Genomic DNA, 113,319 nt, shown 5'->3' with positions numbered 1-113,319 from the left:
CAGCAGCACGTGGCGCGACAGGTCGTCGGCCTGCGCGATCGGCATGCGCTTGAGGAGCGCCGGGCTGCACACCGGCAGCAGCGTCTCGTCGAGGAAGTGGCCGGTGGCGCGGTTCGGCCAGTGGCCCGGGCCGCTGCGGATCGCCACGTCGAACTGGCCGTCGAGCTGGTCGAGCGGCGCGCTCGAGGTGGACAGCTTCAGCTCGACGTTGGGCATGTCGCGCTGGAACCGCGACAGCCGCGGCAGCAGCCATTTCATCGCGATGGTCGACTGCGCGTTGATGCGCAGCACGTGCTCGGGCGCGGTGTCGCGCATGCGCGCGGTGGCGGTGGCGATCTGCTCGAACGCGGCGGACACCGAGGCCAGATAGCGGCGCCCGTCCTCGGTCAGCCGCACGCGCTTGCCGTGGCGCTGGAACACCGGCCGGCCGAGCCAGGCCTCGAGCGCCGCCACCTGGCGGCTGATCGCACCGTGGGTCACATGCAGCTCGTCGCCGGCGGCGCTGAAGCTTTCATGGCGAGCGGCGGCCTCGAAGGCACGCAGCGCCGGGAACGGGGGCAGGAGGCGGGTCATGCATGTGAGTTTAGCTCACAAGGCGCGCGCCGAAAAATCGTTTTGCCGGCGTCCCCGACCGGCGTAGTCTCGGCGCATCGGCCACTTCACCAAGGATTTCCATGTCATCTCCCCTCACGCATGCCGAGGCGCGCCGCGCGGTCGGCATCGGCGAGCTGTTTGTCGGCTTTCTCGGGCTCGGGCTCGTGTCGTTCGGCGGCGCGCTGCCGTTCGCGCGCCGCGCCCTGGTGGAGGAGCGCCGCTGGCTCACGCCCGAGGAGTTCACCGATCTGCTCGGCCTCTGCCAGTTCCTGCCGGGCGGCAACGTGATCAACCTGTCGGTGGCCGTGGGAATGCGCTTTCGCGGCGTGCCGGGCGCGCTCGCCGGGCTGCTCGGGCTGATCGCGGGGCCGACGCTGGTGGTGGTCGGGCTCGGCGTGATCTACGCGAGGACGCAGGGCGACCCGCGCGTGCAGCACCTGTTCGGCGGGCTCGCCGCGGCCGCGGCCGGCCTCCTGATCGCGATGGCGGTGAAGGTCGCGCGGCCGCTGCGGCAGGCGCCGGCCGCGGCCGGCGTGGCGCTGCTCGCGTTCGCGGCGATCGCCGTGGCGCGGCTGCCGCTGCTCGCCACCATGCTGGTGCTCACGCCGCTGAGCATCTGGCTCGCCTCGCGCGCACGCACGCTGCCCGCCGGAGGCCGGCGATGAACGGCACGCTCGTCGCGCTGGCCGCGATCTTCTCGCAACTGTCGCTGCTCGCGTTCGGCGGCGGCAACACGATCCTGCCCGAGATGCAGCGGCAGGTGGTGGAGATCCACCACTGGATGCCCGCCACCGAGTTCACGGCGCTGTTCGCGCTGGCGCAGGCCGCGCCCGGGCCGAACATGATGGTCGTGCCGCTGGTGGGCTGGCACGTGGCCGGCTGGGCCGGGCTGCTGGTGGCGTCGCTCGCGAAATTCGGGCCGTCCTCGGCGGTCACGATGCTGGTGCTGCACGGCTGGGAGCGCTTTCGCGACCGGCCGTGGCGCCGCTACGTGCAGCAGGGCATGATGCCCGTCACCGCGGGCCTGGTGGCCGCGAGCGCGCTGCTGATCTCGCAGGCCTCGAACCGTTCGGCGCTGCAGTGGGGCATCACCGCCGCATGCGCGGCGCTGGCCTGGCGCACGCGCCTGCATCCGCTCTGGCTGCTGGCCGGCGGCGCGCTGGCCGGGCTGGCCGGCGCCTGGCTGTAGCGGCGCGCGCCGCACCGCAGCAACGCGGCGCGGCGCGCCCGCCGCAATCCGCAGCATTCCCTATCGTTGCGTGTTGGCGACAATCGCGTGCGCTTCGGCGCGATTGTTTTTTGTTCCTTACAGACGCGACCTTATGATGCGCCCACGCCGTCCGCGCCAGAGGCGCGCGACGCGCATCCGGACGCCGTCGCGGCCGGACACAACAGATACCGTCAACGAAAAGAAAAGGGATCGCTCATGAAGCAGACCAGAATCGCGGGAGTGGTGGGGGGCATGATGCTCGCGTTCGCCGGCACCCAGGCGCACGCACAAAGCTCGGTGACGCTGTGGGGCGTGGCCGACGTCAGCCTGCGCTACCTGACGAACTCGAACGCGAACAACGACAACCGCCTGTACATGACCAACGGCGCGATCACCAACAGCCGCTTCGCGCTGAAGGGCGTCGAGGACCTGGGCGGCGGCATGAAGGCGATCTTCAACCTCGAAAGCGGCGTGAACCTGCAGGACGGCTCGATGGCGGGCGGCTCGCGGCTGTTCAACCGCGCGGCCTACGTGGGCCTGTCGAGCCAGTACGGCACCGTCACGCTGGGCCGCCAGAAGACGCTGCTGTTCGATCTGCTGGCCGATACCTTCGATCCGCTCACGGTCGGCAACTACTTCGAGAACGCATGGCTGCCGGTGGCGCTCGGCGCGGGCCTGTATGCCGACAACGCGGTCAAGTACAACGGCAAGTTCGGCGGCCTGTCGCTCGGCGCGATGTACTCGTTCGGCACCGATTCCACCTCGACCGGCGCGAACGGCTTCTCGGGCCAGGTGCCGGGCCACGTCGGCGCGGGCAATATGTACGGCTTCACGGTCGCCTACGCGTTCGGCCCGCTCAACGTCGAGGCCGGCATGCAGCAGAACAGCGACAACTCGAGCCGCAAGCAGACCATCTACCACGCCGGCGCGGTCTACGCGTTCAGCACGGTCAAGCTCTACGCCGGCTACCTGCGCTCGAAGGACGACACCGGTTTCGTCGATGCGACGCTCGCGCAGCAGGCGGTCGTGCCGGGCATCAGCTCGCTGAAGGGCACCGGCCGGATCGACGACGGCCCCTACGCCGGCGTGAGCTGGCAGGCGAGCCCGACGGTGACGCTGACGGGCGCGTTCTACTACGACCACTCGCGCAACGCCACCGTCTCGTCGGGCGTGCTCGGCTCGGGCAACCGCTACGCGATCGTGGGCCTGGCCGAATACGCGCTGTCCAAGCGCACCGAGATCTACGGCACGGTGGACTTCAACAAGGCGAACGGCGCGGCCCAGGTCGAGCTGCCGGGCCGCAACAACCAGACCGGCGTCTCGATCGGCCTGCGCAACATCTTCTGACGCGCGCCGGGCTCGCCCCGGCTCATCCCGGCTCGCACCGCGCCATGCCGTCCGCCGGCTGGCCGGCGCGCCGCCTGCCCCGCCCCGGTCCCGCGCGGTTCGCCGCGCCGGCCGGGGCGGCGCCGTTTACGGCGCTGCAACCGGCCCCGCGCTTTGGCCCGCGCAGCGGCCTCCAAAGCCGGCCTCCAAAGCCGGCCGCCGGCCCGCCGGCCGCCGGGCCGGCGCCGCGCATCACGCGCGCCGGCAAAACTTGCTATGGTTCGTCATCGACAATCCGGCGGAGCGCAGCGATGGAATACGACTATGATCTTTTCGTGATCGGCGCGGGCTCGGGCGGCGTTCGGCTCGCCCGGATTTCGGCCTCGCTCGGCGCGCGCGTGGGCATCGCCGAGGCGGAGCGCATCGGCGGCACCTGCGTGCTGCGCGGCTGCATCCCGAAGAAGCTGCTGGTCTACGCCTCGCACTACCGCGGCGAGGTCGAGGACGCGGCCGGCTTCGGCTGGCGCTTCGGCCCCGGCGAGTTCTCCTGGCCGACGCTGATCGCCGCGAAGGACCGCGAGATCGGCCGGCTCTCCGGCCTCTACGTGAAGCTGCTGACCGACGCCGGCGTGACGCTTCACGAGGGCCGCGCGACGATCGTCGACGCCCACACGGTCGAGATCGACGCTCAGCGCGTCAGCGCCAGGCACATCGGCGTGGCCACCGGCTCATGGCCGACGCTGCCCGAGATTCCCGGCATCGAGCACGCGATCACCTCGCGCGAGGCGCTCGATCTGCCCGAGCTGCCCGGGCGCGTGGCGGTGGTGGGCGGCGGCTACATCGCGGTGGAGTTCGCCGGCATCTTCAACGGGCTCGGCTCGCAGGTGGATCTGTTCTATCGCGGCGAGGAGATCCTGCGCCACTTCGACGATGACCTGCGCCGCGTGCTGCACGAGGAAATGGTCAAGCGCGGCGTGGCGATCCACACCCACGCCAAGGTGCGCGCGATCGAGCGCGGCACGGACGGTGCGCTCACGCTCGACGTCAACGGCACGCCGCACGGCCCCTACGACGCCGTGCTCTACGCCACCGGCCGCCATCCGAACACCGCCGGGCTCGGCCTCGAGAACGTCGGCGTCGAGTGCGAGGCGGGCGGCGCGATCCGCGTGGACGCGTATTCGGCCACCAACGTGCCCTCGATCCATGCGATCGGCGACGTCACCTCGCGCCCGCAGCTCACCCCGGTGGCCACCCGCGACGGCGCGCTGCTGGCCGCGAACCTGTTCGGCGGGCGGCGCACCGAGGCCGACCACCGTGCGATCCCGTCGGCCGTGTTCAGCCAGCCCGAACTCGCCACGGTGGGCCTGGCCGAGCACGAGGCGCGCGCGCAGTACGGCGCGGTGGACATCTACCAGACCTCGTTTCGCGCGCTCAAGCACACGCTGAGCGGACGCGACGAGAAGATCTTCATGAAGCTGGTGGTGGTGCGCGACTCGCAGCGCGTGGTGGGTGCGCACATGATCGGGCCGGACGCGGCCGAGACGATCCAGGGCATCGCGATCGCGGTGCGAATGGGCGCGACCAAGGCGCAGTTCGACGAGACGATCGGCATCCATCCGAGCGCGGCCGAGGAATTCGTCACGCTGCGCACCAAGGCGCCGGACCCGGCCTGAGGCGCGGCCAAGCCGCGGCCGCGCCGATCACGGCGGGCCGCGCGCGTCGCGGCCCGGTTCCCCGGCGCACGGCGGCCGCGCCGTCACTGCACGCGCGGCGCCCCCGGCGCGCCGGTATCGGCCGCGGCCGTGTGGCGGGCCAGGCAGTCGCGCCGATACTTGCGCATCAGCTTCTGCTCGGCGGTGTCGTAGTCGTCGGGATAGCTGCTGTCGTCGCCGGCCGAGGGCTGGTAGCCCACTGATTCGAGCTCCGACAGCTCGTTGACGATCTGCCGGTGCGTGACGGGCGCCGAGCTCTTCACGAACGGATAGTCGCCGCACTGCTGCGGCGTCAGCGGGGCCGCGTTCGCGGCAAGGCCGGCGGCCATCAGGCCAGCGCACAGCACGGCATGCTTCAGGGTCTTCGCGGGTTTCATGGGTCGCTCCTTTCCGGGTTGCGCCGGCCTCGGGCCGGCAAGGTGGTTCGATCCGGCACGCCGGTCGCGCCGGGATCACGCAACGCAGGCTAGTGGAGCGCGCCTGTCGAAACGGTGGAGCGTGCATGAAACTTCCTTCATCCGCGCCGGCTGAGCGGGCCTTGCGCGTGGGGCCGTGCTGAAAATTCCTTCACCTCGCCGCCAGCGTTTCTTCAGCTGCACTGGCGTATCGTGCTGCGCATGGATCGGGCGCGGCTCGGCCGGCATCGGACCACGACACGCAGGAGACGGCATGAGGAGACGAACGTGAAGCGGCGCATGATCGGATCGGCGGCACTGGCCGCCGTCGCGCTGCTGGCCAGCACGCTGGCCGGCGCGAAGGTGCAGGGCGGCGGCGGGCCGGTCGCCGACGTGGTGCTCGATCACGCGCGGGCCGAGCGCCAATATCGGGCGATCGACGAGGCACGCCGGCGCGCGCTCGCCGAGGTGCGACGCAACGTCGCGCTGAAGCCGGCCGTCCACGAGGCCGGCGCGGCCCATCGGCCGACCTGACGCGCACCGGCGCGGCCACGCGCCGGCGCGCGCCGCGCTGACGAAGCGGGCGCGGCAGGGCGCCGTGCGTTCTGGATGAAGAATGTTTAATGAAACCGATGCGCCTGCGCCACGCACGCGCGTGTAGCCTGCGCGAATGGCTGTCCGCCCGCAGGACGGCCGCTCACCGCCCAGGCCGATATGGCAACATTGCCCTCTTTCCAACACGCATCGCCGGTGCCGCCTCCGCTCGCGGCCGGCGGGACGACAATGTTTCGTGTCCTTACTATCGAAGACGATGAAATCACCGCGAATGAAATCGTTGGAGAACTGAAAGACCGTGGCTTCGCCGTGGAATGGGTGGCCAACGGCCGCGACGGCATGGCGCGCGCGCTCAGCGACGAATACGACGTGATCACGCTCGACCGGATGCTGCCGGGCGTGGACGGCCTGACCATCGTCACCACCATGCGCAGCATCGGCGTGCGCACGCCGGTGCTGATGCTCAGCGCGCTCGGCGACGTGGACGAACGCGTGCGCGGGCTGCGCGCCGGCGGCGACGACTACCTGACCAAGCCGTTCGATCCCGAGGAGATGACGGCGCGCCTCGAGGTGCTGCTGCGGCGCAGCCAGGCCTCGCCCGCGCAGTCGGAAACCACGCTCGAGGTCGGCCCGCTCGCGCTCGACCTGATCGCGCGCAAGGCCACCCGCGACGGCGCGGAGATCGCGCTGCTGCCCACCGAATACCGCGTGCTCGAATACATGATGCGCAACGCCGGCCAGACCATCACGCGCACCATGCTGTTCGAGGCGGTGTGGGGCTATCACTTCGATCCCGGCACCAATCTGATCGACGTCCACATGGGGCGCCTGCGCAGGAAGATCGATCCGCCCGACGCGCCGCCGATGATCCGCACCGTGCGCGGCGCCGGCTACATCCTTTCGTGAGCGGCCGATCGTGACTGAACCGGCAAGCCGCGCGTGCGCCGGGCCGCGCTGGTATTCGAGCACGTTCCGGCTGTTCGTCCTCTACTCGGTGATGTTCTCGCTGTCGGTGATGGTGCTGCTCGGCGTGATCGCCACGCAGATCACGCACGACATGAAGCGGGAGACGGACGTGGTGATCGACTGGCAGATGATCTACTTCGATTCGATGGCCGACGCCGACCTGCCCGGCGCGATCCACCGGCGCCTCGAACACGAGCGCATGCACACCAACTACTACGGCCTGTTCGCGCCGGACGGCCGGCACCTGGCGGGCGACGTGCTCGAATTCCCGGCGGGCCTCGCCACCGACCGCAGCGGCCAGACCCTCTCGCACACGCTGAAGATCGCCGGCGACGAGGTGGCGCCGGTGGTGCGCGCGATGGCGAAGGTGCGTCCCAACGGCGACCGGCTGGTGCTGGCGCGCGACCTCACGCACATCCTGCGGATTCGCGAGGCGATCATCAACGTGCTGATCGTGGGCGGCGTGCTCTGCTTCGGCGGCGGGCTCGGCGGCGGGCTCGCGCTGAGCGTGCGGCAGATGCGGCGCATCAAGGCGATCCGCCAGGTCACGCAGCGCATCGCGCACGGCGACCTGGCCCAGCGCCTGCCGGTGGGCGGGCGCGACGAGATCGACATGCTCTCGCACCTCGTCAACCACATGCTGGCCGAGGTCGAGCGGCTGATGCACGAGGTGAAGGGCGTCTGCGACGGCATCGCCCACGACCTGCGCACGCCGCTGGCGCATGTCCACACGCTGCTCGCGCACGCGGCCGAGCGCGCCGGCACCTATGACGACGCGGCGCTCGCGAGCCTCGTCTCGCGCGCCCGCAACGAGACCGACGCGCTGCTCGGGCGCTTCCGCGCGATGCTGCGGATCGCCGAGATCGGCTCGCTGCAGCGCCGCGGCGGCTTCGCCGAGGTCGATCTCGAGGCGCTCGTGACCGACGTGGGCGAGCTGTTCGAGCCGCTCGCCGAGAGCCGCGAGATCCGCTTCCAGGTGCGCACCGAGAAGGTGAGCGCCGTGCATGGCGATCGCGCGCTGCTGTTCGAGGCGCTGACCAATCTGCTCGACAACGCGATCAAGTATTCGCCGGCGGGCGGCAGCGTGCGGCTCGAGCTGTGGCAGCGCCTGCCGGGGCCGTGCATCGAGGTGATCGACGACGGCCCCGGCATCGCGCCCGACGAACGCGAGGCGGTGCTGCAGCACCGCTACCGCAGCCGCCGCACGGTCCACCTGGCGGGCTCCGGGCTCGGCCTGAGCATCGTCTCGACGGTGCTCAACGTCCACGACTTCACGCTGCGCATCGGCGGCGCCGCGCCCGGCACGCGCGTGACGATCGAGTGCTGGCCGAGGACGCTGGTATGAGCGCGGCCGCCGATACCGGCACGCACCGGGCGCAGGGCCGCTGACCATGCGCATCCTGCTCGTCGGCTCGCGCCATCCCGAGGCGTCGTGGCTGCACAAGGCGCTGCAGGAGAGCGGCCACAGCCTGCAGCGCGCCGACGACCTGCGCGACGGGCTGTTCCTCGCCTCGCAGGAGCGCTTCGACGCGATCGTCGCGACCGCGCTCGACGCGGGCAGCGACGCGGCGCTGGTGGCCGCGCTGCCGCGCTTCGCGGCCGACGGCGGGGGCGCGGCGCTGGTGGTGCTGCTCGGCCAGGCGCGGGCCAGCGAGCGCATCCGCGCGCTGCGCGCCGGGGCCGACGCCTGTTTCGGCGCGCCGTACTCGTTCATCGAGCTGCACGAGCGCCTGCAGGCGCTGCAGCGGCTCGGCACCGGGCGCGAGCCGGACCGGCCGCTCGCCGCGCCGGCGGGCCTCGAGGCGCTCTCGCGGGAGCTGCAGGACGGCAAGCTGCGGCTGGCCGTGACGCGCCGCGAGTTCCTGCTGCTCGAATGCCTGATGCGCAGCCCGAACGCGCCGGTGCCGCGCGATCAGCTGATCCGCTACGTGTGGCAGGACAAGGAGGATGTCGATCCGTCGAGCGTCAACCTGGTGGTGTCGCGGCTGCGCCGCAAGCTCGCGCGGCACCAGCCCGACGTGCGGATCGACACGGTGAGCCGCTACGGCTATCAGGTGACGCTGGCGCCGCCCTGAGCGCGGCCGGCCAAGGCGCGCCGGGGCGGCAGACGGCGGCAGACGGCGGGCGGCAAGCCACGCGCGCGCCGGCGCGGATGCGCACGGCGCCCGCGGGCATTCACGAGCCGAAGAACGGCACGCAGAAGTCGGGCGGCCCGACGCAGTCGCCGGGGCCGTTGGGCCGGGCGGCCGCGCACCCGGACAGCAGGGTGCCGGCCGCGAGCGCGACGAGCGCGAGGCGGGCGGTGCGGGAAAGCAGGGGGCGGAGCTTCATGGCGGTCGGACGGTAGGGGTGGTGGGCGCTCACGCGGCACGCGGCGCGCGTGCCGCGGGGCGGCCTGCTTCAGTGTGCATAGAGCGTCGAGTTCAGGTACTTGAGTTGGCCGTCCTGCTCGGCCTGCACCAGTTCCTGGTAGACCTCGGCGCGCGTTTTCTGGTGGACGGGCTGGCCGTAGGGCGCCACCCACCCGTCCTGCTGCAGGTTCGTCGTGCCGCCGGAGGTGGCGGCCGCCGGCGCGCCCTGCGTGCCGGCCGGCATGGCCGCCTGAGCGAGAGCCGGGAGGGTCGCCGCCGCGAGCGTCGCGGCAGCAGCAAGCTTCATGAGCTTCATCTTCGTGGTCCTCATCATGGTTGACTGGTGTCACCCGTCACACGCGCCCTGCGGCTGGCATGACAGGCTGAGGACAAGCATAGAGGCGGGGCGATGGCGGATCGGCATACGCAGCGTGAAAAGAAATTTACCCGCGCGCTGCGGCCGGCTCGATCGGCATGAAGCACGCGTATCGACCGGATGAAAAAGCCTTCATTTTTCGGGGCGTTTTCATAACGGCGCTGTCATGGCCGCTGCCTACATTGTGGCCATCGCGTCGCGGACGATCCGGCCGCGATCGGGCTGGCCCACACGCGGGCTGCGATGCGAGAAGACCGACCCACTCTAGCGAAACCATCATGAAGAAATATCTGGCAATCCCGGCGCTCGCCTGCGCGCTCTCGGGCGCCGCCCACGCGCAGAGCCGCGTGACGCTGTACGGCACGATCGACGCGGGCCTGGACTACCTCAGCAACCAGAAATCGTCGGCCGGCTCCGGCGCCGCCTATGGCGTGCAGAGCGGCAACGTCAGCACCACGCGCTGGGGCCTGCGCGGCAACGAGCAACTGGGCGGCGGCCTGGCCGCCGTGTTCGATCTCGAGAACGGCTTCAACCTGGCCAACGGCAGGCTCGGCAACGGCGGCGACGAATTCGGCCGCCAGGCCTGGGTCGGCCTGGCGAGCCGCCGATGGGGCACGCTCACGCTCGGCCGCCAGTACGATTTCCTGGTGGACTTCGTCGCGCCGCTGTCGGCCACCGGCTCGGGCTTCGGCGGCAACATCGCCGACCATCCGTTCGACAACGACAACCTCGCGAACGACACGCGAATGAACAACGCGGTGAAATTCCGCAGCGCCAGCTACGGGGGCGTCACCTTCGGCGGCGCCTATGCCTTCAGCAATCTGGGCGGCGGCGTGTCGGACAACAATGCCTACAGCCTCGGCGCGCAGTACCTGAACGGCCCGCTCGATCTGGCGGCGGCCTATTTGCAGTCGAACCAGCCCGGCGGCGTGAATGCGCCGGCCAACACGGGCGGCGCGCTGAGCAGCGCGGACGGCGATTCGATGCTGGTGGGCGGCCGCTGGCGCACCTTCGGCGCCGGCGCGCACTACGCGTTCAGCAACGCGAGCCTGGGCTTCGTCTACACGCGCACGATCCTCGACGATCCGCGAGCGCTCTCGCAGGGCGGCGCCTACGGCAGCGTGAACGGCCAGCTGCTGACCTTCAGCAACTACGAGCTGAACGCGCGCTACTGCCTGACGCCGGCGTTCTCGCTGGGCGGCTCGTATACGTTCACGCAGGGCCGCTTCGACACGGCGGGTCGCAGCATCGCCCCGAAGTGGAACCAGTTCATGCTGCAGGCCGACTACGCGCTGTCGCGCCGTACCGACCTCTATCTGGAGGGCACCTACCAGCGCGTGAGCGGCGCCGACGGCGTGTCGGTGCTCGGCAACGCGGGCATCTTCAACCTCGCGGCCTCGGGCAACGATCGCCAGGCGCTCGTCGCGGCCGGCATCCGCCACCGGTTCTGAGCGGCGCCGGCCGCGCGGGAGGGGCGCGGCCGGCAGGATGGCGGCGCGGCCGGTGAGCGACCGGCCGCGCCGCGGTAGTGCGGTTCCCGCCGCCGCCGGGCCGTGGGCGGCATCACGGTGCGGCGCTCCGGCGGTGATCTTCGGCCCCGTGACGGCGCGCGTCACGGGGTCTTTTTGATAGCGCGCGCGAGCGGCGCGAAGCCGGCGGGCCGCGCGCACTTTCGGGCCGCGCGTGGTCGTGCGAATCACGCGGGCCGCGCGCGAGGCGGGCCCGGGCGTCTTGCGGGCCGCGCCGTTGTCATGCCGGCGCGGTTGTACGTGAATATAGTCCCATGTATATTGGCCGGGCATTCGGGCTGGGACACACCCGGTGGAGACCAAATTCGGCAGCCATGCTGCGCGGGGATGCTGATGGCCAGACGCTGGCATCTGCCGTTTCGACTGCACGTCTCGGTGTTGATCGCCGTGGTGGTGTTGTTGATGGGCGGCCTGATCAGCGCGGTCGACTACGATCATTCACGCCGGATTCTTGAGGACGACTCAGCGAACCGCGTGCGCGAAATGAGTCGCGAGACCGCGAACGAACTACAAAAGATGTTCACGCCGGCGTCGGTCGCGGTGAAAACGCTGGTTTACAGCGGAATCGTTCAGGCGCACACGTTTGCCCAGCGCCGGGCGGTGCTCGGCGTCCTGCATGCGATCCTGAGCGCCTCGCCGGGCATGGAGGACATCTACGTCGGCTACCGGAACGGCGACTTCTTCATGCTGCGCGCGATCCGCAGCGAGTTCCAGCGCGAGAGCCTGCAGGCGCCCGCCGACGCGCGCTACGCGCTGCAGGTGATCGAGCGCTCGGTGTCGCCGCCCGTCGGGCGCTTCGTCTATTTCGACGACGCGCTGCGCGTGATCGGGCAGGTCGCGCGCCCCGACTATCCGGCCAGCTACGATCCGCGCGAGCGCGCCTGGTACCGGCAGGCGCTGCGCCAGAAGCGGCTGATCCGCACCGCGCCCTACGTGTTTTCCTCGGTGCGCGAGATCGGCACCACGCTCGCGATGGCCGCGCCCGACGGCGGCGCGGTGGTGGGCTGCGACGTCAACCTCGACACCCTGCAGCGCATGCTGGCGGCGCAGGACGGCCTGCCGGGCCTCGCCTTCGCGCTGATCGGCGCCAACGGGCAGCTGGTCGCCTCGACGCTGCGCTTCGATCCGGTGCTGAAGGCGACCGAGGAGCTGTACCGGCTGGCCGGCATGGACGAGATGCGCCGGGTGCCGATCCTCGCGCAGCTGGCCGCCGGCGTGCGCGCGGCCGGCGGCGCGGCGTGGCGCTCGGCGACCGTGGCCGACGCGCAGGGCCAAAGCTGGCACCTGACGGTCAACCGGCTCGACGTCGACGACATCGAGCCGCTCTACCTGAGTTCCGCGATCCGCCGCGAGGACCTGATGCGAAGCGCGGACCACCGGCTGAGGGTCGAGGCGCTCGTCACGCTCGCCATCCTGGTGCTGTCGATTCCGCTCACCTGGCTGCTGGCCGGCGTGATCGCGCGGCCGCTCACCCAGCTGGCCGCGCAGGCGGCCACCATGCGCCGCTTCGAGCTGGCGCCGGGCGGCGAGGCGCTCAATTCGCATATCAGCGAGATCGACCGGCTCGGGCAGCGCATGGAGGAAATGAAGCGCACCATCCGGCGCTTCCTCGACACGATCCGGGCGGTGGCCGCGGAGCCCGACTTCGAGCGGCTGGTGCCGCTGCTGCTCACCGAGATGCTGGCCGAGGCCCACGCCGACGCGGGCGTGCTGTACCTTGCCAACGAGGACGGCACGCTGCTGCAGCCGGCGGCGGCGCGCGACACGCGGCGCGCCTCGGTGGACGAGGTGCTGCGGCCGCTGGAGGTGGCGCAGGCGCCGGCCCTGATCCGCACCGCGCTGGCCGGCAACCGCGCCTGCGCCGGGCGGCTGTCGAACCCCGAGATCGTGCAGGCCGGCCTATCGCACTTCCGGCTCGGCGCCGGCGACGCGGCCGTGGTGCCGCTGGTGAACCGCGAGGGCGTGCTGATCGGCGCGTTCGTGCTGCTGCATTCGGCGCCGCTCGAGCAGATGCAGCTGTCGTTCATCGCCGAGCTGACCGGCCTGTTCGTCAGCGCGATCGAGACGCGCGAGCTGATCCGGACGCAGCGCGCGCTGTTCGAGGCGTTCATCCAGCTGATCGCGAAGGCGATCGACGCGAAGAGCCCGCACACGGGCGGCCACTGCAACCGCGTGCCCGAGCTGGCGAAGATGCTGGCGCGCGCCGCGTGCAGCGCCGGCGACGGCCCGTGGCGCGATTTCGACCTCGACGCCCGGCAGTGGGAGGCGCTGCACGTGGCGGCCTGGCTGCACGATTGCGGCAAGATCACCACGCCCGAATACGTGATCGACAAGGCCACCAAGCTGGAGACGCTCTACGACCGCATCCACGAGGTGCGGATGCGCTTCGAGGTGCTCAAGTGCGAGGCCGAGATCCACTGCCTGGAGGCGATCGCGGCCGGCATGGCGCGCGACCGGGCCGAGGCGGCGCGCGACGCGCTGCTGGGCGAGCTGGACGCGGAGTTCGCGTTCGTGGCCGCCTGCAACGAGGGCGGCGAATCGATGGACCCGGCTCGCGTGGAGCGGCTCGGCCGGATCGGCGCGCGCACCTGGCGGCGCACGCTCGACGACCGTCTGGGCGTGTCCCAGGACGAGCGCAGGCGTCAGGCGCGCATGCCGCGCGCGCCGCTGCCGGTGCGCGAGCGGCTGCTCGCCGACAAGGCCGAGCACCGCATCGAGCGCGAGACGGCGGCGCCGTTCGACATGGCCGACAACCGCTGGGGCTTTCGGATGCGGGTGCCGGAGCTGCTGTTCAATCGCGGCGAGCTGCACAACCTCGCCATCGCGCGCGGCACGCTGTCCGACGAGGAGCGCTTCAAGATCAACGAGCACATCCTGCAGACCATCATGATGCTCTCGCAGCTGCCGTTTCCGCGCCACCTGCGCAACGTTCCCGAGATCGCCGGCGGCCATCACGAGAAGATCGACGGCACCGGCTATCCGAAAGGGCTGCGCGGCGATCAGATGAGCCCGCTCGCGCGCATGATGGCGATCGCCGACATCTTCGAGGCGCTGACGGCGGGCGACCGCCCCTACAAGCGCGGCAAGACGCTGTCCGAGGCGATCTCGATCATGGCCGCGATGCAGCAGGCGCAGCACATCGACGCCGGGCTGTTCGCGCTGTTCCTGCGCTCGGGCGTCTACCTCGACTACGCGCGGCGCTTCATGTCGCCCGAGCAGATCGACGAGGTCGACCTCGCCCGCTATCTCGGCCCGGCGGCGACGGCGGGCGCCTGAGGCCGGCGCCCGGCGCGGCGCCGCGCAAGGCGGCCGGCATCGCGCCGGCACCGCGGACCGGTATCGCGGACCGGTATCGCGGACCGGCCGCGCGACGCGCTCAGCCCGCATGGCCCGCCGCGCCGGCCGGCAGCGCCGCCGAGACCGGCACGGCCACGGCCGGAGCCGGGGCCGGAGCCGGAGCCGGAGCCGGAGCCGCGCCGTCGTGCCCGGCATCCGCCGCGCGCCAGCCGCCGCCCAGCGCCGCGATCAGCGCGACGGCCGCCAGCTGGCGCCGCGTGTCGAGTTCGATCATCGCGATCCTGGTGTCGAGCTCGGTGGCCTGCGCGGTCACCACGTCGAGATAGCTGACCACGCCGTCGCGATAGCGCGAGCTGGACAGCCGCAGCGTGCGCTCGGCCGCGTCGAGCGCTTCCTGCTCGCGGCGGGCCTCGTCGCCGAGGTGGTGCGTGAGCGCCAGCGCGTCCTCCACCTGCTGGCAGGCGCGCAGCACCACCGAGCGATACCGCGCGCCGTTCTCGGCGAGCCTGGCGCGCGCCTCGTCGCTGATCGCCTGGCGGCGCCCGCCGTCGAACAGCGTCAGCATCAGGCTCGGCCCGATCGACCAGATCTCGTTCGGCGCGCTGAGCCAGCGGCCGAGCCCCGAGCTTTGGTAGCCGCCGGCCAGCCCGAGCGTGAGGTCGGGGAAGAACGCGGCCCGCGCCACGCCGATCCGCGCGTTGGCGGCCGCCACGCGCCGCTCGGCGGCGGCCACGTCGGGGCGGCGCTGCAGCAGCGCGGCCGGGATGCCGGCCGGGATCGACGGCAGGCGCGCCGCGCCGGGGCTCGCCGGCAGCGAGAACGACGAGGCCGGCACGCCCGTGAGGGTGGCCACCGCGTGCTCGTAGAGCGCGCGGCGCGCCTTCACGTCCTCGGCCGCGGCGCGCGCCGCGTCGAGCCGGGTCTGCGCGCGCGAGACGTCGAGGTCGGAGGCGATGCCGCCGGCATGGCGGCTCAGCGTCAGCTGCAGCGCGCGCCGGTAGGTGTCGATCGTGTCGGCCAGCATGCGCTGCTGCTGGTCGAGCCCGCGCAGCCTGAAGTAGGCGCGCGCGAGGCTGGCCTGCAGGCTCAGCCGCACCGAGGCCAGATCGTCGGCGCTGGCCTCCGCGTCGGCGCGGCCGGCCGCCACCTCGTTGCGCAGCTTGCCCCAGAGATCGAGGTCGTAGTCGAAGCCGGCCTCGAGCGTGTTGGCGCCGTAGACGTCGGGCTGGGTCGCGCCGCGCAGCGGGCGGGTGGCCGAGGCGCGGTTGCTGGATACCTGGGTGTCGAGCCCGAGCGTCGGGAACAGCCCCGCGCGCGCCTGATCGAGCAGCGCGTCGGCCTCGTCGTGGCGAGCCACGGCGGCGGCCACGTCGGGGTTGGCGCGTGCCACCTGCGCTTCCAGCCGGTCGAGCACGGGGTCGCGAAACGCGCGCCACCAGCCGTCGCGCGCGATGCGGTCGGCGGGCCGCGCGCGCTGCCAGCCGCCCGCTTCCTTGAACGCGGCGGGCAGCGCGGTGGCGGGCACGCGATAGGTGGGCGCGAACGAGCACGCGCAGAGAAGCGTGACGCTCGCGAGCGTCGCGCAGAGCCGGCGCTTAGCCATGCGATTGCTCCGTCTGCGATGCCGCGGGCCTGGCCGAGGCGAGCGTGGCGGCGGGCGCGGCGAGCCGGACCGGATCGCCCGAGGCGAGCGAGTCGGGCGGGTTGTCGATCACGCGATCGTCGGGGCCAAGCCCGCTGGCGATGCGCACCCTGGTGCCGAGATCGGTGGCGATCGTCACGTGCCGCAGTTCGGCGCGATCGTCGTGGCCGACCACCGCCACCTGCAGGCCGTCGCGGCGGAAGATCAGCGAGCTGGCCGGGATCGTCATCAGGTGCGGGTCGTCGGGCAGCGTGAAGTGGACCTCGGTGTATTCGCCGGGGATCAGCCGGCCGTCGCGGTTGTCCACCATCAACTGCACGAGCAGCGTGCCGGTGGTGCCGGCGATCGAATCGTCGGTGTCCACCAGCTTCGCCGCGAAGGTCTCGCCGGGGCGCCCCGGCACGGTCAGCGTCGCGCTCATGCCGGGCCGGATCGAGCCGGCCTCGTTCTGCGGCACGCTCACGTAGACGCGCAGCTGGTGGATGTCGGACACCGCAAAGAGCTCCGGGCCGGTGCCCTGGCCCGCCGAGATCAGCTGGCCGATATCGGTCTGGCGCGCCGTGACCACCCCGTCGAACGGCGCGACGATGCGCTTGAACGCCTCGAGCGCCTCCAGGCGCCGCACGTTGGCCTGGTTCGCGGCGACCATCGCCTGCTTGGCGGCGAGGTCGCTGGTCTTCTCGTCGGTCTCCTGCTGCGAGACCGAATCCTGCTGCAGCATCCGGGTCCAGCGCGCGGCGGTGGTGGCGGCCAGCTTCTCGTCGGCGAGCGAGCTGCGCAGGTCGGCGCGGGCCTGCTGCAGCTGCGCGTCGAGCTCGGGCGTGTCGATCAGGCCGAGCAGCTGGCCGGCCTTCACGTGCGTGCCGATGTCGGCGTACCAGGCATGCAGGTAGCCCGACACCTGCGCATGGATCGGCGCGTTCTCGAACGCCGACAGGTGGCCCGGCAGCACCAGCGTGGTGCCGGCGCCGCCGCGCGAGGGCAGGTAGGCGGCCACCGTGGGCACCGCCTGGGCGGCGGACCAGGCCGCCATCTCCTGCTTGGCATGGATCCGGCCGACGATGCCGGTGGTGACGATGCCGACGGCGACCAAGGCGGCCAAGGCGGCGACGAGCTTGAGGTTGGGCAGCCGTTTCGGCGACTTGATTTCGATCTCAGTGGACATGGTTGGCTCCGGACGCGGAAGAGGAAGAGGCGCGGGATGCGTCGTGCCGGGGCGCATCGCGCCGATGCACCAGGCTGAACACGACGGGAACGAAGAACAGCGTCGCCAGCGTGGCGCAGGCGAGGCCGCCGATCACGGCGCGGCCCAGCGGTGCGTTCTGCTCGCCGCCGTCGCCGAGGCCGAGCGCCATCGGCGCCATGCCGATGATCATCGCGAGCGCGGTCATCAGCACCGGACGGAAGCGCGTGAAGCCGGCCTCCAGCGCCGCCGCGAGCGCGTTGCCGGTGGCCGCGAGCCGCTCGCGCGCGAAGCTGACCACCAGGATCGAGTTCGCGGTGGCCACCCCCATGCAGAGGATCGCGCCCGTCAGCGCGGGCACCGACAGCGGCGTGTGGGTGACGAACAGCATCCAGACGATGCCGGCCAGCGCGGCGGGCAGCGCCGAGACGATCACGAACGCGTCGGCCCACGAGTGGAAGTTCACCACGATCAGCAGGTAGATCAGCGCGATCGCGCCGGCGAGACCGAGCAGCAGGCCGGTGAACGCATCGTTCATGGTCTGCACCTGGCCGCGCAGCGTGACGGTGGAGCCCTTGGGCAGGTCGTGCGCGGTGTCCTTCACGATCGTGTCGATGTCGCTCGCCACCGCGCCGAGGTCGCGGCCCTGGGTGGTGGCGTAGATGTCGAACAGCGGATCGATGTTGTAGTGCGAGACCACCGCGTCGCCGACGCCGCGGGTGATCGTGGCGAGGCCGCCGAGCAGCTGCGACTGGCCGTTCGCGCCGGTCACGGGCAGGTTCCGCAGCGCCGAGAGCGAGGTCATCCGGTATTGCGGGGTCTGCGCGACGATCGGGTAGGACACGCCGTTCTTCGGGTTGAGCCAGTAGGTCGGATCGACCTGGCTGGTGCCGGCCAGGCTCGCCACCACCGAGTTCGTCACGTCCTGCTCGGTGATGCCGAGCTGGTCGGCGCGGGTGCGGTCGACGGCCACCGTGAACTGCGGATAGGTGCTGGCCTGCTGGATGCGCGCGTCGGCCACGCCCGGGATCAGCCGGATCCTGCGATACAGCTCGCGCGCGTAGCGCAGGTTGGCGGCCCGGTTGGGGCCGGCCACCTGCAGGTCGACGGGCGCGGGCGCGCCGAAGTTCAGGATCTGGCTGACGATGTCGGCCGGCAGGAACGCGAAGGTGGTGCCGGCAAACGCGCGCGGCAGCAGCTCGCGCAGCTTGCGCACGTAGCCGGCGGTGGGGGCGTGGCCGCCGGTCAGCGAGATCAGGATGTCGCCGTCCTGCGGCCCGAGCGTGCCGCTGTTGTTGTAGCTCAGGTTGATGCCGCTCTTGGGCAGGCCGATGTTGTCGATCATCTCGCCCAGTTGCGCGGGCGGGATCACGCCGCGGATCGCCTGCTCGATGTGGTCGAACTCGGCGGCGGTCTCCTCGACGCGCGTGCCCACCGGCGCGCGCACGTGCAGCGAGATCTCGCCCGAGTCGATGGTCGGGAAGAAGTTGCGGCCGAGCCACGGCGCGAGCAGGAAGGAGGCGGCCACCACGCCGAGGAAGCCGGCCACGAACGGCGTGCGGCGCGTGAGCGCGAGCCCGAGCAGGACCCGGTACGAGGCGCGCACGCGCTCGAAGCGGTGCTCGAAGGCGCGCTGGAAGCGCACCAGCGGGTTGCGCGCGGCCGGCGCCGGGCGGCGCCCGTCGTGCGGGTCCATGATCGCGGCCATCTCGCCCGAGGCGTGGCCGCCCGAGGCGTGCGGCTTGAGCAGGTACTGCGCGAGCATCGGCACGAAGGTACGCGACAGCACGAACGACGACACCATCGCGAAGATCACCGCCTTGGCCATCGGCACGAACAGGAAGCGCGAGATGCCGTCGAGCATCAGCATCGGCACGAACACGATGCAGATGCACAGCAGCGCGACCAGCGCCGGCATCACGATCTGCCGCGCGCCGTCGAGGATCGCGCTGCGCGTGTCCTTGCCCTGCTCCAGGTGCCAGTTGACGTTCTCGATGGTCACGGTGGCGTCGTCCACCAGGATCCCCACCGCCAGCGCGAGGCCGCCCAGCGTCATCACGTTCAGCGTCTCGCCGGTGGCGGCCAGCAGCGCGATGGCCGAGAGCACCGCGAGCGGGATCGAGGCGGCGATGATCAGCGTGGAGCGCCAGCTGCCGAGAAACAGCAGGATCATCAGCGAGGTGAGCGCCGCCGCGATGACGCCCTCGCGCGCCACGCCGCTCACGGCGCCCTTCACGAAGGCGGACTGGTCGCCCATCATGACGAGCTTCAGGCCCGGCGGCAGGGTCTGCTCGATCAGCGGCAGCCTGGCCTTCACGCCGGCGATGATGTCGAGCGTGGAGGCCGAGCCGTTCTTCAGGATGCTCATCAGCACCGCGCGATGGCCGTCCACGCGCACGATGTTCGACTGCGGCGGGAAGCCGTCGCGCACGTGCGCGACGTCGCGGATCGCGATGGTGGTGCCGCCCACCGACTTGATCGGCAGCGCGTTGAGCGTGCCGAGCGCGCGCGGGCTGTTGTTGAGCTTGATGTTGTATTCGAAGCGGCCGATCTTCTCGGTGCCGGCCGGGATGATCTGGTTCTGCTGCGCGAGCGCGTGCGCCACGTCCTGCGCCGAGAGGCCCTTCGCCTGCAGCGCCTGCGGGTCGAGGTCGATCTGCACCTCGCGGGCCTTGCCGCCGTAAGGCGTGGGGATCGCCACGCCCGGCACCGACAGCAGCTGCGGGCGGATGAAGTTCTCGGCGTAGTCCTCGAGCTTCTGCTCGTCGAGCGTGTTGCTGGTCAGCGCGATCTGCAGCACCGGCACGGTCGAGGCGTTGTAGTTGAGGATCTGCGGCGGGGTGGTGCCGGGCGGCATCTGCTTGAGCACGGTCTGCGAGATCGAGGTGACCTGCGCCGTGGCGGTGCGGATGTCGACGCTGGGCTGGAAGAAGATCTTGACGATGCCGAAGCTGCGGTACGACTGCGATTCGATGTGCTGAATGTCGTTGACGGTGGTGCCGAGCGCGCGTTCGTAATAGGTGATGATGCGCCCGGACATCTCGTCCGGCTGCAGGCCGGCGTAGTTCCAGACCACGCTGATCACCGGGATGCGGATGTCCGGGAAGATGTCGGTGGGCGTGCGAAATGCCGCGAGCGGGCCAGCCAGCAGGATCACGAGCGCCAGCACGATGAACGTGTAGGGCCGGACAAGGGCGAGCCGGACGATTTTCAGCATGGGATGCTGCTCCGTAGAAAGCGTCGTTCGGTAATTGGCGCGGGCGCGGACCCTGCGGGACAACGCGGGCCGGCGCCGACGACAGCATTCTGGGGAGCGCGCCCTAACAGCCGGTCGCTAAAAACATGAAACAAGTTTCATGGCGGCAGGCGCCGCGCGCCAGCGCGCGCGACCCGCGCCGGCAGGCGGCCGCGTTCGCGCGGCGCTCGTCCAGGCAGCCTGGGCAACGGGTGCGCGAGCCGGCAGTCGCGGCCCCGGCGCGTCAGCCGAGCAGGTAGCCCGCGCCGCGGATGGTGCGGATCAGCGGGGCTTCGCCGGGGCGGTTGATCTTGCGGCGCAGGCGGCCGACGTGGACGTCGATCAGGTTGGTGCCGGGATCGAACCGGCAGCCCCATACCCCCTCGAAGATCATGGTGCGCGTGAGCACGCGGCCCGCGTGGCGCATCATGAATTCGAGCACGCGGAACTCGGTGGGCAGCAGTTGCAGCTCGCGCGCGCCGAGCGAGGCGCGGCGCCGGACGAGGTCGAGCTCGATGCCGCCAGCGCGCAGCACCGTGTCGGCATGGGCGCTGCGCGGGCGGCGGCGCATCAGCACCTCGAGCCGCGCCACCATCTCGGCCAGCGAGAACGGCTTGACCAGATAGTCGTCGCCGCCGGCGCGCAGGCCCGCGATGCGCTGGTCCACTTCCGACATCGCGCTCATCACCAGCACCGGCGTGTCGAGCCCGACGCCGCGCATGGTGGCGAGGATCGCGAGCCCGTCGAGGTCCGGCAGCATGCGGTCGAGCGTGACCGCGTCGTAGTCGCCCGCCATCACCTTGGCGATGCCGTCGCGGCCGGTGCGCGCGAGGTCCACCGTATGGCCCTCGGCCTGCAGCTGGCGCGTGATGCTGTCGGCGATCAGGACATCGTCCTCGATCGTCAGGATCTTCGACATGGGCCGCGGGTCAGGCGACGGCGCGCAGCGGCGCGGCGCGGTCGGCGCCGCGATAGCGGCCCACCGCGAAATCGACGAAGCTGCGCACCTTCATGGAGAGGTAGTGGCGCCCCGGGTAGAGGATCGAGATGCCGCGCGGCCCGCCGTTGACCGGGTAGCCCTCGAGCAGCGCGACCAGCTCGCCGCGCACGAGGTCGCCCGCCACCAGCGGCTCGGGCAGCAGCGCCACGCCCAGGTGGGCGAGCGCGGCCAGGCGCACCATCGCGCTGCCGCTGGCGGCGAGCGCGTGGCCGGTGACGATGCGGCAGAGTGCGTCGCCGTCGGTGAATTCCCAGTTGCGCGCGGCGCCGTCCGAGACCGTCAGCAGGCTGTGCTCGTTGAGCGCGGCGGGCACGGCCGGGCGCCCGTGGCGCGCCAGATAGGCGGGCGAGGCCACCACCACCTCGCGCACCGTGGTGAGCGGCCGCGACACCAGCGTGGCGCTGGCCAGCCGGCGATCGTCCGCGAAGCAGACGTCGTAGCCGCCCTCCACCATGTCGACGTGCGTGTCGAAGGTGGTCACGTCGAAGCCCACGCGCGGATGCTGGGCGCGGTAGGCGGCCAGCAGCTCGCCGAGGCCCGCCGCGGCGAAGCACATCGACGCGGCGATGCGCAGCGTGCCGCGCGGCTCGCGCGAGGCGCGCACCAGGTTCGACTCGATCTCTTCGAGCTTCTCGATGATCACGCGGCAGCCCTCCAGATACTCGCGGCCCGCCTCGGTCAGCGACAGGCTGCGCGTGGTGCGGTTCAGCAGGCGCATGTTGAGGTGCGCCTCGAGCATGCCCACGCTGCGCGTGACGGCGGCGGCCGACATGCCGAGCTGCCGGGCCGCGAGGTTGAAGCTTGCGAGATCGACGACGCGCGTGAAGACGCGCATGGCCTGGAGCTGGTTCATGGAAGTATGGGCAACGATGGCGAGGCGTTCAGGAGCGGCCGTCGCGAATCACGCCGCGGCGCCGTCGAGGTGCCGCTTGGCTCGGCGGCGGGCACGGCCGGCGGCTCAGTTCGGCAATCCGCTCGGCTCGCGCAGCGCCTCGAGATGGTGGCCGAGCGATTCGTGTAGCCGTTCGAGGCTGCGCGGCGGCAGCGCGAAGCCGCTCCAGCCCAGCCCGGTGTGGCGCAGGAACAGCACCGCGCCGCCGTACAGCGCGTGCTGCTCGGTGTACCAGCACGGGTCCATCTCCACCACGTACTGCTCGGAGCGCGACGGCGTTTCGGGCACCGGCGGCTGCATCGAGGCGCGCAGCAGGCTCAGGTACTGGATCACCGCATCGACGTCGGCCGGGTCGAGCAGCACCGATGCGCGCTCGATCGAGATCATCACGGCGCTCCTCCCGGATTCGTTGATCATTTCGATGCTCATCGGGCGGGTCATCTGCGGCTCCTGTCGAGGTCACGATGCGTCGATTATCGGGCCGCGTCCTGGCGCCGATTCTGAAACAACCATATCGGCGGATGAAACTTTGTTTAAGGAGCGCCGGCCCCGCCGGTGGCCGGTTCCGGCCCGGCGGGCCGCAAAACTTGGCGCGCAATCCTTGCCTCGCCATCGGGCACCGTCGATACTTACGGGTTGCGTGCATATCCTTCCGACCACGAAATCACTCGGTTTATCGCCATGACCACGATTCTTGAAAGTCTTCCGACCGGCCAGAAGGTCGGCATCGCGTTCTCCGGCGGGCTCGACACGAGCGCCGCGCTGCACTGGATGCGGATCAAGGGCGCCGTGCCGTATGCCTACACGGCCAACCTGGGCCAGCCCGACGAATCCGACTACGACTCGATCCCGCAGCGCGCGCGCGAATACGGCGCCGAGAACGCGCGCCTGATCGACTGCCGCGCGCAGCTCGTCGCCGAAGGCATCGCCGCGCTGCAATCGGGCGCGTTCCACATCTCGACGGCCGGCGTCACTTATTTCAATACGACCCCGATTGGCCGTGCCGTGACCGGCACGATGCTGGTGGCGGCGATGAAGGAAGACGGCGTCAACATCTGGGGCGATGGCAGCACCTACAAGGGCAACGACATCGAGCGCTTCTACCGGTACGGCCTGCTCGTCAATCCGGACCTGAAGATCTACAAGCCGTGGCTCGACCAGCAGTTCATCGACGAGCTGGGCGGCCGCGCGGAAATGTCCGAATTCATGAGCAAGGCCGGCTTCGGCTACAAGATGTCGGCCGAGAAGGCCTATTCGACCGATTCGAACCTGCTCGGCGCCACCCACGAGGCGAAGGATCTCGAAAGCCTCGAGAGCGGCATCAAGATCGTCAACCCGATCATGGGCGTGGCATTCTGGCGCGATGACGTGAAGATCGCCGCCGAAACCGTCACGGTGCGCTTCGAGGAAGGCCGTCCGGTGGCGCTCAACGGCGTGGAGTTCAGCGACCAGGTCGAGCTGCTGCTCGAGGCGAACCGGATCGGCGGGCGCCACGGCCTGGGCATGAGCGACCAGATCGAGAACCGCATCATCGAGGCCAAGAGCCGCGGCATCTACGAGGCCCCGGGCCTCGCGCTGCTCTACATCGCCTACGAGCGGCTCGTCACCGGCATCCACAACGAGGACACCATCGAGCAGTACCGCGAGAGCGGCCGCCGGCTCGGCCGCCTGCTGTACCAAGGCCGCTGGTTCGATCCGCAGGCGATCATGCTGCGCGAGACGGCGCAGCGCTGGGTGGCGCGCGCCGTCACGGGCGAGGTCCAGATCGAGCTGCGCCGCGGCAACGACTATTCGATCCTGAGCACGAAGTCGCCGAACCTGACCTACGCGCCCGAGCGCCTGTCGATGGAGAAGGTCGCCTCGACGTTCTCGCCGCGCGACCGGATCGGCCAGCTGACGATGCGCAATCTCGACATCACCGATACGCGCGACAAGCTGCGCGTGTACTCGCAGGTCGGGCTGCTGACGCCGGGCGAGGCCTCGGCACTGCCGCAGATCCGTCAGGACAAGGACGGCGAGTAAGCCGCCGGCGGCGCGGGCCGCCGGCCGGCCGCGTCTCGCCTCGCCTCGCGCGGTTCTCCGCCGGGGCGGCCGGGGGCGCGCCGTGCCGCGCCCGCCATTGCCCCTGTCCCAGCCGTCGCATTCGACGGTTCGAATTCAACCGCCAGGCAAGCGAGGCGCCACGATGTTCACGATGATTCCCGAGCTGTCCTTCGGCCGCCGCACGGCGCTCTGGTGGTCCTGCTTCTGGCGCACGTTCCTCGCCACGCTGCCGGTCTGGCTGGCCGCCGTGACGCTGGTGGTGCTCGCCTTGCTGGCCGGCCGGCGCGGCACGCCGAACGTCGTCTCGGAGGCGGCCGCCTCGCTGTACGGGATGATCTTCTACGGCGGCCTGCTGGTGGTGCTGGTGAGCGTGCTGTGCCTGCCGATCGTCGGCTACATGACGCGCCGCGGTTTCGCCGCGCACGGGCTCACGGTGCCGGCGTCGTTCTCGTTCGGGCAGGCCGTGATGCTCGGGCTGACCACCTGGGGCTGGACCATCGTGGTCTCGCTCGCCACCAACCTGCTGTCCACCGCGCTCAAGTTCGCGGTGGCGCAGGGCGCCGATCTCGCGTCCGCCGGCCTGACGCTGGTGCTGCAACTGCTCGTGCTGGCGCTCGGCCTGATCGGCACGCTGTACGTGGTCATGCCGCGGCAGGCGTGGCGGCTGCGGCACCAGGCGGGCGGCTGAGCCGCGCCGTCGCGCCTGCGGTTGCCGGCGTTGCGCTGGCGCGCCGCTTCCTGCCGCCGTCCGCGGCGCGGGCCGAACGGGTTAACCCGCGCTGTCGCGCCGCGGCGCGGCTACGTACCATCGGATCACCTGCAACCCGCATGCCGAGCGGGCCGGCGGCGGCGAGCCCTGCCGGGCGCCGGCCCGCTCGGCGCCGCCATCGGGAGTCCGCCATGTCCGATTTACCGCCGCGCGTGATCGCCACCGACGAGGCGCGCCAGCTCATCGACGCGCTGAGCCGCCGCCACGGCGCGCTGATGTTCCATCAGTCGGGCGGCTGCTGCGACGGCAGCGCGCCGATGTGCCTCGCGCAGGGCGAGCTGATCCTCGGCGAGGCCGACATCTGCCTCGGCACCATCGGCGGCGTGTCGTTCCACATGCACGAGGCGCAGTACGCGGCCTGGCGGCACCTGCAGCTGATCGTCGACGCGGTGCCCGGCAAGGCCGGCATGTTCTCGCTGGAGGGGCCGACCGGCTGGCGCTTCGTCACGCGCTCGCGGCCGTTCACCGCCGACGAGCTGCGGCGGCTGGCACCGGCCTCGGACTGAGCGCGGGAGGCACGGCCGCGCCGTGCCCGCTTCGGAACGGCCCGCGGCTTTTCAGCTGCTGGTCTTGCGGCTCGAGCGCGGCGATGCGGTCGCGATAGGCGGCCGCGAGACAGGTGCGCGAGGCGCCGCATGCCGCGCGGCGCTGCCGCCAGGCCTGCTGCGCGTCCTGCATGTCGCCGCGCGTGCCCATCGCCACCAGCCCCGTCAGCATTTCGAAGCGCACCGCCATCTCCACGTCCTGTTCGCGGAGCGCGCGCGATGCGCAGATCGGCGTGCCGTGCCTGCCGTTCGTGATGACGCTGATGAAGAAGGCGCGCGCCACGGTGAACGGCGGCAACCGGGTCTGAACGGGCGCGAGCGGGAGCCATGGCCCGTGCAACCGGCGTCATGCATGGCGCGCACCGGATTCGTGCCGCGGTTGGTTCGGGTGGGCACCGTCGCCTTCGTGTTGCCACCATGTCGGGCGCACCGGGTTTCTATAGTGTCAATGTTCAATTTCATTCCGTGAGCCTTGCCATGTCCCCAAGAGTCACCAGCGGCGCGTCGTCTGCCGACACCGGTCCGTCATCGCCGACGCCCTCGTCGCACGGCACGCAGCAGCCCGCAGTCGGCGCGCCGACCCCGCAAGCGACCAACGCGCTGACGGGCGCGCTGACGACCCGCTCGCGCGGCACATCGAATGCGTCGGATGCGTCGGATGCGCCGTCGCGTTCGTCGGTGCGCACCATGCCGCTACCGGGCAGTACCGGCGCGCCGCACGGCCCGATCGCGCTGAACGCGCGCACGCAAGGGCTGCATCTGCGCAGCGTGTCCGACAGCCATCTGCCGAGATCGCTCGCCGAAGTGGGGGATCCGCCCGCGGATCTGCCGCCCACCGAGACGCTGCTCGCGCGCAGCATCAAGGAGGCGATCGATTCGCCGGCCGCGGGCGGCTCCGCTGCGTCGAGCCCGATCGCCGAGATCAGCACGGCATCGCTGAGCGCGCCGGCCAACACGCCGATGACGCTCGAGGAAACCCGGGCCGCGATCGCCGGCGACCTGGAAAAAGTCTCGCAACTGCTGGAGCTGTTTGCCGAAATGGCGCCGCATCTCGCCAGCGAAGCGCCGGGCGCGTCGGACCGCGCCAGCGTGGCGTCGAGTTCGCCGTCGAGCTTCGCGCTCGGCCGCCTGTTCCATTCGAGCAGCGTGCCGAACTCGGGGGCAAACACGCCGTCGAGCCTCGGCCTGCGCGGCCTGTACGGCCAGTCCGCCGGCAACAGCTCGGCCTCGTCCGAGGACGGCAGCGCCGCCGGCGGCGCGCCCAGCACGCCGTCGAGCCTCGGCCTGCGCGGCCTGTACGGCCAGTCCGCCGGCAGCAGCTCGGCCTCGTCCGAGGACGGCAGCGCCGCCGGCGGCGCGCCCAGCACGCCGTCGAGCCTCGGCCTGCGCGGCCTGTATGCGCAGCCGAGCCCGTCCGCCAGCCCGGCCTCGTCCGAAGACGGCCACGCGAGCGAGAGCAGCAGGCCCGGCTCCGATTCGAGCAGCGACTACCACCTCGACGCGCTGTTCGACGCCGCGCATCAAGTGGCATTGGAGCGCGCTAGCACGTCGTCGGAAAGCGAGGCGGTGGGCATGGACGACGATGCCATCGCGATGCATCCGCCCGGCACCGGCGGCACGGCGGCGGGCGCCACGACGGGCGCCGCGGCCGCGCAGAAGAGCGCGCTGATGAACTGGCTCGGCAACGTCGGCCAGGTCGGTGGCCACGAAGCGGTCGCGGTCGGCCTGACCACGGCGATCCGCGAGGTGGTGGCGGGCCTCGTCCAGCATCTGCAGAACGCGCACCAGGGCGAGGGTTCGCTGAAGGCGCAGGAAGCCGCCGCCGGTGCCATCATCGCGCTGGTCGGCCTCGGCAACATCGCCGCCATGCTGATGCGCCGCTCGCGCCACACCAACACGCCCACCGCCAACGCCGGCAACGTGCTGCAGCTGGTCGGCCTGATTTCCACCGCGATCGGCGCCGGCCGCACCGGCAACCTGAAGGACCTGCTGCCGCAACTGACGCGGACCGTCGTCTACGCGGGCCTGCGGGATGCCGCCAATACCGTCAAGCCGTACTCGGAGAACCCGCAGGCCGGCAATGCGCTGCTCGCCCAGCTGGTCAATTTCGCGCCGTACAGCGCCAATCAGTTCCTCGTGAACTGGGCGCAAACGGCCGGCGGCACCTCGGGCGCGGGCTTCGCCAACAAGCTCGACGAGATCTCGAAGATGACCAACCAGACCGAGGCCGCGCAGGCCAAGGGCAAGCTCGGCCGCGAGGTGGTGCTCAACGGCGGCGCCTACGTGGGCGCCAACATGCTCGGCGAGGTGTTCGACAAGCTCACCGGCAGCGTGATCGAGCAGGCGCTCGGCGAAGGCTGGGCGTCCGTGCCGCAGATGGCGATCGGCCATGATCCGATCCGCATGCCGGGCGGCTCCGACTGGGGCGATGCGTTCGAGAAGACCATCTCGCGGATGTCGCTGTTCGATCAGGCGATCTCGGGCTCGGCCTGGATCGGCACCGGCGTCACCACGCCGAAGTTCGGCGAGTTCGGCGGCACCATGATCAACAACGCCGTGGACGGCGCGCTCGTGAGCCTGCTGTGCCTGCCGTTCGTGATGACGCTGATGAAGAAGAAGGCCGGCGGCACCGGCAACGACGCGGCCTGAGCCCCGGCGCGCGGCGCAGGCCAACGGCCCGGCCGCCTGGCCGGGCCTGCCGCGGGCGGGCTACAGCGCGTGCCGGTAGACGAGGAAGCCGGACTTCTCGGCGACCCGATCGTAGAGCCGCATCGCCGTCTGGTTGGTTTCGTGCGTCTGCCAGTAGACGCGCTCGGCGCCGTCGCGCTTCGCCTGCGCGTAGACGGCCTCGATCAGCGCGCGGCCCACGCCCTTGCCGCGCGTCGCTTCCAGCGTGAACAGATCCTGCAGGTAGCAGATCGGGCCGGCCAGGGTGGTGTGGCGATGGTAGAGAAAGTGCACGAGCCCGACGAGCCGGCCCGCCGATTCGGCCACCATCGCGTGCATCGGCTCGTAGCCGTCGAAGAAGCGGCGCCAGGTGAGATCGGTGATCTCGCGCGGCAGCGCCGTGGCGCCCGCGCGCCCGTAGAACGCGTTGTAGCCGTCCCAGAGCGGCAGCCACGCATCGAAATCCTCCGGCGCGGCGTAACGGACCAACCATGATTGATTCACGACGAGGTACTCCTGTGGCAGTGGTTTCGTGCCGAGTATAGGAGCGCCAAGCCGCGCTGATGAGTGCCAGGCGGCGCCGGATCGATGGAGCCACGCGCGGCGAGGTGCGGCTGGTTCCGGGGCACGGCATCGCGTGCCGCCGCGGGCCGCTCGGCGGGACCGGCACGAGCGGCCGGCATGAAGGGCCGGCATGAGCGCCTCCCGCATCGGCTGCGCGGGGCGTTGCGACGCGACGGGGCTCCCGCCCCGCCGCCCTCACTCCACCGTCACCGACTTCGCCAGATTCCGCGGCTTGTCCACGTCCGTGCCTCGCGCGCAAGCGGTGTGATACGCCAGCAGCTGCAGCGGCACCACGTGCAGGATCGGCGACAGCGCGCCGTAGTGCTCCGGCATCCGGATCACATGCAGCCCCTCGTCGTTGACGATGTGCGTGTCGGCGTCGGCGAACACGTACAGCTCGCCGCCGCGCGCGCGCACTTCCTGCATGTTCGACTTCAGCTTCTCCAGCAGCGTGTCGTTCGGCGCCACCGTCACCACCGGCATCGCCTCCGTCACCAGCGCGAGCGGCCCGTGCTTCAGCTCGCCGGCCGGATAGGCTTCCGCGTGGATATACGAAATCTCCTTGAGCTTCAGTGCGCCTTCCAGCGCGATCGGGTAGTGCAGCCCGCGGCCGAGGAACAGCGCGTTCTCCTTGCGCGAGAACTCCTCCGACCAGGCGATGATCTGCGGCTCCAGCGCCAGCACGCTGTTCAGCGCGGCCGGCAGGTGGCGCAGCTGACGGATGTAGTCGGCCTCGCGGGCCGCGTCCACGTGCCCGCGCACCTTGCCGAGCGTGGCCGCGAGCAGGAACAGCGCCACCAGCTGGGTGGTGAACGCCTTGGTCGAGGCCACGCCGATCTCGGTGCCGGCGCGCGTCAGGAACTGCAGCCCGGTCTGGCGCACCATCGCGCTGGTCGCCACGTTGCAGACGGCCAGCGTGCGCTGGTGGCCCAGCGACTGCGCGTGCTTGAGCGCGGCGAGCGTGTCGGCGGTCTCGCCCGACTGCGAGATCACCACCACCAGCGCGCGCGGGTTCGGCACCGAGTCGCGGTAGCGGTACTCGCTGGCGATCTCCACCTGGGTGGGGATCTTCGCGATCGATTCGAGCCAGTACTTGGCGGTCATGCCCGAGTAGTAGCTGGTGCCGCAGGCGAGGATCAGCAGGCTGTCGATGTCGGCGAAGGTCTCGGCCGCGCCCGCGCCGAACAGTGCGGCCTCGAACGCTTCGATGGGCGGGATGGTGTCGGCGATCGCGCGCGGCTGCTCGAAGATTTCCTTCTGCATGAAGTGGCGGTACGGGCCGAGTTCGACGGCGCCGCCGTAGGCGCTTACGGTGCGCACCTCGCGCTCCACGTGCGCGCCGCTGCGGTCGACGATCTTCACGCTGTCGAGCGACAGCTCGCAGACGTCGCCTTCCTCGAGGAACGTGAAGCGGTCGGTGCTGCCGGCCAGCGCCAGCGCGTCGGAGGCCAGGAAGTTCTCGCCGTCGCCGAAGCCGACCACCAGCGGCGAGCCCTGCCGCGCGCCCACCACGGTGTTGGGCTGGTCCTTGTGGATCACGGCGATCGCATAGGCGCCGTGCAGCTGCGCGACGGCCTCGCGCACGGCGGCGAACAGGTCGCCGCGATAGAGGCTGTGCACGAGATGCGCGATCACCTCGGTGTCGGTCTGCGACACGAACTCGTAGCCCTTCGCGCGCAGCGTCTCGCGCAGCGTCTCGTAGTTCTCGATGATGCCGTTGTGAACCAGCGCGACCGTGTCGCGCGAGAAGATCGGATGCGCGTTGTGCGTGACGGGCGCGCCGTGCGTGGCCCAGCGCGTATGCGAGATGCCGGTCATGCCCTCGAGGCCGGTCTCGCGCACCTGCGCGTCGAGGTCGGCCACGCGCGAGACGCTGCGCGCGCGCCTGGGCTCGCCGCCCTCGAGCACGGCCACTCCGCACGAGTCGTACCCGCGGTATTCCAGCCGGCGCAGACCTTCGATCAGCACCGGAACGATGTTACGTTGCGCAACTGCGCCGACAATGCCGCACATGGCGATCGATCCTCCGAAATGAGGAAGGCGCCACCCAGGTGCGCCTTCCGAAACTGTGTTGAGCCGCCGGAACCGTTCAGCTCTTCTTCTTGGTGGGCCGCACGTAGCCGGCCTTCTCGGTCTGCTGCTTGTCGTTGAGCACGAGCTGGCCGCTCGCCACGTCCTTCCACACCGTGGTGCCGGCCGCGATCGTCGCGCCCGCGCCCACGCGCACCGGCGCGACGAGCTGCGTGTCGGAGCCGACGAACACGTCGTCCTCGATCACGGTGCGGAACTTGTTCGCGCCGTCGTAGTTGCAGGTGATGGTGCCGGCGCCGATGTTGACGCGCGCGCCGATGTCGGCGTCGCCGAGGTAGGTGAGGTGGTTGGCCTTCGCGCCGTGCCCGAGCACGGCGTTCTTCACCTCGACGAAGTTGCCCACGTGCGCCTCGTCGGCCAGCGCCGCGCCGGGCCGCAGCCGCGCATACGGCCCGACCACGGCCTGCGCGCCGACCTGCGCGCCCTCCAGGTGCGAGAACGCCTCGATGCGCGTGCCGGCGCCGATCCGGGTATGGCGGATCACGCAGTTCGCGCCGACCGTCACGCCGTCGGCCAGCTCCACGGCGCCCTCGAACACGCAGTTCACGTCGATCGACACGTCGCGCCCGCACACCAGCGAGCCGCGGATGTCGAGGCGGGCCGGATCGGCGAGCGTCACGCCGTCGGCCAGCAGCGCCTCGGCCAGGTTGCGCTGGTGGATGCGCTCGAGTTCGGCGAGCTGCGCCTTGCTGTTGACGCCGAGCGTTTCCCATTCCTCGTCGGGCTGGGTCGTCACCACCTCGAAGCCGGCCTCGATGGCCTGCTCGACCACGTCGGTCAGGTAGTACTCGCCCTGGGCGTTGTCGTTGCCGAGCGCGCCGAGCCACATCGCGAGCTGGGCGGTGGGCGTGACGATGATGCCGGTGTTGATCTCGGCGATGCGCAGCTGCTCGGGCGAGGCGTCCTTCTGCTCGACGATGCGCGTGACGCTGCCGGCGGTGTCGCGCACGATGCGCCCATAGCCGGTCGGATCGTCGAGCGTGACGGTGAGGATGCCGTAGCGCGCGTCGGTGGCCGCCTCGACGAGCCGCCGCAGCGTGCCGGCGCGCGTGAGCGGCACGTCGCCGTACAGCACCAGGGTGGGCTGGGCCGGGTCGAGCAAGGGCAGTGCCTGCCGCACCGCGTGGCCGGTGCCCAGCTGCTGCGACTGCAGCGCGAACTGCACGTCGGGCGCGGCCACGGCGGCCTGCACGGCCTCCGCGCCATGGCCGACCACCACCACCAGGCGCGACGGCGCGAGCGTGCGGGCGGTATCGAGAACGTGGGAGAGGAGCGGCTTGCCAGCCAGGGGATGGAGCACCTTCGGCAGCGCGGATCGCATGCGCTTGCCGGTGCCTGCCGCCAAAATCACGATATTCATGGCGCCAGCGTCGGGAGAGTTCGAAGTGCCGAATTCTAGCACGCAGGGGGCGCGCCGATCGCGCCGGGCGGCGCCGCGCCGTGCCGCGAAACGCCCATCCGGCGGGCGTTTCGCGGCAATCGAGCGGGATTGTTACAGATCGTCGAACGATACGATCGAGATCGGCCTGGCGCCGCCCGCGTCCGGCGCGCCGGTGCCGCACGGCTCCTCGTCGAACGCGATGTCGCCGGCCGGGTCGGCCTGGCCGGTGGCGCGCAGCCCGGCGAACGGGAACAGCCCGGTGTCCATCAGGTGCGAGGGCACGACGTTGGCGAGCGCGCTGAACATGTTGTCGACGCGGCCCGGGAAGCGCTTGTCCCAGTCGCGCACCAGCGCCTTCATCTCGGCGCGCTTCAGGTTCGGCTGGCTGCCGCAGAGGTTGCACGGGATGATCGGGAATTCGCGCAGCTCGGCGTACTTCTCGAGATCGACTTCCTTCACGTAGGCGAGCGGGCGGATCACGATGTTCCTGCCGTCGTCGGACTGCAGCTTGGGCGGCATGCCCTTGAGCTTGCCGCCGTAGAACAGGTTCAGCAGCAGCGTCTGCAGGATGTCGTCGCGATGGTGGCCGAGCGCGATCTTGGTGGCGCCGAGCTCGCCCGCCACGCGGTAGAGGATGCCGCGGCGCAGCCGCGAGCACAGCGAGCAGGTGGTCTTGCCCTCGGGCACCAGCCGCTTGACGATGCTGTAGGTGTCCTGGTTCTCGATGTGGAACGGCACGCCGATCCGCGTCAGGTACTCGGGCAGGACGTGCTCGGGAAAGCCCGGCTGCTTCTGGTCGAGGTTGACGGCGACGATCTCGAAGTCGATCGGCGCGCGCTCGCGCAGGCGCAGCAGGATGTCGAGCATCGCGTAGCTGTCCTTGCCGCCCGACAGGCAGACCATCACCTTGTCGCCGTCCTCGATCATGTTGTAGTCGCCGATCGCCTGGCCGACCTGGCGCGCGAGCCGCTTGAACAGCTTGTTGTTCTCGTAGGCCTCCTTCTGCTCGCGGCGCGTGAGCGCGCGGCGGCCGAGATCGGCGACGTTGGCCTCGACGGCCTGCGCGGCCTCGGCGTGTGCGGGGGTATGGGGGGCGTTCATGCGCGCTCCTCGTCCTTGATGCGGAAGACTTCGACGCCCACTGCGTCGCAATCGGGGTAGGCGTCCGGTTTCTCGGTGGAGACGCGCACCGCGCGCACGGCGGGGTGCGCGAGCAGGCGCGCGGCGATCGAGTCGACCAGCGTTTCCTGCAGGTGGATATGGCCGCTCGCCACGCAATGCGCGACGGCCTGTTTCATCAGATCGTAGTCGATCACCTCGCGCAGCTTGTCGGCCAGCGGGGTGGTCAGCGCCAGCGGCACGAACACGTCGATGTTGACGACCACGCGCTGTTCGCCGCGCTTCTCGTGCTCGAACGCGCCGATACGCATGGAGACCTCGTGGTCGCGCAGATAGAGTCTGCGGCAGTCGGCGAGCCTGGGGTGCAGGAGGGCGGAAAACATGGTGGTTCCAATCAGGTTGCGGGTTGGCGTGCTGGCACGCGAGTCAGGGGCGGCCGGCGAGGGCCGCTTCGGCCCGGCCGTCGCCGGCAGGCGGCGCGAGGTGCTCGCCGCCGTCCACGGCGAGCGTGGCGCCCGTCACGCCCGGCGCCTCGGCCAGATAGCAGGCCGCCTCGGCCAGCTCGTCGGCGTGCGGCGCGCGCCCGCGCACCAGCCCCGCCACGCGCACCTTCGGCGCCAGCGCCAGTGCCTGCGCGGCGGTGGCGCGATGCAGCGCGGCCTGTGCCAGCGCCTGCGAGAGCCGCTGCGGTGCCGGATGGTACAGCGCGTCGTCGAGCACGTGGATCAGCACCGCCCGCAGCCGCTCGTCCTCGCGCGCGGCCTCCGGGGTGGCGGCCGCGAGCGCGCGGCCGAGCACCACCGGCGCCGCGACGAGCCGCGCGAACGCGGCGGTCAGCGAGGCGTGGCCGGCGTTGAGCGCGTCGTCGGCCGGGGCCGGATCGCCGTGGCAGACGATGCAGCCGGGCCGGCCGAGCGCGTCGCAGCAGGCCGGCACCAGCGCGGCGGCGCCCGCTTCGCTGGCGAGGTCGGCCACCAGCACCGCCGCGCGGCGGCCGAGCGCGGCGATCTCGGCGGCCAGCGCCTCGGCCCCGGGCCGGGCCGCCTCGGCGTCCACCGCGAGCGCCACGTCCCAGCCGCGCCGCGCGAACGCGCGCGCCAGCGCGGCACCGATTCCGGCCGGCCCGGCCGGGCCAGCCGGAATCGGTGCCGCGCCCGTGATCAGCACCACGCGCGCGTCGGGCAGCGCGGCGGCGGACGTTACGGCGGATGCGGTCATTTACAATGCCGGGATGAACCCGAAAGCTCACGAACCCGCTAGTTTACCCGTTCCCGGCCCGGACGCGCTCGCCCAGTCCGAAACGCTGGCCGCGTCGCTGCGTGCCGAGATCGCGGCGGCGGGCGGATGGCTGCCGTTCTCGCGCTTCATGGAGCGCGCGCTGTACGCGCCGGGCCTGGGCTACTACAGCGGCGGCGCGCGCAAGTTCGGCCGGCGCGGCGACGACGGCAGCGATTTCGTGACGGCGCCGGAGCTCTCGCCGCTGTTCGCCCACACGCTCGCGCGGCCGGTGGCCGAGGCGCTCGGCGCGAGCGGCACGCGGCGCGTGATGGAGTTCGGCGCCGGCACCGGGCGGCTCGCGGCGGGGCTGCTGGCCGCGCTCGAGGCGCTCGGCGCCGCGCCCGAGCACTACCAGATCGTCGAGCTGTCGGGCGAGCTGCGCGAGCGCCAGCGCGCCACGCTCGCGGCCGCGTTGCCGGCCGCGCTGGCGGCGCGCGTGCAGTGGCTCGACGCGCTGCCCGAGCGCTTTGAGGGCGTGGTGATCGGCAACGAGGTGCTCGACGCGATGCCGGTGCGGCTGGTGCTGCGCGCCGCCGGGGCCGGCGCCGGCTGGCGCGAGCGCGGCGTGGCCGTCGATGCCGCGTCGCGCGCGTTCGTGTTCGAGGACCGGCCGCTCGCGGCGCACGCGCCGGAGCTGATCGACACGCTCGCCGCGCTCGACCTGCCGGCCGGCTACCTGACCGAGACGCACGAGGCCGCGCGCGCCTTCACGCGCACCGTCTGCACGATGCTCGCGCGCGGCGCGGCGTTCTTCATCGACTACGGCTTCCCGGCCGCCGAGTACTACCATCCGCAGCGCGCCGAGGGCACGTTGATGTGCCATTACCGGCACCGCGCGCATGGCGATCCGTTCGTCTGGCCGGGGCTGCAGGACATCACCGCGCACGTCGAGTTCTCGGGGATCCATGCGGCCGGCGTGGCGGCCGGCGCCGAGCTGCTCGGCTATACCTCGCAGGGCCGCTTCCTGCTGAATGCCGGCATCACCGAGGTGCTGGCCGCGATCGATCCGTCCGACCCCGCGCGCTTCCTGCCGGCCGCGAACGCGGTGCAGAAGCTGATTTCCGAAGCGGAGATGGGCGAGCTGTTCAAGGTGATTGCGTTCGGCCGCGGCATCGATGGCCTTGCCGCCTTCGCGCGCGGCGAACGCTCGCACGCGCTCTGAGGCGGAGGAGATCCGATGTTTCGCTGGCTGCTGGTGTCCTTCATCGCGGTGATGGTGCTGGCGCGCACCTGGCCGTGGCTGTCGAAGCTCGGCGTGGGCCGGCTGCCCGGCGACGTGACGCTGCGGATCGGCTCGCGCGCCCATCCGTTTCCATTCATGTCCACGCTGGTGGTGATGGCGATCGTGTCGGTGCTCGCGCGGCTCTGGTGAGGAGGGCGGGCGCGGCCCGCCGCGCGGGCGGCGGACCGGCTCGGCAATGCGGGCGGCGGACTCAGTGCGAGAGTTCGCCGAGGATGCGCCGCACCAGGGCCTCGGCGTCGTCGAGCGCTTCGTGCTCGTCGGCGCGGACATATTGCGTCTCGTACTGGGTGTTGTCCGGCGTGTCGCCGTCCGAGCGGGAAAGAATGACATAGCCGCGGAAGCGGCCCCCGTTGGCCGCGCGCGTATAGGCTGTCGCCGTATAGCCGCGGGCCGTCATGCGGATTCCGTCCATGAGGATCTCCCGTAGAGGGGAGCTTGCATCCTAGCATCGCGCGCGGGGCGCCGCCGGATTATCTGCGGGCGGCGCGGTGGGGCCGCCCGCGCCGCCCGCGCCGCGTGCATCACCGCGTGCCGAGCAGCGCGTCGACCTCGTCGAGCGTCGGCGCATGCGCGCCCGTGTGCCGGCAGGCGGCCGCGCCGGCCGCGAGCGCGAACGCCAGATGCTCGCCCCAGCCGCGCCGCGGCGCCGTCATCAGGCTCACCAGCAGGCCGCCGATCGAGGCGTCGCCGGCACCGACGGTGTCGGCCACCTCCACGCGCGGCGGCTGCGCCTCGAGCGTCTGGCCGTCGGCATAGAGCGTGGCCGGCTGTGCGCCGCGCGTGACCAGCAACGCGGCCGCCGGGTTCAGCGCGCGCAGCGTGGCGATCGCCTCGGCCTCGTCACCGTCGAACAGGTGGCGCAGGTCCTCGTCGGACACCTTCACGAGATCGGCCAGCTTCACCATCTTCTCGAGCGTGGGCCGGTACGCGGCCGTCATCAGGTTGCGGTAATTCGGGTCGAAGCTGATCTTCACGCCCTTGGCACGCAGCGTGCCCGCCAGCGCGATCAGCGTGCTGGCGAGCGGCTCGCGCACGAGGCTGATGCAGCCGAAATGCGCCCATTCGAGCGGCGCTTCCCAGCCTGCCGGCAGCGCGGCCGGATCGAACGCCAGATCGGCGCTGTTCTCGCCGATGAAGAAGTAGGCGGGCGGCCGGGTCTGGTGGACCACCGCCAGCAGCGGCGGCCGGTCGACGCGCTGCAGAAAGCGCAGGTCGAGACCGGCCGCCTCGCTCTCGCGCCACAGCACGTCGGAGAAGCAGTCGCGGCCGAGCGCGCCCACCGCGGCGCTCGGCACGCCGAGCCGCGCCACCGCGCGCGCCACGTTCCAGCCGGCGCCGCCCGGCACCGAGGTCCATTGCGCGGCGTCGTGGCGAACCATGTCGGTCAGGATGTCGCCGGCCGAGACGAACCGCGGAAAGGGCGTGTCAGGCGAAGTGCCGCTCATCATGCGTTCTCCTTGCGATGCGCGAGGGCGTTGCCGCTCGCGCCGGGCAGCGCGTTGAGCACCTCGTAGCAGGCGCCCATGGTGTGATAGTCGGTCTTGCCGGCCGGGCTCTTCTCGTCGCTGTACTTGCGGTTGTCGCAGGTGAGGATGCGATACCAGGCGCCGTAGCGGTGGTCGACGAAATGCTGCCAGCTGTAGCGCCAGATCTCGTCGTAGCAGTCCCAGAAGCGCTCGCTGCCGGTGCGCGCGCCGAGCAGCGCGGCGGCGGCGAAGGTCTCGGCCTGCACCCAGAAATACTTGTCGTGGTCGCACACGGTGTAGTCGGGGCCGAAGCCGTAGACCAGCCCGCCGTGCTCGCTGTCCCAGGCATGCGCGAACGCCGCGTCGAACAGCTCGATCGCGCGCGGCAGCAGCCAGTCGAGCGGGCGATGCCGCTCGAGGATCAGCAGCAGCTTGGCCCACTCGGTCTGATGGCCCGGCTGGAAGCCCCAGGGGCGGAAGATATTGGTGCTGTCTTCCTTGTTGTAGTCCCAGTCGATCGACCAGTCGGCGTGATAGTGCTCCCACACCAGGTTCTGCGAGAGCGCGGCCTGGCGCTGCGTGATGTTCGCGGCGACCCGTTCGGCGCGGTCGAGGTAGCGCGTCTCGCCGGTGGCCTCGTAGGCGGCCAGCAGCGCTTCGGTGGCATGCATGTTGGCGTTCTGGCCGCGGTAGCCGGACACCTGCCAGTCGGCCGTGGCCTCGTCCTTGTAGAGCCCGCCCGCGGCGTCCCAGAAATGCTGCTCCATCAGCGCGAAGGTGTGGCCCACCAGCTCGCGGCCTTCCTCGATGCCGGCCATCACCGCGTGCGCGGCGGCCAGCAGCACGAACGCCAGCCCGTAGCAGTGGCGCGTGGCGTCGCGCGTGGCGGCCTTGCGGCCGTCGCGCCACTCGAGTTCCCAATCGTAGCCGGCGTGTGCCGGGTCCCAGTGCGCCTCGCGCAGGAAGCGCAGGCCGTGGCGCGCGTAGTCCTGGTGCTGGCGGTCGCCGAACTGCCGGTACGCCATCGCGTAGTTGAAGACGAAGCGGCAGCTGCTGACGAGGTGGCGCGTGGTGTGGTCGTAGATCGAGCCGTCGTCGCGGAAGAAATGGAAGAAGCCGCCGGTCGGATCGAATACCGTCGGCGCGTAGAAGCGCAGCGTGTGCTGCACGTGCGACATCAGGAAGGCCGCGTCGCGGAAGTCCGCGACGTGCGGCACCGGCGTGTCCGGCGCGGTCGGCGAAGCTGGGTTCGTCATGAGGCGATTACCGGGGTGAGGGGGCGCGGCGCATGCGCCGCGGCGGAACTGCTCGCGCGCTCGATCAGCCGCACGGGCAGGCGAATTTCGGTTTCCTCGGGCGCGTCGGCGAGCAGCAGCTCCACGCCGCGGCGGCCGAGCGCTTCCTTGTCGACCGCCAGCGTGGTGAGCGGCGGGGCCGCGTGCGCGGCGCCGGGGATGTCGTCGAAGCCGACGAGGGCGATGTCCTCGGGCACGCGCAGCCCGCGTGCGAGGCACACCCGCATCGCGGCCAGCGCGGCCGCGTCGTTGAACGCGAACACGGCGTCGGGGCGCGGGCCGCCGCCGTCGAGGATGCGCTCCATCGCGCGCGCGGCGCCCGTGTCGGGGTCGAGCCCGGCGTCGATCGTCACTTCCAGCGACGGATCGAACAGCAGCCCCGCCTCGAAGAACGCGCGGCGGAACCCGAGCGCGCGCTGCGAGATGCTGTGGTGCGCGGGCGAGCCGCCGATGAAGGCGATGCGCCGGCGGCCGGCGGCGAACAGGTGCCGCATCGCCAGCGAGGCGCCGGCGCCGTTGTCGATGTTCACCGAGCGCAGGCCCGGCGCCCACATGTCGATCAGCACGAGCGGGCGGCCGGTGGCGGCGAGCGCGTCGATCGTCTCGGGCTCCATGAAGCCGGCCACCGCGATCGCGTCGGGCGCGTGCGGGCGCATCTGGCGCAGCACGTCGTCGGTCGGCCCGACTGTCAGCAGCGCCGGCACGATGCCGCGCTCGCGGCAGGCCTCCTCCACGCCGTGCAGCACGTGCGAGAAGAACGGCGTGGCGGCGAAATTATTGTGCTGGCGGTGCAGCAGGAACGTGAGCCGGCGAATCCGCGGGCGCAGTTGCGCGGGATCGTAGCCGAGCTCGGCGGCCACCGCGACCACGCGCTCGCGGGTGGCCTCGGACAGGCCCGGCTGGTTCTTCAGCGCGCGCGAAACGGTGCCGATCGAAACGTTCGCCGCCCGCGCGACATCGCGAATGGTGGTGCCCATGCTGGCCGATCCGGTGTTTAGGATGTCGGCGATTGTATAGTAAAAAATCGCGATGAAATGATGCGCGGGCTGCCTGGAAAGTTGGTAATTACCCGGATTTTTGGCGTTTTTCAGCCGGCGGGCGGAATGCGCCTGTAGCGTGCGTTTGCTAAACAGGCGCGAAACGAGCGGAACGGCGAGCGCCGGCGGTCCGGCGGGCCGGGGCCGGCCGTGCCCGGGCGCGGCCGGACCAGGCCCGAAAGGGGGGCGGGGTGCCGGCGCGCGCCTGCCGGCTCGCTGCGTGGCGGCGGCGCCGCGCGGCTCGCCCGCCGCTCAGGGTTGGCGTGCCGCGCCGCCGCCGTCGGGCAGGTGCGGCTGCTCGCCGTGGGCGCGCAGCCAGGCGCGGCCTTCCTCCACGTCGATCAGGTACAGGTGACCCGGCCGCTGCTTCGCGCGCCGCTTGGCGAGCGCGGCCACCGAGGCGATCTCGTCGCTGCGGTAGCGGCGCGTGCCGGGCACGCTCACGCAGCCGATCGCCATCGTCACGAAGCCGAAGAACGCCGGATTGCCGCGCCGGTCCTCGCCGCGGATGCCGCCCGCGAGCCGGTCCGCATGCGCGTAGAAGCGCTGGGCGCCCTCGTCGAAGCGGCCGATCGCGCGCTGCGCGCGCGCTTCCCAGTCTTCGCTCTGGAACAGCACGAGAAAATCGTCGCCGCCGACGTGGCCGAGGAAGTCGCGGGTCGGGTCGCACGCGTCGGCCAGCACCGAGGCGGCGAACTTCAGCACCTCGTCGCCCTGCCAGTAGCCGTACTGGTCGTTGAACGGCTTGAACTGGTTCAGATCGACGTAGCAGGCATGGAACGCCGCGTCCTTGCCCACCAGCCGCGCGATGTGCGAACTGATCGGGATGTTGCCGGGCAGGAACGTGAGCGGATTGGCGTAGCGCGCGGCCTCGACCCGCACCTCGGTGACGGCGCGCACCAGGCTCTCGCCGGTGCCGAGCCCCGTGTAGCGGCCGTGGTCGGTGATGATGAAGCCCTCGGTCAGATAGCGCTGGTCGTGGCTCGCGAGCAGCGAGGTCAGCTGTTCCGCGGTGGTGGCGTTGTCGACGATCAGCGGCGCGTTGTTGGCCAACTGCAGGCACGGCCGCTTGCCGAACACCTCGCGATGGTAGGGCCGCGCGTAGCGGTCCATGAAGCCGCGCCGGTTGATCAGCGCGATCGGCCGCTCGCCCTCCACCACCGCCACCGCATGCAGGTCGGGGCGCCGCTGGAACAGTTCGAGCACCTGATTGTTGGTGGCGTGGCTCGGCAGCGCCGGCGCCGGCACGCGCATCTTCTCGGCCATCGTCGCGTTCGGCCGGGTCAGCGTGCTGGTGCGCGGCAGGCCCGGAAACACCGCGATGTGCTGCGCGAGCAGCGCGTCGTGGGCCGCGGCCGCCGCGCGCGGCGCCGGCACCGGCGCCGGCCGGCCGAGAAAGAAGCCCTGCCCGCAGTCGATGCCGAGGTCGCGCACCACGATCAGGTCCGCCGCGCATTCGATGCCTTCCGCGATCAGCCGGCCGCCGGTGGCCGCCGCGAACTGCTGCATCGCCTTGACCGCCTCGAACTTGCGCGGGTCGCTGGCGATGCCGTCGATGAAGAAGCGGTCGATCTTGACGATGTCGGGCCGCAGGCGCACCCACGAACTCATGTTGGCGTTGGCGGTGCCGTAGTCGTCGAGCGCGAACGAGACGCCCGAGCCGCGCAGTTCGGCCAGCGCCGAGGGCAGGCCGAGCAGGTCGCTGGCCGGGTGCTGCTCGGTGAGCTCGACCACGATGCGCCCGGCCGGCAGCGCGCCGAGCACGCGTGCGCGCTGCCGCGCGAGCTGCACGATCGCGTGCGCGCTGAAGTTCACGAACAGCTGGCCGTCGGCGCCCGATTTCGCGAACGCCTCGACGCAGGTGGCCGCCGCGGCGAGTTCGAGCTCGAGCGAGCAGCCTTCCCGGCCGGCCTGGGCGAACAGGGCCGCCGGCATCTCGACGGCCGAGCCGCGCGGGCCGCGCACCAGGCCTTCGTAGCCGACGATGGCGCCCCCGGCGATCTCGACGATCGGCTGGAATTGCGCGCTCAGCGCGCCCGCGGCGAGCAGGTCGGCGACGCGGGTCGTTTCGGCGACGGCGATAGCGGCGGGCGGGGGCATGACGGGCGAGCAGACGACGGGACACACTATTTAACAATCGGCGTGGGTCCGGCCGCAGTGAATTTTTTGTGACGTGAGCCGCGCACATCGGGCCCGACCGGAGGCGCACGCACCAGTCAGGCCGCTACCCGCTTCAATTCCATAGTCATTTTTTCATTAGTTATAGTTTTTCTATGGAATTGTCTAGGGATTGGCAAACCACACGGCGCCGGTTTCCCCGCGCCCTGCTTCGAGCTTCAGCGCTCGCCGGCGTTCAACTGCGGCTTCGCGCAGGCGCTGGGCTGGTCGTCGAGGGCGAGGTCGCGCGCGCCCCAGCGCTGCGCGAGCGCCGCGCACACCATCAGCTGGATCTGGTGGAACAGCATCAGCGGCAGCACGATGGCGCCCACCGTGTGGGCGGCGAAGATCACCTTCGCCATCGGGATGCCGGCCGCGAGGCTCTTCTTCGAGCCGCAGAAAATGATGGTGATGCGGTCCGCCTGGCTGAAGCCGAGCCGCTTGCTGATGAGCGCGGTCACGCCGAGCGCGACCGCCAGCAGCACCAGGCACACCAGCAGCAGGCCGCCCAGCGCGAGCGGCGGAATCTGGTGCCAGAGGCCTTGGTTGACCGCCTCGCTGAAGGCCACGTAGACCACCAGCAGGATCGAGCCCTGGTCGACGAACTTCAGCACGCCGCGGTTGCGCTCGATCCAGGCGCCGATCAGCGGCCGCATCGCCTGGCCGGCCAGGAACGGCACGAGCAGTTGCATCACGATGCTGCCCACCGTGCTCCATGCCGAGGCGCCGGTGCCCGAGTGGGTGGTGATGAGCGCGCCGACCAGCGCCGGCGTGATGAAGATGCCGAGCAGGCTGGAGGCCGACGCCGAGCAGACGGCGGCCGGCACGTTGCCCTTGGCGATCGAGGTGAACGCGATCGACGACTGCACCGTGGACGGCAGCGTGCAGAGGAACAGCACGCCCGCGTAGAGCGCGGGCGTGACGAGCGGCGTGAGCAGCGGCTTGAGCGCGAACCCGAGCAGCGGGAACAGCGCGAAGGTGCTGAGCAGCACCACCAGGTGCAGCCGCCAGTGCGTCGCGCCGGCGATCACCGCCTCGCGCGACAGCTTCGCGCCGTGCAGGAAGAACAGCAGGCCGACGGCGATGTCGGTCGCCCAGTCGAACCCTTGCGCGACCTGGCCGCGGCACGGCACGAAGCTCGCGAACACGACGGTGGTGACCAGCGCCAGGGTGAAATTGTCGGGAAGGAAGCGGGGACGGGCCATCGGAGATCTCGAGGTTGGAATAGGACGGTGAACGAGAAAAGGGCGAAGCGGCCCGGCTGCCGGACGCGCCAGGCGCGTATTGTCGCGGCTGCACATTCAATAGACAAATTCATTCGACGAATCAATTAATGAATAATTTGTATGAAGCGACGGCTGCAGGGACGTTTTCGACTGGGAATCGACCCTGCGAAATTCACGCCTAAACGCGCAAAAATTCGCTAAAAATTAGCGTAAAAAGCGTCGGAAGCCTTGGAGTAACACGGTGTTACATCGATGCCGGCGGTCTAACACTTTTCGGCTCGACATCAAAATCACCCGCTCCTAAATTACTGACGAAAGGCTGCCGCCCGAATCCGGGCCAAGGCCAACAGCACGCGGTAAGCGAATATGAGAGTGGATCGGGCAAAACGGACTATCGGGAAGTGGCTGACGGCGGCGGCGATGGCCCTCGCGGCCTCGCTCGCCTTCGCCCATCCGCCGCACGGCGGCGGGGGGCGCGGCGGCGGCGCTGGTGCCATGCACCGCGATCTCGCCCCCGGCTGGCGCAGCGAGGCCGGCGGCGTGCGCTGGGGGCTGCGCCCGAGTCGGGCGGCCGCCGCGCCGTATCGGGTCGGCGCGGCCGGCGGCCCGGCCGAGGGGGGCGACGATGGCCGCTATCCGGGGGCCAGCCCTTACCGGTCGGTCAGCGCCTCCTCGTCCTCGCTGCCGCGCCCGCCCGGGGCGGCCGACGGGGCGATCCGCTCCGGCTCGATCCGCGCCGACGTGGCCCGCTACAACGAGGAACGCGGCCGCCCGCCGGCGCCGCGCGCCCAGGAAAGCGCCGACTCGCGCGGGACCTTCTTCTCCTCGTTCTACCGCAACAACTGAGCTTTCGCGCCCGGCCGTGCCGGGCTGCCGCCGCCTCGCACCTCGCACCCTTGCCCCCTGATTGACGCGGATTCGCCACAGTCCGCGCCGTTTCCCGTGGGTTTTTCCGTTTCACGCTTTCCCGCCGCATCCCGCCTGCGCTATCTTTCGCGCCTCGCCGGCGGCGCCCGCCGCTGCCGAGCCGATTCCGGCCCGCTGCCGCGGCCCGCTCCGCGTATCGCGCGCCGCCGCTATACCCACCATAAGCGTTTTCAATTTTGATCAGTTTATCGGCCCGCGAAGATGGCCTAGCCTCGTCCATGCGCACGCCCTCGCCTCGACCCGGCGCGCATCGCTTCCATTCGATTTGATTCGGAGATCTCATGAAGTCACTCGCTCGCCGGACTGCGTCCGGTGCCTTCGCCTGCCTCGCGTGGGCGGCACTCGCGGCGCCCGCTCACGCGCAATCGAGCATCCAGCTCTACGGCCAGGTCGATGCCTGGGTGGGCGCGCAGAAATTCCCGGGCGGCGAGCGCGCCTGGGGCGTGCAGGGCGGCGGCATGTCGACCTCGTACTGGGGCCTGCGCGGCACCGAGGATCTCGGCGGCGGCTACCGCGCGATCTTCACGATCGAGGATTTCTTCCGGCCGCAGAGCGGCAGCTACGGCCGCTTCCAGGGCGACACGTTCTTCGCGCGCAATGCCTATGTCGGCCTCGAGACGCCCTACGGCACGGTGCGCGCGGGGCGCCTCACGACCCACCTGTTCCTCTCGACGATCCTGTTCAACCCGCTGATCGACTCCTACGAATTCTCGCCGATGGTCTATCACGTGTTCCTCGGGCTCGGCACCTTCCCGACCTACACGACCGACCAGGGCGTGGTGGGCGATTCGGGCTGGAACAACGCGGTGTCGTACACGACGCCCGACTTCAACGGCTTCAACGCGAGTGCGATGTACGCGCTCGGCAATCAGTCCGGCGGCAACGCCGCGAAGAAATGGAGCGGCCAGCTGCAGTATTTCCGCGGCCCGCTCGCGATGACCGCCGTGTACCAATATGTGAACTTCAACAACGCGCCGGGCGATCTCGGCTCGCTGGTGGCCGGCATGAAGAGCCAGAGCGTCACGCAGCTCGGCATCAGCTATGACCTGAAGTTCGCGAAGCTGTACGGGCAGTACATGTATACGAAAAACGACCTGCAGGGCGGCAGCTGGCACGTGAACACCGCGCAGGGCGGCGTGTCGGTGCCGCTCGGCGCGGGCAGCGCGCTGGCCTCGTATGCGTACTCGCGCGACACGGGCGGGCTCGACCAGACGCGTCAGACCTGGGCGGTCGGCTACGACTATCCGCTGTCGAAGCGCACCGACCTCTACGCCGCCTACCTGCTCGACCGCCTGTCGAACCAGTCGAGCGGCGACACGCTCGGCGCCGGCATGCGGGTGCGATTCTGAGCGTTGCCCCGAGCGCGCCGCGCGGACGGCGCGCCGCGCGATGCCCGGCGCGGAACCGGCGCCGGGCGCGTCCATAAAACGACGTTTTGCGTTTGTTGACGTTTTCGCGAGCCAGCCTTTGTTACAGTCTTTTCAATGTGCAATTTCTGGAACGCGAGCGTTTTTGATGGATACCCTCGTCAGCATGAATGTATTTCGCTATGTCGTTGAAGTCGGCAGCTTCGTCGGCGCAGCGGAACGCATGCAGATGTCGGCGGCGATGGCGAGCAAGCACGTGATGCATCTCGAGCAGCAGCTCGGCGCGCGGCTGCTGCATCGGACCACACGCCGCGTCGCACCGACCGAGGCGGGGCGCGAATACTACGAGCGGCTCGTGCAGGCATTGACCGAACTCGACGAGGCGGGCCAGGCGGTGGGCGCGGCCAGCATCGTGCCGCAGGGCCGCCTGCGCGTGACCTCGCTGTCCGCGTTCGGGCTGCGCCACGTGATGAGCGCCGTGACCGACTACGCGGCGCGCTATGCCGACGTGACCGTCGAGATCACGCTGTCCGATCGCGTGGTGGAGCTGATCGACGAAGGCTACGACGTGGCCGTGCGCGCCGCGCCGTTCGGGCTGAAATCGTCGTCGCTGGTGGCGCGGCAGATCGCGACCGCGCACATCCTGCTGGTCGCCTCGCCGGCCTACCTCGAGGAACACGGCATGCCCGCCGCGCTGGCCGATCTCGAGCGGCACAATTACCTGCGCCGCGACACCGGGCCGAGCTCGATCGATTCGGCTGCGTTCGAATCGGCCGCGGCCTCGCGCGTGACGCTGTCGGGCAACCTGATCGTCAACCACCTCGAGGCGCTGCGCCTGGCGGTGCTCAACGGCAGCGGCATCGCGATGCTCGGCACCGAAGTGGTGGGCGACGACATCGAGGCCGGCCGTCTGGTGCCGCTGCTGCTCGAGGCGATGCCGCCGCGCGAGCTGCCGATCTACGCGGTCTACGCGAGCCGCCGGCACGTGTCCGCGAAGGTGCGCTCGTTCGTCGATTTCCTGGCCGACCGCTTCTCCGGCCAATCGCTGTGCCCGTCGATCGACGAGTATCTGAGGGAGGCCGCCGCGCCGAAGGCGAGGCGGGCCGTCGCGCGCTGAGCGCGCCGGCGCCCGCGCCCGGCGCGGCCGCCGTGCCCGGCGCGCGGCCGGGCCGGCGCCGCATTCAGGCAAGCCGCGTTCGGGCAAGCCGCGGCGTCAGCCGCGAATGCCGAGCCGCGTCTTTGCGTCGGCGTATTCGCGCGCGAGCCGCTCGACCAGCTCGGCCACGCTCGGCACGTCATCCATCAGCCCCACGCCCTGCCCCGCACCCCAGATGTCCTTCCACGCCTTCGCCTTGTCGTTGGCGAAATTCATCTTCGACTTGTCGGCCTCGGGCAGCGCGTCCGGATCGAGCCCGGCGTTCACGATGCTCTCGCGAATGTAGTTGCCGTGCACGCCGGTGAACAGGTTCGTGTAGACGATGTCGGCCGCTTTCGCGTTGACGATCGCCTGCTTGTAGCCGTCCACCGCGTGCGCCTCGCGCGTGGCGATGAAGCGCGTGCCCATGTAGGCGAGGTCGGCGCCCATCGCCTGTGCGGCGAGGATCGAGCCGCCGTTGGCGATCGAGCCCGACAGCACCAGCGGGCCGTCGAACATGCGCCGCACCTCGCCCACCAGCGCGAACGGCGAGGTGGTGCCGGCATGGCCGCCCGCGCCGGCCGCCACCAGGATCAGCCCGTCCACGCCGGCTTCGAGCGCCTTCTGCGCGTGGCGCAGGCTGATCACGTCGTGCAGCACGATGCCGCCGTAGCTGTGTACCGCCTGCACGATCTCCGGGGCCGGCGCGCGCAGGCTGGTGATGAAGATCGGCACCTTGTGCTCGACGCACACGCGCACGTCGTGTTCGAGCCGCACGTTCGACTGATGGACGATCTGGTTGACCGCCATCGGCCCGATCACCGCATCGGGATGCTGCTCGCGGTGTGCGGCGAGCTCCTCCTCGATGCGCGTGAGCCATTCGTCGAGCAGTTCGGCCGGCCGCGCGTTGAGCGCGGGGAACGAGCCGACGATGCCCGCCTTGCACTGCGCGAGCACCAGTTCGGGATAGCTGACGATGAACATCGGCGAGGCGATGACGGGCAGCGACAGGCGCTGGAGGACGGCGGGCAGGGCCATGATGGGGTCTCCGGAGGCGGCGCCGCTCGCGTCGGTCGCGGGCGGCCACATGAGTGTAGCGGCGCGTCGCTTCGCGCGCGTCGCGGGCCGCGCCGGCGGCATCGCAGAGCGGCGCGCGGCGGCGGTCGTTGCATATTAATACGAACGGTCGTGCGATTGTAGGACGTCTCGGCCGGCGCTCGTGTCGAATGAGTGCTCGGCTTCTACGATTTGCGAGACGCGGCGGCTTTGCATCGCGGACCCGGCTTCTACAATGGCTGCTACAACAATCGAACAGAGAGACAGCGCCATGTCGTTTGACGAGTTCGCAGCGTTCAATGTAACGGTGCAGGATGTCGACATCTTCGGCGTCAAAGGAGGGACCGGTCCACCGCTGTTGCTGCTGCATGGGCATCCGCAGACTCACATGATCTGGCATCGTCTTGCCGCCGTGCTGGCCGAGCACTTCACCGTGATTGCCACCGACCTGCGCGGCTACGGCGCATCGGGCAAGCCGCGCGGCGATGCCGCCCACCAGACCTATTCGAAGCGCACGATGGCGGCCGACCAGCTCGCCGTGATGCGCCATTTCGGCTATGAGCGCTTTCTGGTCTGTGCCCACGATCGCGGCGCGCGCGTCGCGCACCGGATGGCGCTCGATCATCCCGATGCGGTCGAGCGCATGATGCTGCTCGACATCGCGCCCACGCTCGCGATGTACGAGAAGACCGACCGCGCGTTCGCGACCGCCTATTTCCACTGGTTCTTCCTGATCCAGCCGGCGCCGCTGCCGGAGACGCTGATCGGCGCGAACCCCGACGCCTACGTCGAGCGCGTGATGGGCAACCGCTCGGCCGGGCTCGCGCCGTTCTCGCCGGCCGCCCTCGAGGCGTACCGTCACGCGCTGAAGCAGCCGGGCGCGGTGCATGCGATGTGCGAGGACTATCGCGCCTCGGCGAGCATCGATCTCGAACACGATCGCGCCGATCTCGAGCGCGGCACCCGCCTCGGCTGTCCGCTGCGCGTGCTGTGGGGCGCCCACGGCGTGGTGGCGCGCTGCTTCTCGCCGCTCGACGAATGGCGTGCGGTGGCGCGCGACGTGAGCGGGCGCGCGCTCGACTGCGGGCATTACATTCCCGAGGAGGCGCCCGACGCGTTGCTCGCGGAGATGCTCGCGTTCTTCGAGGCGTGCGAGCTCGGCACCTGATGCGCGTGACGGGCCGCCGCCGCATCGCCGCCGCTGCTGCGAGCCTGGCCGCCGCGCGCGGCGCGACCGGCTCGCGAGCGATGCCGCGGCGGCGGCGCCGGGCGCGGATTTCGGTCTGTAGGGAAACTCCCGATGCGATGCAAAATGGGCGCTCGTATGATCGCCTTAACGTTGATCACGTCAACGGGATTCCACTCTGAGCGCCGTTCGCCACTCCCTGGTCGAACGGCTTTTTTTTGTTCGCGCGGCGCCGGCGAGCGGCGCCGGCCGAGCCTGGCCCGGCGCCTTCGCGGTCTCGCGCCGGCCCGGCTGCGCGGCCGCCCGCATGGGCCGCTCAGGCGGCGCCGGTCGGTGCCGCCGCGTCGTCGAACCAGCGCGCCTCGAGCCGCGCGAGGATCGCCAGCCGGCCCGCGTCGTCGAGCTTGCGCCACGCGGCGATCTCGTCGCGTGTGCGGCGGCAGCCGATGCACCAGCCCGCCTCGCGGTCCATCTTGCAGACGTTGGTGCAGGGCGAGGCGATGGCGGCGGCGGGTGTCTCGGCCGCCGCGCCGGCCGCCGCGATCGTATCGTTCGCCGGATCTCGTGCGCCGCCGCTCATGCCGGCTCCCGCAGGGCGACGTCGGCGACCGGCGCGCCCGTCAGCGCGACGAGTTCCCGGGGCGACAGCTCGAATACCGCATGCGGATGGCCCGCCGCGGCCCATAGGCTGTCGAGCGCGAGCAGGTCGGCGTCGATCAGCGTGACGGGCGCGACGCGATGCCCGATCGGGCAGACGCCGCCGATCGCGTAGCCGGTGTTCTCGCGCACGAACTTCGCGTCGGCGCGGCCGATCTCGCCGACCTGCGCGGCCACCTTGCGTTCGTCCACGCGGTTCGCGCCGCTCGCGATCACGAGCACGGGGGCGCCGTCCGAGACGCGCCGGAACAGGATCGACTTGGCGATCTGCGCCACCGAGCAGCCGAGGCCGGCGGCGGCCTCGGCCGAGGTGCGGCCGGTTTCGTCGAGCAGCACCACGCCGTGTGCGTGGCCGCGCTCGCGCAGCAGTTGCGCGACGCGGCGCGCGGAGTCGGGAAGCGCTTCGGGAGGTGTCGGAGTCGGGGAGGGCGTCATGAAGGCGTCAGCGTCAAGGGAATCGGGAATACGGAATGGGTTCAGGCGCGGGCGGCCTGCGCGTCGCCGCGCTTGGCGAGCAGCGCGCGGCCGGCGCGCGAGGCGTTCTCGCGGCCGATCGCGCGCGAGATGAAAGCGCCGGCCTCGGCCACCTCGATCAGGTCGATGCCGGTCTCGATGCCGAGGCCCTGCATCAGGTACAGCACGTCCTCGGTGGCGACGTTGCCGGTCGCGCCCTTCGCGTAGGGGCAGCCGCCCAGGCCTGCCACCGAGGCATGAAAGATCGTGATGCCCTCGAGCAGCGCGGCGTGGATGTTGGCGAGCGCCTGGCCGTAGGTGTCGTGGAAGTGGCCCGACAGCCGCTCGCGCGGGAACACCTGCGAGACGGCGGCCAGCAGCGTGCGCGTCTGCGCGGCGGTGCCCACGCCGATCGTGTCGGCGATGTCGATCTCGTCGCAGCCGAGCGCGGCGAAGCGCTCGACCACGTCGATCACGGCGGCCACCGGCACCTCGCCCTGGTACGGGCAGCCGAGCGCGCACGAGACGCTGCCGCGCAGCCGCACGCCGGCCTCCTTGGCGGCCTTCGCGACCGGCTCGAAGCGCGCGATGCTCTCGGCGATGCTGCAGTTGATGTTCTTCTGCGAGAACGCCTCGCTTGCCGCGCCGAAGATCACCACCTCGTCGGCGCGCGCGCCAAGCGCGTTCTCCAGGCCCTTCAGGTTCGGCGTCAGCGCCGAGTAGCGCGCGCCGGGGCGGCGCGCGATGCCGGCCATCACCGCGGCGCCGTCGGCCATCTGCGGCACCCATTTCGGCGAGACGAACGAAGCCACTTCGAGGTTCGCGAAGCCGGCATGCGAAAGCCGGTCCACGAGCGCGATCTTCACCTCGGTCGGCACGAAGCTCGGCTCGTTCTGCAGGCCGTCGCGCGGCCCGACTTCAACGATTGTCACGGCTGCGGGGAACGTCATGATCAGTCTCCATCGTTCGGTGACGCGCGCAGGGGCGCGTGGTGCTGCGGTTGTCGTGGGCAACCGGGCCGGCGCCGCGCGGCGGCTGCGTGATCCGGCATGGCTGGCTGGCGTGACGCGGTTGCGGGCGCCGCGCGAGCGCCCTCAATAACCGCGCGCGAGATCGACGATCCCGCCCACGGGCTCGCCGCGCTCGAACGCGCGGATCTTCGCGGCGATCTGCGCGATCGCGCCGCCGCGTTCGGTCTCGGCCGAGACGTGCGGCGTGAGCGTGATGCGCGGATGCTGCCAGAACGGATGATCGGCGCGCGGCGGCTCCTCGCGCAACACGTCGAGCAGTGCCGCGCCGAGGCGTCCGGTGGCGAGTGCGTCGAGCAGGTCCGCCTCGACCAGGTGCGCGCCGCGCGCGACGTTGACCAGCAGCGCGCCGGGCGCGAGCCGCGCGAACAGCCGCGCGTTCAGCACGCCCTCGGTGTCGGGCGTGCCCGGCAGCAGGTTCACGAGCACCCGCAGGCCGCTGCTGAACGCGTCGAACGCCGGATCGCCCGCGCGCGGCGTGCCGGCCGAGCAGGCGACGCCGTCCAGCGCCTTCGCGCTGCGGCTGAAGCCGCGCACCGTGAGGCCGAGCCCCGCGAGCGCGCGCGCGACTCGTGCGCCGAGCACGCCGAGGCCCAGCACGCCCACCACGAAGCGCTCGCGCGGCGCGACCGGCAGCGGCGCCCAGCGGCGGTCGCGCTGCTGCGCCGCGTAATCGTCGAAGCGCCGCAGGTGGCGCAGCACGCCGTACACGACGTACTCCGCCATCTGCGCGCCCATGCCGCTATCCTCGAGCCGCACCAGCGGCACGCCGGCCGGCAGCGTGCCGGGGCGCTCGCGCTCGAGCGCGAGCAGCGCATCGACCCCGGCGCCGAGAATGAAGATCGCCTTCAGGCCGTCGCGCGGCGCGAGCAGCGCGGCGGGCGGCTGCCAGACCAGCGCGTAGTCGGCGCGCGCGTCGTCGCCGGGCTGCCAGGCGCGCAGTACCGCGCCCGGCAGCGCGGCTGCGGTCTCGCGTTGCCAGTCGGACAGTTCACCATCGGAGTAATGAAGCAGGATCTGCATCGTGGTCGGGGGCTGGCGAGGGCGGCGCCGGCGCGTGGCCGTGTCGTGCCGAAACGGCCATTTTACGGCGTCGGGCGATCCGGCGCCGCCAGTCCGAAATTGCTAAGCACGATAAATTGGTTCTCCCCGCCCGCCGCGCGGCCGACAATCGGCTTCGACTCCACCGGCCCAGCGAAGGAGGCAACGATGTCCAACTGCAGCAAAGCGTCGGCGTGGCCGCCGCGTGTCGTGACCGTGCCCGGCCTGCATGGCAGCGAGGCTGCGCACTGGCAGACCTGGCTCGAGCGCCAGTTCGCGCATACGCTGCGCGTGCAGCAGGACGACTGGGAGGCGCCGCATCTGGCGCGCTGGTCCGGCGCGGTGCGCGACACGCTCGCGCGCGAGCGCGGCCCGTTCGTGCTGGCCGCGCACAGCTTCGGCTGCCTCGCCGCCGCGCATGCGCTGCAGCGCGGCGAACTGGGCGCCGAGGTGGTCGGCGTGCTGTTCGTCGCGCCGGCCAACCCGGTGAAATTCGCCTTTGCGGGGACGTTCGAGGCGCACCGGCTGCCGGTGCCGTCGATCCTGATCGGCAGCGAGACCGATCCGTGGATGACGCTCGCCGACGCGCGCGAGATGGCGCGCCGGTTCGGCAGCGCGTTCGTCAACCTCGGCGACGCGGGCCACGTCAACACCGCGGCCGGCTTCGGGCCATGGCCGCGCGCCAAATACCTCATCGATACGCTGGTGCATTGCGCGGCGCCGCAGCGGTTTCGCGGGGCGCCGCGCGACCCGGCCGCCTTGCCGGCGGCGCCGCGGCGCGACTTCGCGTTCGCGGTCTGAGCGAGCCGCGCCGGGCGTTGCCCGCCCGTTGCCCGCCAGGCGGCGCGGCGCGAGGCCGGCCGGTGCATCGTGACGGGCGCCCGCTGCCAGGGCGGGCCGGCCCCGTGCCGGCTCAGCCGCGCGTGCGCGCCGAATCGGCCGCGGAGCCCGGCAACAGGCTCGGCGGCGGCACCGTCGCGGCGCCGTCGGCCGAGGCGCCATTCGGCACGGGCGGGTTCAGCGCGGCGGGATTGCGGGGATCGTGGGCATCGTCGGGGCCGCCGGGATCGCCCGGGCCGGGCGGCGGCGGCACGGCGTCCGAGGCGTCGCCGTCGGTGGGCGGGTAGTGGAGGTCGGGCGGCGCGAGGGGCGGCTGGCCGGACGCCGCCTCCGGCGCGCCCGCGACCGAGGATGTCGCCGCCGCGCCGCCGTTGAAGGTGCTGGCGGTGCCGCCGCCGCTCGCCGGCACCGCCGAGGCCGCCGCTCCCGCCGCCGCGCCGGAGGCCGCCGCGGGATGCGAATCGTCGCTGCACGCGCCGAGCAGCAGCACGATCGACAGCAAGGGGAGGGTGGCCAGTCGGATCATCGAGGGTTCTCCAGTGCGGGGCGGTGTCGGCTAGGTCCGGGAGTATCGCCCGGCCCCGCGTCATGCGTATGACTGCGGCGCGGCCCGCACGGTGCCTGCGCGCCGCGTGCCGGGACGCGTCTCCCGACGTTCGCCGCCACGCGCCTCGGAGCGCCGCCACCGCCTCGTCGGCGAGGCGGCCGAGCCCGAGCCGTAGGCGCTCGCGCACGGATTCGCCGGCCGGCACGAAGGGCCGGCGCAGGCCGTCCTCGCACCCGCCGGCCGCCGCGAGCGCCTCGAGCGTGCCGAGTCCGACGTTGACGCCGGTGCGGTACGGGATCTGGTAGACCAGCACCGGCAGGTCCGCCGCCTGCGCGATCGCCTCGACATGGCGGCGGATGCCGTCCTGCGTCGCGCTCTGCGTGAGGCCGGGCGCGGCGCCGGCTTACCAGCCCACCGTGATCGTGGCGACGGTCGGATTGGTGGCCACCAGCGACGCGCTGAATCCGCTCACGTCGTCGTAGGAGAATCCGTAGCTGAGATGGTTGATGGCGTGCGCATGCCAGAACTGCGAATACGAGTTGGTCGGCTGCGAGGCGTAGAACGAGCCGGCGCTGCTCCAGAGCGCGGGATTTTCCGCCACGTGCCGGTTCAGCGCCGCGCAGAGCTGCGCCTGGATCTGCAGCTGCTTGGCGGTGGGCAGGCCCGGCGCGGCGTTGGTGGCGTCGTTGAGCGGGCCGTTGCCGAGCAGCACTTCCTGGGTGGTCGGCATGCGGTTGACGTAGTACGTGCCCTGGCCGTCGGTGAACCGGAATTGGCCGTTCACGACGCGGCCCGTGAAGGTGCCCTGCGCGTCGGTGAAGGTGAGCGTCCGGCTGCTGTAGAGATTCCAGATCGACTGGATGTAGCTGTCGAGATAGGTCGCGTTGGCGCCGCCCGGCTTGAAGCTGCCGTGCGCGGGCGCGACGATCCGGTACGGCGCCTGCACGAGGCCCTGGAACGGCGTCGGCACCTGCTGCCGGTAGGCCTGGAACAGCGCCGCGCGCGTTTCGGTTTCCCCCACCGTCTGGTCGTAGCCGCCCTGTCCCTGCAGGCGCAGCTCGAGCGGCAAGCCGAACTGGTCGACGCGCGTGGTGTTGCCGAAGAAGTTCGCGGCATTGGTGTCGAACTCGATGAAATCGAACGTCACGTCGATGTTCGGATCGGCCGGATTCTCGAGGTTGGGGCCGGTGTAGCCGGTGACCGGATTGCCCACCGCCTGCAGGTACAGCGTGCTGCCCACCGTCAGGTAGAGCCGCGCCGAGCTGATGGCCGGGATCGTGATCGACTTGCATTGCGACAGCGCGTTCGAGTAGTTCGCGTAGCCGATGCCGTTCTTGGTTTGCTGGGCGTCGTCGGCGGCGCTCATCGGCACCAGCGTGCCCGCGCAGTCGACGTGCACGTAGCGGTTGTGGTTGGCCGGGTCCATGCCCACCAGCGTCCAGTACACCCGACTGTCCGGGTAGGCGCCGTGGGTGCCGTTGACGAGATTGAGCGTGGTGCCCGAGGCCGGAAAGGCCGCCGGCGCCGCCGGCCCGGCCGATGCCGCCTGCGCGCCGGCGTGCATGACGATCAAGCTTGCCGAGGCGAGAATTCTTATCGATATGCCGGCCAGCGATGGGAATTGCCTTTGTCTCATTTCTTTTTCTCCAAGTTTATTCGACCGCGTCGGGCGCGATGGAAATGTCCCGGGCGGCCAGCCCTTGCGTTGGCGCTGTTGGACGAAAACCTGGCGGCGCGGCCGGATGCGCCGGCTCGCCGTGGGGCCCTGGCCAAGCGTCGATACGCAATGAATTCGGTAATTGGCCACCGAAATAAAACAAAAGCTGAATCCTGATAGCGACGCATTCGGTTCGAATCGATCTGAGCATGGCGGCAAAGCCGTTGTCAAACCTTTGGCGGAATCGAAATGAAAAGGCCGCCGCGATATCGATTGGCGGCAGGCATGCCGCCGCGGGCGCGGTGTGCGGGAGCGAGGCGCACGGCCCGCGCGGGGCGGCAAATGACTTTTGGTTGTGATCTCAACACGATTGAATCGTAGGGACGGCGTGCCGTGCTCGCTACAATCGCCGCTTACCAATACCTGACATCCGACGGACCACACACACAGGGGATTCGATGACTCAGACGCAACGGATCGGCCGCTGGCTGATCGCGGGCGCGGCGGCGGCGCTCGTCGCGGCGGCGCCGGCCGTGCAGGCGGACACCGCGCTGCTCAACGTGTCCTACGACGTGACGCGCGAGCTCTACAAGGACATCGACGCGGGCTTCGTGGCGGCCTGGAAGCAGCGCAGCGGCGAGACCGTCTCGGTGCGCCAGTCGCACGGCGCGTCGAGCGCGCAGGCGCTGTCGGTGCTGCAGGGCCTGCAGGCCGACGTGGTGACGATGAACCAGCCGAACGACATCGATCTGCTCGCCGAGCGCGGCCATCTGCTGCCGAAGGACTGGCGCCGGCGGCTGCCCGACAACAGCTCGCCGTATTCCACCACGATGGTGTTCCTGGTGCGCCACGGCAATCCGAAGCAGATTCACGACTGGAGCGATCTGGCCCGGCCCGGCGTGCAGGTGGTGATCGCGAACCCGAAGACCTCGGGCAACGGCCGCTACGCGTATCTGGCCGCGTGGGGCTACCAGAAGCTCAAGGGCGCGAGCGACGAGCAGGCGCTCGGCTTCGAGAAGGCGATCTTCCGCAACGTGCCGGTGCTCGACGCGGGCGGCCGCGGCGCGACCACCACCTTCACGCAGCGCGGCATCGGCGACGTGCTGGTGACCTTCGAGAACGAGGTGGCGCTGATGGACGCCGGCAGCGCGGGCGGGCAGTTCGATGCCGTCTATCCGTCCACCAGCATCCTGGCCGAGCCGCCGGTGGCGCTGGTCGACAAGGTGGTCGACAAGAAGGGCACGCGCAAGGTGGCGCAGGCCTACCTCGATTACCTGTATTCGCCGGCCGGGCAGGAGATCATCGCGAAACATCATCTGCGCCCGCGCGATGCGGGCGTGCTGAAGCAGCATGCGGCGGAGTTCAAGCCGCTGAAGACGTTCAGCGTCGAGCAGGTGTTCGGCAGTTGGGACACCGTGCAGAAGACGCATTTCGCGGACGGCGGCACGTTCGACCGGATCATCGTCGACCGGAAGTAGCCGCGCGCGGGCCATCAGGAATCGGGACCGTTTCGCCCCCCGGCGGGCGGGCGCCGCCGGTCTCGCCCCCCCCAGCACGGCGCCGCCCGCGCGGCCCGCCGCCAGGGCCCCATCGGGGCTGCCGGCAAAATCCTCCTCATCCGGCGCGCAAAACATCGGAAATCTTCTCCGATCCCCGGCTTCGCGGCGAGAACAGAAAAATTCCACTCCGTCATCGGGCGAAAAATAGCCAAAAAACAGCCGCAGCTGACAGGCGGCTCGCGATTTCGCTTCGAATCCGAACCCCGATACGCCCTGGAGACACGCCCATGACCGCCCGCCTGCCGATCGACGGCTCCCCGCCGCTGGCCGACTACCGCCTCGCCGACAACCTCACCGCCACGCGCGGCCGCGTGTTCCTGACCGGCACCCAGGCGCTGGTGCGCCTGCTGCTGATGCAGCGCGCGCTCGACGCGGCGCGCGGCGTCGATTCGGCCGGCTTCGTCAGCGGCTACCGCGGCTCGCCGCTCGGCATGGTCGATCAGCAGATGTGGAAGGCCAAGAAGCTGCTCGACGCGAGCCGCGTGCGCTTCCTGCCCGCGATCAACGAGGAGCTGGGCGGCACCGCGGTGCTCGGCACGCAGCGCGTGGAGGCGGACCCGGAGCGTACCGTCGAAGGCGTGTTCGCGATGTGGTACGGCAAGGGGCCGGGCGTCGATCGCGCGGCCGACGCGCTCAAGCACGGCAACGCCTATGGGGCGTCGCCGCACGGCGGCGTGCTGGTGGTGGCCGGCGACGACCACGGCTGCGTGTCGTCGTCGATGCCGCACCAGAGCGACTTCTCGATGATCGGCTGGCAGATGCCGATCGTGAATCCGTCGAACATCGCCGACATGCTCGAGTTCGGCCTGTACGGCTGGGCGCTGTCGCGCTTCTCGGGCGCCTGGGTCGGCTTCAAGGCGATCTCGGAGACGGTGGAGTCGGGCTCGACCGTCGACCTCGACGCGCTCGCCACCGAGTGGCCCGCGCCGGAAGGCTTCGTCGCGCCGGCGGGCGGCCTGCACAACCGCTGGCCCGATTTGCCGAGCCTGAGCATCGAGGCGCGGCTCGCGGCCAAGCTCGACGCGGTGCGCCACTTCGCGCGCGCCAACAGCATCGATCGCTGGATCGCGCGCAGCGAGCACGCCAGCATCGGCATCGTCACCTGCGGCAAGGCGCATCTGGACCTGATGGAAGCGCTGCGCCGGCTCGACCTGACGGTGGCCGATCTCGACGCGGCCGGCGTGCGCATCTACAAGGTCGGCCTGTCGTTCCCGCTCGAGACCACGCGCCTCGACACGTTCGTCGAGGGCCTGGACGAAGTGCTCGTGATCGAGGAGAAGGGGCCGGTGATCGAGCAGCAGATCAAGGATCATCTCTACAACCGCACCGCGGGCGCGCGCCCGCGCGTGTTCGGCAAGCACGACGAACACGGCGCGCCGCTGCTGTCGGCGCTCGGCGAACTGCGCCCCTCGCGCGTGCTGCCGGTGTTCGCGGCCTGGCTCGCGCGCCACCGTCCGGCGCTGGACCGGCGCGAGCGCGTGGGCGAGCTGATCGCGCCGGAGATGCTTTCCAACGCGGCCGACGCGGTCAGGCGCACGCCGTATTTCTGCTCGGGCTGCCCGCACAACACCTCGACGAAGGTGCCCGAGGGGTCGGTCGCGCAGGCCGGGATCGGCTGCCACTTCATGGCCTCGTGGATGGAGCGCGACACCACCGGCCTGATCCAGATGGGCGGCGAGGGCGTGGACTGGGCCGCGCATGCGATGTTCACCAACACGCGCCACGTGTTCCAGAACCTCGGCGACGGCACCTACTTTCATTCGGGCATTCTCGCGATCCGCCAGGCGGTGGCCGCGCGCGCGACGCTCACCTACAAGATCCTCTACAACGACGCGGTGGCGATGACGGGCGGCCAGCCGGTGGACGGCAGCCTGTCGGTGCCGCAGATCGCGCGGCAGGTGGAGGCCGAGGGCGTGTCGCGCTTCGTGGTGGTGTCCGACGAGCCGCAGAAGTACGACGGCCATCGCGACCAGTTCCCGAAGGGCACCACCTTCCATCATCGCGACGAACTCGACGCCGTGCAGCGCGAGCTGCGCGACACCGACGGCGTGACGGTGCTGATCTACGACCAGACCTGCGCGGCCGAGAAGCGGCGCCGCCGCAAGAAGGGCGAGTATCCCGATCCGCCGAAGCGCGCCTTCATCAACGAGGCCGTCTGCGAGGGCTGCGGCGACTGCGGCGTGCAGTCCAACTGCCTGTCGGTCGAGCCGGTCGAGACCGAGCTGGGCCGCAAGCGCCGCATCGACCAGTCGTCGTGCAACAAGGATTACTCGTGCGTGAACGGCTTCTGCCCGAGCTTCGTGACGGTGGAGGGCGCGGCGCTGAAGAAGGCGGCCGGCTTCGGGTTCGACGAGGCCGCGCTGGCCGCGCGCGTGGCGGCGCTGCCGGTGCCGGCCGCGCGGCTTGCGGCGGCGCCCTACGACCTGCTGGTCACGGGCGTGGGCGGCACCGGCGTGGTCACGGTGGGCGCGCTGATCAGCATGGCCGCGCATCTGGAAGGCCACAGCGCGTCGGTGCTCGATTTCATGGGCTTCGCGCAGAAGGGCGGCGCGGTGCTCTCGTACGTGCGGATCGCCGCGCGCGACGAGTGGCTCAACCAGGTGCGCATCGACACGCAGCAGGCCGACGTGCTGCTCGCCTGCGACATGGTGGTGGGCGCCAGCGCCGACGCGCTGCAGACGGTGCGCCATGCCCGCACGCGCGTGGTGGTCAATACCCACCCGATTCCGAACGCGTCGTTCGTGCGCGATCCGGACGCGAGCCTGCACGCCGACGCGCTGCTCGACAAGATGCGCCACGCGGCCGGTGCTGCGTTCGTGACCGATTGCGACGCGCAGGCGCTCGCGGCCAGGTTCCTCGGCGACACCATCGGCGCGAACATCCTGATGCTCGGCTTCGCCTGGCAGCAGGGGCTGGTGCCGGTCTCGCACGCGGCGCTGATGCGCGCGATCGAGCTGAACGGCGTGGCGGTGCCGGCCAATCGCCTCGCGTTCGCGATCGGGCGCATGGCCGCGGGCGACCCGGCCGCGCTCGAGGCGCTCTGGCGCGCGCAGCACGCGGCGCCGGCCGCGGCCGAGCCGGCGCCGCGCTCGCTCGACCAACTGGTGGAGGATCGCGCCGCGCGCCTGGCCGCCTACGGCGGGCCGCGCTACGTCGCGCGCTACCGCGCGCTGGTGGAGGCGGCGCGCGCCACCGGCGACGCGCGCGTGGCCGAGGCGGTGGCCACCACGTTCCACAAGCTGCTCGCGGTGAAGGACGAATACGAGGTCGCGCGGCTCTATAGCGACGGCACGTTTCGCGCGGCACTGGCCGCGCAGTTCGACGGCGTGGCCGGGCGCGACTACCGCGTGAGCTTCCACCTGGCGCCGCCCGCCATCGCCAGGGCGGACCCGGGCGGGCGGCCGAGGAAGCGGCGCTTCGGCGGCTGGATCTGGCCGGTGCTCGGCGTGCTGGCGCGCCTGCGCGCGCTGCGCGGCACGCCGCTCGACCCGTTCGGCCGCACCGAGGAGCGCCGCATGGAGCGCGCGCTCGCCGACGATTACGAGGCCACCATGACGCGCGCGTTCGAGGTGATGGACGCGCACAACGCCGACCTGGTGGCCGCGCTCGCGGCGCTGCCGGCCCGCGTGCGCGGCTACGGCGCCGTGAAGCTCGCGAGCGTGGCCGCGATGAAGCGCGCCGAGCAGCCGCTCGCGCTGCGCGCCGGCGTGAGCGCGGCGACCAGCGCGGCGGTGGCGCGGGCGATCGAGTCGATCAAGGGTGCCGGCGCGCTGCGCGGGATCCCGGTGGTGGTCGCGAAGTAAGGCGGGCGGGAGCGGCGCGAGGGCGGGCGGGGCGGCGTGCGCGGCTGCGCCGCCCGCCGCCGCCGCATCCCGGCCTCTCGGCGCTCAGACGAGCCCTTTCTTGCGCGTGGACAGGGCCGTCTCCGACAGATCGACCTCGCGCATCAGCTTGGCGAGCGTCACGTCGTTGATCTTCTGTTCGGTGCGCATCCGGTACAGCGCCGCGCGTTCGGCGCGCACCGCCGCGATCTTCATCTGCAGCTCCATGCGCTCGGCCTGCTTGGCCTCCGCGCGCAGCGTGGCGGCGTCCTCGCCGTCGTCGAGCGCCACCAGGCGGCGCCGGTATCGATCCATCACGCGCGCGGTGATGTCGGCGCAGCGCGCGGCGTCGGCCTCGTCGAGATCGGCGGTCAGCGTGTCGTGGGTCGCGTCGATCGCGCGGATCGCGGCCTGCGCGGCCGCCGCGCGCGCCGCGCGCTCCTCGTGCGCATGCGGATGCGGGACGGTGCGCATCCCGCGCAGCAGCAGCGGCAGCCCGACCACGGCCACCAGCAGCGAGCCGAGGATCACCCCCGAGGCGACGAAGATCGCCGTGTCGCGGCCGGCCAGCGGCGTGCCGTTGCCGAGCGCGACCGGCAGCGACAGCACGCCGGCCAGCGTGACCGCGCCGCGCACGCCACCCACCGTCATCAGCGAGATGGTGCGAAACCCCGGCAAGGCGCCGGGCATGCCGCGCCGCGCCGCGCGGCGGCTCGCGATCGAGCGCAGCAGCCAGATCCAGGTGAAGCGGATCGCGTAGAGCGCGCCCAGCATCGCGATCACGTAGCCGATCATCGCCAGCATCCGCGCGTCGCTCTCGTGGTGCGCCGACAGCAGCGCGCGGCCGATGATCTGCGGCATCTGCAGGCCCAGCATGATGAACACCATGCCGTTGAACACGAACTCGATCATCGACCAGGTGCTCTCGGCGCGCACCCGCGCGGCCACCGTGCTGCTGCGCGAGAAGCTCGTGTAGTTCATCATCATCCCGGCCGCCACCGCCGACAGAATGCCCGACAGCCCGAAGTGCTCGGCGATCAGGTAGGACGCGAACGGGATCAGCAGCGTCATCACGATGCCCGGCGCCGGGTCGCCCTCCTGCGCGGCGTTCAAGAAGCGCGTGGAGAGCGCGCTGAACAGCCAGGCCAGCAGCGCGCCCACCGCGAGCCCGCCCGAGGCGACGATCACGAAGGTGATCGAGGCGTCGCGCAGCGAGAACAGGCCGGTGAGCGCGGCCGCGATCGCGAACTTCAGCGCCACCAGGCCGGAGGCGTCGTTCATCAGCGCCTCGCCTTCCAGGATATGCATCAGCTGCGGCGCGATCCTGCCCCGGCCGGCGATGCCCGACAGCGCCACCGCGTCGGTGGGCGAGAGCACCGCGGCCAGCGCGAACGCCACCGGCAGCGGCAGCTCCGGAATCAGCCAGTGCGCGAAGTAGCCCACCGCCACCACCGTGATGAACACCAGCCCGAACGCGAGCATCAGGATCGCGCGCCGCTGGAGGTAGAGCTCGCGCTTCGGAATCCGCCAGCCGTCCGCGAACAGCAGCGGCGGAATGAACAGCAGCATGAACAGCTCGGGATCGAAGGTGACGTGCAGGTTCAGCCGCGGCCAGGCCAGCACGGCGCCGAACGCGATCTGCAGCAGCGGCAGCGGCGGGCGCCACGGCAGCAGCCGGATCACGATGCCGGACAGCGCCACGGCAAGCAGCAGGATCAGGACGGTGAAGACGATTTCCATCGAGGTGCCGGGGATTTGAAAACGGGGACCGGGCGAGTGTAGCGCGCGCGGAAGAAGCGCGGCGTGCCGCCGCGCACCGGTTTGGTGCGAGCGAGCCCCGCCAGCAGGCATGCGGCGCGGCCCGCGCGCGGCGGGCCGGGTTGGCGGTGAGCACGGAGCTTGCTTATCCCTGGCGGGACAATCGCAGCGAAATAACGCCAACACGAGGGTGCGAGGATGTGCATACCGATATTGCGTCGAGCGCCGGCCGCGGTGCCGACCGCCAGGAGGGTCGCCCAATGGTGACGACGATTCAGCAGGAGCGCCCGGTGGCGGTGACGGGATCGGCATACCGCTTCGAGCGCGAGGTGACGTCCGGTTTCGAGCGCGTCGCGACGCGCCATCGCGACCTGTCGCTGTCGAGCATGTTTCAGCCGATCTTCAGCCTGTCGCACCAGCGGGCGGTCGGCTACGAGGGGCTGCTGCGCGCGCACGATGCGCTCGACCGCGTGGTCGCGCCGGTGGACGTGTTCGGCGAGGCGGCGCGGCATGGCGACGTGATGCTGGTGGACCGGCTGGCGCAGGCGCTGCATCTCGAGAATTTCTCGCTGCTCGGCGCCGCGCGCGAGTGGCTGTTCCTGAACGTCCATCCGGGCGTGCTGACCGACCAGTTCCAGACCGCCGCGCTGCTCGCGAACCTGAAGCGGCTGGGCATCTCGCCGCGGCGCGTGGTGCTCGAGGTGCTGGAGCAGCGCGCCGACGATCTCGACCGGCTCGCCGAGGCCGTCAAGGCGTTTCGCGAGCACGGCTTCCTGATCGCGCTCGACGATTTCGGCGCCGGTCATTCGAACATCGAGCGGATCTGGCAGCTGAACCCCGACATCGTCAAGCTCGACCGCATCATGCTGTCCCACGCCCAGCACCGCAGCGGCCAGACCGCGATCCTGCACGGGCTCGTCACGCTGCTGCACGAGGCCGGCAAGCTGGTGCTGATCGAGGGCATCGAGACCGAGCACGACGCGCAGGTCGCGCTCGCCTGCGAGGCCGATTTCGTGCAGGGCTACTTCTTTGGCCGGCCGGCGCCGGGGCTGGCCGACGGCGCCACCGCGTCGGCCTGCATCGGCGAGCTGACCGAGCGCTACCGCAGCCAGACCGAGGCGCGCGAGCGGCGCGACGCGCAGCGCATCGCGCCGTACCTGCGCGCCTTCGAGCGCGCGGCGGAGCGGCTCTCGGCGGGCGAATCGCTCGACGAGGTGTGCTGGAACTTCCTCTCGCTCGACGATGCGGCGCGCTGCTTCCTGCTCGACGCGCAGGGCCGGCAGGCCGACAGCAACGTGGTGCGGCGCGCCGATCGGGCGCTGCACGAGATGCGCTTCGCGCCGCTGTCGGACGCGCAGGGCGCGAACTGGCTGCGCCGGCCGTATTTCCGCGCGGCGATCGCCGAGCCGCAGCGCGTCCACGTGACGAGGCCGTACCTGTCGATCAACGAGGCGCTGCCGTGCGTGACGCTGTCGATCGCGATCCGGATCGCGGATTCGCTGTGCGTGCTGTGCGGGGATATCGACTGGCCGGAGGCGGGCCCGGCGGGGTAGGCGGGCGCGCCGGCGGCACGCGTGAGCCGGCGCGACGGGTGTTGCTCCCGAGCCGGCGCATGAGAGTTTGGCGCCGCTCGCTGCCACACGCCATGAACAAGAATATCGGCCGGCGCGTCCGGCCATCCGCAAGCGCGCGCGGCGTCGGGGCCAACCGTCGCGTGCATCGAGGGCTGCTGCGCCGGATCGCGCCGATCTGCGGCGCGTCATGGGCCGTCCTGCATCTGCACCTGGCCGCCGCGCAGGCCGTCGATCCGCTCGCCGAGCAGGAGCAGCGCCGCCGCGCGCAGCAGCAGCAGATCGAGCGCGAGCGCGCCGCACACGCGCCGAACGTCACGCTGCAGGCGCCCGCGGCGCCGGCCGTGGACGACGGCAGGCTGCCCGCCGAGACACCTTGTTTTCGCATCGATTCACTCGCGCTCGAGGTGCCGCCGGGCCTCAGCGAAGCCGTGGAGGCGGCCGGTGCCCGCGCGCTGCTGCCGAACCCGCTGTTTCCCGGCGAACTGCGCTTTGCCGACGAGTACCTGCAGCGCTATCGCGGCCGGTGCGTCGGCACGCAGGGCCTCAACCTGATCGTGCATCGCGTGATGTCGCGGCTGATCGAGCGCGGCTACTCCACCACGCGCGTGCTGATCGGGCCGCAGGATCTGTCGAGCGGCAAGCTCAGGCTGCAATTGATTCCCGGCGTGATCAGCGCGATCCGCTTCGCCGATCCGTCGATCTATGGCACCTGGCGCAATGCGTTTCCGACCCGGCCCGGCCAATTGCTGAACCTGCGCGATCTGGAGCAGGGCCTCGAGCAGATGAAGCGCGTGCCGGACCAGGACGTCGATATGCAGATCGTGCCGGGCGCGGCGGTCGGCGAGAGCGATGTGGTGATTTTCGTCAAGCGCACGAAGCCGTGGGCGCTGACGCTGAGCGCCGACGACAGCGGCTTCAAGTCCACCGGTCAGCTGCAGGGCAGCGCGAGCCTCACGATCGACAATCCGCTCGGGCTGTCGGACCTGCTCAATCTCGGCTACACGCACGACATCAACGGCCATGCGAGCAAGTACGGCACGCACGGGGCGAGCGCGTTCTATTCGATTCCGTGGGGCAACTGGACCTTCACCGCCACCGCGAGCCAGTATGACTATCATCAGCAGATCGCGGAGGCGTCCACGGCGCTGGTGTCGAGCGGCAAGTCGAAGACCTTCGACCTGAAGGCGGAGTACCAGTTCTACCGCAACCAGGTGCAGAAGAACTCGATCGAGTTTCGCGTGGGGCGGCGCGATCGGCGGCCACGCGGCCCTGAGCGCCAAGCTGGCCGGCACGCTGAACAATGCGCAGGGCAATTGGTCTCGAACGCGGACCTTTCCGTGACGAGCGGCGCGGTGCTGACCAATACCGGCGGGGTGATCAACGCGAGCGGCAACGGCAGCGTGTAGGCCGCCTCGCTCACCAACGGCGGCGGCATCACGGCCGGCAACGCGCTGACGGTGAGCGCGGCCGGCCTGCTCGCGCTGATGGCGCCCGACATCGAGAATCGCGACGATTCGACGGTAGGCGATTCGTCGGCGACCACGGCCATCTACGGCCTCGGGCAAGTGATCCTGGCGGGCGGGCAGGACGCCAACGGCAACTTCTACAACGCCGGCGTGATTCGCAATCAGTCGGGCCTGATCCAGTCGGGCCGCGACATGCTGATCGAGGCGAACCTCGTCACGAACACGCGCCGCGCGATGGGCGTGTCCGGGCTCGTGCCGCTCGATCCGGCCTACGTCGAATCGCTCGGCATCAGTCTGGCCGGCCGTACCGGCCAGGCGAATCATCCCGACCCGAACAGCATCGGTGGCGTCTACATCGACCCGCCGCACGGCGGCAGGGACAATAGCGATTACCTCTACACCGACTACACCGGCATAGCGTCCGGCTCCGTCGTGAACTACGTGACGCCGAAGTCGCAGATCGTTTCGGGGGGCAACCTGAACGCCTACTCGGTCGGCACGCTGCAGAATGATTGGAGCCAGGTGGCGGCGGTCGGCAACATCGGCTCGCCGCAGTCGATCGATCAGAACAGCTGGCGCGGTCAGACCGCGCCGCAGATCGTGGTCACCTACAGCGGCGTCTATACCTACAGAACCTACAAGGGGCGGATGTGGGGCTATGACTTCTGCGACGGCAATGCGATCTGCAAGGCACCGGTCGACGTGCGCACCTACGCCATGCCGGCAAGCGGGGCGTATGAATCGACCTTCACCGCCGGCGGCACCCTGAGCGGCACCGGCGTGACCATCAACAACACGGCCGGCAACGCCGGGCTGCTGCCGCCGCCCGCGCTGCAGGCGGGCCAGACCGCGCAGAGCGACCGCGCGCAGTCGGTGGGCGGTACGCTCGGCGGCGGGCAGGGCGGCTCGGCCGTCGCCACCGGCGCCGTGAGCGGTGCGGTGGATTCCGCCATGGTGGTGCGTTCGATCGGCGCGAGCGCGATCCACGACACGATCGACGCCGGCGCGACGGGGCACGACCTCAGCGTGCGCGCGGTGGGCGGCGCCGTGCAAACCGGGGCGGCCACATCGCGAGCGGCGGCGTGGGCGCGGTCGGCCGGACCAATGTGGCGAACGCCACCGCGCCGGCGGTGCTCAGCCACATCGCGCTGCCGGCGGGCGGGCTGTTCAGCGTCGTCACCGCACCGCAGACGCCCTACCTGATCGAGACGAATCCCGCGTTCACGAGCGCGCAGCAGTGGCTGTCGAGCGACTACTATTTCCAGCAGACCGGAATGGATCCATCCAAGATCCAGCTGAGGCTCGGCGACGGCTTCTATGAACAGAAGCTCGTGCAGGACCAGATCATGGCCATGACCGGCAAGGCGGTCCTGACCAACTACGCCGACACGCAGGCCGAATACCAGGCGCTGATGACCTCCGGGGCCGCGCTCGCCAAAGCGCTGGACCTCGCGCCCGGCACCGGGCTGTCGCCCGAGCAGGTCGCGCAGCTGACCAGCAATGTCGTGATCATGCAGACCCAGGTCGTGGACGGCAAGTCGGTGCTGGTGCCGGTGGTCTACCTGGCGCAGGCGAGCCAGCAGGACATGCGCAACGGCCCGCTGATTGCGGCCACCAACATCGACCTGCAGAATGCCGTGGCCGTGAACAACAGCGGTACGATCAGTGCGAGCAACGATTTCTCGATCAGCAGCCAGCGCATCGACAGCTCGTTCGGCACGCTGCAAAGCGGCGGGAATATGTCGCTTGTGAGCAGCGGCGACGTCAACCTGACCTCGGCCACCGTGAACGCGGGCAGCCTGCAGCTGAAGGCGGGCGGCAATCTCGTGCTCGACTCCGCGGTGAACACGCTGAACCAGAGCGGCAACGGCGGAGCGACGCGCACCACTACCTCGCTCGGGCCGCTTGCCAGCATCAACGTGAGCGGCAACGCGTCGATCGTCACTGGCGGCAATTTCGAGCAGAACGCCGGCAGCCTGAACGTGGGTGGCGCGTTGGGCCTGAACGTGGGCGGCGACTGGACGCTCGGCGTGCAGCAGACCGGCGAGAGCCAGCTCGTCTATCGCCATGGCGGCGTGTCGGACACCCGCTTCTCGATCGACACCGGCAGCAGCGTGAAGGTAGGCGGCGCCGCGGCGATCGTGGTGGGCGGCAACCTGAGCGCCACCGGCGCGAACCTGAACCTCGGCGGCGGGGGCGCCATCGAGGTGGGCGGCAACCTGAACCTGCAGGCCGCGGTGGCGACCTCGACCATCGACAGCAGCAGCTCGGGCAGCGAGTCGCATCGCAGCTATGCGGAAGCGCGGCACGTGTCCGACGACGCCGTCATCGCCACCACGCTGACGGGCGGCGACAGTCTCACGCTGGCCGCCGGCAAGGACATCAACGTGCTCGGTAGCACCGTGTCGCTCGACCGGGGCGCCGCGCAACTGGTGGCGGGCGGCAACGTGACGATCGGTGCCGTGACCGAGACGCATGTGAACGACTCGCACGAGACCCACAGCCATAGCGGCTTGGCTAGCTCGACGAAGGTCGCGAGCTCGCGTGATACCACGACCACCCTAGCCGACGGCAGCACGATCTCGGCCGACTCGGTGTCGATCGTCGGCGGGCAGGACCTGAACGTGCGCGGCAGCACGATCGTCGGGACGCACGACGTGTCGCTCACCGCTGCGCACGATGTGAACATCACCACGACGCAGGACACCATGGACTCGTCGGGCAGCTACCAGGAGAAGCACTCCGGGCTGATGGCGGGTGGCGGGCTCTCGGTGTCGGTGGGCACCAGCAAGCTGGCCACCACCGACCAGGACGCGAGCGTCACCAACAACGCGAGCACCATTGGCTCGCTGAGCGGGAACCTGACCATCCGCGCCGGCGACACGCTGCACGTGACGGGCAGCGACCTGATTGCCGCGAAGAACCTGACGGGGATCGCATCCACCGTGACGATCGACGCGGCCACCGACACCTCGCATCAGTCGCAGACGCAGCAGACCAGCAAGAGCGGCCTGACGGTCGGCCTGTCGGGGACGGTGGGCGATGCGATCAACGGCGCGATCGGCGAGACGCAGGTGACGCGCGAATCGGCGAAGGATAGCAACGGGCGCGCGGCGGCGCTGCACGCTATCGCGGCGGCGGGCGACTTGGCCGCACCGGTCGAGAGCATGTTGGCGAAGGGGCAGGTGCCGACCATCGGCATTCAGGTCAGCTTCGGCTCGAGTCACAGCGCGAGTCAGTCGTCGGAGGATCAGAGCACGCAGCGCGGATCGAAGGCACAGGCGGGCGGCACCGCTACATTCGTGGCGACCGGCGACGGCACGGCGGGCAGCGGCAACCTGACGATCGCCGGTTCCAACGTGGGCGCGGCCGACGCGGTATTGATCGCGAAGAACCAGGTCAACCTCGTCAATACCACCGACACCTATTCGACACGCAGTGCGAACTCGTCGTCGGGCAGCAGCATCGGCGTGTCGATCACCTCCGGCGGCATCGGGGCATCGGCCTCGATGCAGCACGCGCACGGCGACGGGAATTCAGACGCGGCGATCCAGAACAACACGCACATCAATGCCACCAACTCGGCGACGCTCGTGAGCGGCGGCGACACGAACATGATCGGCGCGAACGTGAGTGCCAATCAGGTTAGCGCTTCGATCGGCGGCAACCTGAACGTGGCGAGCGTGCAGGACGTGACGACGAGTGCCGCGCACCAGGGCAGCGTGGGTGGCGGCATCGGCGTGAGCACCATCGGGGTGAGCGGCAGCTTCAGCGCGCAGCACGGCAACGCAAGCGGCAACTACGCCGCCGTGGGCGAGCAGGCCGGCATCCAGGCGGGCTCGGGCGGCTTCGACGTGACCGTGAAGGGCAATACCGACCTGAAGGGCGCAGTGATCGCCAGCACGGCCGACGCGTCGAAGAACAACCTGACCACCGGCACGTTGTCGTTCAGCGACATCCAGGATCACTCGCACTACAGCGCGTCGAGCGGCGGCATCGGCGCGGGCGTGTCGGTCGGCACCAGCGAGAAGATCAGCGGCAAGGATTCCGTCAGCGGCAAGGGCGGCGTGTCGCCGATGGTGGGGCAGAGCGCGGGCGGCGACGCATCGGCGACCACGCGCAGCGCCGTGGGCGCGGGCACGATCACCGTCACCAACGCGGCGGGGCAGGCGCAGGACGTGGCGGGCCTGAGCCGCGACACGAGCAACACCAACGGCGCGGTATCGAAGACGCCGGATGTGCAGCAACTGCTGTCGCAGCAGGCCGACACGATGAACGCGGCCCAGGCTGCGGGGCAGACGGTGGCGACGGCGATCGGCGATTATGCCCAGAGCAGGCTGAACGAAGCGCTGGCGGCGAAGGCCAAGGCGCAGGCCAGCGGCGATGCGGCCGGCGTGGCGGCGGCGCAGGCCCAGATCGACGAGTGGCAAGAGGGCGGCGATTACCGGACCGCGCTGCACGCCGGTGGCGGCGCGCTGATTGCCGGGCTCGGTGGCGGCAATGCGCTGGCTGGCGCGGCCGGGGCGGGGGCGGCGTCGGCGTTGAGCGGCAAGCTCAACGGCCTGAGCAATGCGATTGCGGCATCCAATCCGACGGGCAACGCCTCGCTGGACCAGGCGCTCGGCAACATCATCGCCAACGTCGTGGCGACGGGTGCCGGCGCGGCGGTGGGCGGATCGGCGGGAGCGGCGACGGCGTCGAACGCGGATCTGTTCAACCGGCAGTTGCATCCGCACGAGAAGCAAAAGCTCAGCGATCTGGAGAAGGGGAAAAGCACGGATGAGCAACACAAGCTGGTGGCCGCTGAGTGCGCCCTGACACAGTGTGCTGCAGGCGTGCCTGACAACGATCCGAACAAGGCGACATTGACGCAGTTACAGAACGAAGGCCAGAGCTACACGTACGAGCAAGGGCTGCTGAAGAATGCAGGTGCATTCGATGGTTACGGGCGGGCAGACAAGCTCAACGATTGGTACGACCGCGATCAGATGTCGAATCGCCTCGGCGGCGCGGTCCAAGGCGTCGAAAGTGCGGCAGTCGCTGCGGGCGCACTTGGCGCTGGCTGTGCATCGGTAGTAGCATGCGGACTCGGCTTGACGGTTGCCACGGGGGCCTTGGACTACTCCAAGGCAGGCTTTACGCAGATGGTAAGCGGCAATCAGACGTCGACCTACGGAGAGCAGGTGCTGCAAGGTCTCGGGATGAGCCCATATGCAGCAGGACTGACATATGCGGGGTTTAACTTGGGAGCAGCGGCAGGCAGTGTCGCTGCTAATAGCGCGGCAACACAAGCCGCTGCGCAGGGCGTGCTACCATCAGCAAAAGAAGTACAGGCCACAAACAGCACAAGCTTGAGCGATATCCTGTTGCCGAATGGTGAGCCTGTCGGGTACGTGTATCCCGGCGCGGGTCCTGGGATTAGGACGGTGACGTCGGAGCAGTTTGGTCAATTGCAGTCGCAATTGATGAATGGAGCGACGCCGACCACGACGCCACCGGGGTACGCTGGGACGTGGTATCAAATGCCTGATGGTTCGGTCTTTGGCGTTCGGACAAGTACCGGGAGCGGTACAACGATTGACGTGATAAAGAGCAATAATCCGAGTTTGCCCTCTGGATTCAAGGTGCATCAGCAATGAGTTTGAATCTCCAAGCTAGAGATCGTGTTTTTGGTCAGACCGTCACGGAATACATCCAGACGGTTCCTGGCGAATTGCCTATCGATGCTGTTGGGCTATGGCAAATCGTCCCTGCTGGTCGGCAAAGATTCGGGCTAAGCGGTGATGACCTTACCGAGTTTGTGAGTCGATGCGTGTTTGCTCTGGTGACACGCGGTGCGAAGCCTGTCGTTGGAGGAGGTGGGACGAAATACGATTGGATTATTCAGCCGCAGTATGGCGAAACGAATGAGGAAATCGTGGATGCAGTCGTGAAAGAATGGCTTGCGTCAGGGGCAGTGGACGGTGATCCTGGAGGGCTGTGGTTCGCGTTGCCTTCGCCATACGTTGGAATTAGCGAATAGCGAACAACCCGGCTACGAGCCAGGTTTGTGCTTTCTGGTGTCGGCGAGCGTGATGGTACGGCTGCTGAATTGCTCGATTCGTCGTCGGCCGAGCGCCGGTGGCGGCCCGCTAGAAAATCCTTCTCGCCACCTCGCGGCGAGCATCATCGTTGAGGTGCATTTGCCGGATTCCGCCGATCGCGCTGCGCAGCCAGGCATCGGTAATTACGCGATGTTCGTCGTGTGGCCGGTCGGCCGGAGCGGGCGTTGAATTGTGCAATTGTTCGTCGTGTTTCATTCTGAAATGCCCCCCTGAATAGCTACAGACATTACGTGTAGAAGTTCAGACTTGATCTGACAGTAAGGCCTTGCCAAGAGGCGGGGTTACCCGTTTTGATAGAGGTGCGAATCTTCATCAAAACAGCGCGCAAGCGCCAAGGAGTAACCTCGTGAGTAGTTTCAACCAAAATGTCATCCGCCACAAGATCGGTCTGCTGAATCTGGCCACCGAGCTCGGGAACGTGTCGAAGGCCTGCAAGGTGATGGGGCTGTCGCGCGATACGTTCTACCGCTATCAGAACGCCGTGGCCGAGGGCGGCGTCGATGCCCTGTTCGACAGCAATCGGCGCAAGCCGAATCCCAAGAATCGAGTCGATGAAGCGACGGAAATCGCCGTGCTAGCGACGGAAATCGCCGTGCTGGCCTATGCCATCGAGCAGCCCGCCCACGGGCAGGTTCGGGTCAGCAACGAATTACGCCGGCGCGGTATTTTCGTGTCTGCATCCGGCGTTCGTTCGATCTGGCTGCGTCACGAATTGTCGTCCTTCAAGCTGAGGCTCGTGGCGCTGGAGAATCAGGTCGCTGAAAAAGGCATCGTGCTGAGCGACGATCAGGTGGCCGCGCTGGAAAGAAAGCAGGACGACGATGTCGCCCATGGCGAAATCGAAACCGCTCACCCCGGCTATCTGGGCTCGCAGGACACGTTCTACGTGGGCACGATCAAGGGCGTAGGCCGGATCTACCAGCAGACCTTCGTCGACACCTACAGCAAAGTGGCGATGGCCAAGCTGTACACGACCAAGACACCGATCACGGCGGCCGATCTGCTCAATGACCGGGTGTTGCCGTTCTTCGAGGAGCACGGCATGGGTGTGATCCGCATGCTGACCGATCGAGGCACGGAGTATTGCGGCAAGCCGGAATCGCACGATTATCAGCTGTACCTGGCGCTGAACGGCATCGAGCACACCAAAACCAAGGCGCGACATCCGCAGACCAATGGCATCTGCGAGCGGTTCCACAAAACCATCCTGCAGGAGTTTTATCAGGTCGCGTTTCGCCGCAAGCTGTATCTGTCGCTGGAGGAACTACAGGCCGATCTCGATACTTGGCTGGCGTATTACAACGGCGAGCGAACCCATCAAGGTCAGATGTGCTGCGGTCGCACGCCTGTGCAAACGCTCATCGCGGGCAAGGAGGTGTGGAAGGAGAAAGTGAGCCACCTGAATCTGATCTGACAGTCACGCACCGTCGGAACGGGTAACTGTCAGATCGGGTCGCGACTTCTACACTTTATCGCAAACACCTCGTCGCACGCTTCTCGACATCGTGTGAATTGGCCGAGGTCACGCAGAATCCCTCTGCCGCATGAAACAGGCAGGTCACGCTCGTCCCCCTTGGGAATCTACTCCGCTGACGTGACAGCGCCCTCGGTTACGATGTCCCCCTCACCGCCCAACCGAACCCGGAGCCTTCGCATGTCCACCGCCCCGATCCTGCTCGAAGTCATCGCCACGACGCTCTCCGACGCGCAGGCCGCCGCGCGCGCCGGGGCGGACCGCATCGAACTCGCCACCGGCCTGTCCGAGGGCGGTCTCACGCCGAGCATCGGCCTGATCGAGGCGGTCACGGCGGCGCTGCCGATTCCCGTCAACGTGATCGTGCGCTCGCACGGCCGCGGCTTCGTCTACACGCCCGAGGAAATGGCGATCCTCGAGCGCGACACGCGCGCGGCGGTGGCGGCGGGCGCGGCCGGCATCGTGTTCGGCGCGCTGAACGGCTATGGCGACATCGACACGGCCGCGCTGGCGCGCATCGCCGACGCGGCGGGCGGCAAGCCGATCACGTTCCACCGCGCGTTCGACGTCTCGCGCGATCTGAACGCGGCCTTCGAGACGCTGCTGGCCACGCCCGCCGTCAAGACGGTGCTGACCTCGGGCGGCCATCCGTCGGCGCTCGACGGCCGCGACACGATCGCGCGCCTGGTGCGCCGCGCGCAGGGCCGCGCGTGCCAGGTGCTGGCCGGCGCCGGCCTCACCGTGGAGTCGATCGGCGATTTCGTGCGCGCCACCGGCGTGCGGGCGGTGCATCTGGGCTCGGGCGTGCGCGAGCGCGGCGAGGTGTGGGGGCCGGTGGACGGCCGGCTGGTCGCGAAAGTGCGCGCGACGATCGACGCGCTGCGCTGAATCCCGCGCCCGGCCAAAAGCAAAATCGGCGCGCCGCTCGGCACGGCACGCCGATTTCGGCACCGGCCGGTCGGCCGGCGCTCCTGCATCGAAACGCCTCAGTTCGCCACCGGCCCCGGCGCGTGCGCGCACTTCACCGCGTCGGCGGCGGCGTCCACCGGCATCTGCTGGGCCGCCTCGGCGCGCATGCCGAGCCGCGCGAGCAGGTCGCGGTCCTTCTGCGCCTGCGGGTTGCTGGTGGTCAGCAGCTGGTCGCCGTAGAACATCGAGTTTGCGCCGGCCAGGAAGCACAGCGTCTGCATCGCGTCGTCGAGCTGCTCGCGCCCGGCGGACAGCCGCACCATCGCCTTCGGCATGGTGATGCGCGCCACGGCGATGGTGCGCACGAATTCGAGCGGATCGAGCGGCGCGGTGTTCTCGAGCGGCGTGCCCTTGATCGCGACGAGGTTGTTGATCGGCACCGATTCCGGATACGGGTTCATGTTCGCGAGCTGGGTGATGAGCCCGGCGCGCTCGCGGCGCGATTCGCCCATGCCGATGATGCCGCCGCAGCAGACGTTGATGCCGGCGTCGCGCACGCGCTCGAGCGTGTCGAGCCGGTCCTGGTAGGTGCGCGTCGAGATCACCTGGCCGTAGAACTCGGGCGAGGTGTCGAGGTTGTGGTTGTAGTAGTCGAGGCCGGCCTCGGACAAGGCCTGCGCCTGGCCGTCGTCGAGCATGCCGAGCGTCATGCAGGTCTCGAGGCCCATCTCCTTCACGCCGCGGATCATCTCGGCGAGCGGCTCGATATGGCGCTCCTTCGGGCTGCGCCACGCGGCGCCCATGCAGAAGCGCGTCGCGCCGTTGGCCTTGGCCGCGCGCGCGGCGTCGAGCACGGCGTCCACGTCCATCAGCTTGCTCGCCTTCAGCTCGGTCTCGTGGTGCGAGGACTGCGAGCAGTAGCCGCAATCCTCCTCGCAGCCGCCGGTCTTGATCGACAGCAGCGTGGAGAGCTGGATCGCGTTGGCGTCGAAGTGCTCGCGATGCACCTGCTGGGCGCGGAACAGCAGGTCGTTGAACGGCAGTTCGTAGAGCTTGACGACGTCGGCGACGCGCCAGCGCGGCGCGCTCGGCATGCCGACGGGCACTGCTTCGGGTGCCGTCGTCGCGTCCGGAGTCACGGTCTGGGCTTGGATCATGGTGGGGTCCTCGATAGGAAGCGGGGAACGGGGTATCACGGCCGCGCGGCGGCGAGCGCCGCGACGAGCCGTTCGATGTCGAGCGAGCCCGCGGCCAGTTCGGGCGCGGGCGGTGTCAGGTGCGCGATCTCGCCAAGCAGCGGCGCGGCGTGCTCGCGCGCGAGCCATTGGGTGAGCGTGGCGATGTTCTCGTCGGGGTAGAGCATGGCCGGGTCGACGCGGTTGGCCACCCAGCCCGCGATGCTCAGGCCGCGCGCGGCGATCGCGTCGGCGGTGAGCAGCGCGTGGTTGATGCAGCCGAGCCGCACGCCCACCACCAGTACCACCGGCAGCTTCAGCGCGACGGCCAGGTCGGCGGTGTCGAGCGAGTCGCCGAGCGGCACGCGAAAGCCGCCCACGCCTTCCACCACCACCACGTCGGCGCCTTCGCAGGCCTTCGCGTGCGCGGCCGCGATGGTGCCGATGTCGAGCGTCACGCCTTCTTGCGCGGCCACGATGTGCGGCGCGGCCGGCGCCTTCAGCATGAACGGGGTGCGGATCGCGGGCGGCAGCGCGACGCCGGCGGCCGCGTCCAGCTGGTCGGCGTCGTCGTTGTGCAGCACGCCGTCGCGTTCCTCGGCGCCGGCCGCGACCGGCTTCATCGCGGCGGCGCGCAGGCCGTGGCGCGCGAAGCCGTGCAGCAGCGCGGCGGACACGAAGGTCTTGCCGATCTCGGTGTCGGTGCCGGTCACGAAGCACGATAGCGCGCGGGCGCCGGTGCCGGCGCGGGGTGGCGTCGGCGCGCTCATGCGGCGGCCTCCGCGGCGCCGGCGGCGGCGAGCGCCGCGTCGAGCCGCGCCAGATCGTCGAACGAATGCGCGGCGGACAGCGAGATGCGCAGCCGCGAGGTGCCGGCCGGCACGGTGGGCGGCCGGATCGCGGGCACCCACAGGCCGTGCGCGTCGAGCGCGCGCATCGCGGCCAGGGTGGCGTCGTTCTCGCCGATCACGAGCGGCTGTACGGCGGTGGCCGAATCGATCGGCTGCCAGCGCGTGCCGCGCAGGATCGCGCGCGTGCGCTCGATCAGCGCGGCCAGGTGGGCGCGCCGCGCGTCGCCCTCGGCGCCGCCGATCACGGCCAGGCTGGCCGACACGGCGTGCGCGACCGAGGGCGGCGCGGCGGTGGTGAAGATGTAGCTGCGCGCGCGCTGGATCATCCACTCGATCACGGTCTCGTGCGCGATCACGAACGCGCCGGCCACGCCGGCGGCCTTGCCGAGCGTGCCCACGTAGATCAGCTGCTCGGAGCGCAGCGCGTACTCGGCCAGCGCGCCGCGCCCCTGCGGGCCGAGCACGCCGAAGCCGTGCGCGTCGTCCACCACCAGCCAGGCGCCATGCGCCTCGGCCAGCGTGACGAGCCGTGCCAGCGGCGCGATGGTGCCGTCCATGCTGAACACGGTGTCGGAGACGATCAGCTTGACGGTGGCGTCGGAGGCGGCCAGCTGCACCGACAGCGCGTCCATGTCGCCGTGCGGATAGACGTGGATCTCGGCGCGCGAGAGCCGCGCGCCGTCGATCAGCGAGGCGTGGTTCAGCGAATCGGAGAAGATCGCCGCACCGCGCCCCACCAGGGCGCTCAGCGCGGCGAGGTTCGCCATGTAGCCGGTGCTGAAGTAGAGCGCGCGCGGCGCGCGGCTGAAGCCGCCGGCGAACTCGGCGAGCGCGTCCTCGAGCGCGGCGTGCGCGCGCGAATGGCCGCCCAGCAGGTGCGAGCCGCCGCTGCCGGAGCCGTAGCGCCGCGCGCCCTCGGCGAACGCCTCGACGAGCGCCGGATGCGCGGCGAGGCCCAGGTAGTCGTTGCTGGCGAAGCCGACGATCTCGCGGCCGTCCACCGTCATGTGCGCGCCGCACGCGGTGTCGGCGGTGCGGCGCACGCGGCGCAGGCCCTGGGCGTCGATCTCGGCCAGGCCGCGTTCGAGCGCGGCCAGCAGGTTCGGCGGCGGGCTCATGCGCGCACCTCGGCCAGCGTGGCGTCGAGCGTCTCGCGCGTGCGCGCGGCGAGCCAGTCGATCTCGTCGTCGTCGAGCACGTAGGGCGGCATCAGGTAGACGGTGGTGCCGATCGGGCGCAGCAGCAGCTCGCGCTGCAGGCCCTGCTCGAAGAAGCGCCGCGAGAAGCCGCGCGCGGCCGCGGGCTCGAGCGCCACGTCGAACGCGAAGATGGTGCCGCGCTCGCGCAGGTGGCGCACCTCGTCGCGCGCGCCGAGCGGGGCGAGCGCCTCGCGCAGCCGCGCCGACTTGCGCGCGTTGGCGGCCAGCACGTCGTCGGCGGCGAACAGGTCGAGCGTGGCGAGCGCGGCGCGGCAGGCCAGCGGGTTGCCGGTGTACGAGTGCGAGTGCAGGAAGCCGCGCGTGGTGTCGTCGTCGTAGAAGGCCGCGTAGATCGCGTCGCGCGAGAGCACCAGCGACAGCGGCAGGTAGCCGCCGCTGATGCCCTTCGACAGGCACAGGAAGTCGGGCCACACGCTGGCCTGCTCGCAGGCGAAGAAGGTGCCGGTGCGCCCGCAGCCCACGGCGATCTCGTCGGCGATCAGGTGGACCTCGTAGCGGTCGCACAGCGCGCGCAGCCCGCTCAGGTACGACGGGTCGTGCATCGCCATGCCGGCCGCGCACTGCACGAGCGGCTCGACGATCAGCGCGGCGATCGCGCCGGCGCGTTCGGCGAACAGCCGCTCGACGTCGGCCAGCGCGCGCGCGGCCACCTCGGCCGCGCCCTCGCCGGGCGCGGCCTGCCGCGCGTCGGGCGAGGCCACCACATGGGCGTGGCGGATCAGCGGATCGTAGGCGTCCTTGAACAGCGCCACGTCGGTCACGCCGAGCGCGCCGACGGTCTCGCCGTGATAGCCGTTGGCCACGCAGGCGAACTCGCGCTTGTCGGCGCGCCCGCCGTTGCGCCAGGCGTGGAAGCTCATCTTCAGCGCGATCTCGACGGCCGAGGCGCCGTCCGAGGCGAAGAACGCGTGGCCGAGCGTGTGCTGCGTGAGCGCAGCCAGGCGCTCGGCCAGCTCGATCGCGCTCTCGTGCGTGCAGCCGGCCAGCATCGCGTGCTCGAGCGTGTCGAGCTGCGTCTTCAGCGCGGCGTTGATGCGCGGGTTCGCATGGCCGAACAGGTTGACCCACCACGAGCTGATCGCGTCGAGGTAGCGCGCGCCCGAGCGGTCGTAGAGCCAGGGGCCGGCGCCGCGCGCCACGGGCACGAGCGGCAGGCGCTCGTGGTGCTTCATCTGCGTACAGGGATGCCAGACTGCGCGCAGGCTGCGCGCAACCCAGTCGTCGGGTTGTGTGCTCAAAACAGCTCCGGAACGGGACGCGGCGCGGCGGGGCCGGGCGGGCCGGACGAAAACGAAACGGTCCGCGCGGGCGGGACGCGGCGGCAACGGCAGCGGATGCCGCGCGCGGGCGCGCCTGCGTGCAAAACCAAAACGGGGCAGAGATTAGCGCGATTCGGGCCCAGGCGCAGCATTGGTTACAAACGTGCGGAGCCTTGCCCGGCCTGGAGTTCGGCGAGGTTTCGGGACGCTCGCGACGGTTCGGTCGCGATGAGCCGAATAGGCCGCAGATGACGACGCCAGACAGTCGCTCCCCGACCGACCCAAAGCGGCCGGCAGGCGGCCGAGGCGCGGCTGCCATGACGGGGTCGGATCATGATGACCCGGACGGTGATCGATGCGGGTCCGAGGCGATGACAGGGTGCGTTGGACGATGCGGAGGGCGCGCTGCAACCGGTGCCGCCGCAGGTTGCCCGATGCGGTGGTCCGGTGCGGTGGCCTGGTGCGGAAGTCGCCGGCCCGCGTCGCGCATCCGCCACGGCAGTGCGTGGCGCGGGCCAACGGGCGCGAACGAGGTGGGCGAGCAAGGCGAAGCTGGCGGTGTGCCCGGGCGGCCGGTTCGACAGGCAGGGCCGGGCCGTCAGCGGCTCGCCAGCGCGTGCGCGTCGGCGCCGTCGCCGCGCCAGACCACGTGGTTGTCCACGGCGTAGAGCCGGCAAGCGCCGGCGCCCTGCTTGCGGCAGTTCTCGAGCGCGAGCGCCATCGGGTCGTCGCCGCCCTCGGCCCAGGACCACGCGCCCTCGGCCGACACGGCGAAGGCGCGGCTCGGATGCTGGTTCAGGAAGTGGCGGTAGCCTTCGCGGCCCGCCGCGTCGAGGTAGGGCACCGCGTTGACGGCGTCGATCGACGCGTAGCCGGAGGCCGACGGCGGGTGCGGGCAGGCCACCGCGTAGAGCACCTTGGTGGGCAGGTGCAGCTCGGCCAGGAACGCGTTGACGGACGGCCACCAGACCGGCACGCCGTCGCGATCGACGATCAGCCGGTGCGCGTCGTCCTTGTAGATGCCGTAGTCGACGAACAGCGTGCTCGCGCCATGCGACACGTAGGCCTCGCGCAGTTGCTCGACGAGCGCCGGCGACCAGACCGAATCGTTGTCGCCGTACAGCCACAGCGACGGCACGCGGGTTTCCTTGCCGTAGGTGTTGAACGCGCCCACCAGCGTCTTCTGCCAGCCTTCGCAGAGATCCTGGCGCAGCCCGCCGGAGAAGTTGATGATGCCGCGCACGCCCTTGGCGGCCACCGTGCCGTAGGCGAGCGAGACGAGCCCGCCGTGCGAGGTGCCGGCCACCACGATGCGGCTCGCGTCCACGTAGGGCAGCCTGGACATGTAGGCCACCGTCGAGCCGACGTCGCGCGCCTGCGCCATGCCGTTGCGTTCGACGTCGCAGCCTTCCTGCACGTAGCTGCCGCCCGAGCCCGCGAAGCCCTCGCGGTTCGGCGCCACCACGGCGTAGCCGCGCCGCACGAATTCGCGCGCGAACGCCAGCGGCCGGCTGCGCGGCTGCTCGTGCAGGTCGCCGGGATTCTTGCCGTGATTGAAGACGACGAGCGGGAACGGCCCGGGGCCGTTCGGCTTGTAGACGGTGGCCTCGAGCGTCACGCCGGCATCGCCCTCGACGGGGATCCGGATGATCTGCTCGTTCATGTCGGCCGTGACCTGCGGCAGGCCGGGTTCGTCGTAGTCGAAACGCTCGGCGGCCAGCGAACCGGCCGCGCGCGGGGCAGCATCGGCCGTGCCCGCCGGCGGTGCCAGGGTGCCGGCCTGGGCGGCCGACAGCACGCATGCCGCGATCCAACCTGCAAACACCTTGTTCGACACCATGCCGTGACCCGGAGCCCGTTGCGCTTGAAACCGGATCCATCCTAGCCCGACACAATCGGCTTGTGCAATGCGGGAATAACCCGGCCCCGGCCGCGTCGGCTGACGACTCAGCGCTCGCTGATTTCGCCGTCGATATAGCGCCAGATTCCGTGTTCGTCGCGCGAGAAGCGGCTGGTCTCATGCAGCCGGTGCGCGCGCGAGCCTTCCTTGTAGCGGGCCACGAACTCGACCAGCGCGTGCGCGGCGTCCTGCTCGACATGGCGCCTGATGTCCAGGCCGAGCCAGCGCGGCCCGCCCGCGGCGTCGAGATCGGCGGGACAGGTGGCCGGGTCCCAGGTGGCGCGCAGGTAGCGCGTGTCGCCGAGCACGTAGGCGGTGTAGCGCGAGCGCATCAGTTCCCAGGCGCTCGCCGCGGGCCGGCCGCCGTCCAGCAGCGGCCCGCAGCAGGCCGCGTAGCGCGGCGCGCGCGCGGGGCGCCGGCCCGGCTGCGCGCCGCCGCACGGGCACAGCTCGGGGCGCGCGGCCGGCGCGGCGCAGGGGGCGGCAGGGGGAGCGGAACAACGATCGGTCATCCTGACTACCACGCGAGCTCGGTGCCGTCGTATTGGAAGAAGCGGCCGTTGGCGGCGCCCGGCCCGGCGGCGGCGCGCGCGATCACGCGGCGCATGCCGGTCACGCTGGTCTCGGCGTCGAGCCCGGCTTCGGCGCCGCCCATGTCGGTGCGCACCCAGCCCGGGTGCAGCGACAGGCAGGCCGCCGCGCGCGTTTGCAGCGACGCCACGCGGATCACGTTGTTGAGCGCGGCCTTGCTCGCGCGGTACAGCCAGCCGGTGGTGCCGGTCAGGCCGGCGGTGCTGCCCATCAGGCTCGACAGCACGGCCAGCACGCCTTGCGCGTCCTCGACCAGCGGCAGCAGGATCGGCAGCAGCTGCATCGGGGCCAGCACGTTGGTGTGCATCACCGTGTCGAAGTCGGCCGCGTCGATCAGCTCGACGCCCTGCGTGCGCGGGCCGTACACGCCCGACACCAGCACCGCGGCGTCCAGCCGCTCGCCGTCGAGCTTCCAGCCGAAGCCGGCCAGCTGGTTGGCATCGGTCACGTCGAGCGCGTGCGCGGTCGCGCCGAGCGCGCGCAGCGCCGCCAGCGAGGCCGCGTCGCGCGCGGTGGCGATCACGTTCCATCCGTCACGCCGGTACTGGCGGACAAACTCCCTGCCCAGGCCGCGCGACGCGCCGACGATCAGGACGGTTTTCATCGATGAGTCTCCGGGTCGAGGCCGATCAGTACAGTTCGACGGCCAGCGCCGTGGCCTCGCCGCCGCCGATGCAGAGGCTCGCCATGCCGCGCTTGCCGCCGCGCGCGCGCAGCGCGCCGAGCAGCGTGGCGACGATGCGCGCGCCCGAGGCGCCGATCGGATGGCCGAGCGCGCAGGCGCCGCCGTTGACGTTGACGCGTTCGTGCGCCAGCCCGTGCTCCTTCATGGCGGCCATCGCCACCACGGCGAACGCCTCGTTGATCTCGAACAGGTCGACGTCGGACGGCCGCCAGCCGGTGCGCTCGAACAGGCGCCGCAGCGCCCCCACCGGCGCCGTGGTGAAGCGCGAGGGTGCCTGCGCGAAGGTGCTGTGGGCCACCACGCGCGCGATCGGCGTGGTGCCGAGCCGCTCGGCCGTGGAGGCGCGCATCATCACCAGCGCGGCCGCGCCGTCGGAGATCGACGAGGCATTGGCGGCCGTCACGGTGCCGTTCGGCCCGAACGCCGGCTTCAGCGTGGGAATCTTCTCCGGCTTCGCGCTGAACGGCTGCTCGTCGCGCGTCACCACGGTCTCGCCCTTGCGGGAGGCGACGCTCACCGGCACCATTTCCCAGGAAAACGAACCGTCCTCGTTGGCGCGCCTGGCGCGCGCCAGCGACTCGATCGCAAAGGCGTCCTGCGCCTCGCGCGTGAAGCCGTATTCGGCCGCGCACTCGTCGGCGAAGGTGCCCATCAGCCGGCCGCGCTCGTAGGCGTCCTCGAGCCCGTCGAGGAACATGTGGTCGAGCACCTCGCCATGGCCCATGCGCATCCCGCCGCGCGCCTTCGGCAGCAGGTACGGCGCGTTGGTCATGCTCTCCATGCCGCCCGCCACGATCACCTCGGCCGAGCCGGCCAGCAGCATGTCGTGCGCGAACATCGCCGCGCGCATGCCCGAGCCGCACATCTTGTTGACGGTGGTGCAGCCGGCCGCGAGCGGCAGCTTCGCGCCGAGCGCGGCCTGCCGCGCGGGCGCCTGGCCCTGCCCGGCGGGCAGCACGCAGCCCATCACCACTTCCTCGACCTGCTCGGGCGCGAGGCCGGCGCGCTGCAGTGCCGCGGCGATCGCGGCGCTGCCGAGCTGCGGCGCGGTGAGCGGCGCGAAGCCGCCCTGGAAGCCCGCGATCGGCGTGCGTGCCGCCGCGGCGATCACGACCGGATCACGTTCAGCAGTCGTCATGTTTCGTCTCCATCAGAGTATTCGCGACCTGTTCGGCGACGTCGGCGAGCTTCGCCGCATCGGCCGCGACCATATCGTTGTCCGCCGACAGTGCACGCCCCGCCGACAATGCGTCGACGCAGCGGCGATGAACGGGTTCCAGCGCCTCGGGCGACGCGACCGTCATGCCGAGGTTGCGCATCCTGCCGTCGTGGACGCCGTACACCAGGCCGTGTACCGACAGCGCCTGGCCGCGCGCCCAGGCGTCGCCGACGATGGTGGTGCGGCACAGGTTGACCACCTGCTCGATCGCGTTCAGCTCGATCAGGCGGCGGTAGCGCGCCTCGCCGAGCGGCCATTCTTCGAGCAGCGCCGCGTGCTTGTCGCGCACGTCCTGCACGTGGTGCAGCCAGTTGTCGGCGAGCCCGACGCGGCGGTTGGTGAGCGCGGCGTTCACGCCCGAGCAGCCGTAATGGCCCACCACCATGATGTGCTTGACCTTCAGGATGTCGACGGCGAACTGCACCACCGACAGGCAGTTCAGGTCGCTGTGCACCACCACGTTGGCGATGTTGCGATGCACGAACACCTCGCCGGGCTGCAGCCCGACGATCTGGTTGGCCGGCACGCGGGAATCGGAGCAGCCGATCCACAGGTAGGCCGGGGCCTGCTGGTCCTTCAGGCGTTCGAAGAAGTGCGGATCTTCGGCGAGTTTGCGGTTGACCCAGGTCTCGTTGTTCTCGAACAGGTCGGAGAGCGGGTGGGCGTTGGTGGTCATCGCGAGGGTCCGTGACAGGGAGTAAGGGGCGTCGCCGTGCTCAGGCCGCGCGTGGGGCGGCCGGGGCCGCGCCGTGGCCGGCGAAGCGCTCGGGATAGCGCGTGCGGAACCGCAGCGACGCAGCGTAGGGGAAAAACTCGGGCAGCTCGCCGCGCCGCAGCCGGTCCTGGCTGTCCTGCCAGAGCGCCGGATCGAAGAAGTCCGGATGCCGGGCCAGGAACGCCTTGCGCACGCGCGGATCGCCGAGCAGGAACGGCCCGTAGGTTTCGGGGAAGATGTCGCGCGGGCCGACCGAATACCACGGCTCGCTCGCGAGCTCGTCGTCCTCGTGGCGCGGCGGCGGCACGCGGCGCACCTGGCAGTCGGTCAGGTATTCGATCTCGTCGTAGTCGTAGAACACCACGCGGCCGTGGCGCGTCACCCCGAAGTTCTTGTAGAGCATGTCGCCGGGGAAGATGTTCGCCTGGATCAGTTCCTTGATCGCATCGCCGTATTCCTGCACGCCGTGCTCGACCTCGGCGTCGCTGCCGTGCTGCAGGTAGAGGTTCAGCGGCGTCATGCGCCGCTCGATGTACAGGTGCCGGATCACCACGCTGTCGCCGTCGTATTCGAGCAGCGACGGCGCTTCCTTCTCCAGCTCGCGCAGCAGCGCCTCGTCGAGGCGCGCGAGCGGCAGCGCCACGCTCGAGTATTCGAGCGTGTCGGCCATCCGGCCGAGCCGGTCGTGGCGCTTGACGAGCTGGTACTTCTCCATGATCTGCTCGCGCGTGGTGTCCTTCGGCGGCGGGAAGCGGTCCTTGATCGCCTTGAACACGTAGGGGAACGACGGCAGCGTGAACACCAGCATCACGAGCCCCTTGATGCCGGGCGCGATCACGAAGCGGTCGCTCGAATGCGAGAGGTGATGCAGCAGGTCGCGGTAGAACAGGTTCTTGCCCTGCTTCTGCAGCCCCAGCGCGGTGTAGATCTCGGCCTTCGGCTTGCCGGGCATGATCGAGCCGAGGAACGCGACGTAGGCCGACGGCACGTCCATGTCCACCAGGAAATACGAATGCGCGAAGCCGAACAGCACCTGCAGCTGCTCGCGCCGCAGCAGCACCGTGTCGAGCGCGAGCTTGCCGCCGCCGACATGGCGCACCGGCACCGCGAACGGCAGCACGCGCTCGCCGTTGACGATGCGTCCGACCAGATAGGCGGCCTGATTGCGGAAGAACGGCGACGACAGCACGTGGATCTGGAAGTTGAAGGCCTCGCTGAACGGGCCGAACTCGTCGTCGATCGCCTGCATCAGGCAGGCCGTGTCGCGCCTCAGGTCCTCGAACGGCGGCGCGAGCTGGAAGTTCGTGACGATCCGCTCGAGCGTGGCCGCCAGCCCGTCCTGCGCCGGATAGTAGGCGCGGTAGGTCGGCCTGGCGGCCGGCGCCGCGTTCTCGAGGTAGTCGGTCGAGATCGCCGGGCGCACGAAGATGAAGTCGTTGTTGAAGTACGAGCGGTGCAGGATCTTGCAGCAGACCGAGTTGAAGAAGGTTTCCGCGCATTCGGGCTGCAGGTGGGTGGTCAGCAGCCCGATGTAGTGCAGCTTGATCTGCTGCCAGACCTCGTCGTCGATGCGCTCGGCGTCGTATTCGTCCTGCAGCTGCTCGACGCATTCGCGCACGCGCTCGTCGTAGGACGTGATGCGCTCGCGCGCGAGCCGCTGCAGCCCGTGCCAGTCTGCCGCCTCGAACCGGGCCTTCGCCTCGACGGCCGCGTCGCGAAACACCCGGTAATGGCGATCGAACCCGTCCAGCATCGTCCGGGCGACGTCGAAACCGATCTGCGAGGAGAGCAGCTTGGGAAAGTGGTGCATGGTCCGTCCGGGCTCGTGGCTGGGGCGAGCCGCCATTTTACCGTCACCCGCGCTGGTTGCCGCGGCCCTGGCGCCCGGCCGCGCGGGGCCGGGGCCGGCCGATCGCCGAGATTGGCCGACGAATCGCGCAATTGCCGGCAAGCGGCGCGGTTCGCGGGCGATCGCGCGGCGAACTTTTTTTGCGGCCGCGGCGGGCCGAGCAGCCCAAGCGGCAGCCGCTCGCGGCTCGTCCCGCGCGGCCCGGGGCCGGCCGCGCGCCGCACGCGCTAGAATCGGGCGACGATTCCCTCCGCCGTCCCCGCCGGCGCACGACACGAGACGACATGAACGCACTGGAACAGCAACTCGACTATCCGTTCGCCGACACGCTGCCCGAGCCGGGCGAGTACCTGGAGGTGGCGCCCGGCATACGGTGGCTGCGCATGCCGCTGCCGTTCTCGCTCGACCACATCAATCTCTGGCTGCTGCGCGACGAACTCGACGGCCAGCCGGGCTGGACCGTGGTGGACTGCGGGATCGCCTCGGACCAGATCCGCCGCCACTGGGAACACATCTTCGACACGCACCTGGACGGCCTGCCGGTGCTGCGCGTGATCGTCACGCACTGCCATCCCGACCACTTCGGGCTCGCGAACTGGATCTGCGAGGGCGGCGCGCGCGGGCGCTGGCAGGTGCGGCTCTGGATGACGCTCGGCGAATACCTGTTCGGCAACGTGATGGCCTCGGGCAACGGCTCGAACGCGGGCGGCCACGCGGCGGCCGAGCATTTCGCGCGGCACGGCCTGACCGACGAGGCCAAGCTCGGCGAGCTGCGCCGCCGCACTCGCTACTACGCGGAGCTGGTGCCGGCCGTGGCGCCGCGCTACCGCCGGCTGCGCGACGGCGACACGCTGACCATCGGCTCGCGCCGCTGGCAGGTGGTGACGGGCTTCGGGCACTCGCCCGAGCACGCCGCGCTGCACTGCGCCGACGAGCGGCTGCTGATCTCCGGGGACATGGTGCTGCCGCGTATCTCGACCAACGTCTCGGTGTTCGACCTCGAGCCGGAAGGCAATCCGCTCGCGCTCTACCTCGATTCGCTCGCGCGCTACGAGCCGATGGCGGCCGACACGCTGGTGCTGCCGTCGCACGGCAGGCCGTTTCGCGGCCTGCGCACGCGCGTCGCGCAGCTGCGCGAGCATCATGCCGCGCGCCTCGACGAGGTTCGCGCGCTCTGCGCCGAGCAGCCGGCGAGCGCCGCCGACGTGGTGCCGGTGATGTTCCGCCGCCGCGAGCTGGACGTGCATCAGCTGAGCTTCGCGCTCGGCGAGGCGATCGCGCACCTGCATCTGCTGTGGCTGGCGGGCGAGCTGGTGCGCGAGACCGGGGCCGACGGCGTGTTCCGGTTCCGGCCCGCCAAGCGGGGCGCGGGCTGAACCGCGGGCCGGCCGAGCGCCGCACACGCGTGCGGCGCTCGGCCGGCGACCGCCGGCGGCCGTTACTGCACCGACACCTCGGTGAAGTGCTGGCGGCCGAACGGGCTGACCTGATAGCCGTGCACGTTCGGCCGCGTGATGGCCGACGCGGTCGGGTAGCCGAGCGGAATCCACAGCGCCTGGTCGTGGATGATCTGCTGCGCGGCTTCATAGGCCTTGCTGCGCTTGGCCTGGTCGGCGGTTTCCTTGCCCTCGGCGATCAGCTGGTCGAGCTGCGCGTCGCAGAAGCGCGAGAAGTTGATGCCCGACTTCACGGCGTTGCAGCTGAACAGCGGCGTCAGGTAGTTGTCCGGATCGCCGTTGTCGCCGGCCCAGCCCATGAACAGCATGTCGTGCTGGCCGAGCTTGGCCCGCTTGATCAGCTCGCCCCATTCCATCACCTTCACCTCGGCCTTCACGCCGATCTTCGCGAAGTCGGCCTGCAGCAGCTCGGCGCCGGCCTTCGGGTTCGGGTTCAGCACGCTGCCCGTGGGGCGCACCCAGATGGTGGTCGAGAAGCCGTTCGGGAAGCCGGCCTCGGCCAGCAGCCGCTTGGCCTTGGCCGGATCATACGGATACGGCGACACCGACTTCGCATAGCTCCAGGTGTTGGGCGGATACGGGTTGGTGGCCGGCGTCGCGGTGTTGTCGAACACCACCTTCAGGTAGGTCGCGCGATCGAACGCGAGGTTGAGCGCCTCGCGCACCTTGGGATTGTCGAGCGGCTTGTGCTCGGTGTTGAGTGCGACGAACGCGGTCATGAAGGCCGGCGTCTCCACCACTTTCAAGGCCTTGTCGGCCTTCGCGGCGGCCACGTCCTGCGGCTTCGGCGACAGCGCGATCTGGCATTCGCCGGCCCTCACCTTCTGCGCGCGCACCGACGCGTCGGGCGTGATCGCATAGATCAGCCGGTCCACCTTCGGCTTGGTGCCCCAGTAGGTGGGGTTCGCGTCGTAGCGGATCAGCGCGTCCTTGGTGTAGCGCTTCAGCACGAACGGGCCGGTGCCGATCGGCCTGGCGTTGAGCTCGGCCTGCTTGCCGGCCTTGAGCAGCTGGTCCGCGTATTCGGCCGAATAGATCGAGGCGAAGCCCATCGTCAGGATCGGCACGAAGGTCGCGTTCGGCTCGTTCAGCTCGAACCTCACCGTCAGCGGGTCCACCTTGGTGACCGACTTGACGAGCTTGACGAGCCCCATCGACTGCGCGTGCGGGAAGCCGCTCGGGCCGGCCACCTTGTGCCACGGATTGTCGCTGTCGAGCATGCGCGAGAAGCTGAACACCACGTCGTCGGCGTCGAGCGCGCGCGTGGGCTTGAAGTAGTCGGTGCTCTGGAACGCGACGTTCGGCCGGAGATGGAACGTGACGGTGCGGCCGTCGGCGCTGACGTCCCACTTGTCGGCCAGCGCCGGCACCACCTTCTTCGTCGCCTCGTCGTATGACACCAGCGTATTGAAGATCACGTCGGCGGACGCGTTGGTGGTGACGAGCGAGTTGTACTGCACGACGTCGAAGCCGTCCGGGCTCGCTTCGGTACACACCGTCAGCGGCTTCGCGGCGGCAAGGAGAGGGGCGGCGGCGACGAGCGCGGCGGCGAGCATCGTGAAACGCATGGGATCTCCCGGGTGGACAGGGGCGGTGGTCGGGGTGCGGCGGCGGGTTCGCCACGGCACCGGCCGACTAGCATACCGTCAAAAAACGCGCGGCGTGAACGTGCGCGGCCGGGGCGGCCGCGACCTCGGCGCAACCGGCGCCGCAGCCCGGGCGCCCGCGCGCGGGCCGCGGGATCGGTGCGAGCGCGCCGCGCGGCGCCGCTCAGTCGGGCGTCGTGCCGGGCGCGCGCGGCTTGCGCGGGGCCTTCTCGAACACGCGGTCGTAGAGCCAGCGCGGCGCGACGTGCAGGATCTTCGCGACGATCCCCATTTGCCACGGGATCACGCGAAACGCGTCCTGCGACGCTATCGCGCGCACCGCGCGTTCGGCAAAGCGGTCGGCGTCCATCAGGAACGGCATGCGGTACGGGTTGTGCTCGGTCATCGGCGTGCGGATATAGCCCGGCGCGATCGTGACCACGCCGACGCCGGCCGGCCGCAGTTCGACGCGCAGCGCCTCCAGATACTTCAGCGCGGCCGATTTCGACGCGCTGTAGGCGCCCGAGCCGGGCAGCCCGCGCACCCCGGCCACGCTCGCCACGCCCACCAGCGTGCCGTGCCGCGCGGCGCGCATCGCGGCCACGAACGGCTCGAAGGTGGCGACCATGCCGAACCAGTTGACCTCCATGATCTCGCGGAACGCATCGAGGTCGCCCTCGCCGGTGATCGCGCCGCGGCTCACGCCGGCGTTGGCGATCACCACGTCGGGCCAGCCGTGCGCGGCCACGAACGCGTCGGCGGCGCGCTGCAGCGCGGCCGCGTCGCGCACGTCGGCGGGATGGATCGAGACGGAAAGCTGGGGGTGGTGCCGCGCGAAGGCGGCGAGCGGCTCGGCGCGGCGCGCGACGAGCCCGAGCGTCGCGCCCTGCCGGGCGTAGGCCTCGGCGAGCGCGAGCCCGAGGCCGCTCGAGGCGCCGGTGATGAAGACCTTTAGGGGAGCGGTCATGTCGGCGTCCGCGAGCGGCAGAGGGCGATCAGAGCTTCTTGTCCTTGACCTGCTTGACGAGGTAGTCGAGCACGGCCGGCGTGTTGTCGACGCCGTTCGTGTAGGACGGGCCGGTCTTGTACTTGCCCTGGATCACCATGGTCGGCACGCCGTCGATGTTGTAGCTCTTGAGCATCTCGCTCGCCTGCTTGACCTCGCCCTGCACGCTGAACGAGTTGTAGACGGCGAGGTACTTCTGCTTGTCCACGCCCAGCGTGGCGAGGAAGTCGGCCTGCGCCTGCGGCGTCAGCAGGTAGTTCTTTTCCTTGTGGATCGCGTTGAACACGGCCGGCGTGTCCTTCTCGGCCAGGCCCAGCGCGTGGAGCGCGTAATACATCGACGAATGCGGCAGGAAATCCTCGCGGAACGCCACCGGCACGCGCTTGAACACGATGTTGTCGCCCTGCTTCTTGACCCACGCCTCGAGCGTCGGCTCGAACTCGTAGCAGTGCGGGCAGCCGTACCAGAAGAACTCGATGACCTCGACCTTGCCGGCCGGCGCCGATACCGGCTGCGGCGCCTTCATCACCTCGTATTCCTTGCCCGCCACGGGCGCCGACGGCGACGCGTGAGCCGCGCCCGCGACGAGGCCGATGGAGAGGAACAGCATGCTGAGCAATTTTTTCATGTTGGGTTTTCGAACGGTTGCAGGGGCCGGCTGCGGCCGGCCGGTTCTCATTGCTTCGTGAAGCGGATCACTGCGGTATCGACACCGGCGTCGGACAGCCGCTGGCGCGCGGAGTTCATGTCGTCGAACTTGTTGAACGGGCCGACCCGCACGCGATAGTAGGTGACGCCGTTCAGGTCGCGCTTGGACACCTTCGACTCGAAGCCCTGGAAGCCGAGCCGCGCGCGCTGCTGTTCGGCGTCGGCCTCGGTCTTGTAGGCGCCCACCTGCAGGAAGTAGCCGCTGTTCGCGTCGGCGGCGGCGGCGGCCGAGCCGGGCTTGGCCGCCGGGTTCGCGGCGGTGGCGGCCGAGCCGGCCTTCGGCGGCTGCTGCGCGGCCTTCGGCTGCGAGGTCGCGTTGTCGGCGGTGGCCTGCGGCTTCTTGGCGGGCGGCGTGCTGTCGGCCGGCTTCGGCGCGACGGCCACGCCGTTGCTGTCGGCCGGCGGGGTCGCGCCCGGCACCTCGACGATCTGCGGCTCGGGCAGCAGCGGCGGCTGCGTCTGGTTGGCGGCCTGGCCCGGCGCGGTGTTCGGCGGGGCCGGCTGGGCGGCCTGCGGCGGCACCGGCTGGCCGGGCGTCTTGCCCTGCAGCGCGCGGTTCGGATCGAACTGCTGCGGCTGGCTCGCGCCGCTGGCATTGTCGGCGGGCGGTGCGACCTTCGAGACGAACGGCGACGGCGCGCGCGTGATGTACAGCGCGACCACCACGGCGATCGCGAGGCCGACGATCAGGCCCAGCACGATGCCGAGAAAGGTTCCTCCGGCTTGTTTCGAGGGTTTCGACGTGCGGCGCGGTTGTGCCATTGCTTGAGTCACCTGCTAAAAGAGTCGTGAAACGGGAAACAGGGAGCGGCCGCGCGCGCGGCGCGGCCGTCGGATGCCCGGCCCGGCGGCTTACATCTTGCTCGGCGACGACACGCCGAGCACCGCGAGGCCGTTCGCGAGCACCTGGCGCGTCGCGGCGAGCAGCGCGATGCGCGCGGTGCGCTGCGCCTCGTCGTCGACGAGAACGCGCTCCGCATTGTAGAACGAGTGAAACTCGCCCGCGAGTTCGCGCAGGTAGAACGCCACCGCGTGCGGTGCGAGTTCGCCGGCGGCGTGCGTCAGCATGTCCGGGTACTCGGCCAGCTTCTGCAGCAGCGCCATGGCCGCGCGGCTGTCGAGCGGCGAGAGGTCGGCGCCGGCCAGGCGCGCCTCGTCGCCGCCGTGGCGCGACTTCCACTCGTTCATCACCGAACAGATGCGGGCATGCGCGTACTGGACGTAGTAGACGGGATTCTCGTCGTTCTGCTTCAGCGCCAGATCGATATCGAACACGAATTCCGTGTCGGCCTTGCGTGAAATCAGGAAGAAGCGCACCGCATCGCGCCCGCGCGTGATGGTGGCCTCGTCGAGTTGATCGGGCGAGGCTTCCGAGCCCGGCGCGGCGCCGCCCGACCATTCGATCAGGTCGCGCACCGTCACGTAGCTGCCGGCGCGCTTGGATATCTTCACCTCCTGGCCGTCGCGCATCACGGTGACCATCTTGTGCAGCACGTAGTCGGGATAGCCCTTCGGGATGCCGATGCCCAGGCCCTGCAGGCCCGCGCGCACGCGCGCGATGGTGCCGTGGTGGTCCGAGCCCTGGATGTTGATGACCTTGGTGAAGCCGCGTTCCCACTTGGCGACGTGATAGGCGACGTCGGGCACGAAATACGTATAGGTGCCGTCGGACTTGCGCATCACGCGGTCCTTGTCGTCGCCCTCGTCGGTGGTGCGCAGCCACAGCGCGCCGTCCTGCTCGTAGGTCATGCCGGCCGCGACGAGCGCGTTCACGGTCCGCTCGACGCGGCCCTCCTCGTACAGCGACGATTCCAGGTAATACTGGTCGAACCGCACGCCGAACGCCTTCAGGTCGGTGTCCTGCTCGCGGCGCAGGTAGGCGACGGCGAAGCGGCGGATCGCCTCGAGGTCCTCCACGTCGCCCTTGCCCGTCACCGGTTGGCCGTCGCTCGCGGCCACCGTCGCGCCGGCCAGGTACTCGCGCGCGATGTCGGCGATGTATTCGCCGTTGTAGGCGGCCTCGGGCCAGGCGGCGTCGCCGGGCTTGAGGCCGCGCGCGCGGGCCTGGGTGGACAGCGCGAGGTTGCCGATCTGCACGCCGGCGTCGTTGTAGTAGAACTCGCGATGCACGGCGTAGCCCTGGCTCGCCAGCACGTTGGCGAGCACGTCGCCGAGCGCGGCCTGACGGCCGTGGCCGACGTGCAGCGGGCCGGTGGGATTGGCCGAGACGAATTCGAGCAGCACGCGGCGCCCGGCGTCGCGATCGGAGCGGCCGAACGCGTCGCGCTCGGCGAACACCGCGCCGATCACGGCCTGCTTGGCGCCGGCCGTCAGGCGCAGGTTGATGAAGCCGGGGCCGGCGATCTCGGCGGCCTCGACCAGCCCGGCCGCGGCCGGCTGCGCCGTGACGGCCGCCACGATCTGCTCGGCCAGCTGGCGCGGATTGGTGCCGAGCGGCTTGGCCAGTTGCAGCGCGACGTTGCAAGCCACGTCGCCGTGCGCGGCGGCCTTGGGGCGCTCGAGCGTGATGGCGGGCACCGCGAAGGCGGCGTCGGCCTCGCCTTTCAGGGCCTGGACGACCTGCTTCACGCTGTCGGCGAGCAGGGTTTCGAGAATGTGTTTTTGGGCAGGCAGCATGCTGTCGGAAATGGTCGTTGTCGGCGGCCCTGGCGGGCCGGCCCGGCGGCGCGCCGGGCGGCGCGCGGTTCAGGGATCGCCGAATTTTAACAGGTGCTAATATGCCGCTCAGACGCGAAGCGTCGGCGCGCGCCCGACAGGCCCGCGCCAGCCGGCCCCGATGCCGGCGCGCACAACAACAAGCTGAAAGGAAATGGCGATCATGATTACGTTCAAGAGCAAGGCGGCACAGGACCTCGACGTCCTGAAGGATTTCGCGGTGTACGTGCTGGGCATCGTCGGCAAGCAGCTCGGCGAGCGCGGCGTCATCACCCATGACGAACTGGATGGCGCGATCGCGAAGCTCGAGGCGGTCGCCGACCAGGCGCGGCGCGCGAGCGCCGAGCAGGGCGGTCACTTCCACGAGGACGAGAGCGACCACCCGCATCATGAAGTCGCGCCGAGCGTGGCGCAGCGCGTCGCGCCGTTCCTCGGCATGCTGCGCGCGGCCAAGGCGCAGAACGCCGACGTCCACTGGGGCTTCTGAGCGCGGCGCCGCAGCGCGCCGGCCGTCCGTGAAAAAGCCCGCTTCCCGGAAGCGGGCTTTTTTTGTGCCGACGGCGACTATGCTGTCGGCCGCCGCGCCGTTTGCGTGCGCCTACAGCAGCGGCGCGAGCGCGCGGCGCGCGTCGGCGTCCGACAGCGACATGCGCGCGGCGAAGTCGGCCACCTGGTCGTCGGCGATCTTGCCGACCGAGAAATAGGTGCTGTCCGGATGCGCGATATAGAAGCCCGACACGCTCGCGGCCGGCAGCATCGCCAGCGACTCGGTCACGCTCATGCCGAGCTCGTCGGCGCGCAGCGCATCGAACATCGCGCGCTTGACGAGGTGGTCGGGGCAGGCCGGATAACCGGGCGCCGGGCGGATGCCCACGTACTTCTCGGCGATCAGCGCGTCGTTGTCGAGCGTCTCGCCCGCCGCGTAGCCCCACAGCTCGCGCCGCACGCGCGCGTGCAGGGCCTCGGCGAAGGCCTCGGCGAAGCGGTCCGCCAGCGCCTTCAGCATGATCGCGCTGTAGTCGTCGTGGTCGGCCTCGAACTGCTTTTCCTTGGCGTCCACGCCTAGCCCCGCCGTGACCGCGAACATGCCGATGTAGTCGGCCACGCCGGAGTCCTTCGGGGCGATGAAATCGGCCAGCGACCGGTTCGGCCGCATCACCCCGTCCACCACCGGGCGCACGCTCTGCTGGCGCAGGTTGCACCAGCGCATCAGCACCTCGCTGCGCGTGTCGTCGGTGTAGATCTCGATGTCGTCGTCGTTCACCGTGTTGGCGGGCAGCAGCGAGACCACGCCGTTGGCGGTCAGCCAGCGGCCCTGGATCAGCCGCGAGAGCATCGACTTGCCGTCCGAGAACACGCGCCGCGCCGATTCGCCGACGATCTCGTCGTTGAGGATCGCCGGATACGGGCCGGCCAGGTCCCAGGTCTGGAAGAACGGGCCCCAGTCGATATACTGCGCGAGTTCGGCCAGATCGTAGTTCTTGAACACGCGCCGGCCGATGAACTTCGGCTTGACGGGCGTGTAGCCGGCCCAGTCGATCTTCGTCTTGTTGGCGCGCGCGGCGGCCAGCGTGACCATCGGCTGCTTCTTCTTGTTCGCGTGCTGGTCGCGGATCCGGTCGTATTCGCCCTTCAGCTCGTCGAGGTAGCGCGTCGCGCCCTCGTCCGACAGCAGGCTGGAGGCCACCGACACCGAGCGCGAGGCGTCCGGCACGTACACCACCGGGCCTTCGTAGTTCGGCGCGATCTTCACCGCCGTATGCACGCGCGAGGTGGTGGCACCGCCGATCAGCAGCGGGATCTTCTTCACGCGGAAGTAGTCGTCGCGCTGCATCTCGGCGGCCACGTAGGCCATCTCCTCCAGGCTCGGCGTGATGAGGCCGGACAGGCCGATGATGTCGGCGCCCTCGACCTTCGCCTTGGCGAGGATCTCGTTGCACGGCACCATCACGCCCATGTTGACCACTTCGAAGTTGTTGCACTGAAGGACCACCGACACGATGTTCTTGCCGATGTCGTGGACGTCGCCCTTGACGGTCGCGATCACGATCTTGCCCTTCGCGCGCACGTCGCCGCCGGCCTCGGCCAGGCGGCGCTTCTCCTCCTCGATGAAGGGGATCAGGTGGGCGACCGCCTGCTTCATCACGCGCGCCGACTTCACCACCTGCGGCAGGAACATTTTGCCCTGGCCGAACAGGTCGCCGACCACGTTCATGCCGTCCATCAGCGGGCCCTCGATCACGTTGATCGGCCGCCCGCCCGCCGCGTCGATCGCCACGCGCGCCTCCTCCGTGTCCTCCACGATGAAGGTGGTGATGCCGTGCACCAGCGCGTGCGCGAGGCGCTTCTCGACCGGCTGGTTGCGCCACTCGAGGCTCTCCTCCTTCTTCGCGGCGCCGGTCTTGAACTTGTCGGCCACTTCGAGCAGGCGGTCGGTGGCGTCCTCGCGGCGGTTCAGGATCACGTCCTCGACGCGCTCGCGCAGTTCCGCGTCGAGATCGGCGTAGACGCCGAGCTGGCCCGCGTTGACGATCCCCATGTCCATGCCGGCCTGGATCGCGTGGTAGAGGAACACGGTGTGGATCGCCTCGCGCACCGGGTCGTTGCCGCGAAACGAGAACGACACGTTCGACACGCCGCCGCTGATCTTCGCGTGCGGCAGGTTCTGCTTGATCCAGCGCGTCGCCTCGATGAAGTCGACCGCGTAGTTGTTGTGGTCCTCGATGCCGGTGGCCACCGCGAAGATGTTCGGATCGAAGATGATGTCCTCGGGCGGGAAGCCGCATTCGTCCACCAGCATCCGGTACGAGCGCGCGCAGATCTCGGTCTTGCGCTGGAAGGTGTCGGCCTGGCCGGTCTCGTCGAACGCCATCACCACCGCCGCCGCGCCGTAGCGGCGGATCAGCCGCGCATGATGGCGGAACTGCGCCTCGCCCTCCTTCAGCGAGATCGAGTTGACGATCGCCTTGCCCTGCACGCACTTGAGGCCCGCCTCGATCACCTCCCACTTCGACGAGTCGATCATGATCGGCACGCGCGCGATGTCGGGCTCGGAGGCGATCAGGTTCAGGAAGCGCACCATGGCCGCCTTCGAATCGAGCATCGCCTCGTCCATGTTGATGTCGATCACCTGCGCGCCGTTCTCGACCTGCTGGCGCGCGACCGCCAGCGCCTCGTCGAACTGGCCGTTCAGGATCATGCGGGCGAAGGCCTTCGAACCGGTCACGTTGGTGCGTTCGCCGACGTTGATGAAGAGCGTGCCCTCGGTGACGTTGAACGGCTCGAGGCCGGCAAGGCGCATGGTGTGATCGGTCATGGCGGAGTGTGTCGTTGACGTGTCGGTAGGGGCGCCCGCGGCGGCGGCCGGCCGGCGTGGTGGATCAGGCGGCTTCGCTGTAGTGCGACGGCCAGCGGCGCGGCTTCACGTCGGCCAGTGCCTTGGCGATCTCGGCGATGTGCTCGGGGGTGGTGCCGCAGCAGCCGCCGGCGAGGTTCACGAGGCCGGCCTGCGCGAATTCCCTGAGCAGCCCCGAGGTGACCTCGGGCGTTTCGTCGAAGCCGGTCTCGGCCATCGGGTTGGGCAGGCCCGCGTTCGGGTAGCACGACACGTAGGTGTCGCAGAGCTTGGCGAGCTCGGCGATGTACGGGCGCATCAGCGCCGCGCCGAGCGCGCAGTTCAGGCCGAAGGTGAGCGGGCGTGCGTGGCGCAGCGAATTCCAGAACGCCTCGACGGTCTGGCCCGAGAGGATGCGGCCCGACGCGTCGGTCACGGTGCCCGAGATCATGATCGGCAGGCGCTCGCCGGTGTCCTCGAACAGCTGGTCGAGCGCGAACAGCGCGGCCTTCGCGTTCAGCGTGTCGAAGATCGTCTCGACCAGGAACAGGTCCACGCCGCCGTCGAGCAGCGCCTTCGCCTGTTCGTAATACGAATCGCGCAGTTCGTCATAGGTGACGTTGCGCGCGCCCGGGTCGTTGACGTCGGGCGAGATGCTGGCCGTCTTCGGCGTCGGTCCGATCGCGCCGGCCACGAAGCGCGGCTTGTCCGGCGTCGAGTATTGCTGCGCCGACTCGCGCGCGAGCTTCGCCGATGCGAGGTTCATCTCGGCCACCAGGTGCTCCATCCCGTAGTCGGCCTGGGCGATGGCGGTCGCGCCGAAGGTGTTGGTCTCGACGATGTCGGCGCCCGCCGCGAAGTACTGGTCGTGGATCTCGCGGATCGTGTCGGGCTGGGTCAGCGACAGCAGCTCGTTGTTGCCCTTGATGTCGCGCGGGAAGTCGGCGAAGCGTGCGCCGCGATAGGCGGCCTCGTCGAACTTGTAGCGCTGGATCATCGTGCCCATCGCGCCGTCGAGGATCAGGATCCTGCGCTCGAGCAGCGCGGGCAGGTCGGCGCCGCGCGTGTACGACGCGGCAAGGGCAGGGCGGACGGACGGGGATGACGACATGGCTGAGCAACGGCAATGGCGGAAAGCCACATTGTAGCGGTTGCCGGACGAGCACGTCGGGTGCCCGCCAACGAAAACCCCCGCGCGGCGGGCCGGGCGGGGGCGGGAACGCGGCGTGCGCGCGGCGGGGCGGGAAGTGCGGCCGCCCGGCCGGCCAGCCGGGGCGCGCGCCGCGTGGGCGGCGGCGCGCGTGCGGCCTCAGTGCAGAACCACCGGATGCATCATCAGGCTGTCGAACTGGCCGAGGAACTCGTCGACCTCGTCGAGCGACGGCTCCTCCTCGATCAACTGCTTGACGTGTTCGCGAAAGCGTGCAGCCATTTGCCCGTCGATGAAGATCTCGCGCTGGGAGTTCTTGTCCACGATTTCATAGCCACCGGAATTCATCGCGTGATGGCCGAGCTGCGGCGCGAATTCGACGACGCAGTAGTTGGGGCTGTTGTAGATCATTTGCATGGCGGCACTCCTCTTTGCTGTGGCTGTCAGGCCGAATGCACCGAAGGTGGGGCGGCCCCGGCCGGTTTCAAGGGGTTGGCGCTGCACGCCCGCGAGGCTAGGGCGCTTCCGTTAGAGACCGTGTTGGCGGAAACGGTTCCGATTTTCCTCCACTGTACAGATCAGGTTGTCAAACATTGTCAACACTGTGACGCAAGTTTACCGGCGAACTGCCGGCCCCGACCCGGCCGGTCCAGGCTGATCGGTCATTATTACCGCTTGGCCGGGGCCGCTTGCGGCGGCGCGCCGGTGCCGGAGGCGGGCGGGGGCGGTGCGTCGGGCACGGCTGCCGAAGCCGTTGAAGCTGCCGAAGCTGCCGAAGCTGCCGAAGCTGCCGAAGCTGCCGAAGCTGCCGAAGCTTCCGAAGCCGCCGAAGCCGTCGAAGCCGTCGAAGCCGTCGAAGCCGTCGAAGCCGTCGAAGCCGTCGAAGCCGTCGAAGCGTCGGGCGCGGTACTTTCATCGTAGCCGAGCTGCGCGGTTGCTGCAGAACGCCCTTGCCAGAGCAATTCGATCTCCGAGCCGTTGGGCTCGGTCTGCACGAGCCGCACCGGCAGCCAGTCGAGCGACGGCGCGAGCCAGATGTCGATGCGGCGCGCGTCGCCGGCCCGGCGCGGCAGGCGGCGGAAGTGACGGGCCTGCAGCGGACCGGCGTCGGTGCGGATCGATTCGTCGCCGATCGTGACGATCGGCCAGGTTTCGCCGCTGTCGTTGTCGACCACCAGGAACTCGCGCGCCACGCCCGGCCGATAGGTGTCGGGCGCGCCGTGCACGAGCCCCGACAACTGCATCAGCAGGCTGAAGCGGTCCTGCGCGCCGTCGGGCAGCGCGATCGAATTCGGCGTCTTCGTGAACACGATCTGCTTCGTGTCGCGGTTGAAGATCGCGATGTCGGCGGGACGCCGGCCGCGCTGCTCGGTGTAGCGGTCGGGCGCGATCCCGAAGTCGTCGATGCGGCCGCGGCTCTCGTAGGTGTAAGGCCCGACGAACGGCACCGGAATGGCGATCGCGAGCCGGTAGCGGTGCCCGTCCGTGATCCAGTGGATCGTGGCGGTGCCGTTCAGGTTGCCGTTGAAGTACGCACCGTAGTGCAGGTCGCCCGAGGGCGGCGGCACGAACTTCACGCCCGGCGTGGGCGCGGAGGCCGGCACCGCGTGAGCGGCGGCAGGGTTGGCCGCGGCCGAGGAGTCGGCGGTGGCGGCAGCGGCGGGCGAGGTGGACGAGGTGGCGGGAGGCGTCGCCACCGGCGCCGGCTGCGTCGCGGCCAGCACCGGGCTGCGCTCGGGCGCCGGCGCCGGGGACGGCCGCTGGCTGGGCGTGGGGCGCGGCTGCGGCGGGCGCGGCGCGGGCGCGCGCTCGATCGGCTGCGGCTTGAGCAGTTCGACCTGCACCGGCGTGTCGGTCGGCGGCGGATTCGCGGGTGCGCGATAGCCGGCGAACCACAGCGCCACGAGACCGTGCAGGAGCAGCACGACCGCGAGCGTCAGCGCGATGCGCAGCAGGCGGCGCGGCGAGGCGCGTGACGATTCGGGGAGCGAGGGCGGCGGCATCGGTCAGCGGGGCATGAAGGCGATAAGGTGGCTCGTGGCGACGGCTCGGGCGAGGGGCCGGCGCGCCGCGACGGCGCGGGGCAAGCCTGGCTCGGGGGCCGGGTTGCGCTTCGGGTCCGCGCTTCGGCCGGATACGGCGCGGCGGGACGGACCAGTCGGACAGCCGCGCGCCGCGATCGTTCGCGCCGCGCGACGTGGCGCGGCGTCAGGCTTCGCGCGCCGGGTCGTAGCCGATCTGATAGGACAGCGTCGCGGCGCACTCGCGCAGCGCGAGATCGACCTTGCCGCCCCAGGCGATATCGAACACGCCCTCCTGGCCGAGCGCGACGAGGCCGAGCGAGAGCTCGCCGAGCGAATCGAACACGGGCATGCAGAACGCGTGGATGGTGGGCAGCAGCATGCCCTCGACGCGCGCGGCGCCGTGCTCGCGCACCTCGGCCAGGCATGCCTCGAGCGCCTCGCGCGTGCGCGGGCCGTGGTGATGCGGCGCGCGGCGCGCGTCGGCGAGCTCGCGTTCGAGCAGCGCGGCGGTCTTGCCGCGCGGCAGGTAGGCGGCGAACAGCAGGCCGGTGGCGGAGCCGAGCAGGGGCATCACGTCGCCGAGCTTCAGCGACGCGCGGGCCGGGTGGCTCGACTCCATCCAGTGGACGATGGTCGGCCCGTGGTTGCCCCACACGGCGATGCCGACGGTCAGGTCGAGCTGGTCGCGCAGCGTGCTCAGCGCGAGCCGCGCGAGCTTCACGCCGTCCACCCGCGCGAGCCGCGCGAGCCCCATCTGCAGCGCGAAGCCGCCGAGTTCGTAGCGGCCCGAGACGGGGTCCTGCGCGACCACGCCGAGCCGCTGGAAGCTGACCAGATAACGGTGCGCCTTGGCGGGGCTCATCTGCGCGCGATGCGCGAGGTCGCGCAGCATCATCGCGCGCGGCTCCTGGGTCAGCACGTCGAGCAGCCGGAAGCCGACCTCGATCGACTGGATGCCGGAGCGCACTTTTTCCTCGGCGCCGTCGTCGGCGGGCTCGTCGGGTTCGGTGTCGGACATGGGCGGGCAGGCGTGCGATGCGAAAGGGAGCGGCAAGCGAAAGACGGCGAACGCTGGAGCGGGCGAAGCGGCCCGGCGGCGAGGCGCGGGCTTCGCCGCGCGGATTCACCATCGTAGAATAGTTTCCCTCCCTCGTCACTACACGGTATCCAGCTCCATGAAACTTGCTTCGCTGAAGGACGGCACCCGCGACGGCCAACTGATCGTCGTGTCGCGCGACCTGCAGACGGCGGCGATCGCCGACACGGTTGCGCCGACGCTGCAGCGCGCGCTCGATGACTGGACATTCCATGCGCCGCAGCTTCGCGAGCTCTACGACGCGCTCAACCACGGCCGCGCGCGTCGCGCGTTCGCGTTCGAGGCGGCCGACTGCATGGCGCCGCTGCCGCGCGCGTTCCAGTGGGCCGATGCCTCGGCGTACCTGAACCACGTCGAGCTGGTGCGCCGGGCGCGCGGCGCCGAACTGCCGCCCGAGCTGGCCACCGATCCGCTGATGTACCAGGGCGGCAGCGACGATTTCCTCGGGCCGCGCGATGACATCGTCTGCGCCTCCGAGGCATGGGGGATCGATTTCGAGGCCGAGGTGGCGGTGGTGACCGGCGACGTGCCGATGGGCACCGCGCCCGACGACGCGCTGAAGGCGGTGCGGCTCGTGATGCTGGCCAACGACGTGTCGCTGCGCAACCTGATTCCGGCCGAGCTGGCGAAGGGCTTCGGCTTCTTCCAGAGCAAGCCGGCCACGGCGTTCTCGCCACTGGCCGTCACCACCGACGAGCTCGGCGAGAGCTGGCGCGGCGGGCGCCTCGCGCGGCCGATGCTGGTGCATTGGAACGGCAAGCGGGTCGGCCAGCCCGACGCCGGCACCGACATGACGTTCCATTTCGGACAGCTGATCGCGCATGCGGCCAAGACGCGCAACCTGCGCGCCGGCACGATCGTCGGCTCGGGCACGGTGTCGAACCGCGACGCCACGCGCGGCTACTGCTGCATCGCCGAGAAGCGCTGCCTCGAAACCATCGAGCACGGCGCGCCCGCCACCGAATTCATGCGCTACGGCGACCGCGTGAGGATCGAGATGCTCGACGCGGCCGGCAAGTCTATCTTCGGCGCGATCGAGCAAGCCGTCGCGCCGCTCGAGGCGGCGTCCTGAACACGCGCGGCGCCGCTGCCGAGGCACCCGCACGACACCATCATGACCCTGACAGGGAGCGAGACATGAGCCAACCCGATGCCTACGCCGGCTACCAGGCGCTGCGGCTGCGGCGCCTGCCGCACGGCATCCTCGAGATCGTGATGAGCGGCGAGGGCGCCAACCGCAGCGGCCTCGCCACCGCCGACGCGCGCATGCACCGCGAGCTCGCCGAAATCTGGCGCGACCTCGACCGCGATCCCGAGGTGCGCGTCGCGCTGATCCGCGGCGAGGGCAAGGGCTTCTCGGCGGGCGGCGATCTCGCTCTCGTCGAGCAGATGGCCGACGATTTCGCGGTGCGCACGCGCGTCTGGCACGAGGCGCGCGACCTCGTCTACAACGTGATCAACTGCGGCAAGCCGATCGTCTCGGCGATGCACGGGCCGGCGGTGGGCGCGGGGCTGGTGGCCGGGCTGCTGGCCGACGTGTCGATCGCCGCGAACGACGCGCGCATCATCGACGGCCATACGCGGCTCGGGGTGGCGGCCGGCGACCACGCCGCGATCGTCTGGCCGCTGTTGTGCGGCATGGCGAAGGCCAAGTATCACCTGCTGCTCTGCGAGCCGGTGAGCGGGGCGCAGGCCGAGCGCATCGGGCTCGTGTCGCTGGCCGTCGACGCGGCCGAGCTGCTGCCGAAGGCGCTGGAGCTGGCCGAGCGGCTCGCGCACGGTTCGCAGAGCGCGATTCGCTGGACCAAGTACGCGCTCAACAACTGGCTGCGCATGGCCGGGCCGACCTTCGACGCGTCGCTCGCGCTCGAATTCATGGGCTTCTCGGGTCCGGACGTGCGCGAGGGCATCGACTCGCTGCGCGCGCGGCGCGCGCCCGACTTCGACGGCGCGGCCGGCAAGCCGTGAGGGCGCGGCCGCGGGGCGCGGAGGCTGCCGGCCGCCGCGCCGCTCGCCGGCATCCCGCGCCCGCTATCCGCCGCCCATGCGCCCTCGGCCGCATCGCCGGGCGCCGGCGGGGGCGCGCGCGAGACCGCCCGCCTCGCGCGCCGGCGCCGCGGGGCCGCGTTTCCCGTTCGCGCATCGCGCCCGCGCGCTATGATCGAATCATGCGCCGTCGCCCGACGCCCGCCCAATCGAACCCGTCACGAAGGATTGCCGCATGACCGATACGCCCGGCTCCAACCCGTTCCCCGGCTTCGCAGGCTTCAAGCCGTCCGACATGCTCGACCGGATGTGGGACATGATGCGTCTCTCGCCGTTCGGCGCCGGCATGGGCGCGGTGCCCGGCCAGGGACTGCCGCCGTCGCTGTCGGCGATGTCGGACATGATGGCGCCGCTCGCGAGCGTCGAGGAACTCGACAAGCGCATCACCGACCTGCGCGCCGTCGAGCAATGGCTGAAGCTCAATCTCGGCATGCTGCAATCGGCGATCCAGGCGCTCGAGGTGCAGCGCGCCACGCTCGCCACGCTGCGTGCGTTCGGCGCGCTCGCGCAGGAGTCGATGGCCGCCGCCGAGGCGGCCGTCGCATCCGGCGCCGAGGCCAAGCGCACCGCCGCGCCGGCCTCGCCGTTCGCGTCGCCGTTCGGGGCCTCGCCGTTCGGCGCGGCGGCGCCGGCGTCGCCCGAAGCGGGCCGGGCGGCAGGTGCGGCCGGCGAGGCGGCCAAGGCCGGCCCCGCCTCCGGCAATGCCGGCGCCGCCGACTCGGGCCCGGCGCCTGGTGCCGGGGTACCGCCGACGGGCGCCGAGGCATTCGATCCGGCCGGCTGGTGGAACCTGCTGCAGTCGCAGTTCAGCCAGCTTGCCAATTTCGCGATGACGCAGCCCGCTGCCGCTGCCGGGGCCGGCGAACCGAAGCCGGCCCCGGCGGCCGAGCCGCCGCGCGCGCGCAAGCCGGCCACGCGCCGCGCGGCGCCGCCGAAGCCGCGCGCGCCGCGCACCGGGGCGTCCGGGGAGGCCCCCGACGCGGCGCCGGACCCGGCGCCGCCGCCGGACCCGGCGCCGCCGCCGGCCGCGAAGGCGGCGCGCAAGCGCGGCCCGTGATGCGCGCCGTTCCCACCCTCTGAGGCTGCCGTGCGGCTCGCGCTCGTTCTGATGGGAGGCGGCGCGCGCGCCGCCTATCAGGCCGGCGTGCTGCAGGCGCTGGCCGAGATCGCGCACCAGGTGCAGCCGGCGCGCCGCGAACTGCCGTTCGCGATCGTCTGCGGCTCCTCGGCGGGCGCGATCAACGCGGCCGCGATCGCCAGCCACGCCGACGATTTCGCGCGCGGCGCGGCACGCCTGCTGTCGTTCTGGGAGCACCTGCGCGCCGAGATGATCTACCGCACCGACTGGCTCGGCGTGGCGGGCGCGGGCGCGCGCTGGCTGGCCGCGATGAGCATCGGCTGGGCGGCGCGCCGCGCGCCGCGCGGGCTGTTGGACAACGCGCCGCTGGCCGACCTGCTGCGGCGCGAGCTCGATTTCCACCGGATCGGCCGGATGCTCGGCGCGCGCCGGCTGCACGCGCTGTCGGTCACCGCGCTCAGCTACACGAGCGGGCGCCACCTGACGTTCTACGCCGGCAGCGAGCCGATCCACGCATGGCGGCGCGCGCAGCGCACGGCCCGCATGGTCGATCTGTCGGCCGCGCACCTGCTCGCCTCGTCGGCGATTCCGTTCGTGTTCCCGGCCGTGCCGCTCGTGATCGACGGGCGCATCGAGTATTTCGGCGACGGCTCGATCCGCCAGATCGCGCCGCTCTCGCCGGCGATCCATTTCGGCGGCGACCGGATCGTCGTGATCGGCGCGGCGGCCGCGCGCCCCGAGGTGCCGGCCGCCAACGGCCACGCGCTCGGCTATCCGTCGCTCGCGCAGATCGGCCAGCAGGTGCTCGCGAGCGTGTTCCTCGATTCGATCGGCACCGACATCGAGCGCATCGAGCACGTCAACCGCGTGGTCGAGCATCTGCCGCGCCAGATCGAGCCCGAGAGCGGCTGGCGTCACGTCGACGTGCTCGCGATCGCGCCGTCCGAGCGCATCGAGCTGATCGCCGCCAAGCACCTGCGGCGGCTGCCGTTGACGGTGCGCGGGCTGCTCGGCGCGATCGGCGGCAACCAGCCGGCCGGGGCCTCGTTTGCCAGCTATCTGCTGTTCGAGGCCGAGTTCACCCGCGAGCTGATCGCGCTCGGCCGTGCCGACGCGCTGCGGCAGCGCGAGACGCTGGCGGCCTGGATCGCCTCGGCGAGCCCGGGCGGCGGCCCGCCGGCGGCGGCGCAGGGGCCGCCGGCCGCCGCCGGTACGTGGGGCGCCGCGGCGGCACCCGTTTGCCCATCGGCCGGTTCGCCAGGCGAACGCGGCGGCCGGCGCTGAGCCGGGCCGGCTGCGCGCCGTATGCTGCGGCGCAGCGCGGCGGCGTTGTTTTATGTGCGACGATTTGCCGCATTCCGTCGTGTTCGTGTCGCGGATCGGTCATCGGTGCGTGCTATCATCGCCGACGCCGAAAACATCCAGGACGGGTGCTGGCGGCGCGATGCGTGCCCGACGCTCGCGCGCACGGCCTCGTAACGACAGCCGGCCTCGAGCCGGCCTATCTCTCAAAGCAGGGCAGGCGCCGGGCTCGGCCAGATCGAGCGTCGCGCGTGCCCGCCCCACAAGCGGTTGCGCGTTCGCGGCAGGAGCGTCGAGGCGCAGGTGCATCCAGCGTGTGGTTTAGCGCGTAAAATTACTGGTTCGTCAGGTCGGCGCCCTTATTGTGGGCGTTCGACGCAACAGTCACGTTTAGCAGTCGCAATGCGCAGAACAGGGGTGGGACCATGAACACCATGCTTTATCCGGAACTCTACAAATCGCTCGAAGCCGTCCGTTGGGACATGGAGAAGGACATCCCTTGGGACAAGTTCGACGCGTCGCTGCTGACGGACGAACAGGCGACGACGATCAAGATGAACGCGATCACCGAGTGGTCGGCGTTGCCCGCGACGGAGATGTTCCTGCGCGACAACCACCACGACAGCGATTTCTCGGCGTTCATGAGCGTCTGGTTCTTCGAGGAGCAGAAGCATTCGCTGGTCCTGATGGAATACCTGCGCCGCTTCAAGCCGGAGATGATGCCGACCGAGGAGGAGTTGCACGCGGTGCGCTTCGAGTTCGATCCGGCGCCGCCGCTCGAGACGCTGATGCTGCACTTCTGCGGCGAGATCCGCCTGAACCACTGGTATCGCCGTGCCGCCGAGTGGCATACCGAGCCCGTCATCAAGCACATCTACGAGACGATCTCACGCGACGAGGCCCGCCACGGCGGCGCCTACCTGCGCTATATGAAGAAGGCGCTCGTCAACTGCGGCGACGCCGCGCGCTCGGCGTTCGCGAAGATCGGCGTGCTGATGGCCTCGGCGCGCCGCACCGAGAAGCCGCTGCACCCGACCAACCTGCACGTGAACCAGGCGCTGTTCCCGCGCGACACCGTGCAGTCGCGGCTGCCCGATCCCGAGTGGCTCGAGCGCTGGCTCGACGAGCAGATCCGCTTCGACGGCGAGTGGGAGAAGAAGGTCGTCGACCGCATCCTGCACAACCTGTCGATCCTGTTCGAGCGCACCTTCGCGACCGCCCAGGAACTGAACCGCTACCGCAAGGAAGTGACGACGCGGCTGCAGGCGCAGGAGGGCGGTGCGGCCCAGCCCGCCTGACACGGCGCGCTGCCGTGACGCCAGCCCGCCGACGTTCAGCGGGCTTTTTTTTATGGCGCGCCGGCGCGCGCGCTGTGCCGCCGCCGCGCCGCCATGCCGCCGCGTTTTCGCCTCGATTGCGCGGCGCGGTGGCCGAACCCGCCACCCCGTGGCCGCCGGGCAGCCCGGCGAGCCGCTCGGCGCCTGCCGCTTCCCGCGCCGACCTTTCGACCGGAGTCCATGCCGATGCCCGCCGCCTTCGAACGTAAATTCATCCGCCGCGACGCGCTCGCCGCGCTGCGCCCGACCCTGCCGTCACCCGTGGTGTTCACGAACGGTGTGTTCGACATCCTGCATCGCGGCCACGTCACCTACCTGGCCGACGCACGCGCGCTCGGCGCCTGCCTGATCGTCGCCGTCAACAGCGACGCCTCGGTGCGCCTGCTCGGCAAGGGCGACGACCGGCCGATCAATCGCCAGGAGGATCGCATGGCGCTGCTCGCGGCGCTGGAATGCGTCGACTGGGTGGTCGGTTTCGAGGAGCAGACGCCGGTGGCGCTGATTGAGGCGGTGCGCCCCGACATCCTGGTCAAGGGCGGTGACTACGACATGGACGCGCTGCCCGAAGCGGCGCTCGTGCGCGGCTGGGGCGGCAAGGCGCTGGCGATTCCGTTCGAGTTCGAGCGCTCGACCACGGCGCTTCTGAAGAAGGTGCGCGCCCACCAGGGCTGAGCCCCGGCGCGCCGGTTCAGGCGCGCGACGCCTTGTGGCGCGGCGCTGCGGTGCGCGGCTTGGGCTTGGCGCGCGCCTTGGCGGCCGCGCGGCGCGACCGGCCCTCGACCAGCGCCACCGGCGCGAGGGCCGCGGCGGCCACCAGCGGGGCGGCGCCGTCGAGCTTCGCGGCGTGGGCGGCGGCCGGTGCCGAGCCAGCCGCCGGCGCCGCGGGAGCGGACGTGGCGGCCGGGGGCGCTGCGGCGCCGGGCGCCGCACCCGATGCCGGCGCACTCGATGCCGGCGCCGGGGCGGGTGCCGCCGCCCCCGACGCGCCCGCGGCCTCCGAGGCCGGCCCGGAGCCCGACGCCGCGTTCGGCGCCGACGCGCCGAGCGGCTGCACCTCGATCGCCGGCGAGGTGATCGGGCCGCCCACCACCGGTGTTTCGGCCGCCTGCGCCGCCGCGCTCACGCGCAGCGCTTCCGGGCGCACCTGCTGGGCGAGATGCGCGGGTTCGCGCGCACCGGCCGCGGGCGGCGGCCCGAACAGCCCCTCGATCGCGGCCAGCGCGACGAGGTTGGCCACCAGCAAGATCGCGATCAACCAACGTAGCATCATCGTCGAAGCTCTCCCTCGATAATCAGTCCGGCCGGCCGGCGGTGTGCCGGCATGGCCCCGATTGTGACCTCATTGGCCGGCGCCGTCGCGCGCGATCCGCGCCAGCCCCGACAGCACCAGCGAATCATGCCGCGTATGGGGCACCGTCAAGGCGTGCGCCACGGCGTCGGCGGCGCCGCCCGACAGCAGCAGCCGTACCGCGCGGCCGCCCGCCGTCAGGTCGCGCCAGGCGCGCTCGATCAGCCCCACCTGCGCTTGCAGGCAGCCGGCCGACAGCGAATGGGCCGTGTCGAGCGCGAACGGCACGCGGCCCGACGCGTCGTCGAGCTCGCCGACGAGCCGCATCGCCGTGCCGGTGGTGAGCGTCGGCAGTTGCGCCGTGTGCGTGCCGAGCGCGCGCATCATCATGGCCCAGCCCGGCGCGATCAGGCCGCCGGCGAAGCGGCCGTCGGCGCTCAGCGATTCGAGCGTGGTGGCCGTGCCGAACGTCGCGATCAGCAGCGCCTCGCCCGGATACGCGGCGCGCGCGCCGATCAGCCCGCACCAGCGATCGCTGCCGAGCTGCGCGGGCGTGGTGTAGCCGTTGCTCACGCCGCACTGTTCGGCGCGGGCCGTCACCAGCGTGCGCGGCAGCCCCGGCCAGCGCGCGTCGATCAGCGCGTCGATGCGCGAGCCGACCTCGGCGCCCGCCACGTTCGAGATCCAGGCATGATGCGGCGCGGCCCGGCCGGGCCAGGCGGGAATCGCCGCCTCGCTGCCGGCCGGCGCATGGCCGGGCGCCGGCTCCACCGCGCCGCTGCCGGCCGCCGTGCTCTCGACGAGCGTGCCGTCGGCACCGGCGAGCGCCCACTTGATCCGGCTGTTGCCCGCGTCCACCAGCAGCGCGAGAGGTGCCGCCGTCATGGCGCGGATCCGGTTTCGCGCAGCGAGACGTCGCCGGCCGCGATCGCGCGCCGGCCGTCGGCCGTGTCGAGCAGCAGCTGGCCGCTGTCGTCGATGCCGGCCGCGACGCCGCGCGCCACTTCCCGACCCTGTTCGAGCAGTACCACCTCGCGGCCCGCGTGCGCGTGCAGCGCGGCCCAGCGCGGCGCGAACGGCGCGAGGCCGCCGGTGGCGAAGCGTTCGAGCGCGGTGGCGAGCGGATCGAGCACGGCGGCCAGCGTATCGGTGAGGTTCGCGCTCGCACAGGCCGACGACAGCGCGGCGGGCGGCAGCGCGCCCGCCAGCGCGGCGTTGCGCTCGCGCAGCGCCGCGACCTCGGCGGCCACCGCCTCCGCGCCGCGCACGTTGATGCCGAAGCCGATCACGAGCGCGCTCGCGTCGGCGGTGTTCCAGACCGTCTCGACGAGAATCCCGCCGAGCTTGCCCACCGGCAGGTCGCCGTCCACCAGCAGCAGGTCGTTCGGCCATTTGAGCCGTACCCGCTGGCCGCGCGCGAGCGGCAGCGCGGCCAGCCCCTCGGCGAGCGCGACGCCGACCGCGAGGCTCAGGCCGGCGAGCGCGTCCACCGGGCGCGGCAGCACGCAGCCGACCGAGCACAGCAGCGCGTTGCCGGGCTGCGCGAACCACGGGCGGCCCTGGCGGCCGCGCCCGGCGGTCTGCTCGTAGGCGACGCGCACGATCGGCCGCGGCAGGGCGTTGCGCGTGCGCGGCAGCGTCTTCAGATGGGCGGCGAGGTCGGCGTTGGTCGAGCCGGTCGCCTCGACGATGTCGAGCGGCCAGGGCTCGGGCGCGCTGGCGGGCAGCGAGCGGGCGCGCGTCGGATCGATTCGCGCGGCGTCGGACAGGGGCGGTGAGACGTTCATGGCGGCTATTGTACGAGAGCCGGCGCGGCGGGGCCGGAGCGATTGCGCGTGCCTCGGGGCGGCCGGCCGGGGTGGCCGGGCCGGCGGCCCGGTTCGCCGCCGCGGCGCCGCGGCGGGCACGCGCCGTGGCGGTGGACGCGGCGCGTACCCGATGCGCGGCGCCGGGCGCGCGCGCGGGCACCGTGCTCCGAGCGGCGGGGCGCGAATCGGAGCGGGGCGCCTTGCGCCTGTTGCGTACCGGGCGCGGCGCCGGCGGCCGGATCGACAGCCGCCGCGACAGCCTGCTGAAAGCTCGCCGCGGATGGCCGCGGGTTTTCTCGTGGCTCACGCCGGGCGCGCGGCCAGATGGGGTTCGATACAATGCCCGTATCAAATTTTTCGCAAGTATCGTCCCTTGGATTTCCAGACACCTCCCGGCCTGTCGGTCGATCGCGTCGACGGCGGCAAGATCGTGCGCCTGTCGGGGCAGTGGACGGCGCTCGCGCTCGCGCGCGACCGCGGCGTGGTGGTCCGGCGCGCCGAGAAGCTCGCGCGCGGCCAGGTGGCGCGCGGCCGCCGTTCGCGCGAGCCGGCCGCGGCCGACGGCCCGGCGCGGCGCTGGGACCTCTCGGCGATCGAGCGGCTCGACCACGTGGGCGGCCAGGCGCTCTGGCGCGTCTGGGGCCACCGGCTGCCGGACGGCGTCGTGCTGACCGACAACCAGCGCATCGTGTTCGAGCGCATCGAGCGGCTCGACGAGGCGCGCGAGGCGCCCGAGCCGGTGGTGCGCCACGATCCCGTCACGCGGCTCGGCCTCGCGATGTTCCAGTTCGGCGAGCACCTGTTCGGCGGCGTGGCCATGTTCGGCCGCGTGATCCTCGATCTCGGCGCGATCGCGCGGCGCCCGAAGACGATGCCGTGGACCGAGATCTCCGCCAACGTCTACAACGCCGGCGCCAAGGCGCTGCCGATCACGGCGCTGGTGGCATTCCTGATCGGCATCGTGCTCAGCTACCTGTCGGCGCAGCAACTGCAGCAGTTCGGCGCGAACCGCTACATCGTCAACATCCTCGGGCTGTCGGTGATCCGCGAGCTCGGCCCGGTGCTCTCGGCGATCCTGGTGGCGGGACGCTCGGGCTCGGCGATCACGGCCCAGATCGGCGTGATGCGCGTGACCGAGGAGCTCGACGCGATGCGCGTGATGGGCATCCCGCACGGGCTGCGCATCGTGCTGCCGCGCGTGCTGGCGCTCGGCGTGGCGATGCCGCTGCTGGTGATGTGGACCAACATCGTCGCGCTGTCGGGCGGTGCGCTCGCCGCGAAGTTCGCGCTCGGCATCGATTTCAACTTCTTCATGCGCTCGCTGCCCGGCGTGGTCCCGATCGCCAATCTCTGGATCGGGCTCGGCAAGGGGGTGGTGTTCGGCATGCTGATCGCGCTGGTGGGCTGCCACTTCGGTTTCCGCATCAAGGCGAATTCGCAGAGCCTGGGCGAGGGCACCACCACCTCGGTGGTGTCGTCGATCACGGTGGTGATTCTCGCCGACGCGGTGTTCGCGATCCTGTTCCAGAACGTGGGGCTCGGATGATGGACCACAGACACACGGCGGCGCCCGGCGGCGGCGCGGCCGAGCCCGGCTACGTGATCGAGGTGCGCGACCTGACCAAGCGCTACGGCCACAACGTGGTCCACGAGCATCTCGACTTCGACGTGCGGCAGGGCGAGATCGTCTCGATCGTGGGCGGCTCGGGCTCGGGCAAGACCACGCTGGTGCGGCAGATCCTCGGCCTGGAGCGGCCGACCTCCGGCACCGTGCGCGTGTTCGGCGAGGACATCGCCACGCTCGACGGCGACGCCGCGCGCGTGATGCGCAGCCGCTCGGGAATGCTGTTCCAGCACGGCGCGCTGTTCTCGTCGCTGACGGTGTTCGACAACATCGCGCAGCCGCTGCGCGAGCTGGGCCGTGTGCCGGCCGACCTGCTGCACGAGATCGTGATGCTGAAGCTGGAGATGGTCGGGCTGCCGTGCAAGCACGCCTCGAAGATGCCCTCGGCGCTTTCGGGCGGGATGGTCAAGCGCGTCGGCATCGCGCGCGCGATCGCGCTGGAGCCCGAGCTGCTGTTCCTCGACGAGCCGACGGCGGGGCTCGACCCGCGCGCCTCGGACGAGTTCGTCGACCTGATCGCCACGCTGCATCGCACGCTCGGACTGACCGTGGTGATGATCACGCACGATCTCGATACGATGGTGGCGCTCTCCACCCGGGTGGCGGTGATCGCCGACCGCAAGGTGCTGGTGGCCGCGCCCGTCGAGCAGGCGGCCGGCGTCGATCATCCGTTCATCAAGGAATACTTTCTCGGGCTGCGCGGCCGCCGCGCGCTGCAGGCGCTGCCGCCGGAGCGGCGCGCGACGCTGCCGAAGGCCGCACTCGAACCGGCGCTGTCCAGCGTCGAGCTGTAACAGAGGGAATCGCGAATGGAAAACAAGTCACATGCGTTCTGGGCCGGCCTCTTCGCCATCGGCCTGCTGCTCGCGATCGTCGCGGTCGTGTTCTGGTTCAACGTCGACCGCACGGTGCGAATCCCGTACGACCTCGTCGCGCGCACCAACGTCACCGGCCTGTATCCGGACGCGGACGTGCGCTATCGCGGGCTCGACGTCGGCAAGGTCGCCTCGATCCACTTCGACCATGCGCACCCGGGCGAGATCTCGATCCGCATCCTGGTCGACCACGACGCGCCGATCACGCGCTCGACGTTCGGCACGCTCGGCTTCCAGGGCGTGACGGGCATCGCGTTCGTGCAGCTCGACGACACCGGCCACGATCTCGCGCCGCTGCCCAGCTCGAGCAAGGCGGTCGCGCAGATCCCGCTGCATCCGAGCCTGTTCGACCAGCTCCAGCAGCGCGGCGACGTGCTGCTCAAGCAGTTCGAGGTGGCCGCCAGCAGCGTCAACGCGCTGCTCTCGCCCGAGATGCGCGAGCAGTTGCGCGCCACCGTGGCGAGCATGCAGCAGGCCGCCGACGGCGTGACCACGCTGACCCGATCGCTCGAGCCCGTCACCGCGCAGCTGCCCGAGACCACCCGCCGCCTGAACCGGGCGCTCGCCTCGGCCGACGCGCTGATCGCGCCGAACGGGCCGGTGGCCGTGAACCTGGACCGCGCCGGCAAGGCGGCCGAACAGGCGGGAACTGCGCTCGCCTCGATGGATCAGACGCTGTCCGAACTGAACGCGAGCGTGCGCTACGAAACGCTGCCGCGCGTGAATTCGCTGAGCTCGAACCTTGGCGACACCTCGCGCACGGTGCGCGAGGTGGCCGGCGAGATCGGCCGCAACCCGCGCAGCCTGCTGTTCGGCACCAGCGCCGGCTTGCCGGGGCCGGGCGAGCCGGGCTTCGCGTGGCCGCCGGCCGCCCCCGCGCACTGAGCCCGCGCGGCGCCAGGCGGGCGGCGGCCTTGCGGCTGCCGGCCGGCGCGGCGGCCCGGCCGGCGCGCGCGAGAGGCGCGGCCGCGCCGGCATGACAGGACGAGGCACGCGGGCGCCGCAACCGGGCGGCCGCGGCACCGGGGCAGCCGGCGCGGCGCGCGGCGGCGCCTGTTTCACGAGGCTTCGGCCACCCGCTTACGAGATCACGACCATGCAGGAATCCGCGATGTCACGCTTCACCGTTGTTTACGCCCGCCGCGCGGCGCTCGCCGGCACCGCGTTCGTGCTGGCGCTGCTCGCCGGCTGCGCGAGCGATGCGGCCCGGATGTCCGACATCCGCTACGACCTCGGCCCGATCGATCCCTCGGCGTTCGTCGCCGCGCCGGCCTCGGGCACGGTGCTCACGGTGCCCGACATGCGCGCCCCCGACGCGTTCGACACCGACAAGTTCGCCTACCGGCTCGCCTATGCGGATGCACAGCGCATCGCCGCCTACCGCGACAGCCGCTGGACCGCGCCGCCGGCGCAACTGCTCACGCAGCGGCTGCGCGCGGCGCTGGCCTCGCACGGCACCGTGCTCGACGGCGGCGACGCGGTGCGCGCCCCCGTGCTGCACGTCGAGCTCGACGAGTTCGAGCAGGTGTTCGACGGCCAGGACCAGAGCCATGGCGAGGTGGCGGTGCGTGCCACGCTCACGCGCCAGGGCACCGTGCTCGGCCAGCGCAGCTTCGTGTCGCGCGCGCCGGCCCGCACGCCCGACGCGGCGGGCGGCGCGGCCGCGCTGGCCGCCGCCAGCAACGAGCTCGTCGGGCAGCTGGTGGCATGGCTCGCGGTGCAGGCCAGCGCCTCGCCATGACGCGCGCGGCGCCGGC

At 70.7% G+C, this 113,319-nt stretch carries 94 protein-coding genes and 4 pseudogenes (1 of these 98 cut by a window edge); 42 read left to right on the top strand and 56 right to left on the bottom strand.

The features are described 5' to 3' along the window. Positions 1-573, bottom strand: the 5' portion of a protein-coding gene (locus tag KS03_RS16325) for a transcriptional regulator GcvA (RefSeq protein ID WP_015877218.1). The gene continues 306 nt to the left of window position 1, outside the view; 573 of the gene's 879 nt are visible here — the first part of the coding sequence; its start codon is at positions 571-573; its stop codon lies off the left edge, out of view. A 101-nt stretch (positions 574-674) separates the two neighbouring features. Between KS03_RS16325 and KS03_RS16320 the strand changes: the two genes are divergently transcribed. From KS03_RS16320 to gor, 4 genes are all read left to right on the top strand, one after another. Further along, positions 675-1,259: a chromate transporter gene (locus KS03_RS16320; RefSeq protein WP_015877217.1), complete on the top strand. Its 585-nt coding sequence runs from the start codon at positions 675-677 to the stop codon at positions 1,257-1,259. Continuing rightward, the gene (locus KS03_RS16315) at positions 1,256-1,783 is read left to right on the top strand and encodes a chromate transporter (protein ID WP_015877216.1); all 528 of its coding nucleotides are present in this window, start codon (positions 1,256-1,258) and stop codon (positions 1,781-1,783) included. The genes KS03_RS16320 and KS03_RS16315 overlap by 4 nt, the downstream gene beginning before the upstream one ends. 237 nt (positions 1,784-2,020) lie before the next feature. Next, on the top strand, positions 2,021-3,151 hold the full coding sequence (locus KS03_RS16310) for a porin (RefSeq protein ID WP_015877215.1): 1,131 nt from the start codon (positions 2,021-2,023) through the stop codon (positions 3,149-3,151). Between the two features lie 290 nt (positions 3,152-3,441). Next, a complete protein-coding gene (gene gor, locus KS03_RS16305; RefSeq protein WP_015877214.1) occupies positions 3,442-4,803 on the top strand; it encodes a glutathione-disulfide reductase in 1,362 nt (453 codons plus the stop codon). An 83-nt stretch (positions 4,804-4,886) separates the two neighbouring features. Here the strand turns inward: gor and KS03_RS16300 are convergent, their stop codons facing one another. Continuing rightward, positions 4,887-5,219: a DUF4148 domain-containing protein gene (locus KS03_RS16300; protein ID WP_015877213.1), complete on the bottom strand. Its 333-nt coding sequence runs from the start codon at positions 5,217-5,219 to the stop codon at positions 4,887-4,889. A 306-nt stretch (positions 5,220-5,525) separates the two neighbouring features. On the opposite strand from KS03_RS16300, the gene KS03_RS16295 reads away from it, so the two are divergent. The 4 genes from KS03_RS16295 (at position 5,526) to KS03_RS16280 (ending at position 8,833) form a co-directional block, all read left to right on the top strand. Beyond that, the gene (locus tag KS03_RS16295; protein WP_217908223.1) at positions 5,526-5,771 is read left to right on the top strand and encodes a hypothetical protein; all 246 of its coding nucleotides are present in this window, start codon (positions 5,526-5,528) and stop codon (positions 5,769-5,771) included. A 249-nt stretch (positions 5,772-6,020) separates the two neighbouring features. Beyond that, on the top strand, positions 6,021-6,698 hold the full coding sequence (locus KS03_RS16290; protein WP_015877212.1) for a response regulator transcription factor: 678 nt from the start codon (positions 6,021-6,023) through the stop codon (positions 6,696-6,698). Between the two features lie 91 nt (positions 6,699-6,789). Next, complete coding sequence (locus tag KS03_RS16285) at positions 6,790-8,103, top strand: sensor histidine kinase (RefSeq protein ID WP_045678941.1); 1,314 nt, start codon at positions 6,790-6,792, stop codon at positions 8,101-8,103. Positions 8,104-8,149: 46 nt separating this feature from the next. After that, complete coding sequence (locus KS03_RS16280) at positions 8,150-8,833, top strand: response regulator transcription factor (protein ID WP_015877210.1); 684 nt, start codon at positions 8,150-8,152, stop codon at positions 8,831-8,833. A 100-nt stretch (positions 8,834-8,933) separates the two neighbouring features. Here the strand turns inward: KS03_RS16280 and KS03_RS32305 are convergent, their stop codons facing one another. Together KS03_RS32305 and KS03_RS16275 are read right to left on the bottom strand one after the other, a co-directional pair. After that, positions 8,934-9,089 (bottom strand): hypothetical protein, encoded by a 156-nt coding sequence (locus KS03_RS32305; protein ID WP_015877209.1) that lies wholly within the window; start codon positions 9,087-9,089, stop codon positions 8,934-8,936. A 69-nt stretch (positions 9,090-9,158) separates the two neighbouring features. Continuing rightward, the gene (locus KS03_RS16275) at positions 9,159-9,443 is read right to left on the bottom strand and encodes a DUF4148 domain-containing protein (protein ID WP_017433685.1); all 285 of its coding nucleotides are present in this window, start codon (positions 9,441-9,443) and stop codon (positions 9,159-9,161) included. 320 nt (positions 9,444-9,763) lie between these two features. Between KS03_RS16275 and KS03_RS16270 the strand changes: the two genes are divergently transcribed. Together KS03_RS16270 and KS03_RS16265 are read left to right on the top strand one after the other, a co-directional pair. Further along, positions 9,764-10,936, top strand: coding sequence for a porin (locus KS03_RS16270; protein ID WP_045678855.1), 1,173 nt, complete (start codon positions 9,764-9,766; stop codon positions 10,934-10,936). A 411-nt stretch (positions 10,937-11,347) separates the two neighbouring features. Continuing rightward, a complete protein-coding gene (locus tag KS03_RS16265; protein ID WP_230674386.1) occupies positions 11,348-14,290 on the top strand; it encodes an HD domain-containing phosphohydrolase in 2,943 nt (980 codons plus the stop codon). A 100-nt stretch (positions 14,291-14,390) separates the two neighbouring features. On the opposite strand, the gene KS03_RS16260 is transcribed toward KS03_RS16265, so the two are convergent. The 6 genes from KS03_RS16260 to KS03_RS16235 form a co-directional block, all read right to left on the bottom strand. Then, positions 14,391-15,914, bottom strand: coding sequence for an efflux transporter outer membrane subunit (locus KS03_RS16260; protein ID WP_015877205.1), 1,524 nt, complete (start codon positions 15,912-15,914; stop codon positions 14,391-14,393). Beyond that, positions 15,907-17,118: an efflux RND transporter periplasmic adaptor subunit gene (locus KS03_RS16255; protein WP_015877204.1), complete on the bottom strand. Its 1,212-nt coding sequence runs from the start codon at positions 17,116-17,118 to the stop codon at positions 15,907-15,909. The genes KS03_RS16260 and KS03_RS16255 overlap by 8 nt, the downstream gene beginning before the upstream one ends. Continuing rightward, positions 17,108-20,353: an efflux RND transporter permease subunit gene (locus tag KS03_RS16250; RefSeq protein WP_015877203.1), complete on the bottom strand. Its 3,246-nt coding sequence runs from the start codon at positions 20,351-20,353 to the stop codon at positions 17,108-17,110. Before KS03_RS16250 ends, KS03_RS16255 begins: the two co-directional genes overlap by 11 nt. Before the next feature lie 262 nt (positions 20,354-20,615). Continuing rightward, complete coding sequence (locus KS03_RS16245) at positions 20,616-21,290, bottom strand: response regulator transcription factor (protein WP_015877202.1); 675 nt, start codon at positions 21,288-21,290, stop codon at positions 20,616-20,618. A 10-nt stretch (positions 21,291-21,300) separates the two neighbouring features. Then, the gene (locus KS03_RS16240; protein WP_015877201.1) at positions 21,301-22,224 is read right to left on the bottom strand and encodes a LysR family transcriptional regulator; all 924 of its coding nucleotides are present in this window, start codon (positions 22,222-22,224) and stop codon (positions 21,301-21,303) included. 105 nt (positions 22,225-22,329) lie between these two features. Beyond that, positions 22,330-22,704 (bottom strand): hypothetical protein, encoded by a 375-nt coding sequence (locus tag KS03_RS16235; RefSeq protein ID WP_015877200.1) that lies wholly within the window; start codon positions 22,702-22,704, stop codon positions 22,330-22,332. A gap of 240 nt (positions 22,705-22,944) precedes the next feature. Here KS03_RS16235 and argG point away from each other — a divergent pair, with 240 nt between their 5' ends. From argG to KS03_RS16220, 3 genes are all read left to right on the top strand, one after another. After that, on the top strand, positions 22,945-24,285 hold the full coding sequence (gene argG / locus KS03_RS16230) for an argininosuccinate synthase (protein WP_015877199.1): 1,341 nt from the start codon (positions 22,945-22,947) through the stop codon (positions 24,283-24,285). 163 nt (positions 24,286-24,448) lie between these two features. Beyond that, positions 24,449-24,994: a hypothetical protein gene (locus KS03_RS16225; RefSeq protein ID WP_015877198.1), complete on the top strand. Its 546-nt coding sequence runs from the start codon at positions 24,449-24,451 to the stop codon at positions 24,992-24,994. A 212-nt stretch (positions 24,995-25,206) separates the two neighbouring features. Beyond that, the gene (locus KS03_RS16220; RefSeq protein WP_015877197.1) at positions 25,207-25,581 is read left to right on the top strand and encodes a DUF779 domain-containing protein; all 375 of its coding nucleotides are present in this window, start codon (positions 25,207-25,209) and stop codon (positions 25,579-25,581) included. Here KS03_RS16220 and KS03_RS16215 read toward each other — a convergent pair. Then, entirely contained in the window at positions 25,538-25,918 is a 381-nt protein-coding gene (locus tag KS03_RS16215; protein ID WP_015877196.1) for a lysozyme inhibitor LprI family protein, read from the bottom strand. The two genes, KS03_RS16220 and KS03_RS16215, sit on opposite strands and share 44 nt — an antisense overlap. Before the next feature lie 179 nt (positions 25,919-26,097). Here KS03_RS16215 and KS03_RS16210 point away from each other — a divergent pair, with 179 nt between their 5' ends. Next, the gene (locus KS03_RS16210; protein WP_050811426.1) at positions 26,098-28,269 is read left to right on the top strand and encodes a hypothetical protein; all 2,172 of its coding nucleotides are present in this window, start codon (positions 26,098-26,100) and stop codon (positions 28,267-28,269) included. Between the two features lie 60 nt (positions 28,270-28,329). Here the strand turns inward: KS03_RS16210 and KS03_RS16205 are convergent, their stop codons facing one another. The 6 genes from KS03_RS16205 to KS03_RS16180 all read right to left on the bottom strand — a co-directional run bounded on the left by KS03_RS16205 (position 28,330) and on the right by KS03_RS16180 (position 34,660). Then, positions 28,330-28,791 (bottom strand): GNAT family N-acetyltransferase, encoded by a 462-nt coding sequence (locus KS03_RS16205; protein WP_015877195.1) that lies wholly within the window; start codon positions 28,789-28,791, stop codon positions 28,330-28,332. A gap of 255 nt (positions 28,792-29,046) precedes the next feature. Next, on the bottom strand, positions 29,047-30,864 hold the full coding sequence (gene glmS / locus KS03_RS16200) for a glutamine--fructose-6-phosphate transaminase (isomerizing) (protein WP_015877194.1): 1,818 nt from the start codon (positions 30,862-30,864) through the stop codon (positions 29,047-29,049). Positions 30,865-30,940: 76 nt separating this feature from the next. Further along, complete coding sequence (gene glmU, locus KS03_RS16195) at positions 30,941-32,302, bottom strand: bifunctional UDP-N-acetylglucosamine diphosphorylase/glucosamine-1-phosphate N-acetyltransferase GlmU (RefSeq protein WP_015877193.1); 1,362 nt, start codon at positions 32,300-32,302, stop codon at positions 30,941-30,943. A gap of 132 nt (positions 32,303-32,434) precedes the next feature. Next, positions 32,435-33,424: a tRNA 2-thiocytidine(32) synthetase TtcA gene (gene ttcA / locus KS03_RS16190; RefSeq protein WP_015877192.1), complete on the bottom strand. Its 990-nt coding sequence runs from the start codon at positions 33,422-33,424 to the stop codon at positions 32,435-32,437. Beyond that, positions 33,421-33,825 (bottom strand): dihydroneopterin aldolase, encoded by a 405-nt coding sequence (locus tag KS03_RS16185; protein ID WP_017923139.1) that lies wholly within the window; start codon positions 33,823-33,825, stop codon positions 33,421-33,423. Before KS03_RS16185 ends, ttcA begins: the two co-directional genes overlap by 4 nt. A gap of 43 nt (positions 33,826-33,868) precedes the next feature. Beyond that, positions 33,869-34,660, bottom strand: coding sequence for an SDR family NAD(P)-dependent oxidoreductase (locus KS03_RS16180; RefSeq protein WP_015877190.1), 792 nt, complete (start codon positions 34,658-34,660; stop codon positions 33,869-33,871). A gap of 13 nt (positions 34,661-34,673) precedes the next feature. On the opposite strand from KS03_RS16180, the gene KS03_RS16175 reads away from it, so the two are divergent. Together KS03_RS16175 and KS03_RS16170 are read left to right on the top strand one after the other, a co-directional pair. Next, a complete protein-coding gene (locus tag KS03_RS16175; protein WP_015877189.1) occupies positions 34,674-35,882 on the top strand; it encodes a class I SAM-dependent methyltransferase in 1,209 nt (402 codons plus the stop codon). Positions 35,883-35,897: 15 nt separating this feature from the next. Beyond that, the gene (locus KS03_RS16170) at positions 35,898-36,092 is read left to right on the top strand and encodes a DUF2905 domain-containing protein (protein WP_015877188.1); all 195 of its coding nucleotides are present in this window, start codon (positions 35,898-35,900) and stop codon (positions 36,090-36,092) included. A 61-nt stretch (positions 36,093-36,153) separates the two neighbouring features. Here KS03_RS16170 and KS03_RS16165 read toward each other — a convergent pair whose 3' ends face one another. From KS03_RS16165 to KS03_RS16140, 6 genes are all read right to left on the bottom strand, one after another. Further along, positions 36,154-36,375 (bottom strand): hypothetical protein, encoded by a 222-nt coding sequence (locus KS03_RS16165; protein WP_015877187.1) that lies wholly within the window; start codon positions 36,373-36,375, stop codon positions 36,154-36,156. 109 nt (positions 36,376-36,484) lie between these two features. Next, entirely contained in the window at positions 36,485-37,411 is a 927-nt protein-coding gene (locus KS03_RS16160; protein ID WP_015877186.1) for a carbohydrate kinase family protein, read from the bottom strand. Next, entirely contained in the window at positions 37,408-38,685 is a 1,278-nt protein-coding gene (locus KS03_RS16155) for an AGE family epimerase/isomerase (RefSeq protein WP_015877185.1), read from the bottom strand. Before KS03_RS16155 ends, KS03_RS16160 begins: the two co-directional genes overlap by 4 nt. Then, on the bottom strand, positions 38,682-39,701 hold the full coding sequence (locus tag KS03_RS16150) for a LacI family DNA-binding transcriptional regulator (protein ID WP_015877184.1): 1,020 nt from the start codon (positions 39,699-39,701) through the stop codon (positions 38,682-38,684). Before KS03_RS16150 ends, KS03_RS16155 begins: the two co-directional genes overlap by 4 nt. A 312-nt stretch (positions 39,702-40,013) precedes the next feature. Next, positions 40,014-41,861, bottom strand: coding sequence for an EAL domain-containing protein (locus KS03_RS16145; RefSeq protein WP_015877183.1), 1,848 nt, complete (start codon positions 41,859-41,861; stop codon positions 40,014-40,016). Between the two features lie 236 nt (positions 41,862-42,097). Further along, positions 42,098-43,123 carry a bile acid:sodium symporter family protein gene (locus KS03_RS16140; RefSeq protein ID WP_015877182.1) on the bottom strand — a complete coding sequence of 342 codons (1,026 nt, stop codon included), beginning with the start codon at positions 43,121-43,123 and terminating at the stop codon, positions 42,098-42,100. 441 nt (positions 43,124-43,564) lie between these two features. Between KS03_RS16140 and KS03_RS16135 the strand changes: the two genes are divergently transcribed. The 3 genes from KS03_RS16135 (at position 43,565) to KS03_RS16125 (ending at position 46,555) form a co-directional block, all read left to right on the top strand. Next, on the top strand, positions 43,565-43,990 hold the full coding sequence (locus tag KS03_RS16135) for a hypothetical protein (RefSeq protein ID WP_045678854.1): 426 nt from the start codon (positions 43,565-43,567) through the stop codon (positions 43,988-43,990). 362 nt (positions 43,991-44,352) lie between these two features. Further along, entirely contained in the window at positions 44,353-45,420 is a 1,068-nt protein-coding gene (locus tag KS03_RS16130; RefSeq protein ID WP_015877180.1) for a porin, read from the top strand. 166 nt (positions 45,421-45,586) lie between these two features. After that, a complete protein-coding gene (locus KS03_RS16125) occupies positions 45,587-46,555 on the top strand; it encodes a LysR family transcriptional regulator (RefSeq protein ID WP_015877179.1) in 969 nt (322 codons plus the stop codon). A 96-nt stretch (positions 46,556-46,651) separates the two neighbouring features. Here the strand turns inward: KS03_RS16125 and KS03_RS16120 are convergent, their stop codons facing one another. Next, complete coding sequence (locus tag KS03_RS16120) at positions 46,652-47,611, bottom strand: NAD(P)H-dependent flavin oxidoreductase (protein ID WP_015877178.1); 960 nt, start codon at positions 47,609-47,611, stop codon at positions 46,652-46,654. Positions 47,612-47,900: 289 nt separating this feature from the next. On the opposite strand from KS03_RS16120, the gene KS03_RS16115 reads away from it, so the two are divergent. Then, positions 47,901-48,797 carry an alpha/beta fold hydrolase gene (locus tag KS03_RS16115; RefSeq protein WP_015877177.1) on the top strand — a complete coding sequence of 299 codons (897 nt, stop codon included), beginning with the start codon at positions 47,901-47,903 and terminating at the stop codon, positions 48,795-48,797. A gap of 334 nt (positions 48,798-49,131) precedes the next feature. Here KS03_RS16115 and KS03_RS16110 read toward each other — a convergent pair whose 3' ends face one another. The 4 genes from KS03_RS16110 to KS03_RS16095 all read right to left on the bottom strand — a co-directional run bounded on the left by KS03_RS16110 (position 49,132) and on the right by KS03_RS16095 (position 51,976). After that, on the bottom strand, positions 49,132-49,395 hold the full coding sequence (locus KS03_RS16110) for a DUF1289 domain-containing protein (protein ID WP_015877176.1): 264 nt from the start codon (positions 49,393-49,395) through the stop codon (positions 49,132-49,134). Beyond that, positions 49,392-49,907, bottom strand: coding sequence for a YbaK/EbsC family protein (locus tag KS03_RS16105; protein ID WP_015877175.1), 516 nt, complete (start codon positions 49,905-49,907; stop codon positions 49,392-49,394). Before KS03_RS16105 ends, KS03_RS16110 begins: the two co-directional genes overlap by 4 nt. Positions 49,908-49,948: 41 nt before the next feature. Beyond that, a complete protein-coding gene (locus tag KS03_RS16100) occupies positions 49,949-50,875 on the bottom strand; it encodes a hydroxymethylglutaryl-CoA lyase (protein WP_015877174.1) in 927 nt (308 codons plus the stop codon). A 144-nt stretch (positions 50,876-51,019) separates the two neighbouring features. Beyond that, positions 51,020-51,976 carry a 2-hydroxyacid dehydrogenase gene (locus KS03_RS16095; RefSeq protein WP_015877173.1) on the bottom strand — a complete coding sequence of 319 codons (957 nt, stop codon included), beginning with the start codon at positions 51,974-51,976 and terminating at the stop codon, positions 51,020-51,022. A gap of 186 nt (positions 51,977-52,162) precedes the next feature. Here KS03_RS16095 and KS03_RS16090 point away from each other — a divergent pair, with 186 nt between their 5' ends. Beyond that, positions 52,163-52,795, top strand: a complete 633-nt coding sequence (locus KS03_RS16090; protein ID WP_015877172.1) for an RBBP9/YdeN family alpha/beta hydrolase — start codon at positions 52,163-52,165, stop codon at positions 52,793-52,795. Between the two features lie 112 nt (positions 52,796-52,907). Here the strand turns inward: KS03_RS16090 and KS03_RS32855 are convergent, their stop codons facing one another. The 3 genes and pseudogenes from KS03_RS32855 to KS03_RS16080 all read right to left on the bottom strand — a co-directional run bounded on the left by KS03_RS32855 (position 52,908) and on the right by KS03_RS16080 (position 55,017). Further along, positions 52,908-53,360 (bottom strand): hypothetical protein, encoded by a 453-nt coding sequence (locus KS03_RS32855; protein ID WP_230674459.1) that lies wholly within the window; start codon positions 53,358-53,360, stop codon positions 52,908-52,910. A gap of 265 nt (positions 53,361-53,625) precedes the next feature. Then, positions 53,626-53,751, bottom strand: a pseudogene (locus KS03_RS31450) (dihydrodipicolinate synthase family protein); the annotation flags it as partial. A gap of 33 nt (positions 53,752-53,784) precedes the next feature. Beyond that, positions 53,785-55,017 carry a glycoside hydrolase family 64 protein gene (locus KS03_RS16080; protein ID WP_015877171.1) on the bottom strand — a complete coding sequence of 411 codons (1,233 nt, stop codon included), beginning with the start codon at positions 55,015-55,017 and terminating at the stop codon, positions 53,785-53,787. A gap of 479 nt (positions 55,018-55,496) precedes the next feature. On the opposite strand from KS03_RS16080, the gene KS03_RS16075 reads away from it, so the two are divergent. Both KS03_RS16075 and KS03_RS16070 read left to right on the top strand, forming a co-directional pair. Next, positions 55,497-56,516 carry a sulfate ABC transporter substrate-binding protein gene (locus tag KS03_RS16075; RefSeq protein ID WP_015877170.1) on the top strand — a complete coding sequence of 340 codons (1,020 nt, stop codon included), beginning with the start codon at positions 55,497-55,499 and terminating at the stop codon, positions 56,514-56,516. A 308-nt stretch (positions 56,517-56,824) separates the two neighbouring features. Further along, positions 56,825-60,400, top strand: coding sequence for an indolepyruvate ferredoxin oxidoreductase family protein (locus tag KS03_RS16070; protein ID WP_015877169.1), 3,576 nt, complete (start codon positions 56,825-56,827; stop codon positions 60,398-60,400). A gap of 84 nt (positions 60,401-60,484) precedes the next feature. Here the strand turns inward: KS03_RS16070 and KS03_RS16065 are convergent, their stop codons facing one another. Continuing rightward, positions 60,485-62,158 carry a Na+/H+ antiporter gene (locus KS03_RS16065; protein WP_015877168.1) on the bottom strand — a complete coding sequence of 558 codons (1,674 nt, stop codon included), beginning with the start codon at positions 62,156-62,158 and terminating at the stop codon, positions 60,485-60,487. 281 nt (positions 62,159-62,439) lie between these two features. Between KS03_RS16065 and KS03_RS16060 the strand changes: the two genes are divergently transcribed. From KS03_RS16060 to KS03_RS30075, 4 genes and pseudogenes are all read left to right on the top strand, one after another. After that, positions 62,440-63,729: a sensor domain-containing phosphodiesterase gene (locus KS03_RS16060; protein WP_026051737.1), complete on the top strand. Its 1,290-nt coding sequence runs from the start codon at positions 62,440-62,442 to the stop codon at positions 63,727-63,729. Positions 63,730-63,821: 92 nt separating this feature from the next. Then, a complete protein-coding gene (locus KS03_RS16055; RefSeq protein ID WP_015877166.1) occupies positions 63,822-65,156 on the top strand; it encodes a ShlB/FhaC/HecB family hemolysin secretion/activation protein in 1,335 nt (444 codons plus the stop codon). A gap of 1,094 nt (positions 65,157-66,250) precedes the next feature. Continuing rightward, positions 66,251-70,855, top strand: a pseudogene (locus tag KS03_RS16050) (hemagglutinin repeat-containing protein); the annotation flags it as partial. After that, complete coding sequence (locus tag KS03_RS30075) at positions 70,852-71,238, top strand: hypothetical protein (protein ID WP_080569344.1); 387 nt, start codon at positions 70,852-70,854, stop codon at positions 71,236-71,238. The pseudogene KS03_RS16050 and the gene KS03_RS30075, both read left to right, overlap by 4 nt. A gap of 109 nt (positions 71,239-71,347) precedes the next feature. Here KS03_RS30075 and KS03_RS32300 read toward each other — a convergent pair whose 3' ends face one another. Beyond that, the gene (locus KS03_RS32300) at positions 71,348-71,515 is read right to left on the bottom strand and encodes a hypothetical protein (RefSeq protein ID WP_167343607.1); all 168 of its coding nucleotides are present in this window, start codon (positions 71,513-71,515) and stop codon (positions 71,348-71,350) included. 151 nt (positions 71,516-71,666) lie between these two features. Between KS03_RS32300 and KS03_RS16045 the strand changes: the two genes are divergently transcribed. The 3 genes and pseudogenes from KS03_RS16045 to KS03_RS16040 all read left to right on the top strand — a co-directional run bounded on the left by KS03_RS16045 (position 71,667) and on the right by KS03_RS16040 (position 73,682). Next, on the top strand, positions 71,667-72,734 hold the full coding sequence (locus KS03_RS16045) for an IS481 family transposase (protein ID WP_045678853.1): 1,068 nt from the start codon (positions 71,667-71,669) through the stop codon (positions 72,732-72,734). Positions 72,735-72,784: 50 nt separating this feature from the next. Then, positions 72,785-72,868: pseudogene (locus KS03_RS32845) on the top strand (IS6 family transposase); the annotation flags it as partial. 106 nt (positions 72,869-72,974) lie between these two features. Then, a complete protein-coding gene (locus tag KS03_RS16040) occupies positions 72,975-73,682 on the top strand; it encodes a copper homeostasis protein CutC (protein ID WP_015877162.1) in 708 nt (235 codons plus the stop codon). A 98-nt stretch (positions 73,683-73,780) separates the two neighbouring features. On the opposite strand, the gene bioB is transcribed toward KS03_RS16040, so the two are convergent. The 10 genes from bioB to aceK all read right to left on the bottom strand — a co-directional run bounded on the left by bioB (position 73,781) and on the right by aceK (position 85,128). After that, positions 73,781-74,860 (bottom strand): biotin synthase BioB, encoded by a 1,080-nt coding sequence (gene bioB / locus KS03_RS16035; RefSeq protein ID WP_015877161.1) that lies wholly within the window; start codon positions 74,858-74,860, stop codon positions 73,781-73,783. Positions 74,861-74,895: 35 nt separating this feature from the next. Beyond that, positions 74,896-75,648: a dethiobiotin synthase gene (gene bioD / locus KS03_RS16030; protein ID WP_015877160.1), complete on the bottom strand. Its 753-nt coding sequence runs from the start codon at positions 75,646-75,648 to the stop codon at positions 74,896-74,898. After that, positions 75,645-76,847: an 8-amino-7-oxononanoate synthase gene (gene bioF, locus KS03_RS16025; protein ID WP_015877159.1), complete on the bottom strand. Its 1,203-nt coding sequence runs from the start codon at positions 76,845-76,847 to the stop codon at positions 75,645-75,647. Before bioF ends, bioD begins: the two co-directional genes overlap by 4 nt. Then, a complete protein-coding gene (bioA, locus tag KS03_RS16020; RefSeq protein WP_015877158.1) occupies positions 76,844-78,187 on the bottom strand; it encodes an adenosylmethionine--8-amino-7-oxononanoate transaminase in 1,344 nt (447 codons plus the stop codon). Before bioA ends, bioF begins: the two co-directional genes overlap by 4 nt. A gap of 619 nt (positions 78,188-78,806) precedes the next feature. Then, positions 78,807-80,048 carry a dienelactone hydrolase family protein gene (locus tag KS03_RS16015; RefSeq protein WP_015877157.1) on the bottom strand — a complete coding sequence of 414 codons (1,242 nt, stop codon included), beginning with the start codon at positions 80,046-80,048 and terminating at the stop codon, positions 78,807-78,809. Positions 80,049-80,155: 107 nt separating this feature from the next. Next, a complete protein-coding gene (locus tag KS03_RS16010) occupies positions 80,156-80,620 on the bottom strand; it encodes a YchJ family protein (protein ID WP_015877156.1) in 465 nt (154 codons plus the stop codon). A 5-nt stretch (positions 80,621-80,625) separates the two neighbouring features. After that, positions 80,626-81,303 carry an SDR family oxidoreductase gene (locus KS03_RS16005; protein ID WP_015877155.1) on the bottom strand — a complete coding sequence of 226 codons (678 nt, stop codon included), beginning with the start codon at positions 81,301-81,303 and terminating at the stop codon, positions 80,626-80,628. Positions 81,304-81,328: 25 nt separating this feature from the next. Next, the gene (locus tag KS03_RS16000; protein ID WP_015877154.1) at positions 81,329-82,522 is read right to left on the bottom strand and encodes an acetyl-CoA C-acetyltransferase; all 1,194 of its coding nucleotides are present in this window, start codon (positions 82,520-82,522) and stop codon (positions 81,329-81,331) included. Continuing rightward, positions 82,509-83,279 (bottom strand): carbonate dehydratase, encoded by a 771-nt coding sequence (gene can / locus KS03_RS15995; protein ID WP_015877153.1) that lies wholly within the window; start codon positions 83,277-83,279, stop codon positions 82,509-82,511. The genes KS03_RS16000 and can overlap by 14 nt, the downstream gene beginning before the upstream one ends. 40 nt (positions 83,280-83,319) lie before the next feature. Further along, positions 83,320-85,128, bottom strand: coding sequence for a bifunctional isocitrate dehydrogenase kinase/phosphatase (gene aceK / locus KS03_RS15990; RefSeq protein WP_015877152.1), 1,809 nt, complete (start codon positions 85,126-85,128; stop codon positions 83,320-83,322). Positions 85,129-85,451: 323 nt separating this feature from the next. On the opposite strand from aceK, the gene KS03_RS15985 reads away from it, so the two are divergent. Then, positions 85,452-86,543 carry an MBL fold metallo-hydrolase gene (locus KS03_RS15985; RefSeq protein WP_015877151.1) on the top strand — a complete coding sequence of 364 codons (1,092 nt, stop codon included), beginning with the start codon at positions 85,452-85,454 and terminating at the stop codon, positions 86,541-86,543. A 62-nt stretch (positions 86,544-86,605) separates the two neighbouring features. Here KS03_RS15985 and KS03_RS15980 read toward each other — a convergent pair whose 3' ends face one another. From KS03_RS15980 to argS, 5 genes are all read right to left on the bottom strand, one after another. Beyond that, entirely contained in the window at positions 86,606-88,192 is a 1,587-nt protein-coding gene (locus tag KS03_RS15980; protein WP_015877150.1) for an ABC transporter substrate-binding protein, read from the bottom strand. A 202-nt stretch (positions 88,193-88,394) separates the two neighbouring features. Beyond that, complete coding sequence (locus KS03_RS15975) at positions 88,395-89,177, bottom strand: SDR family oxidoreductase (protein WP_015877149.1); 783 nt, start codon at positions 89,175-89,177, stop codon at positions 88,395-88,397. 28 nt (positions 89,178-89,205) lie between these two features. Further along, positions 89,206-89,844 carry a thiol:disulfide interchange protein DsbA/DsbL gene (locus KS03_RS15970; protein WP_015877148.1) on the bottom strand — a complete coding sequence of 213 codons (639 nt, stop codon included), beginning with the start codon at positions 89,842-89,844 and terminating at the stop codon, positions 89,206-89,208. 47 nt (positions 89,845-89,891) lie between these two features. After that, positions 89,892-90,686 carry an SPOR domain-containing protein gene (locus KS03_RS15965; protein ID WP_035977343.1) on the bottom strand — a complete coding sequence of 265 codons (795 nt, stop codon included), beginning with the start codon at positions 90,684-90,686 and terminating at the stop codon, positions 89,892-89,894. Between the two features lie 90 nt (positions 90,687-90,776). Continuing rightward, entirely contained in the window at positions 90,777-92,561 is a 1,785-nt protein-coding gene (argS, locus tag KS03_RS15960) for an arginine--tRNA ligase (protein WP_015877146.1), read from the bottom strand. A 202-nt stretch (positions 92,562-92,763) separates the two neighbouring features. Between argS and KS03_RS15955 the strand changes: the two genes are divergently transcribed. Continuing rightward, positions 92,764-93,087, top strand: a complete 324-nt coding sequence (locus KS03_RS15955; RefSeq protein WP_015877145.1) for a DUF1840 domain-containing protein — start codon at positions 92,764-92,766, stop codon at positions 93,085-93,087. Positions 93,088-93,198: 111 nt separating this feature from the next. On the opposite strand, the pseudogene metH reads toward KS03_RS15955, so the two are convergent. From metH to KS03_RS15930, 5 genes and pseudogenes are all read right to left on the bottom strand, one after another. Further along, positions 93,199-95,973: pseudogene (gene metH, locus KS03_RS15950) on the bottom strand (methionine synthase); the annotation flags it as partial. A gap of 7 nt (positions 95,974-95,980) precedes the next feature. Beyond that, a complete protein-coding gene (locus KS03_RS15945) occupies positions 95,981-97,045 on the bottom strand; it encodes a homocysteine S-methyltransferase family protein (protein WP_015877143.1) in 1,065 nt (354 codons plus the stop codon). Positions 97,046-97,243: 198 nt separating this feature from the next. Continuing rightward, complete coding sequence (locus KS03_RS15940; protein WP_015877142.1) at positions 97,244-97,501, bottom strand: BTH_I0359 family protein; 258 nt, start codon at positions 97,499-97,501, stop codon at positions 97,244-97,246. Positions 97,502-97,752: 251 nt separating this feature from the next. Then, positions 97,753-99,087, bottom strand: coding sequence for a DUF3108 domain-containing protein (locus tag KS03_RS15935; protein ID WP_045678852.1), 1,335 nt, complete (start codon positions 99,085-99,087; stop codon positions 97,753-97,755). Positions 99,088-99,292: 205 nt separating this feature from the next. After that, positions 99,293-100,126: an IclR family transcriptional regulator gene (locus KS03_RS15930; RefSeq protein ID WP_035984803.1), complete on the bottom strand. Its 834-nt coding sequence runs from the start codon at positions 100,124-100,126 to the stop codon at positions 99,293-99,295. A gap of 157 nt (positions 100,127-100,283) precedes the next feature. Between KS03_RS15930 and KS03_RS15925 the strand changes: the two genes are divergently transcribed. The 6 genes from KS03_RS15925 (at position 100,284) to rfaE2 (ending at position 106,639) form a co-directional block, all read left to right on the top strand. Then, positions 100,284-101,276, top strand: a complete 993-nt coding sequence (locus KS03_RS15925) for a fumarylacetoacetate hydrolase family protein (protein ID WP_015877139.1) — start codon at positions 100,284-100,286, stop codon at positions 101,274-101,276. A gap of 65 nt (positions 101,277-101,341) precedes the next feature. Continuing rightward, a complete protein-coding gene (locus KS03_RS15920) occupies positions 101,342-102,172 on the top strand; it encodes an enoyl-CoA hydratase/isomerase family protein (protein ID WP_015877138.1) in 831 nt (276 codons plus the stop codon). 253 nt (positions 102,173-102,425) lie between these two features. Continuing rightward, positions 102,426-103,307 carry a PhaM family polyhydroxyalkanoate granule multifunctional regulatory protein gene (locus KS03_RS15915; RefSeq protein ID WP_039202280.1) on the top strand — a complete coding sequence of 294 codons (882 nt, stop codon included), beginning with the start codon at positions 102,426-102,428 and terminating at the stop codon, positions 103,305-103,307. A 30-nt stretch (positions 103,308-103,337) separates the two neighbouring features. Beyond that, a complete protein-coding gene (locus KS03_RS15910; RefSeq protein WP_015877136.1) occupies positions 103,338-104,612 on the top strand; it encodes a patatin-like phospholipase family protein in 1,275 nt (424 codons plus the stop codon). 443 nt (positions 104,613-105,055) lie between these two features. Continuing rightward, on the top strand, positions 105,056-105,928 hold the full coding sequence (locus KS03_RS15905) for a ferritin family protein (protein ID WP_035979644.1): 873 nt from the start codon (positions 105,056-105,058) through the stop codon (positions 105,926-105,928). Between the two features lie 225 nt (positions 105,929-106,153). Beyond that, positions 106,154-106,639, top strand: a complete 486-nt coding sequence (rfaE2, locus tag KS03_RS15900; RefSeq protein WP_015877134.1) for a D-glycero-beta-D-manno-heptose 1-phosphate adenylyltransferase — start codon at positions 106,154-106,156, stop codon at positions 106,637-106,639. A 16-nt stretch (positions 106,640-106,655) separates the two neighbouring features. Here rfaE2 and KS03_RS32175 read toward each other — a convergent pair whose 3' ends face one another. The 3 genes from KS03_RS32175 to KS03_RS15885 form a co-directional block, all read right to left on the bottom strand. Beyond that, a complete protein-coding gene (locus KS03_RS32175) occupies positions 106,656-107,237 on the bottom strand; it encodes a hypothetical protein (protein WP_230674429.1) in 582 nt (193 codons plus the stop codon). A gap of 69 nt (positions 107,238-107,306) precedes the next feature. Beyond that, complete coding sequence (locus KS03_RS15890; RefSeq protein WP_015877133.1) at positions 107,307-108,140, bottom strand: type III pantothenate kinase; 834 nt, start codon at positions 108,138-108,140, stop codon at positions 107,307-107,309. After that, positions 108,137-109,042 (bottom strand): biotin--[acetyl-CoA-carboxylase] ligase, encoded by a 906-nt coding sequence (locus tag KS03_RS15885; protein ID WP_015877132.1) that lies wholly within the window; start codon positions 109,040-109,042, stop codon positions 108,137-108,139. Before KS03_RS15885 ends, KS03_RS15890 begins: the two co-directional genes overlap by 4 nt. A gap of 394 nt (positions 109,043-109,436) precedes the next feature. On the opposite strand from KS03_RS15885, the gene KS03_RS15880 reads away from it, so the two are divergent. The 4 genes from KS03_RS15880 to KS03_RS15865 all read left to right on the top strand — a co-directional run bounded on the left by KS03_RS15880 (position 109,437) and on the right by KS03_RS15865 (position 113,303). Further along, the gene (locus tag KS03_RS15880) at positions 109,437-110,609 is read left to right on the top strand and encodes an MlaE family ABC transporter permease (protein ID WP_015877131.1); all 1,173 of its coding nucleotides are present in this window, start codon (positions 109,437-109,439) and stop codon (positions 110,607-110,609) included. Beyond that, positions 110,609-111,481: an ABC transporter ATP-binding protein gene (locus tag KS03_RS15875; RefSeq protein ID WP_015877130.1), complete on the top strand. Its 873-nt coding sequence runs from the start codon at positions 110,609-110,611 to the stop codon at positions 111,479-111,481. Before KS03_RS15880 ends, KS03_RS15875 begins: the two co-directional genes overlap by 1 nt. 15 nt (positions 111,482-111,496) lie before the next feature. Then, complete coding sequence (locus KS03_RS15870; RefSeq protein WP_015877129.1) at positions 111,497-112,447, top strand: MlaD family protein; 951 nt, start codon at positions 111,497-111,499, stop codon at positions 112,445-112,447. A gap of 226 nt (positions 112,448-112,673) precedes the next feature. Then, positions 112,674-113,303 (top strand): ABC-type transport auxiliary lipoprotein family protein, encoded by a 630-nt coding sequence (locus KS03_RS15865; protein ID WP_035979920.1) that lies wholly within the window; start codon positions 112,674-112,676, stop codon positions 113,301-113,303. Positions 113,304-113,319 lie beyond the last annotated feature (16 nt).

Source organism: Burkholderia glumae LMG 2196 = ATCC 33617 (genome assembly GCF_000960995.1).
In the GTDB taxonomy this organism is placed as follows: Bacteria; Pseudomonadota; Gammaproteobacteria; order Burkholderiales; family Burkholderiaceae; genus Burkholderia; species Burkholderia glumae.
Note: the sequence above shows the minus strand (reverse complement) of the source record. Positions and strands in the feature narration are given on the sequence as shown.

What these genes read in the sequence shown, in the direction of transcription:
- KS03_RS32175 (WP_230674429.1), bottom strand. Translation starts at nt 107,237, where the DNA reads ATGATGCTACGTTGGTTGATCGCGATCTTGCTGGTGGCCAACCTCGTC.
- KS03_RS15985 (WP_015877151.1), top strand. Translation starts at nt 85,452, where the DNA reads ATGAACGCACTGGAACAGCAACTCGACTATCCGTTCGCCGACACGCTG.
- KS03_RS16110 (WP_015877176.1), bottom strand. Translation starts at nt 49,395, where the DNA reads ATGAGCGGCGGCGCACGAGATCCGGCGAACGATACGATCGCGGCGGCC.
- KS03_RS16125 (WP_015877179.1), top strand. Translation starts at nt 45,587, where the DNA reads ATGGATACCCTCGTCAGCATGAATGTATTTCGCTATGTCGTTGAAGTC.
- KS03_RS16055 (WP_015877166.1), top strand. Translation starts at nt 63,822, where the DNA reads ATGAACAAGAATATCGGCCGGCGCGTCCGGCCATCCGCAAGCGCGCGC.
- KS03_RS15905 (WP_035979644.1), top strand. Translation starts at nt 105,056, where the DNA reads ATGAACACCATGCTTTATCCGGAACTCTACAAATCGCTCGAAGCCGTC.
- KS03_RS16290 (WP_015877212.1), top strand. Translation starts at nt 6,021, where the DNA reads ATGTTTCGTGTCCTTACTATCGAAGACGATGAAATCACCGCGAATGAA.
- KS03_RS16155 (WP_015877185.1), bottom strand. Translation starts at nt 38,685, where the DNA reads ATGACGAACCCAGCTTCGCCGACCGCGCCGGACACGCCGGTGCCGCAC.
- KS03_RS16285 (WP_045678941.1), top strand. Translation starts at nt 6,790, where the DNA reads ATGTTCTCGCTGTCGGTGATGGTGCTGCTCGGCGTGATCGCCACGCAG.
- KS03_RS16210 (WP_050811426.1), top strand. Translation starts at nt 26,098, where the DNA reads ATGTCCCCAAGAGTCACCAGCGGCGCGTCGTCTGCCGACACCGGTCCG.
- KS03_RS16265 (WP_230674386.1), top strand. Translation starts at nt 11,348, where the DNA reads ATGGCCAGACGCTGGCATCTGCCGTTTCGACTGCACGTCTCGGTGTTG.
- KS03_RS15940 (WP_015877142.1), bottom strand. Translation starts at nt 97,501, where the DNA reads ATGCAAATGATCTACAACAGCCCCAACTACTGCGTCGTCGAATTCGCG.
- KS03_RS16105 (WP_015877175.1), bottom strand. Translation starts at nt 49,907, where the DNA reads ATGACGCCCTCCCCGACTCCGACACCTCCCGAAGCGCTTCCCGACTCC.
- KS03_RS16275 (WP_017433685.1), bottom strand. Translation starts at nt 9,443, where the DNA reads ATGATGAGGACCACGAAGATGAAGCTCATGAAGCTTGCTGCTGCCGCG.
- KS03_RS15870 (WP_015877129.1), top strand. Translation starts at nt 111,497, where the DNA reads ATGGAAAACAAGTCACATGCGTTCTGGGCCGGCCTCTTCGCCATCGGC.
- bioF (WP_015877159.1), bottom strand. Translation starts at nt 76,847, where the DNA reads ATGAGCCCGCCGCCGAACCTGCTGGCCGCGCTCGAACGCGGCCTGGCC.
- KS03_RS16040 (WP_015877162.1), top strand. Translation starts at nt 72,975, where the DNA reads ATGTCCACCGCCCCGATCCTGCTCGAAGTCATCGCCACGACGCTCTCC.
- KS03_RS16165 (WP_015877187.1), bottom strand. Translation starts at nt 36,375, where the DNA reads ATGGACGGAATCCGCATGACGGCCCGCGGCTATACGGCGACAGCCTAT.
- glmU (WP_015877193.1), bottom strand. Translation starts at nt 32,302, where the DNA reads ATGAATATCGTGATTTTGGCGGCAGGCACCGGCAAGCGCATGCGATCC.
- KS03_RS16090 (WP_015877172.1), top strand. Translation starts at nt 52,163, where the DNA reads ATGTCCAACTGCAGCAAAGCGTCGGCGTGGCCGCCGCGTGTCGTGACC.
- rfaE2 (WP_015877134.1), top strand. Translation starts at nt 106,154, where the DNA reads ATGCCCGCCGCCTTCGAACGTAAATTCATCCGCCGCGACGCGCTCGCC.
- glmS (WP_015877194.1), bottom strand. Translation starts at nt 30,864, where the DNA reads ATGTGCGGCATTGTCGGCGCAGTTGCGCAACGTAACATCGTTCCGGTG.
- KS03_RS15945 (WP_015877143.1), bottom strand. Translation starts at nt 97,045, where the DNA reads ATGTCGTCATCCCCGTCCGTCCGCCCTGCCCTTGCCGCGTCGTACACG.
- ttcA (WP_015877192.1), bottom strand. Translation starts at nt 33,424, where the DNA reads ATGAACGCCCCCCATACCCCCGCACACGCCGAGGCCGCGCAGGCCGTC.
- KS03_RS15925 (WP_015877139.1), top strand. Translation starts at nt 100,284, where the DNA reads ATGAAACTTGCTTCGCTGAAGGACGGCACCCGCGACGGCCAACTGATC.
- KS03_RS16130 (WP_015877180.1), top strand. Translation starts at nt 44,353, where the DNA reads ATGAAGTCACTCGCTCGCCGGACTGCGTCCGGTGCCTTCGCCTGCCTC.
- KS03_RS16150 (WP_015877184.1), bottom strand. Translation starts at nt 39,701, where the DNA reads ATGGGCACCACCATTCGCGATGTCGCGCGGGCGGCGAACGTTTCGATC.
- KS03_RS16220 (WP_015877197.1), top strand. Translation starts at nt 25,207, where the DNA reads ATGTCCGATTTACCGCCGCGCGTGATCGCCACCGACGAGGCGCGCCAG.
- KS03_RS16315 (WP_015877216.1), top strand. Translation starts at nt 1,256, where the DNA reads ATGAACGGCACGCTCGTCGCGCTGGCCGCGATCTTCTCGCAACTGTCG.
- KS03_RS15875 (WP_015877130.1), top strand. Translation starts at nt 110,609, where the DNA reads ATGGACCACAGACACACGGCGGCGCCCGGCGGCGGCGCGGCCGAGCCC.
- KS03_RS16240 (WP_015877201.1), bottom strand. Translation starts at nt 22,224, where the DNA reads ATGAACCAGCTCCAGGCCATGCGCGTCTTCACGCGCGTCGTCGATCTC.
- aceK (WP_015877152.1), bottom strand. Translation starts at nt 85,128, where the DNA reads ATGCACCACTTTCCCAAGCTGCTCTCCTCGCAGATCGGTTTCGACGTC.
- KS03_RS16000 (WP_015877154.1), bottom strand. Translation starts at nt 82,522, where the DNA reads ATGACGACTGCTGAACGTGATCCGGTCGTGATCGCCGCGGCGGCACGC.
- KS03_RS16255 (WP_015877204.1), bottom strand. Translation starts at nt 17,118, where the DNA reads ATGTCCACTGAGATCGAAATCAAGTCGCCGAAACGGCTGCCCAACCTC.
- argG (WP_015877199.1), top strand. Translation starts at nt 22,945, where the DNA reads ATGACCACGATTCTTGAAAGTCTTCCGACCGGCCAGAAGGTCGGCATC.
- KS03_RS32305 (WP_015877209.1), bottom strand. Translation starts at nt 9,089, where the DNA reads ATGAAGCTCCGCCCCCTGCTTTCCCGCACCGCCCGCCTCGCGCTCGTC.
- KS03_RS16145 (WP_015877183.1), bottom strand. Translation starts at nt 41,861, where the DNA reads ATGCCCCCGCCCGCCGCTATCGCCGTCGCCGAAACGACCCGCGTCGCC.
- KS03_RS16065 (WP_015877168.1), bottom strand. Translation starts at nt 62,158, where the DNA reads ATGGAAATCGTCTTCACCGTCCTGATCCTGCTGCTTGCCGTGGCGCTG.
- KS03_RS15885 (WP_015877132.1), bottom strand. Translation starts at nt 109,042, where the DNA reads ATGAACGTCTCACCGCCCCTGTCCGACGCCGCGCGAATCGATCCGACG.
- KS03_RS15955 (WP_015877145.1), top strand. Translation starts at nt 92,764, where the DNA reads ATGATTACGTTCAAGAGCAAGGCGGCACAGGACCTCGACGTCCTGAAG.
- KS03_RS16160 (WP_015877186.1), bottom strand. Translation starts at nt 37,411, where the DNA reads ATGATGAGCGGCACTTCGCCTGACACGCCCTTTCCGCGGTTCGTCTCG.
- KS03_RS32300 (WP_167343607.1), bottom strand. Translation starts at nt 71,515, where the DNA reads ATGAAACACGACGAACAATTGCACAATTCAACGCCCGCTCCGGCCGAC.
- KS03_RS16235 (WP_015877200.1), bottom strand. Translation starts at nt 22,704, where the DNA reads ATGACCCGCCCGATGAGCATCGAAATGATCAACGAATCCGGGAGGAGC.
- KS03_RS16100 (WP_015877174.1), bottom strand. Translation starts at nt 50,875, where the DNA reads ATGACGTTCCCCGCAGCCGTGACAATCGTTGAAGTCGGGCCGCGCGAC.
- KS03_RS16185 (WP_017923139.1), bottom strand. Translation starts at nt 33,825, where the DNA reads ATGTTTTCCGCCCTCCTGCACCCCAGGCTCGCCGACTGCCGCAGACTC.
- KS03_RS15980 (WP_015877150.1), bottom strand. Translation starts at nt 88,192, where the DNA reads ATGCGTTTCACGATGCTCGCCGCCGCGCTCGTCGCCGCCGCCCCTCTC.
- KS03_RS15975 (WP_015877149.1), bottom strand. Translation starts at nt 89,177, where the DNA reads ATGACCGCTCCCCTAAAGGTCTTCATCACCGGCGCCTCGAGCGGCCTC.
- bioD (WP_015877160.1), bottom strand. Translation starts at nt 75,648, where the DNA reads ATGAGCGCGCCGACGCCACCCCGCGCCGGCACCGGCGCCCGCGCGCTA.
- KS03_RS15865 (WP_035979920.1), top strand. Translation starts at nt 112,674, where the DNA reads ATGTCACGCTTCACCGTTGTTTACGCCCGCCGCGCGGCGCTCGCCGGC.
- bioB (WP_015877161.1), bottom strand. Translation starts at nt 74,860, where the DNA reads ATGATCCAAGCCCAGACCGTGACTCCGGACGCGACGACGGCACCCGAA.
- KS03_RS16070 (WP_015877169.1), top strand. Translation starts at nt 56,825, where the DNA reads ATGACCGCCCGCCTGCCGATCGACGGCTCCCCGCCGCTGGCCGACTAC.
- KS03_RS16075 (WP_015877170.1), top strand. Translation starts at nt 55,497, where the DNA reads ATGACTCAGACGCAACGGATCGGCCGCTGGCTGATCGCGGGCGCGGCG.
- KS03_RS16250 (WP_015877203.1), bottom strand. Translation starts at nt 20,353, where the DNA reads ATGCTGAAAATCGTCCGGCTCGCCCTTGTCCGGCCCTACACGTTCATC.
- KS03_RS16245 (WP_015877202.1), bottom strand. Translation starts at nt 21,290, where the DNA reads ATGTCGAAGATCCTGACGATCGAGGACGATGTCCTGATCGCCGACAGC.
- KS03_RS16015 (WP_015877157.1), bottom strand. Translation starts at nt 80,048, where the DNA reads ATGGTGTCGAACAAGGTGTTTGCAGGTTGGATCGCGGCATGCGTGCTG.
- KS03_RS16095 (WP_015877173.1), bottom strand. Translation starts at nt 51,976, where the DNA reads ATGCAGATCCTGCTTCATTACTCCGATGGTGAACTGTCCGACTGGCAA.
- KS03_RS15965 (WP_035977343.1), bottom strand. Translation starts at nt 90,686, where the DNA reads ATGGCACAACCGCGCCGCACGTCGAAACCCTCGAAACAAGCCGGAGGA.
- argS (WP_015877146.1), bottom strand. Translation starts at nt 92,561, where the DNA reads ATGCTGCCTGCCCAAAAACACATTCTCGAAACCCTGCTCGCCGACAGC.
- KS03_RS15920 (WP_015877138.1), top strand. Translation starts at nt 101,342, where the DNA reads ATGAGCCAACCCGATGCCTACGCCGGCTACCAGGCGCTGCGGCTGCGG.
- KS03_RS16005 (WP_015877155.1), bottom strand. Translation starts at nt 81,303, where the DNA reads ATGAAAACCGTCCTGATCGTCGGCGCGTCGCGCGGCCTGGGCAGGGAG.
- KS03_RS15970 (WP_015877148.1), bottom strand. Translation starts at nt 89,844, where the DNA reads ATGAAAAAATTGCTCAGCATGCTGTTCCTCTCCATCGGCCTCGTCGCG.
- KS03_RS16120 (WP_015877178.1), bottom strand. Translation starts at nt 47,611, where the DNA reads ATGGCCCTGCCCGCCGTCCTCCAGCGCCTGTCGCTGCCCGTCATCGCC.
- KS03_RS16170 (WP_015877188.1), top strand. Translation starts at nt 35,898, where the DNA reads ATGTTTCGCTGGCTGCTGGTGTCCTTCATCGCGGTGATGGTGCTGGCG.
- KS03_RS16310 (WP_015877215.1), top strand. Translation starts at nt 2,021, where the DNA reads ATGAAGCAGACCAGAATCGCGGGAGTGGTGGGGGGCATGATGCTCGCG.
- KS03_RS16320 (WP_015877217.1), top strand. Translation starts at nt 675, where the DNA reads ATGTCATCTCCCCTCACGCATGCCGAGGCGCGCCGCGCGGTCGGCATC.
- KS03_RS32855 (WP_230674459.1), bottom strand. Translation starts at nt 53,360, where the DNA reads ATGATCCGACTGGCCACCCTCCCCTTGCTGTCGATCGTGCTGCTGCTC.
- KS03_RS16010 (WP_015877156.1), bottom strand. Translation starts at nt 80,620, where the DNA reads ATGACCGATCGTTGTTCCGCTCCCCCTGCCGCCCCCTGCGCCGCGCCG.
- KS03_RS16260 (WP_015877205.1), bottom strand. Translation starts at nt 15,914, where the DNA reads ATGGCTAAGCGCCGGCTCTGCGCGACGCTCGCGAGCGTCACGCTTCTC.
- KS03_RS30075 (WP_080569344.1), top strand. Translation starts at nt 70,852, where the DNA reads ATGAGTTTGAATCTCCAAGCTAGAGATCGTGTTTTTGGTCAGACCGTC.
- KS03_RS16115 (WP_015877177.1), top strand. Translation starts at nt 47,901, where the DNA reads ATGTCGTTTGACGAGTTCGCAGCGTTCAATGTAACGGTGCAGGATGTC.
- KS03_RS16270 (WP_045678855.1), top strand. Translation starts at nt 9,764, where the DNA reads ATGAAGAAATATCTGGCAATCCCGGCGCTCGCCTGCGCGCTCTCGGGC.
- KS03_RS16175 (WP_015877189.1), top strand. Translation starts at nt 34,674, where the DNA reads ATGAACCCGAAAGCTCACGAACCCGCTAGTTTACCCGTTCCCGGCCCG.
- KS03_RS15915 (WP_039202280.1), top strand. Translation starts at nt 102,426, where the DNA reads ATGACCGATACGCCCGGCTCCAACCCGTTCCCCGGCTTCGCAGGCTTC.
- KS03_RS16135 (WP_045678854.1), top strand. Translation starts at nt 43,565, where the DNA reads ATGGCCCTCGCGGCCTCGCTCGCCTTCGCCCATCCGCCGCACGGCGGC.
- gor (WP_015877214.1), top strand. Translation starts at nt 3,442, where the DNA reads ATGGAATACGACTATGATCTTTTCGTGATCGGCGCGGGCTCGGGCGGC.
- KS03_RS15930 (WP_035984803.1), bottom strand. Translation starts at nt 100,126, where the DNA reads ATGTCCGACACCGAACCCGACGAGCCCGCCGACGACGGCGCCGAGGAA.
- KS03_RS16180 (WP_015877190.1), bottom strand. Translation starts at nt 34,660, where the DNA reads ATGACCGCATCCGCCGTAACGTCCGCCGCCGCGCTGCCCGACGCGCGC.
- KS03_RS16140 (WP_015877182.1), bottom strand. Translation starts at nt 43,123, where the DNA reads ATGGCCCGTCCCCGCTTCCTTCCCGACAATTTCACCCTGGCGCTGGTC.
- can (WP_015877153.1), bottom strand. Translation starts at nt 83,279, where the DNA reads ATGACCACCAACGCCCACCCGCTCTCCGACCTGTTCGAGAACAACGAG.
- KS03_RS15935 (WP_045678852.1), bottom strand. Translation starts at nt 99,087, where the DNA reads ATGCCGCCGCCCTCGCTCCCCGAATCGTCACGCGCCTCGCCGCGCCGC.
- KS03_RS16300 (WP_015877213.1), bottom strand. Translation starts at nt 5,219, where the DNA reads ATGAAACCCGCGAAGACCCTGAAGCATGCCGTGCTGTGCGCTGGCCTG.
- KS03_RS15890 (WP_015877133.1), bottom strand. Translation starts at nt 108,140, where the DNA reads ATGACGGCGGCACCTCTCGCGCTGCTGGTGGACGCGGGCAACAGCCGG.
- KS03_RS16225 (WP_015877198.1), top strand. Translation starts at nt 24,449, where the DNA reads ATGTTCACGATGATTCCCGAGCTGTCCTTCGGCCGCCGCACGGCGCTC.
- KS03_RS16080 (WP_015877171.1), bottom strand. Translation starts at nt 55,017, where the DNA reads ATGAGACAAAGGCAATTCCCATCGCTGGCCGGCATATCGATAAGAATT.
- KS03_RS16280 (WP_015877210.1), top strand. Translation starts at nt 8,150, where the DNA reads ATGCGCATCCTGCTCGTCGGCTCGCGCCATCCCGAGGCGTCGTGGCTG.